This window comes from Joostella atrarenae, assembly GCF_021764745.1.
Classification (GTDB): Bacteria; Bacteroidota; Bacteroidia; order Flavobacteriales; family Flavobacteriaceae; genus Galbibacter; species Galbibacter atrarenae.
Map to the genome: position 1 here is coordinate 1 of NZ_JAETXX010000008.1, position 115,343 is coordinate 115,343.

Annotated in this window: 81 protein-coding genes (1 of these 81 running past the window's edge); 7 read left to right on the plus strand and 74 right to left on the minus strand. The window is 34.1% G+C overall.

Going from position 1 to position 115,343, the window contains the following annotated elements:
* From JM658_RS11935 to JM658_RS12125, 40 genes are all read right to left on the minus strand, one after another.
* Positions 1-843 (minus strand): putative metal-binding motif-containing protein (locus tag JM658_RS11935; RefSeq protein WP_236959498.1); only part of this gene is annotated, 843 nt, incomplete at its 3' end.
* A gap of 46 nt (positions 844-889) precedes the next feature.
* On the minus strand, positions 890-1,384 hold the full coding sequence (locus JM658_RS11940) for a hypothetical protein (protein WP_236959499.1): 495 nt from the start codon (positions 1,382-1,384) through the stop codon (positions 890-892).
* Entirely contained in the window at positions 1,381-2,340 is a 960-nt protein-coding gene (locus JM658_RS11945) for a fibronectin type III domain-containing protein (protein ID WP_236959500.1), read from the minus strand. The genes JM658_RS11940 and JM658_RS11945 overlap by 4 nt, the downstream gene beginning before the upstream one ends.
* Complete coding sequence (locus JM658_RS11950) at positions 2,324-2,782, minus strand: hypothetical protein (RefSeq protein WP_236959501.1); 459 nt, start codon at positions 2,780-2,782, stop codon at positions 2,324-2,326. Before JM658_RS11950 ends, JM658_RS11945 begins: the two co-directional genes overlap by 17 nt.
* 65 nt (positions 2,783-2,847) lie before the next feature.
* Positions 2,848-4,032: a PilN domain-containing protein gene (locus JM658_RS11955; RefSeq protein WP_236959502.1), complete on the minus strand. Its 1,185-nt coding sequence runs from the start codon at positions 4,030-4,032 to the stop codon at positions 2,848-2,850.
* Positions 4,033-4,041: 9 nt separating this feature from the next.
* Positions 4,042-5,940, minus strand: a complete 1,899-nt coding sequence (locus JM658_RS11960) for a type II secretion system protein GspD (RefSeq protein WP_236959503.1) — start codon at positions 5,938-5,940, stop codon at positions 4,042-4,044.
* A gap of 4 nt (positions 5,941-5,944) precedes the next feature.
* Complete coding sequence (locus JM658_RS11965) at positions 5,945-7,366, minus strand: GspE/PulE family protein (protein ID WP_236959504.1); 1,422 nt, start codon at positions 7,364-7,366, stop codon at positions 5,945-5,947.
* Positions 7,367-7,372: 6 nt separating this feature from the next.
* Positions 7,373-7,885, minus strand: a complete 513-nt coding sequence (locus tag JM658_RS17270) for a prepilin peptidase (RefSeq protein WP_394800479.1) — start codon at positions 7,883-7,885, stop codon at positions 7,373-7,375.
* Entirely contained in the window at positions 7,885-8,292 is a 408-nt protein-coding gene (locus tag JM658_RS11970) for a type IV pilin protein (protein WP_236959505.1), read from the minus strand. The genes JM658_RS17270 and JM658_RS11970 overlap by 1 nt, the downstream gene beginning before the upstream one ends.
* A gap of 55 nt (positions 8,293-8,347) precedes the next feature.
* Complete coding sequence (locus JM658_RS11975) at positions 8,348-9,475, minus strand: type II secretion system F family protein (protein WP_236959506.1); 1,128 nt, start codon at positions 9,473-9,475, stop codon at positions 8,348-8,350.
* The gene (locus JM658_RS11980) at positions 9,472-9,933 is read right to left on the minus strand and encodes a PulJ/GspJ family protein (protein ID WP_236959507.1); all 462 of its coding nucleotides are present in this window, start codon (positions 9,931-9,933) and stop codon (positions 9,472-9,474) included. The genes JM658_RS11975 and JM658_RS11980 overlap by 4 nt, the downstream gene beginning before the upstream one ends.
* Positions 9,926-10,225: a hypothetical protein gene (locus JM658_RS11985; RefSeq protein ID WP_236959508.1), complete on the minus strand. Its 300-nt coding sequence runs from the start codon at positions 10,223-10,225 to the stop codon at positions 9,926-9,928. The genes JM658_RS11980 and JM658_RS11985 overlap by 8 nt, the downstream gene beginning before the upstream one ends.
* Before the next feature lie 19 nt (positions 10,226-10,244).
* The gene (locus tag JM658_RS11990) at positions 10,245-11,486 is read right to left on the minus strand and encodes a hypothetical protein (protein ID WP_236959509.1); all 1,242 of its coding nucleotides are present in this window, start codon (positions 11,484-11,486) and stop codon (positions 10,245-10,247) included.
* Positions 11,483-12,232: a toxin-antitoxin system YwqK family antitoxin gene (locus tag JM658_RS11995; protein WP_236959510.1), complete on the minus strand. Its 750-nt coding sequence runs from the start codon at positions 12,230-12,232 to the stop codon at positions 11,483-11,485. The genes JM658_RS11990 and JM658_RS11995 overlap by 4 nt, the downstream gene beginning before the upstream one ends.
* 77 nt (positions 12,233-12,309) lie before the next feature.
* The gene (locus tag JM658_RS12000) at positions 12,310-13,668 is read right to left on the minus strand and encodes a hypothetical protein (protein WP_236959511.1); all 1,359 of its coding nucleotides are present in this window, start codon (positions 13,666-13,668) and stop codon (positions 12,310-12,312) included.
* 162 nt (positions 13,669-13,830) lie between these two features.
* Positions 13,831-14,514 (minus strand): hypothetical protein, encoded by a 684-nt coding sequence (locus JM658_RS12005; RefSeq protein WP_236959512.1) that lies wholly within the window; start codon positions 14,512-14,514, stop codon positions 13,831-13,833.
* An 11-nt stretch (positions 14,515-14,525) separates the two neighbouring features.
* A complete protein-coding gene (locus JM658_RS12010; RefSeq protein ID WP_236959513.1) occupies positions 14,526-25,259 on the minus strand; it encodes a hypothetical protein in 10,734 nt (3,577 codons plus the stop codon).
* A 14-nt stretch (positions 25,260-25,273) separates the two neighbouring features.
* Positions 25,274-25,678 (minus strand): hypothetical protein, encoded by a 405-nt coding sequence (locus tag JM658_RS12015; RefSeq protein ID WP_236959514.1) that lies wholly within the window; start codon positions 25,676-25,678, stop codon positions 25,274-25,276.
* 41 nt (positions 25,679-25,719) lie between these two features.
* Positions 25,720-30,609, minus strand: coding sequence for a hypothetical protein (locus JM658_RS12020; RefSeq protein ID WP_236959515.1), 4,890 nt, complete (start codon positions 30,607-30,609; stop codon positions 25,720-25,722).
* Between the two features lie 226 nt (positions 30,610-30,835).
* Positions 30,836-31,507 carry a hypothetical protein gene (locus JM658_RS12025; RefSeq protein WP_236959516.1) on the minus strand — a complete coding sequence of 224 codons (672 nt, stop codon included), beginning with the start codon at positions 31,505-31,507 and terminating at the stop codon, positions 30,836-30,838.
* 40 nt (positions 31,508-31,547) lie between these two features.
* Positions 31,548-37,280 carry a hypothetical protein gene (locus JM658_RS12030; RefSeq protein WP_236959517.1) on the minus strand — a complete coding sequence of 1,911 codons (5,733 nt, stop codon included), beginning with the start codon at positions 37,278-37,280 and terminating at the stop codon, positions 31,548-31,550.
* A complete protein-coding gene (locus JM658_RS12035; protein WP_236959518.1) occupies positions 37,277-37,909 on the minus strand; it encodes a hypothetical protein in 633 nt (210 codons plus the stop codon). The genes JM658_RS12030 and JM658_RS12035 overlap by 4 nt, the downstream gene beginning before the upstream one ends.
* On the minus strand, positions 37,899-38,378 hold the full coding sequence (locus JM658_RS12040; protein WP_236959519.1) for an OmpH family outer membrane protein: 480 nt from the start codon (positions 38,376-38,378) through the stop codon (positions 37,899-37,901). Before JM658_RS12040 ends, JM658_RS12035 begins: the two co-directional genes overlap by 11 nt.
* Before the next feature lie 736 nt (positions 38,379-39,114).
* Positions 39,115-40,419: a hypothetical protein gene (locus tag JM658_RS12045; RefSeq protein ID WP_236959520.1), complete on the minus strand. Its 1,305-nt coding sequence runs from the start codon at positions 40,417-40,419 to the stop codon at positions 39,115-39,117.
* Positions 40,416-40,769, minus strand: coding sequence for a hypothetical protein (locus JM658_RS12050; protein ID WP_236959521.1), 354 nt, complete (start codon positions 40,767-40,769; stop codon positions 40,416-40,418). Before JM658_RS12050 ends, JM658_RS12045 begins: the two co-directional genes overlap by 4 nt.
* A 761-nt stretch (positions 40,770-41,530) precedes the next feature.
* Positions 41,531-42,838, minus strand: coding sequence for a BatD family protein (locus JM658_RS12055; RefSeq protein WP_236959522.1), 1,308 nt, complete (start codon positions 42,836-42,838; stop codon positions 41,531-41,533).
* Positions 42,822-44,546, minus strand: coding sequence for a VWA domain-containing protein (locus tag JM658_RS12060; RefSeq protein WP_236959523.1), 1,725 nt, complete (start codon positions 44,544-44,546; stop codon positions 42,822-42,824). The genes JM658_RS12055 and JM658_RS12060 overlap by 17 nt, the downstream gene beginning before the upstream one ends.
* Positions 44,539-45,546 (minus strand): VWA domain-containing protein, encoded by a 1,008-nt coding sequence (locus tag JM658_RS12065; RefSeq protein WP_236959524.1) that lies wholly within the window; start codon positions 45,544-45,546, stop codon positions 44,539-44,541. The genes JM658_RS12060 and JM658_RS12065 overlap by 8 nt, the downstream gene beginning before the upstream one ends.
* Positions 45,539-46,027 (minus strand): DUF4381 domain-containing protein, encoded by a 489-nt coding sequence (locus tag JM658_RS12070; protein WP_236959525.1) that lies wholly within the window; start codon positions 46,025-46,027, stop codon positions 45,539-45,541. Before JM658_RS12070 ends, JM658_RS12065 begins: the two co-directional genes overlap by 8 nt.
* On the minus strand, positions 46,024-46,965 hold the full coding sequence (locus JM658_RS12075; RefSeq protein WP_236959526.1) for a DUF58 domain-containing protein: 942 nt from the start codon (positions 46,963-46,965) through the stop codon (positions 46,024-46,026). Before JM658_RS12075 ends, JM658_RS12070 begins: the two co-directional genes overlap by 4 nt.
* Positions 46,966-46,997: 32 nt before the next feature.
* Positions 46,998-47,963: an AAA family ATPase gene (locus JM658_RS12080; protein ID WP_236959527.1), complete on the minus strand. Its 966-nt coding sequence runs from the start codon at positions 47,961-47,963 to the stop codon at positions 46,998-47,000.
* Between the two features lie 30 nt (positions 47,964-47,993).
* Positions 47,994-49,034 (minus strand): HAD family hydrolase, encoded by a 1,041-nt coding sequence (locus tag JM658_RS12085; protein ID WP_236959528.1) that lies wholly within the window; start codon positions 49,032-49,034, stop codon positions 47,994-47,996.
* 11 nt (positions 49,035-49,045) lie between these two features.
* A complete protein-coding gene (locus tag JM658_RS12090; protein ID WP_236959529.1) occupies positions 49,046-49,744 on the minus strand; it encodes a hypothetical protein in 699 nt (232 codons plus the stop codon).
* Positions 49,745-49,749: 5 nt separating this feature from the next.
* On the minus strand, positions 49,750-51,186 hold the full coding sequence (locus JM658_RS12095; protein ID WP_236959530.1) for an arylsulfatase: 1,437 nt from the start codon (positions 51,184-51,186) through the stop codon (positions 49,750-49,752).
* A 286-nt stretch (positions 51,187-51,472) separates the two neighbouring features.
* Positions 51,473-52,963, minus strand: coding sequence for an arylsulfatase (locus JM658_RS12100; protein ID WP_236959531.1), 1,491 nt, complete (start codon positions 52,961-52,963; stop codon positions 51,473-51,475).
* A 164-nt stretch (positions 52,964-53,127) separates the two neighbouring features.
* Positions 53,128-54,648 (minus strand): arylsulfatase, encoded by a 1,521-nt coding sequence (locus JM658_RS12105; protein ID WP_317207874.1) that lies wholly within the window; start codon positions 54,646-54,648, stop codon positions 53,128-53,130.
* Positions 54,649-55,200: 552 nt separating this feature from the next.
* Entirely contained in the window at positions 55,201-55,863 is a 663-nt protein-coding gene (locus JM658_RS12110) for an SCO family protein (RefSeq protein WP_317207875.1), read from the minus strand.
* On the minus strand, positions 55,832-56,374 hold the full coding sequence (locus tag JM658_RS12115) for a toxin-antitoxin system YwqK family antitoxin (RefSeq protein ID WP_236959533.1): 543 nt from the start codon (positions 56,372-56,374) through the stop codon (positions 55,832-55,834). Before JM658_RS12115 ends, JM658_RS12110 begins: the two co-directional genes overlap by 32 nt.
* A gap of 49 nt (positions 56,375-56,423) precedes the next feature.
* Complete coding sequence (locus tag JM658_RS12120) at positions 56,424-57,254, minus strand: YHYH protein (protein ID WP_236959534.1); 831 nt, start codon at positions 57,252-57,254, stop codon at positions 56,424-56,426.
* Between the two features lie 35 nt (positions 57,255-57,289).
* Positions 57,290-57,577, minus strand: a complete 288-nt coding sequence (locus JM658_RS12125; protein WP_236959535.1) for an EF-hand domain-containing protein — start codon at positions 57,575-57,577, stop codon at positions 57,290-57,292.
* Positions 57,578-57,771: 194 nt separating this feature from the next.
* Here JM658_RS12125 and JM658_RS12130 point away from each other — a divergent pair, with 194 nt between their 5' ends.
* The 3 genes from JM658_RS12130 (at position 57,772) to fbp (ending at position 60,685) form a co-directional block, all read left to right on the plus strand.
* Positions 57,772-58,806: a sensor histidine kinase gene (locus JM658_RS12130; protein WP_236959536.1), complete on the plus strand. Its 1,035-nt coding sequence runs from the start codon at positions 57,772-57,774 to the stop codon at positions 58,804-58,806.
* Positions 58,799-59,485 carry a LytR/AlgR family response regulator transcription factor gene (locus JM658_RS12135; protein ID WP_236959537.1) on the plus strand — a complete coding sequence of 229 codons (687 nt, stop codon included), beginning with the start codon at positions 58,799-58,801 and terminating at the stop codon, positions 59,483-59,485. Before JM658_RS12130 ends, JM658_RS12135 begins: the two co-directional genes overlap by 8 nt.
* Positions 59,486-59,671: 186 nt before the next feature.
* Complete coding sequence (gene fbp / locus JM658_RS12140; protein ID WP_236959538.1) at positions 59,672-60,685, plus strand: class 1 fructose-bisphosphatase; 1,014 nt, start codon at positions 59,672-59,674, stop codon at positions 60,683-60,685.
* Positions 60,686-60,799: 114 nt separating this feature from the next.
* Here fbp and JM658_RS12145 read toward each other — a convergent pair whose 3' ends face one another.
* The 24 genes from JM658_RS12145 to JM658_RS12260 all read right to left on the minus strand — a co-directional run bounded on the left by JM658_RS12145 (position 60,800) and on the right by JM658_RS12260 (position 97,433).
* Positions 60,800-61,468, minus strand: a complete 669-nt coding sequence (locus tag JM658_RS12145) for a bifunctional 4-hydroxy-2-oxoglutarate aldolase/2-dehydro-3-deoxy-phosphogluconate aldolase (protein WP_236959539.1) — start codon at positions 61,466-61,468, stop codon at positions 60,800-60,802.
* Positions 61,469-61,483: 15 nt separating this feature from the next.
* Complete coding sequence (locus JM658_RS12150) at positions 61,484-62,509, minus strand: sugar kinase (protein WP_236959540.1); 1,026 nt, start codon at positions 62,507-62,509, stop codon at positions 61,484-61,486.
* A gap of 19 nt (positions 62,510-62,528) precedes the next feature.
* On the minus strand, positions 62,529-63,284 hold the full coding sequence (locus tag JM658_RS12155) for an SDR family NAD(P)-dependent oxidoreductase (protein WP_236959541.1): 756 nt from the start codon (positions 63,282-63,284) through the stop codon (positions 62,529-62,531).
* A gap of 22 nt (positions 63,285-63,306) precedes the next feature.
* Entirely contained in the window at positions 63,307-64,584 is a 1,278-nt protein-coding gene (locus tag JM658_RS12160) for an MFS transporter (RefSeq protein WP_236959542.1), read from the minus strand.
* A 174-nt stretch (positions 64,585-64,758) separates the two neighbouring features.
* Positions 64,759-65,496, minus strand: a complete 738-nt coding sequence (locus JM658_RS12165) for a FadR/GntR family transcriptional regulator (protein WP_236959543.1) — start codon at positions 65,494-65,496, stop codon at positions 64,759-64,761.
* A 238-nt stretch (positions 65,497-65,734) separates the two neighbouring features.
* The gene (locus tag JM658_RS12170; protein WP_236959544.1) at positions 65,735-66,832 is read right to left on the minus strand and encodes a type I phosphomannose isomerase catalytic subunit; all 1,098 of its coding nucleotides are present in this window, start codon (positions 66,830-66,832) and stop codon (positions 65,735-65,737) included.
* A gap of 2 nt (positions 66,833-66,834) precedes the next feature.
* Complete coding sequence (locus JM658_RS12175) at positions 66,835-68,097, minus strand: Nramp family divalent metal transporter (protein ID WP_236959545.1); 1,263 nt, start codon at positions 68,095-68,097, stop codon at positions 66,835-66,837.
* Positions 68,098-68,290: 193 nt separating this feature from the next.
* The gene (locus JM658_RS12180; protein ID WP_236959546.1) at positions 68,291-69,835 is read right to left on the minus strand and encodes a RagB/SusD family nutrient uptake outer membrane protein; all 1,545 of its coding nucleotides are present in this window, start codon (positions 69,833-69,835) and stop codon (positions 68,291-68,293) included.
* 18 nt (positions 69,836-69,853) lie between these two features.
* Positions 69,854-72,880 carry a SusC/RagA family TonB-linked outer membrane protein gene (locus JM658_RS12185; protein ID WP_236959547.1) on the minus strand — a complete coding sequence of 1,009 codons (3,027 nt, stop codon included), beginning with the start codon at positions 72,878-72,880 and terminating at the stop codon, positions 69,854-69,856.
* 437 nt (positions 72,881-73,317) lie between these two features.
* Positions 73,318-73,668 carry a cupin domain-containing protein gene (locus JM658_RS12190; RefSeq protein WP_236959548.1) on the minus strand — a complete coding sequence of 117 codons (351 nt, stop codon included), beginning with the start codon at positions 73,666-73,668 and terminating at the stop codon, positions 73,318-73,320.
* A gap of 14 nt (positions 73,669-73,682) precedes the next feature.
* Positions 73,683-75,950: an alginate lyase family protein gene (locus tag JM658_RS12195; RefSeq protein WP_236959549.1), complete on the minus strand. Its 2,268-nt coding sequence runs from the start codon at positions 75,948-75,950 to the stop codon at positions 73,683-73,685.
* A 1-nt stretch (position 75,951) separates the two neighbouring features.
* Positions 75,952-78,282 (minus strand): polysaccharide lyase 6 family protein, encoded by a 2,331-nt coding sequence (locus tag JM658_RS12200; protein WP_236959550.1) that lies wholly within the window; start codon positions 78,280-78,282, stop codon positions 75,952-75,954.
* Positions 78,283-78,489: 207 nt separating this feature from the next.
* The gene (locus JM658_RS12205) at positions 78,490-79,794 is read right to left on the minus strand and encodes a thioredoxin family protein (protein WP_236959551.1); all 1,305 of its coding nucleotides are present in this window, start codon (positions 79,792-79,794) and stop codon (positions 78,490-78,492) included.
* Positions 79,795-79,825: 31 nt separating this feature from the next.
* Positions 79,826-80,260: a hypothetical protein gene (locus tag JM658_RS12210; protein ID WP_236959552.1), complete on the minus strand. Its 435-nt coding sequence runs from the start codon at positions 80,258-80,260 to the stop codon at positions 79,826-79,828.
* Positions 80,261-80,273: 13 nt separating this feature from the next.
* On the minus strand, positions 80,274-80,870 hold the full coding sequence (locus tag JM658_RS12215; RefSeq protein ID WP_236959553.1) for a fasciclin domain-containing protein: 597 nt from the start codon (positions 80,868-80,870) through the stop codon (positions 80,274-80,276).
* 16 nt (positions 80,871-80,886) lie between these two features.
* On the minus strand, positions 80,887-82,446 hold the full coding sequence (locus tag JM658_RS12220; protein WP_236959554.1) for a RagB/SusD family nutrient uptake outer membrane protein: 1,560 nt from the start codon (positions 82,444-82,446) through the stop codon (positions 80,887-80,889).
* A gap of 104 nt (positions 82,447-82,550) precedes the next feature.
* The gene (locus JM658_RS12225; protein WP_236959555.1) at positions 82,551-86,009 is read right to left on the minus strand and encodes a SusC/RagA family TonB-linked outer membrane protein; all 3,459 of its coding nucleotides are present in this window, start codon (positions 86,007-86,009) and stop codon (positions 82,551-82,553) included.
* A gap of 160 nt (positions 86,010-86,169) precedes the next feature.
* On the minus strand, positions 86,170-87,363 hold the full coding sequence (locus tag JM658_RS12230; protein ID WP_236959556.1) for a FecR family protein: 1,194 nt from the start codon (positions 87,361-87,363) through the stop codon (positions 86,170-86,172).
* Positions 87,364-87,456: 93 nt separating this feature from the next.
* A complete protein-coding gene (locus JM658_RS12235; protein WP_317207876.1) occupies positions 87,457-88,008 on the minus strand; it encodes an RNA polymerase sigma-70 factor in 552 nt (183 codons plus the stop codon).
* A gap of 417 nt (positions 88,009-88,425) precedes the next feature.
* Positions 88,426-93,300 (minus strand): DNA repair ATPase, encoded by a 4,875-nt coding sequence (locus JM658_RS12240; RefSeq protein WP_236959558.1) that lies wholly within the window; start codon positions 93,298-93,300, stop codon positions 88,426-88,428.
* Positions 93,301-93,508: 208 nt separating this feature from the next.
* Entirely contained in the window at positions 93,509-95,587 is a 2,079-nt protein-coding gene (locus JM658_RS12245; protein WP_236959559.1) for an SPFH domain-containing protein, read from the minus strand.
* 14 nt (positions 95,588-95,601) lie between these two features.
* Positions 95,602-96,306, minus strand: coding sequence for a hypothetical protein (locus JM658_RS12250; protein WP_236959560.1), 705 nt, complete (start codon positions 96,304-96,306; stop codon positions 95,602-95,604).
* 16 nt (positions 96,307-96,322) lie between these two features.
* Positions 96,323-97,024: a PspA/IM30 family protein gene (locus JM658_RS12255; RefSeq protein WP_236959561.1), complete on the minus strand. Its 702-nt coding sequence runs from the start codon at positions 97,022-97,024 to the stop codon at positions 96,323-96,325.
* A gap of 13 nt (positions 97,025-97,037) precedes the next feature.
* Positions 97,038-97,433 carry a YbjN domain-containing protein gene (locus JM658_RS12260; protein WP_236959562.1) on the minus strand — a complete coding sequence of 132 codons (396 nt, stop codon included), beginning with the start codon at positions 97,431-97,433 and terminating at the stop codon, positions 97,038-97,040.
* Positions 97,434-97,701: 268 nt separating this feature from the next.
* On the opposite strand from JM658_RS12260, the gene JM658_RS12265 reads away from it, so the two are divergent.
* The 4 genes from JM658_RS12265 (at position 97,702) to JM658_RS12280 (ending at position 100,843) form a co-directional block, all read left to right on the plus strand.
* Positions 97,702-98,460 carry a helix-turn-helix domain-containing protein gene (locus JM658_RS12265; RefSeq protein ID WP_236959563.1) on the plus strand — a complete coding sequence of 253 codons (759 nt, stop codon included), beginning with the start codon at positions 97,702-97,704 and terminating at the stop codon, positions 98,458-98,460.
* A gap of 139 nt (positions 98,461-98,599) precedes the next feature.
* On the plus strand, positions 98,600-99,256 hold the full coding sequence (locus JM658_RS12270) for a TetR family transcriptional regulator C-terminal domain-containing protein (RefSeq protein ID WP_236959564.1): 657 nt from the start codon (positions 98,600-98,602) through the stop codon (positions 99,254-99,256).
* Positions 99,253-100,563, plus strand: a complete 1,311-nt coding sequence (locus JM658_RS12275; RefSeq protein WP_236959565.1) for an ABC1 kinase family protein — start codon at positions 99,253-99,255, stop codon at positions 100,561-100,563. The genes JM658_RS12270 and JM658_RS12275 overlap by 4 nt, the downstream gene beginning before the upstream one ends.
* Before the next feature lie 13 nt (positions 100,564-100,576).
* Entirely contained in the window at positions 100,577-100,843 is a 267-nt protein-coding gene (locus tag JM658_RS12280; RefSeq protein WP_236959566.1) for a TIGR03643 family protein, read from the plus strand.
* A 55-nt stretch (positions 100,844-100,898) separates the two neighbouring features.
* Here the strand turns inward: JM658_RS12280 and JM658_RS12285 are convergent, their stop codons facing one another.
* The 10 genes from JM658_RS12285 to JM658_RS12330 all read right to left on the minus strand — a co-directional run.
* Positions 100,899-103,001: an alpha-L-fucosidase gene (locus tag JM658_RS12285; RefSeq protein ID WP_236959567.1), complete on the minus strand. Its 2,103-nt coding sequence runs from the start codon at positions 102,999-103,001 to the stop codon at positions 100,899-100,901.
* Positions 103,002-103,010: 9 nt separating this feature from the next.
* The gene (locus JM658_RS12290; protein ID WP_236959568.1) at positions 103,011-104,546 is read right to left on the minus strand and encodes a sulfatase; all 1,536 of its coding nucleotides are present in this window, start codon (positions 104,544-104,546) and stop codon (positions 103,011-103,013) included.
* Positions 104,547-104,551: 5 nt separating this feature from the next.
* Positions 104,552-106,921, minus strand: a complete 2,370-nt coding sequence (locus tag JM658_RS12295; protein WP_236959569.1) for a glycosyl hydrolase family 95 catalytic domain-containing protein — start codon at positions 106,919-106,921, stop codon at positions 104,552-104,554.
* 11 nt (positions 106,922-106,932) lie between these two features.
* Positions 106,933-108,750 (minus strand): alpha-L-fucosidase, encoded by a 1,818-nt coding sequence (locus JM658_RS12300; RefSeq protein ID WP_236959570.1) that lies wholly within the window; start codon positions 108,748-108,750, stop codon positions 106,933-106,935.
* Positions 108,734-110,161 carry an alpha-L-fucosidase gene (locus tag JM658_RS12305; RefSeq protein ID WP_236959571.1) on the minus strand — a complete coding sequence of 476 codons (1,428 nt, stop codon included), beginning with the start codon at positions 110,159-110,161 and terminating at the stop codon, positions 108,734-108,736. Before JM658_RS12305 ends, JM658_RS12300 begins: the two co-directional genes overlap by 17 nt.
* 77 nt (positions 110,162-110,238) lie before the next feature.
* Positions 110,239-111,054 carry an amidohydrolase family protein gene (locus JM658_RS12310; protein ID WP_236959572.1) on the minus strand — a complete coding sequence of 272 codons (816 nt, stop codon included), beginning with the start codon at positions 111,052-111,054 and terminating at the stop codon, positions 110,239-110,241.
* 9 nt (positions 111,055-111,063) lie between these two features.
* Entirely contained in the window at positions 111,064-111,918 is an 855-nt protein-coding gene (locus JM658_RS12315) for a fumarylacetoacetate hydrolase family protein (RefSeq protein ID WP_236959573.1), read from the minus strand.
* A gap of 6 nt (positions 111,919-111,924) precedes the next feature.
* Positions 111,925-113,511 carry a sulfatase family protein gene (locus JM658_RS12320; protein ID WP_236959574.1) on the minus strand — a complete coding sequence of 529 codons (1,587 nt, stop codon included), beginning with the start codon at positions 113,509-113,511 and terminating at the stop codon, positions 111,925-111,927.
* Between the two features lie 12 nt (positions 113,512-113,523).
* Positions 113,524-115,320 carry an alpha-L-fucosidase gene (locus JM658_RS12325; RefSeq protein ID WP_236959575.1) on the minus strand — a complete coding sequence of 599 codons (1,797 nt, stop codon included), beginning with the start codon at positions 115,318-115,320 and terminating at the stop codon, positions 113,524-113,526.
* Between the two features lies 1 nt (position 115,321).
* Positions 115,322-115,343 carry the final stretch of an SDR family NAD(P)-dependent oxidoreductase gene (locus JM658_RS12330; RefSeq protein ID WP_236959576.1) on the minus strand. The gene runs 752 nt beyond the window's last position, so 22 of the gene's 774 nt are visible here — the last part of the coding sequence; its start codon lies beyond the right edge, outside the window; it ends in the stop codon at positions 115,322-115,324.

The following is a 115,343-nucleotide window of genomic DNA, read 5'->3' on the forward strand; positions in this document are numbered from 1 at the left end:
TACTGATGGTGTCCCTGGAACCGTATTAATGGAATAACTCACACTCCTAACAGAACTCCAACAGCCGGTTGAATTATTTCTAGCGCGTAAATAATAAGTAGATCCACTACTTAAAGTTACACTCGCTGATGAATTACTTGTACTTGTCCCCGAAGATGAACTCTGCCAATACCACGTAATTCCACTTGGAGGTGTTCCCCTTGTTAATACCGTACTCCCACAATTTTTAGTTATTGTTGGCACTGATGGGGCTCCCGGTACTGTATTAACTGAATAACTAATAGGGTTTGACGGTCCCCAACAACCTGAAGAACTGTTATATCCTCTTAAATAATATATAGTACCTGAAGTACGGGTAATACTTACTGAAGAATTACTCGTACTAGTCCCTGAAGATGAGCTTTGCCAGTACCAAGTAATACCGCTCGGTGGTGAACCTCTGGTAATGATAGTACTACCACAATTTTTAGTTATACTCAGTATAAGTGGTGCAGTGGGCATGGTTTCATCAATCCTTCCATTACAGTTATTATCTATACCATCACCGCATATTTCAGTAGCCCCTGGATGAACATTAGGATTATGGTCATCACAATCATCTTCATTTGATGCATACCCAGGCCATTGAGGCTTGGAAGACTTGATACGAGGATTACCAGGTGCACCATATCCGTCATTATCATAATCCTTAGTTAACCACCACCAATCACCATCTCCTCCTCCATCTGGAGGAGGAAGAGCTCTAGTTGAAGAAGAAGTAGTAGTACTATCAATACTTTTTGTTTGCGAAAATAATGTGCTTGTTATTAATAATACAATCCACAGTATAATGTTTTTAATCATTCTTTTATAGGTTATAGTTAATAAGTAGGGCTATTAATATTTTGAATTATTTAGAAAATATCTTAATTATTTCATTATCCTGTATAAGAACAATGGAATCTTTGTATACTTTTGAGATTTTTATATTATTATATTTCCCACCTTCTTTTATTCTTTTTAGTTGATTATCAATCTTTATTAAAGCAAGCTTAGCAGAGCTCTCCGACCCTTTCATATAACCCAAGTATTGAATTTTTGGCCATTTAACATTATTAATTGGTTTTGGCTTTTGTATAACAGGGATATACTCCTCTTTAGTCTTCTTTTTAGTAAACTTTTTTTGAGTATTGGCACCTAAAAAAGGATCTCTTATGACTGGATCTATTGAAAAAGTATCCTTTGCTAATCCTATAGTTTCAACTTTGGGATTCATAGCATAGGCGACTGTCGTTTCATGTTCGCTTTTATCGAAGAAATGAAAATACTTATTGAGAATTGATACCCAAATTATGACAAGTCCAATTCCTAAACCTATATTCAATTTTTTATTGTCTTTTATCATTGAATGGTTATTTTTCTATTACTACTATATTCACTTTGATTCCCGGCTTCATCCAACGTCTTTACTCTCCAATAGTAATCTCCATTGTCTGTGAATGTATATTCTCGTTCATTTACTGAAGTTTCAAATTCAATAACCCCATCTGTAAACTCTACATTCTTAGCTAATTGTAGAATTGACTTTGTAGGTGACGAAATAACTCCAAGATCATTTGCTACTTCCCAGTTAAAAGTAACTGTATCACCACTAACAGCATTGTCTTCAGGTGTCATTAAGGCGGGAACATTTGGTGCTTTTTTGTCTATATATATCTTCCGTGAGGTATAAACAGTTTCACTCTCTTCATTAACACCCTTCACCCGCCATGAATACAAAGCATCATCCACTATTTCAGAGGCATCTAAAGTATAGTTATTAGAAGTTAATCCCTCTTCATGAATAATTGTTTCTGTATTGTTAGAAACTGTTTTATCAATTTCAAGAACATAATCAAGAGCATTTTTATTGAATTCCCATGTAAGTAAAATGGATTGCGTTGTGTTGGTGTAAAAATTATCAGATGGAGATTTTAAAAACAATGTTTGTTCTGATAAATCACTCGAAGATGCTACTTGAAAATTTATTTCTTTAGTATACGTAGTGGTATATGCAGAATTCTCCCCTCTTACCTTCCAAACAAATCTACCAGTATTAAAAGGTAAGTTAACATGGCTCCCTAAAGCCAGTGTATCATAGAGCACTTTTCCTGTAGAAGTACTGGTTACAAAGAGACGATATTTTTTTGCCCCGTCAATTTCGCCCCATCTAAATTCAACAGAATTACTACTAATAGTATCCCCTTCTTTTGGAAAAATCACTTGAATATTCTCTTCTTCAATATCTTCTTCAAAAACATCATCACAACTTAGAAATGATATGAATCCTATGCACAAAAAAATATTAATTAATCTTTTCATAATTCTGAAATATTAAATTTACTTTTAAATTTTCACGATTTTTTTTATAGTCTTTGACTTTTTCAAAATCAACACTAACAACGGTTGAAGCTGTAAAATTTCTTTCAAATGAATACACAAGTTCTAATAGTTTATTATAAGTACCGGAAAGTCTTAACTGATTTGTATATGTGATTAAATGACCATCATTAAATTCATGTGTTTGATTTAAATGATCTATTGTCACTTCATCATAATCAGATACAAATTCAAGTATCTTACGTTGTACTTTTTCTGGAGTGATTTCATTCTGATGTTGATTTAAATTATACGAAGTCGTATTTTTTATTAAATTCTGAGCATTAAAAGTACGCTCATCTATTTCCCTTAACCGATTTTCACTTTGCTTCATTTGATCATAAGACGCCATGGTCAACTTAAAGGATCGCTTATATGATGCCAAAAAAAGAATGATAGCTATTAAGCCTAATGCAATTAATTTTACTTTATATGAATATTGTTCAAACATTATTTATAAATAATTCTAAAAATAAATTCTGATTTCTTTCCCTTGTCCAACCCAACATTTAAAATTTCTATTTTTTGAACCCAAGATTTTTTTTGTAATAGCTCCAACCATAAACTTACAGCTTTGCTATGCTCAGCAATTCCCGATATCTCAATGACCTGAAGCTCTTTATCCACCTTTTCCTTATTCTTTATTCCTTTTAATAATGGATTTATTTTAAGTGAATTCAACGTAATATCCTCCGGGGTTGAACTTCCTAATTCATAGATGTAATAAGAAAAAAATTTATCATTTAACTGACCTGATTCCTCCATAATAATCTGCTGTTGATTCCACCATTTTTCTAGTTCAATCAATTGGTTATAATTCTCCTTTTTAAGGTATAACTCCGATTCATATCTTACATATTCATTATTATAATAATCCAATAAAAGATAGCTAGTTAATAAACCTGTGAAAGAAAGAATGATCATTACTATAACACCATAAGAAAACCATTTTTTATAACGGTCTTCATTCTTATTATTCTCAAAAACAGTAACATCATATAGTATCCGCTCACTGGGGAAAAGATAATTAATTAAGGTTCCGAAAAGAGGTAAAACACTCGGGGAAAATTTGGTATTGTCTATTTCGACCATTTCATTACAAGTACTATTTTCATCATTCAATTCTACAATTGTAATATCATTTTCACTATAGAATAAATAACTATCTACTTGAACCTTTTTTTCTTTTACCAATGGCATTATCAACATTCCTACAAAAGGACCTATACTATAATCTATCGGATGAATTTTTAAAGGTAATAATCGTTCTATAATATCTTTAAAAGTATCCTTTCTAATAACGGAGGTATTATTGGCTTTTTCAGTTGAATATACATAGCTATAAAATTCGTCTATAGATACTTTATTCAAAAAGAAATCTTTTCGAACATTCTCATGGGCTCCTAAAATCTTACTCACTACGCTTTTCCCCTGTATATTTAAAAGCACCTTCATTTTTGAAGAAACCTGCTTTAGTAAGTCATCCTGAGTTAACTTATAGTGTATTTGGGAAATTTCAACTTTAGATCCTTTTCTTTTACAAATTAATAGATCAAATAAAGTTAGCTCTCCTGAATTTACACCTATAACAGCATAGGTTTGATTTTTAAATATATCAGTTAATGATTGTTCCATGGATTACAACTAATAAACTACTGTTGGTTTTATAAAAACGTGTAACTTGGATTTCTCCGCCCTTTTTGACCTACTGCTAAAAAACCATTTGATAATTGGAATTCTAGAAAGTAATGGTGTGCCTGTACCTGAATTTTCCCTTTCTAGCTCATCCAAACCTCCTAATAAAATCATTTCATCATTTCGCACTCGTATCAAAGACTCAAACTGTTGGGTAGCTTTTCCGGGAGGTGCATTTTCTCCTTGCCTTCCTAAAAAGGAACTTCTTTCCACCACAATATTTAGAGTAATTTGTTCGTCTCGGGATACAAAAGGTTTTATATTAACACTTAAATTTGCATCCGTTGATTTCCATTGCCCTGATTGTAAAATATCATTCCCCAATCCACTATTTATTAGTCGGTTATTTTGTTCAAAATAATAGCTTGTTTCTCCAATGGATATACTCGCTTCATGTCCGTTTAAAGTAGATATCTTAGGAGTTGATTTCATATTTATAATGGAATTGTTCTCTAAAGCTCTCAGGCTCATATAAAAATTCTCTGTTACCTTACCTAGGTTAAAAATTCCAAAACCATTAAATGCCTCTATCAGACTATTAATTGATGAAGAATTTAATTGTACATCAACTGTTGGAAATAGTACTCCGGATGTAGGCTTTACCTCATTGCTCAATCCCGCCTGTATTCCGGTTTTAATTTCATTGGACTTTTGATATTGTACAATTAATACTTCAATAAGTATCATAGGAACCACAACATCTACTTGCTTTATATACTCCTTTATTTCCTCAATCCTTGGTCTGGATCCGGCTACCACAAACCCATTTAGCTCTATGAACTCTTTAATCTCTACATCGGTTATAAGATCTGCTGGTAAAATTTCCATCACTGTTTCTATAGTGCGGTTTTGAAGTTGAATGAGTTCTGTACTGCGAAGTCCCTCAGTATTCTGATCTCCTATAAGATAAAATCCGTCTTTTTTCTTATAGGTAAATTTCTTTCCTTTAAAAATATGATCCAGAAGTTCATCAAAACTAAAATTACTAGCAACCATTGTAGTTGTTAAAACCTCTGGTTTGTTATACATAAAGTAATTGATTCCCATTTTCTCCGCCACCAAAGCAATAAGTGAAAAAACATCGGCATCATACGCTTTAATACTTAACTGTCCATTTGGTAATATATCTACCTCTGCAGTAGATTTTAATGCTTCCAATTTCTGAACACTGGAAGCTTTTGTTCCTCCTTTTCTAGTGTTGGAATCATTAATTTGCTTTCCCAACACATAAAAGCCATTATCATCTATTGATAATGCCAGGTTATTTGATTGAGCCATCATTTCAAGTACCTGATCAAAAGGTCTGTTTATAATATATGAAGAAATCAGTTCGTCATTAATAGCTCGAGAAATGATAATATTCTTATTACTCAGATCAGTAATTTTTTTAGCTACACTATGAAGAGAATCTTGAGAAAGTTTAAGCGATAGAAAATCATTTTCCTTATTATATGTTATATTTAACTCCTTTGGAGCCTCCTTTTTAACTACCTTCCGCTCAATTTCCGGTTTTTTAAAAACAATAATATTATTAATTATCTGAATATCTACATCATATTTTTTAGCAACGAATAAAAATATATCTATCACGGAAATATCATAAAAACTACTTTCCACAACTTGTGAAAGATCCGAATCGGCACTGATATTTATTTGATGCTCTGCGGCAATAGAATTCAAAAAATCATACAAGGTTAATCCAGTAATATCAATACGAACAGTTTCATTAAGTGCCGGGTGTTCTATCGCAAAAGTATCCAATACAGCTTTTAGGCTTTCTGATTGTGCTTGCGCTAATACCGTATAAGACCATAGTAATATCATTAAACATAGTAAAATCTTTTTCATACAATTACTTATTTATTAGTAGTGAATAAATTTCTTCCAAAGAGGTATTCCCCTGAGAGAAAATCTTAAAAGCCTTAGTGGACAAACTGTTTTTATGAAAATCTTTGGAGACACCCTCCGTCGTTCCATTGGTTACCATATTTATAACCTCTTTAGTAACTTGTATAAATTCATAAATGGCAGTTCTCCCTTTATATCCAGTATAATAACAATCTGGACAGCCCACAGCTTTGTAATGAGTTTCAAGTATAAACGGTGGTGTATATCCCTGCGGCAAACTATCTTCTGATAAAGATTCTTTAACTTTACATGAGTTGCATAATAAACGTATCAAGCGCTGGGCAACAGAGATATTTAAGGTTTCACTAATGTAAAATGAAGGCACTCCCATATCCATTAACCGTGTCAAGGTTCCCATAGCAGAATTGGTATGTATTGTAGAGAGTACTAAATGTCCAGTTAAGGAAGCCCTTATAGCCATTTGAGCTGTTTCTGCATCCCGAATTTCTCCTAGCATAATTATATCCGGATCTTGTCTTAGAAAGGAACGCAAAGCAGCAGAGAATGTCAATCCGATATCTTCTTTTAATTGTACCTGATTAATTCCCTGTAAGGTATACTCAATAGGATCCTCAACAGTCAAGATATTCCGTTTGGAATCATTTAAGTATTTTAAAGTAGCGTACAAAGTTGTCGTTTTCCCAGAACCCGTAGGACCACTTATGAGTACAATTCCATTGCTTTTCTTTACCCCCTCCAAATATATTTTTTTCTCTTCTTTGCTCATTCCTAATTGATCCAAGGAAATATTTGAGGTATCTCTCCCTAAAATTCTCATCACCACTTTCTCTCCGTATAAAGTCGGTAAAATTGAAACTCTGATATCAAAATCTTCGAAATTAATCCTACCATCCTGCGGTAGTCGCTTTTCAGTAATATCTAGATTAGATTCTATTTTTATCCGATTGATCAGAGCTAAGTAATTTTCTAAGGGGATATTGTATTTTTCAATTAATAAACCATCAATTCTTAATCTGATTCTGGCCTTATCTTCAAAAACTTCAAAATGAATATCACTACTCCCTATAGATTTAGCCTCTTGAATAATTTCCTCTAGAAATTCTCTTTCTTCATAAGAACCATTTTTAGAGGTATTCGATACATTTTCCTTATTTTCCTGTTTTCGATAATATCTAAAAAGCGCTTGATTGATGATATCCTTAGATAAAGGGATCAGCACAATTTCTTTTCCAAAATAAAGCGCAAGTTCTTCTTTTATACCCGAAACCTGATGCTCTTCATCTATATAAAACTCACAAGTTATCGTATCAACACCTTTTGGAATAATTCTAAAGCCGTACGCTAAATCTGAGGTAATCAGTTGTTGTAATGCTACTTCTATTTGTATTTCTTGAGTTGGTATCATTAAGGGTTAAATTAAATAACTATCAAATAAGTTTTTACCTGCCATATAACTATAAGTCAAAACACCTATCAGAAATATGCTGAGATACCCAGCTAATGGAATCGTCTGTCCATTTTTATATCTGTTCTTAAAAAAGAAAAACAAAACAAGTGAAAACAGTAGACTCGTTATGAAAAAAAGAAGATAATTACTATAATTAAACAGTGGAGAAACCGCTATAAATATAAGTAAGTCTCCTATTCCAATTTGGGATTTAAAAATATTTACCAGCCTCTTATTTTTTAGTGAATAATAAATTATAAGAACTAAAAAATTTAGAAGTAAAAAACTATTTATCCATACCATTTGATGCCAAAAATCGACTTTTTTAAAATTCAAAAACACTGTAAAAACACCAATCGTAATTGGCAAAACTATATGAATCAATCGCTTTTGAATATCTTGATAAAAAATTATCAAAAAGCATATAATTAAAACACTATACACCAAGGGCTCTTTATAAATTATATATTTCTCCATCAATCCTTAATTACTTCCAACAATATTTTATTTTGATCTATTTCCCATGTATTGAAACTTCCATCACCATCAAAATCTGAAATGGCAGTAGCCCTTGCTTTAAAACCGCTTGGAGAAGCTTCAATAATTTCAATTTTATAAACGGCTTGGCCTCCATCAGATATGGTTTTAGCATGCTCAAACCCAAGAGCTTCAAAATCTGTTGTATATTTAGAGTATCTGTAAAAGTGGCTCTTCTCTAAACCATACACGTGATTGAGCATACTTTGCGCTTCGATAGCTTTTGCTTGGGTGATAACGGAGGTTTGATTTGGCAATACCAGGAGAATTAAAATCCCTATGATGCACAATACAATTAATAGCTCCGACATGGAATAACCGGGAACTTTTCCCCTTAGCTTTTTCAAAGCATACAGCTTGCTTTTAATTACTTTTATAGTTTTCATTGTTTAGGTATTTGTATTATAAAATTTTGCTTAAATCAAACATGGGCGAATACATGGCTATAAGGACAGTTCCTACAATAAGACCAATAATGATAATAATCAAGGGCTCCATAACCACACCCATCATTTTTGTCTTATGCTCCGTTTCTTCATTATATTGTACACTTAATCTCTCGAACATTTCTTCCAGTTTATTAACCTGTTCTGAAATATTAATCATAGAAATCATTTTACTATCATAAATGGAATGTTTTGCCAAGGCACTAGAAAAATGCATACCGTGTTTAATATCCCTTTTAACCACCTCCAAACTAGCCTCAATGGGATAAAATGCTATCATCTTTTGAATTAATTCTAACGAGGTTATTAAGGGAGTTTTTGCTCGTAGTAACAGGCTTAATGTATTACAGAATCTAGTAATATAGATTTGCTTTATGAGTTTCCCTAAAAAGGGAATTTTAAGTAGCCATCGTGAGGTCCATATTTTATAAGATTCTTGATTTTTAAAATAAGTATGAAGGCCAAATAATAAGCCGAAAAAAATAAAAATCCCCCAAGTTATAGCCGAGAAATGATTGGATAAATAAACCACTTTTTGGGTGATAGGAGGAAGGTCCTTTCCGAACTGTCTAAATACCGATGAAAACATAGGAACCACATATTTCATCATAAAATACAGCACCCCAAAAGTGAGTAATAATACAAATGCTGGATAGGTAAAAACGGATATGATCTGCCTTTTCATCTTGACCCTTCGCTCATAATAAAGACTTAATTCCAATAAAATATCGCCTAACTTTCTGGTTTCTTCGCCAATTTTAATACTGTAATACTCATAAGGTGAAAACTTCCCAGTATATTGCATCGCCTCATGCAACCCTTGTCCCTTTACTACGGCTTTTTGAATATTGTCAATTACCGTTTTAACCTTTTTAGTTTTTTCCTGATTCTTCAAAATTTCCAAAGACATTCTAAAGTCTACTCCTGAAGACAGAAGAGTATATAATTCCTTATAGAACTCCATTTTCTTCTTATCAGAAAAACCATTTCCCAACACTAGTTGTTTGGCAAAGAAATCCTGATAATTACCATTGACCTTTTTCTGGTTTGCTTTACTTTGATATGTCGAAAGATCAATACTCATTTTAAGAAATACTGGTTAATAAGCTGGTTAAGGTTTTTTTCTTTACTTCCGAAATAGGTATACCTTCCATCAAATAATGACAATTGTATTCCAAATACATCAGAGGTAATATCTTCTGTACTTAGAACACGATTGGATATCCATAAGGTATCCATAGATTTTTGGTTATTACGTACCATATATTCGTCTTTAAAATGATATTTAATTTCTGACTTCCCATTAACTAAGACGAGTTCATTTTCTTTAAATTCATATTCGGTTGAATGATAAATATCGCGATCCAATACCATTTTCAACTGATTGTATTCCATTATAACATTCCCATACTCTTTAAAAGCGTTTAATTGACCTGTTATATGATTTATAATTGTATAAACCATTGTTATGACCATGGATGTTACCACCATCCCCACCAATAGTTCCTGAACAGTAAACCCTTTTACACTTGCCTTATTCATCCATCAAATATTTATAAGTTCTTGACATCTTCCCTGCTTGTATTATATATAACACCTCTATGTACCCACGCTCTTTTTTTTGGTTTACCTGCTGTTCTATTGTATATCCCTCATATTCATAACTCTGGTCTTCAATAATTTCATCTCCCGCAAGTTTCCTATATAATTCCTTTACTTTTTGTTCTCCTACAAGCAGCTTATCCGGGGTAGCAGATTCTAATACATTTCCAAAAATTAAAAATGCACAGGACAGGCAAATAGCCACAACACTCATGGCAATGATGGATTCCACCAGCGTTGATCCGGAAACCTTAATACAACTCTTCAATAACTGCATAATTTTCAAAATTCACATTAGACAATTTGTCTGCAATACCTATAGCCGAGCCTACAAAAAAAACAGGGAGCTCTTCGGCATTGATGGTTCCATCCATCAAATAATTTTTATAAGAGGCCGACTTAGTTTTTAAATAAAACTCATCTGCATAAACGGATCCGATTACCTTTCCTGTTAATAATAATGGACCATTACAAAACACCTCTCCAATAACTTCGGAACCTTCTCCTATATCCATTAAACAATTAGATTCTTTATCCGAGACATTTGGAACCATTATAACACTACCTAATACTTGACTCCCTTTTTTCATTTTTAAAAGGCTCTCTTTTGTTTTATCTTTACTCGTTATTATTAAACTGGATGGATAGGTAAGAACCACATCTTCCTCTAAAACGATTTGCTCCGAAGCAAAGACCTGTACATTTCCTCGAAACCCTTTTTCAAAAACTACTTTGGGAGCACTTATAAGTATTCCATCCATTTGCATGGAACGACTCACAAACAAGGTGTCCTTAGCGGAAATCATTATTTTTCCTCTTAATGATTTTCCAGAAATTACCGTATCGGAAGCCCTTATATGAATTCCGGGAGTATTGAATGCGCTTTCCAATTGTTGATCTTCAATCGTGTCCCAAGCAACCTCATCAAAATCTGTCAATTCATTAGTTAACATTCCCATTGCTATTTTTATAGGTTGACTTGAAGAAATAGATCGTTTTCCGTGTAAATAATTAGCCGCTTTAAAAGCCTGACTTTTTACATATCCGGGTTTTATTCCGGCTTTGGGCAGGCTCACGTCCCCGATTATCTTAGCTTCCCCCACCATATGCAAGGGTTCTCCTTTATCGGGCATGTACAATGCCGTTACCGAATCCATTTTTCTTCCCAAAAGGTCAATTTTATAAACAGTGTCTTTTCCCGAAAAAGTCATTACCTTTAGCATGTTATAAACGCCCCAAGTATTTAATTCGGCTCGGGAAGAAATTCCATTTTCTAAAACATCATTGTCTATAGTCATTCCTAGCTTTCCTTCTTGGATCTGGTGTCTATAATATATTCTGGCTGCTTCATTGGTTCTTAAAAGAAACTCCTCCCTATCCATCATTCCCTCATGCAGGCTCATATAATTGCTAATCAATAAAAGTGAATAGCAAAATATCCCTACCAAAACGCAGATAATAATAGCATAGAATAAGGAGGCCGCTTTTATCATTTTTTAGTGCTTTTATTTGTTGTCATTGCCTTTTTTTCTTCCTTACCAAAAAGCTTTTGAAATAAACCAGTATTTTCTTTTTCTTTTCCTCCCGTGCTATTTTTCATTCGTTTTTTTAAAGCCTTTTCCCGCTCACGTTCTAATTTACGCTGAGCCCTTTCTGTTGAATCTGAATTAAATAAACGTCCAAAAAATCCTTTATCAGAATGCTGAGCACTATCTACTTTAATTGAATCTTTCTCTTTAGATAAAAGCCAGCGACTTAAGAAAAACTGCTTCGAAACAGTGTCTTTAGCTGTAGTATCCCTAAGAATTCGGTCTCCTCTTTTAAATACCAATGTATCTCCATCTTCGATATGTATCCATCGACCGTGTTTTTTACCATTGCGGTACCTCCCTTTTAATAAGAGGTCACCATCAGAATTATAATGAAGCTCTTCTCCTTTTTGTTTTCCTTTTCTCCAATATGTTACCGATGCCAATTGTCCGTTCTCATGCCAAGTACTCCACTTCCCTTCTTTTAAACCATCATCAAAATTCCCTTTTTCTGCCATTTGACTGGAGTAGTAATATTTTACATAAGGACCATCAGCCAACTCTCCTGAATAGTTATCGAGTGTTTTATGAAGCACCCTGGACTTATACCAATAATAATAACGGTCATTTTTTGCCTTGGGCTCTTTATCTGTAATATATACCTCTTCCTTAAACCCTTCATTATGCAAAATCTTTTTGTTGGTAATCATCTCGGGCATGGATTGACAACCCGTAATTACCAAGAGCAGTATCACGACATAATTTCTAACACGGCTAACATTCATATTTAAAGGGATTTGGAATTTTTAAACGATTTAAAATAGATCTCAGGACTTTTTTTCTTTTTAGTATAGAGCACATTCAATCCTTCTACATTCCAATAGGCTTTAAGCAGGTAGTCTTCCTGCATTTGTTCAACAAACTCAGCAAAAGAAGGATCTTCTAACATTCCATAAACCACAAAACGATTAAATACCAAATCTTTAAAAGGTGTATCTTTACTTTCAAATGGTGCAAAAATTGTATTGTACTTATGACTCCATTTATAAAGCTCATAATGATCCAATATTTTGCTTCCTATTAAACCTCCATTTTCTTTATCTACTAGATAAAAACCACAATAATCTTTTCCTTTTCTGGTATATAAATTCATTCCTATAGAGGTAGGGCCTATATCAAAATTTAATATACGATTGTAACTATTAAGATATTTTAATTTAAAATCATCCAAAGGATATTGTTGCTTCCATACCAATTTCCCCGAAGTATCGTATTTATGAACATAAATTCCGGAAACATCCCGTTTTCTTTCATAACCTCCAAATGCATAATAAGCATCGTCGTATCTGTCATAGTAAAGTACTCCATTTGCCAAAGGTGAATTAACAGCCGTAACCATACTACTGTTTACTGATCCGTAGGTATCGTATGCACCTGGATGATCATTTAAAAAAGAAAATTTTGAATCTTTCAAAAACACTTCAATACTTTGCTGATCTATAATTTTGCCTTTAAAATCATATTCAACAGCTATGTAGTTCCTAAAGTTTTTCTCTTCACTACTTTTATTGATATAAGCAATTTTAAAACGATCTTCTTTATAGTCCATAAGCCATGCACCATAAAGTTTTTCACCACGAAACGTAGGAGCTTCCATTTCAAACTTCTCTATTTCTTCAGTACTCATATCGGTCACCTCTATTTTCCATCCAATATCAGTTCCCAATATATTTTCTTCCATTCTTGCAATAATCACTTTTTGATTGGTAATAAACTGAACAAAAGAATCTTTGGATTTTAACTTATGAAATCCACCTTTATTCAACACTCCCAATCTGTTCTCATTATCATACATGGAAAAGGCAAATGCGGTTCCCTTGTCCGAAACTAAAGAAAGCTCATTGGAGCGTAATTTTCTATCTGAAGGTAATTCAGAAATAACGTTAAAATCCTGGTCATAGGTTACGATCTTTGTTTTGTATGTAGTATTAGAAGCGCCAGATTCAATAGTGTAAAAATTTCCATTGTAACTAAAATCACACCAATCGTCTTTAGGAGATTTGGGTGCAGTAATGGTAAAATCCTGCGCATAGGAAACCGAAGAAAAAGCCATAACAATGGCTAGTATTTTATAAAATACATTCATAGTTTAGTAGGTATTATATAGTTTAGCTTAGGGCTATTTTATATTATTTGGTTATTCTTTTTTAGTTTATTTCTAATTGAATTTTTAATTTTTATCTCTCCTACCATGGTAGGTAAATCCGCTAAGTTAGGTGACTTTTCGGAGCGGGTCTTACTTTCTAGTCTATTTTATAACATAACCGTTCAAGATATTAGCTAAGTGATACTCGTAAATAAAAAAAGCCTGAGGTTCATAACCTATACATTCATTGAAAAAATACACACACTTTTCAATATTTTTATTTTCGAATTCAAGGACTCCTGCATAAAAAAATAATTGAGCCAATTGTTTATTTCTCAAACTCTCTATGGATTCCTCAATGTAATTATAACTTTCTTCTAATGTAAATTCCTTCAACATAAAAAAACCTATTGGTTTTGGCCATATCATAGACCTATTATTTGATTTTAATAATTTTTGTATTCTATTTTCACTATCAACTTTAAGCTTTTGGTCATTACAAAAAGAACTAAGAGAATAAATTATAGTCTCAACTTGAATTCCACCTGTTGGATCAGAATATTTTGCTTTTCTTGATTCAATTAAAAAACTTAAAGCTTTATTAAACTGATTTACACCGGCACTAGCAATTGCTTTCCAAATAAAGCCATTCTCACTAATTTTTCCTTCATTTTTCCATATTTCTTCAACCACTATATGAACTTTTTGAAATTTATTTTCGATCACTAAAGCAGGAAGTATTCTCTTCAGTTCAAAAACGTTTCCAGTTTTCTCATATTTATTAAAGGCTAATTCACAAGCCTCTAACCATTTTTTTTCTAACAAAAGATCATAAACACTCTTCATAAATTTATATTTTAATTCTCTATTTTCATTGATTCAGTTCCATACTTTACTAATTCAGTATCTTCCGGTAACTTACCCTTTCTTACATCAGATTTAAATGTTCTCTTTCCAGATAGGCTATTTGGCTTGAAGTCACCAAAATTATTATTTTCAGACCACCATGACCCTGGATACTCCGAGGGGTGTCTCCCTCCAATTACTTCAATATCTGCTCCAGATTGACCTCTTCTTGTAAACTTAAATTCTGTTTCTGGAAACAATTTTTGAATTTGTGATGGACCAAATTCTCCAGAACCTCCATTTAAGACATCATAATGGAACTTATTTCCTGCTTCTATAGCCTTTTTAATTTTGGGATTTCTACTCCCCTTAAGAACATTATCGACTTGATTAGAAGTTTTTCCCTCAGGAATAACAAACAATGGCCATGAAATCAATAACTCTTCTTGAGCTTTTTTATCCCCGTTAAAGGCATCAACAACAATATCTCCTCCTAAAATTTTAAGAAAAGCATCTCCAATGTAATTACCAGTATAATCCTTTCCAGAACTTTTATTTTTCCATGATGTAGATTTATAATAAGGGTAAATTTCATTTTTTTCTGCTTCTTTCCTGTTCGCTTCTTTTATATTACCGATAAAAAGTTCATATAAAGGTCCACCTCTAACTCTCCAATAAACCTGTCTTATTTCTAGTTTGTATACCTGACCATATGCATTAAAATGCCTTCTAACATTGTATTCACCTTCTAGTTCTTGAATAACTTTTTCATGGGATTTATTGGTCTGAAGTACTCCATTACCATCTTTCCATACATTGGTATAAGTAACTTTCTCCAAACCTTCGAGTTCTTTGGAATCAATAAGCCTATTCTCACTAAAAGCATAAGAAGAATTCCATGGATAACTAGCAGCCAATGGATCCACAGCAAAGAACCTTCCCAATCTAGGGTCATGCATCCTATACTTATAGTTTACACTATTTCCTGCTCCTTTAATTTCATTATCTTTTTCCTGTCCTTGAAAGCCATATCGATAACTCGGGTTGTTAAAGGTACGGTTTGGTTGTAACATTCCAAAAGGATAATAATTATTGTAACTCTCTACATGGGCACTTAGGGTGTTGTCCGTGGTATTTAAGTCCTTACGGTCGCTTACCACTACCCGTACATTGCCCAAATGGTCTTTCAGTTCGTAATATTTCTCCCCAGCATAGCGGTAAACCAGACCATTATCATCGCTTTGCAGCATACTTTTTACCGTAAAGGGTTGGTAGGGTTGGTAACCGGTGGTTCCTTCTCCTGCAGGTAAGTTGTTTAAGGTAAGCGTTGAGCTTCCTGCTAAATTCCATTCTTCCCCAAAGTTAGTATTTTGCGCAAATTGATATAACTTTTCGTTCTTGTTCGCCCTGATATCACCCAATGAAGTATTTATTATCGTTTCATCAGAGGCTCGCTTTACCATGGTTACACTTTGATCAAACTGGGTAAAGTAGATTTCATCGCCCGTATTTACCAAGGAGCCTTTACCTACATTTTCTCCAATGGTTTTGGTATATACTTCGTTTCCTATGGGCAGCCATGTTTCTTTATCCAATTTCCAAGTTCTTACTTCAGAATCCGCTGCTTCCGTCCATTGGCTGGCAAAGCTCGTGGCATTATACATACTTATGGCACTACCGTCCAAGGCTATTTGCAGTTCGCCATCGCCTTTGGTATTGTAACTGTTAAAACTTTCCGTTACGGCCCCTTCTGCAACTATGGAATCGGAAGCTATTACATTAAAGCGAACGAGGTTGGCTTGTGGAGAGGTGACAATCACTCCAGCAGTATCCACCACCGCACCCGCATGCATGGTGGCATATACAAATGCCTTTGCATTTTTGCGGTCTTCCACCACCGCCATATGGCGCCCATAATTGCTAAACGGTAAGGTAGTCACCTCCGTTACCTGCAAGGTGTTTCCGGCAGTAGTGAGAATTGCCTTGGACAAACCTCCATTTACCGTTCGATATAGCAAGACAAACTCACTAGCATTAGTTGGACTCTGTAGTACAATTGACTTCGCCAGCGGATCCGGTTTTGATGATGTGTCGGCATTGATTAAGTCCAGTCCTTCTATCAATTGGCCTTGTTGATCGAACACCAACATAGCTGCTTTGTCTTCTTCCCCACTTAAATAATTATTGGTTACCAAACCATATCCCAGTAATTGTTCGTCCCTGGTCTCTATCTGGAAAATATTATTCTCTGACTGGGCTGCCACTAAGGTACTATCCGATAACAATTGAGGTTGGTATTCCAAAGAAACCATGGCTTTATCTACCACGGAAGTGGCCAATTTTGTTCCCGCAATAGTTATAGGGTTCCCTAAGGTATCCTGAACAACTTCACTGGCACGTTGGACCAGCAAAATATTTCCGTAAGCCACTTTGTTGATGTTCTCCTTAAATTCCAACATGACACCTGCAAAGTCATTGTCCCCTTCAAAGGTATATTCCGTTTTAAAGACTTCTTCCTTATGAACATCTTGCCCGATACGGTCGCTACCATAAATAGGGCGCTCGATTAAACTAAATACGGCCCGATATGTTTTATCGGTCGGATCTTCAGGGAGCATCTTTTCATCTTCCCTTTTATATACCCCCATTACATTTCCTTGGGCATCCAAAGAATAATAGGTAGTCTCAACGGCTTCCGGGTTTTGAATTTCCGGGCCATTACCATTGGTATCATAAGGCATTCTATTTACCTGTTTTACAATCCTGTTTCCTAAACCGTCGTATGTAAATTTCAGATGTACTTTTTGCGTTTCGGCATCCCCGGTATAATCCGGTATAATTTCAGAAACTTTTCCTGAAGTGTTCCATACATAGGTCAAGCCTTCACTCTCATCCCGAACGAGTTGCCCAGTTTCATCATACTGATAGTTACCGCTGGATTGATTTGGTAGATCATTAATTATTGGATCCAGTTGTCCAACTGCATCATTTACGTGGGTTAATTTGTTTGATTGATTAGGATCGGTCAGGTCATAATGATAGGTCAGGTCGTCCATTAATTGTGCGTCTTCTGTATATCGTTTTAAGGATTGTAGGTTTCCGTTTCCATCATAGGTGTAATTGGAAGCAAAAGCAGCTGCTTCTCCACCCATGTTTTCATAAGCCTGGCTCGCCTCATTAAAAGCCTTGGTAGTAGCTGCTTTGATCCTGTTTAACTGATCGTAACGATAGCTGTTTCCAACTAAGAAACTCGAAGTCCCGCGCTCTTCGGCTTCCGCTTTTGTCTGTGAGGTCCATGTGCTGATATTCCCGTTATACAGATTTTGGGAAACCCCGGCCACCTGATTTTCCAAGGCAAATGGATTGGCCGCCGTTAAACGGCTATCAAACACCCCTTCACGGGTAAAGTCCCCTTGGTAATAACCAAGTGCCATTCCAAATTCATCTTTTGGAGCACCGTTACCGGCACCATCGAGTACGTCATTGCCATCTGGGCTGTATGGATTCTGAGCTAGGTTAGGCGTATTGATTCCTTTTAACCATCCATGAATGGTATATGTAAAGTCGAGCCCCTGTATTTTATCTTCTCCCAGTTCTGTTCTTGCCAATGGCCCATGGAGGTAGTAGTCGTAGCTCGCATCTTTGTCCCATAAATGACCATCCTTGGAAGTTTGAACATTTACAATCCTGTTGTCAGCATCGTATTCATATTTGTGGTGATACTCATCCACACGTCCCTTATTGAATACTACTTCATTGACGTTTCCGGAAATCAAATCATAGGAATAGGCTACTGTAGTCTGTCCTATTCCTGGAACTTCTTGAACTATCCATTCTACATTTCCATGTGGGTCGTAGCTATAATATGTTTTAGAAACACCGCCATTTTTATCAAGGTTGTAAATATAACTTACTCTATTTCTTAAATAACGTTGCTCATTCCCCTGATATGTAACCTCCGCTTTTTCATTAAAGGTAGTAGCAATATATTCTGCTTTATCTTCAGCTACAAAATTGAAAGCAACGGTAGGATCTGCCTGTCCGTCACTTAAAAAGTCATCCGGAAATATTTTACCTGAAAGTTTGGCCTCTCCTGCTTCTATCACCCTTCCAAGGTTATCGTACTTACTGTATGAGAAAGTTCCTTCGGACTGTTGGCGCGCATTTTGGGAATACCATAACTGTCCTATATCATTGTACAAGAAATTGGTAGTACCCCCGTCCGGTGTATTCTGTTTTTCCAACTGGGCAATACTATTGTAATCATATCCCGTTACATAGGTATGACTGGTAGGAACCCTTGCTATATTTCCACTGCCGTCTGTAGCAATAACTACGCCCTCCGGAGGAACCGTTCGAACCAGGTTTCCGGCACGGTCGTAATAATACAGCGTAAAATGATAATTCTCCGTCGGGTTCTGGGTATATGTAAGATTTAATGTATCTTTTAATAATTCAATATCCGTGAGTGCACGTTCAATGCTGGATTGGGTAACTGCCTGCGCCTCTACAATACACTGCTCCACATGAGCGGTAATGGCCTGTTTAAAGCTTGACGGATCAATTGGTGACCTAACGATACTTTGAGGGATGGTTGGCACTGTTTCCTTTATGGCAGGAGAGCTCCAACTTAGACAAATATTATACTGTCTTGTTACATCCGGTTGTGTAATGGTTGTTACAACACTTTCAATTTCACAACCCTTGGCATCCTTTACTATAACTTTATAATCGCCCGGAGAAATCCCCATATAAGAAGAAACGCCTCCTTCTTCAACAATTTCCTTATAAACCAAAGATTCGGAAATTGAAACTGTTCCTTTATTTGAAGTGATGCTATCAATAGCAAACCAAGAAAATTCATAGGGAGCCACCCCGGAAGAATATCCTACAGCAGTTCCTCCGGACTCCAATCCTGCAATAGCATCACAGGCCGTCTGAACATCTTCAATAAAAGGAATGTCCAATGGATCGGGATCTACCAGGGTTAAAGAAAGTGGTATTGGATTTGGACAACCATTCATATCACTTACAACCACCTGGTAATTTCCGGCAGGCATCCCGGTAAGGGTATGACTTGTAGATAGTATTTCTGTTCCTCCATCCTGTTTCCATTGATATTCAAAATTCCCTGACCCTCCAAAAATGACAACCTCTGCCCTTCCGGTAGCCGTACCATAACAACTAGGATCTGTGGTCTGTACCTCAGCAGTGAATTGAGCCCTTTGATTAATTTCAAATGTCAATTCATCTCCGCAAAGTCCAATATCGCCTGGATAATTCGCTGAACCTGTTGGAAGCACCTCCGCTTTATATTTTCCTTCTCCAAGACCGGGAAATTCCAAATCCCCTCTTACATTGTTCAGTGTCTGCGGCGAACCTATATAAGCACCCTCATTATCGATCGCACCAAAGGTTACATCATAACCGGAAACAGTAAATATCGAACAGGATGGTATGTTATCACTCACAGTAATTACCACATCACGGGTCTCATTGGCATAACATAGCTCATAAAATCCGGGATCGTTATTATCATTGGTAATAGCTGCATTTACATTATAACTGTTTATGATAAAAGTTCGGGTATATATGCATCCATTGGCAGCTGTTATTTCCAAACGATACACGCTTCCCTTCTCCATATCAGTTAAAGTCTGGGCCTGGGAATCCGGGAAAGTTCCCGAAAAATCAGATATACTTAATCCTGATTGCGTATCTATGATTTGAGCAGTGTAAGCGGTACCACTAATTGCGGTATGGGAAGTGCCCGTCTGAAAACTTAGATCAATATCGCCGGTTGTAATACCACAAGGTAAAAGGGTCGTACAAAAATTAGATATTGGAGTTCCAATTCTAGGAACATTTATCGTTTTTGTAAAAGTACAGCCATAATTATCTTCCAATGTTACCGAGAAAATACCTTCCGGTAAATTTTCAACTTGAACACTGGTCCCGCTGGCAAGCTCCTGGCCTACGGTTAGACTACCAGAAGATGAAACGGCAATAACTTTAAAAGGGTCTTGCTCGGTAAAACCAGTTCCGGACTCTCCCACAACAGAAAAGTTAACGGCTCCATCCGCCTGACCACTACAACTCACTCCCTGAATCAAAGTCATGGTGAGATCAGCTCCAGGATATACATCAGCCATATAAGAAACAGAACCGCTACAATTTCCATTATTATTTCCATTGGGTGAAACGGTAACCGTAAGATTGGTACTGTTATCAAGATCGAATGTAAACTGATTTGCATTACTTGCTACAGGTGTTACATTCCATGAAAAATCATATCCGCTATAATCCGTAACCCCTTCCATGACTACATTAACAACCATATTCTCTCCACTACACAGCGGTACCGATGAAACTGGTTCTATGCTTAAATCCGGTAAGGCTATTTGCGAAGCCGTTCCACTACCGTATGCAGAAGTCACATCCAGATTACAGGTCTGCTGATTGGTGGCACAAACACCTGTTCCGGTTTGTATTAGGCTTGCGTTGTATTCAAATTCCGTTTGTTCAAAATCCGTTAAAATTGTATATATCTGAAATGTCTGATTTTTATTGGTATTTAGGTCATTTAAATTCCAGGTAAGTGTATTCCCCGATTGATCAGGAGCCGGAAATCCATCCACTACACCACCAAAAGAAGTTCCGGATGGCAACACCACTTCCAAAACCTGATTATCTACGGTCAACGGATCATTATTTGTAACATCAATGGTAAGCTGGTTTTGCGTGTTACATTGTAGGAAATCACTAGCATTAACATCCACCGACAAGTTGGGAAGTACAATATTATTTAAAGGGAAAAGCCTGTTAAAAGCATAATTTACAATATCCCCACAATTGGTAAGTCCATCCAAATTAAACTTAATAGGTATCCCCGGATCCATGGTACAATCTGCTATAAAGTCCATGGTAAAAGTAATTTCGTTTTTACCCGGAAGCCGTGTTCCTGGAATGGTATTGTCTCCGCTTTCAATTCCTGAAACCCCTGCTGTTACCAACAAATCGGTTACCAATTCAGCAGCTTTTATGGTATAAGATCTTCCATTTACCTCAACAAAATCAATCGTATTGACAACCCCTGTTTGCCCATCAAATGCATAAGAAATGGCGTTGATATCTTCAAAACTGATCCCTTGAGGCAAATCAATGGTTATATCGGTATCATAGATATTGGCAAATTTAGAGCTCACAACTTTTACTTCATAAGAAGCTCCTTCACATAAATCCACATTCTCATCCAAGCGGTTCACTTCCCAGGAAATCCCTCCGGTTTTATAACGTAGGGTAAGCTCTTGTTCATCCATTCTGAACAAACATGACAGCAAGCCTGGGTCTTTAATCGAAGTAATTGATTCTAATTCTACAGCGGAAAGCCCGTCCAATGGGTAGGTATCGCAACTCCTGCTTGTAATTATTTCCATGTTTTGAGTTGCATCGTTTTCGCATGAGCTATAAGAAGCTATAGGGTAAATAGTTTCACAAATATCTCTGCTAACAAGTCCTACTTTAATAAGCATATTCTTTCCTAAACCTGTATTAGGGTTTATTTCTCCATAAAAAACTACTGGGAGAATGTCATCCTGATTCCTTGCTCCAATTAAATTGGTTCGATTGTCATTTTCTTTCAATTCAACTGCAACCCATGAATTATTGATTGTTTCCTCACTACAAATACTTACCGGCCACTCTACACTTTCCTCAAACCCTTCCTGAGTAATATTAGAATTAACTTCAAATGGTACGTCAATATCTAAATATGATCCTGTAGTATTCTCTAACATTAAAGGTTCCTGACTCTCATATGGGTCTATATAATATAGCTGAAATAAGTTCTGTATTTCATAATTACTAGGAATTACAAAATCCTCATCGCAAATTGGATCAAAAGCTATTGTAATCTCTCTATCTAAATCAATCCCCTCAATATCAGGAGCAATATGATTTTCAAAAGTATAATCCGTTCCTGAGGTCAGATTATCATCATTTAAAGTTAAAAAACGATGGCTCTCATTTGCTATTTCCTCATTTTGCCTAGTATATATTGTATATGGATAACCGTCCCTAATTTGAAAATCATCTCTTGGAGGCTCCACTGTATATTTATCATAAATTATCATTGGTCGGTATTCATTCGGAAAGTCATCTGCTTTTGTTGCAGATCCTAGTCTAATCCGTCCAGGAGTGTCTAAAATTAAATCACATAAATACCCTGCGTTATATGTATAAACCTCTAAAAGAGGGATAAATAAGGAAAAGTCATCTCCAAAAGATTTAGAACATGATATGATTCCAGATGTATTTTTACCAAAAAATCTACCTCTTAGAATTTCTAATGGATATGTTGCTCTTTCCAGTCCTAGCTGAGATCTTGACTTTAGTTTTAATTCTAAACCTGAAACATTAATTGTTTTTTCCGTAGCATTTGAAATATTTACACCATCCACAGTATATAAATATGTTATTCTTTCCTCTGAAATATTTATTTCCGGGTTTGTCAATATAAATGAACTTCCATCAATAGTCAAAGTTCCATCAACTTGGTGTTCAAATAAGCCTGTATCTTCTTCATTCAATCTCTCATATGCAAACTCAAAATATAAAGTATCAAAAGTATCAGGAGTACTTGGTGTATCAGTTTGGTTTAACAATCCCTCTGAGTTTATCAGAATATTATCCAATGGATACCCTCTATCTAAAGCTACACCAGTAGTATTTTTATCAACGCTTGGAGCTGTTTGTAATTGCTGGTTAGTATAATACTGGACTCCATTTGTATCGGGAGCAGGCTCTTCATAACCAAATGTATTTCTTTCAAAGTTAAAAGATGTTGTTGTAAAATCGCAGAGGCCACCTCCACCTCCTCCATTACCAGAACAATTATTATAATTTGTAAAAATCGAACGGCTTTTAGTTGTAATACTAATAGGTTCAAGTGTGGTATAATCACCACAAGCATCTAAAAAGGTATTCCACTCTATCTCTCCAATTTCAGGAGCAGCACTTTCAATACAGTTAACTTTGATTTCTAAAGTAATTGGAGAATACGCATCCGCATCATAGATTCGATAAAAATCATTTACTTTTTCAAATGATAATTCCGTGGAGTACCTATTTGCTGATACTACTTCATATCCTATTGGAAGTTTTACTTCTGCATAATATCCCCCAAAATTAAATGGATATGGATAATAGGGTTGTTGATCTATTCTTTTACCTCCATTAAAGATTATTGTAGCAGTATCTCCTGAAGATAGCTCAGACGGAGCTTCAAATTGTTCAGCAGAACTATCACGAAGATAATACCTAAAACTGCCTATACCATAAGAACCAACATATGATTGACAAGAATTTCCTTTTGGTGTCAAAGAAAAATTACTGAAAGATTCATTTGCAGTATATGTATCTGGAATCCACGCTCCGTTATATTGAACTTGAAAAGCAATGGAATTCCCAACTGGTAAATCATCATAGAAACCATCCTTATCTACATCCTCTAACCCAATTCCTGGACCATCAGGGTCAGTCGTCAATAAAGGGTTATTACCTAAATTAGCTATATAATCATTGCCAGTACTACTATCATTAGGAAAATTTATCCCTGCAATTGTAATAGTAACATCTTTATAATAAGCATCTCTAATCCTTATATCAAAAGCAGTATCAGCCTCTACAGGCGAATTTCCATAACCATTATTAATTATATATTCTCCCAGTACAATTTGATCTCCGCATAGGCTTCCAGAATCTAAAACGCCTAGGTTAGTGGGTACAGATCTAAGTGAAGGCCTCCCTTCAACAAATTTTATATAATTTGTTGTAATTGCTTCCTGATCACCTTCATTACACACTGTATCTTTACACCCCCAGTTTACTATATAATTTGTTTCCAAAGCAGCTGAATAACAATCACCTGGGAAAAGAGCTACATTATCAATAAAAGTCATAATTTCATTCTGTTCAAACAGCGCATCATTATCACCTATAGAGGTAAAATCATTAATGGTATAAGTAACCCTGTCAAAATCGGGATTTAACGGGGAGGTAGTAGTTCCATCCGGGGTTAAGGTGATTCCATTTAGCGTCAAAGCATTGTAAGTTATCCTATTGTCGATATCTACATAAAAGGTAAAAGAAGATAATGCCCCCAAACCAGAATTCCTCACTTCTATTTCCCTATTGAAAACGGTACCATTCGTATCTTTTTCTAATACTCCAAAAAAGACATTCACATCATCATCGCTTACCTTAGCTTCCAATTCAGCAAACCGAATGTTATAAGACTCAGATGTTCCTGAAAAACTTTCTTGTATCCCACCTATTAAATAATCAATCGTATTGACATTGGCTACATTAAATTCGGTTTCATCTCCCGTCGAATCATTGAAGCCATTTAACACGGAACAATCTCCCTTAACTTCGTAGGTAAAACTAGTATTACTATCAGTAGGGATGTCCGGTATAGCAAATACCGGTGAGGTTGTGGTTCCTGTATTTGTATATTGAGAATTAGTCAAGCTAATTCCCTCCGGGAACTCGGTTTGAAAACTAATTCCCGAAACAATATCAGAGGATGAATTTGTGATTGTAATTGTAAAACTTACCGTATCCCCACACAGGGTTACTGCATTGGAAGCATTGGTTTCTATCAATAAATTTGTATCCGACTGTCCGAATACTTGAGCCGGCAACCACATTAATATAAGTAAGAAAGATATATATAGGTATCGCATGATAAGGGTTTTATTTAGTGTACTGGTTGGGATTTGGAGGTAATGATGATAAAATCTTCTGTCATCAAATTAATCAATGCTTCATCAACAGTAGGTAAACCATACTTATCCTTTACAGTAAATACCATTTCATTAAGGCTAGTCTCCCATTCATTATTGTCATAAAACAGATAATATTTCCCATCGCGTTTCTTGTTTAAGGAAGCCATATAATACCCTACATCAGAACCTTTTTTCATTAAACGCACCTCGATAAACTGTACATTTTCCGGACTTTTTAAATCCATCGAAATCGTGTAAGACAAGCTATCCACCTTTACAATTTGATAATCAAAAGTATGAGGCTCTTGAGCGTATACCTTACTCATAGCAAAAAGGCAAATACCTATAATTAGTACAGAAAAAATGATCTTATTCATGATAGTATGCTTTTATGTCTTTATATAAGTTTAGATTTTTATTAAGGTTGTACTGTTATGTGAATTCCGGTTTTTGGTGATTCAACTTCTTCACTCAAACTCGAATCTTCTGGTGTAACCGGAGTTGTATTATTTTTTATATAGGCATCACGTTCCACAAACGTATCCCCGGGTCCAGTAGGGTTGTCCCTGGAAATATAGGGCATATCACACATTTCAAAGTTTTGCTCTAGCCAAAGACCTTGCTCATTTTGAACGTATACAGGTTCTACAGGTAATCCATTAGAATCATAGGTCAAATCTGCATTGTAATTTCCTTGTGCATCACATTTACTGGGTACATCCAGCTGGATATCCCATTCCATTGCCTGTATCCATCTGGAATATTCAGCATAAGTAAGTGATCTTCGCATATCCCATATGGAAGGCGATGAAGTATATTCATATTTCTCAAGAGTTCCCGTTGCAGAAATATTAGTGACAATAGCACTCTCCCCGGAGTCCACCACATCACCAGTTAATGGATCAATTTCCTTTAGAGTCTGTGTTTCTCTATTAGATCTACCCGATACTATCGGTCCACTAACCCCATAATCTATATACGAGGTATTAAAGTCATTACTGGCTTCAGGACTGCTCCCAAACTCATACGGGGATTTGGTAATCAATCGGCAAGGTTCATCCACGCAGCTATAGGTAGTGATGGCTGTTTGCGCTTTACATTGTTCGACCATTTGATCCACCATAAGCTCAATGTCGGCTTCTGGTATGATATTATCGTTCGGATCAATCTTACATTCTCCAATCACATAGCAGCGCTCTTCAAAAGCTTTGATTATTTGTTGCCTGAATTCGTTTCGCCGCTGTTCACATTTTTGTATTCCTTCCTGTTGCATATGGTAAGCATCGTTTTCAATAATGCTCACCCCATTAGTTTGGGTATCTCCGTTGATATCCGTTAATTCTACAACTCCTCCTTCACTTTGAAGGTTTGCAAAGGATTTGTTGGAAACATAAGTGGTAATCAAACTTTCTGATAAATACGGAAGATCTATAAAAGTATCTAAAGGAAGATCTAAGTTTGTATATCGCAATTCAAAATCACTTGAATTATCAGCGATAGAATCATACTCCTTACCAAAATCAGGATTATGGACATAGGCAGTTGCTTCATAATAATTCCCACAAGTAACCGGAACCCCTTCTGGTTCGGATGTCTCCTGATAATTTTTGATCATTTCATAAAACGTATACCGCTGATCACAACTCCATGATTCTCGAGTATAAGGACAGCTTATATATCCCAAGCCACAGAAGTTACAAGGCACAGGCTCTTCCACTGTACCACCTGCACAAGGGACTTTTTCTCCCGTTTGTGGATCAATACAAATATTTGGGTCCCTAAAACACGTTTCCCCTTCCAAATCGGGAAAAGTTCCGGCTATATAATGATAATATTTAAATGCATATACCGGATCCTGTAAATTGGGAAAGACTTCTTTGATGATTCCGGTTTCTTCAGGCTCTCCTTCTCCCGGAGGCTGTATATATTCTTGTCCCTGTGTTATCGGATCTAGGGTAAAATATGCCCAATCTGAGCCAATACTTCCATCTACTAATCGTTCTTTGTTATATTCCCCATTCGAAACATCCCCGTCAAAATCAGCTGTAAACTCAGTAAAATTATTTGTTGGATTATTTGTATCCACGATATCTGCAAATACATATCCTGTACAGTTTAAAAAGGCATTGACCATATTATTGGAAAACTTTTCCACTTCATCTTTAATATCGGGCGATGTACCTATGCTTTTCTTTCTTACTTTTCTTCTCAGCTTTCTTTTTGATATCCACCGAACAATAAAGTTTTTAATATTATCATCAAAATGGTCATCATGTATATCTTCATTGTTAACATCCTGATCATCCACATTACTGGATATATTTGTACTCTGATCAAAATCTGCTTCATATGCCTCCACACATATTTTATTTACCATTTCGATAACAATAGGTTCCCAACACTTAGCCAGTTCCTCCATGGAATACTGAGCTCCTTCCAAATAAACCGGACTCTCGTCAATATCACAGATGTGGTATCCATCCTCTGGAGCTGGATTATTTATCGAACCGATATCGGGGGTAGAACGTTCACCAGAACCATCAAACCTATTTTTACAACCATTCTGCCCATAGCTATCGGTAGCCATATGATAGATCATCTGATTAAATAATCCTGGTTCATGCCATCCACGCATATGACTATAAAATGTGGCCTTTGCCTCTTCCATATCATAATCAGGATTGGCACTGCTTTGACACTCGTATAACATCGAAATAGCATATCCCTCAAAATCTATGGGATAGGCATTCTTGTTTTGAAAAGTCACATTGCCTTGTGAGTCTTGTGTATATTGTAAATTACTACTTTCGTCTGTTAAAAAATTCGGATTTGGATTTATCGCATTTGAAGCAGGATTGTAATAATTTATGGCATTGTTCAATTGACCGGCAGCCGTAGCATCATTCTTATAGGCTTCAAGTGCTTCCGGACTCGGCTTTCTAAAAGGAGGAGTAAAGACAACCGGCACATTAAAACTACAACAAGGAGTGGTAAATTGCACCTCTATCGGTTTAATATTTCCAAGATTGCTTACGGTAGCATAATCAATGGACTGTATGTCTCCCTGTTCATCAAAATAAAGAATGTTGATTCCATACTGGTCTTCCCTTCCAACATAATAATCTAAAAATTCATCAGGCGCTTCTGCATCCAAAGGATCCTTTTTCTTAAATACTGTAGAAATTCCGGAACAATCCGTACAATCAAATTCCAATACTCCATCATTGGCAGCCAATTGCTGATTGTATACTTTTTGCCCGTAGTAGAAAAGGTCATTATACAGGTACTGCATTTCCTCCTCACAATCCACTTCTTTTAGTGCCGATACCAGCCAATTAAAATACGGCTCTATAAGTCTGCGGATATTATCCTCTGAAGAAACCAATTCAGCAGTCACCGAATTACTAGGTTTTAAGGTTTTTTGAACATAATATGAACCTTCCGGTAAGGTAATCTCTCCAAAATCGATATGAATACTTTTATCTCCGGGGTTATTTAGGTATTGCGCTATACTAGGCTTACTGAAGTTTTTAACAACAGTACCTGTAGCAACATCAAAAACATCAATTATAAGCTCATAATCCAAATCGATTTCTAAATTATGACATAATCCTTCCAACACAGGTTTAGCTATCACGTAATCGATATTTATACTTGTCGAATCCTGTAGAATGGTTAATCTTTTTGATGACTTAAACCCTCCGTCTATCTTTATATTATTAGTAACTTGATCTGTCTTTTCGGCAACCACGGCATTCGAGTTTACTTTGTCCAAAACATCTTCATCATCACTAAAGGTAAGACCCGTTGCTATGGTTTGCCCTTCTTTTGTTATAAAAGCCACTGAAGAGGTATTGTTTGGATCAATGGTGATTACCTTTGCCACATCCTGATGATTGGGGGCCTCGTCCCCAAATAGGGCTATCAACTCCTCGGCCGTAGGGGTATCATACAGGGTTCTCACCGTTCTCCCTTGCCTATTGCCCTGATCGCCTATCATATGGGCTTTGCCTACCCCAGATTGCTCAACGACCCTATCGGTACCATCATTACTAAAAATAACACGGGTATAGGGATATCCTTCAGCACCCGGAACACGTCTATCAGCGTTTGCGCCCGAATAATAAGAAAAGGCTCCTGTTGCATCGATTATGGCAGGTTGCCTGTAATTTGATTCCTGATCAAAATGCTTCGCCCGGTATAGTTCGGCATTGGTAGTCACAAAACTATTTTTGTATTTGTTAATCTTTTCGCCCTCCACCGGTACGGGAAGCGTGGTTAAGGTTGGTCTTCCTGAATTATCCAAAACCGTTTGAGAAACAATTTTATAATCCTTGGAGGGAAAATAACGTTGGGTCTGTTTTACCTGGTTTAAGGTAGTTGCATAAGTTACCTGTTCGCTTATTTTATTCCCTTCGGTAAATACCCTACTGTATTGGTAGTTGGTTTGGTCATCAGGATCAGTAAAAAAGAATATGTCATTATTCGAATCCTCAGCAGCTTGATCAATAACATAACTATCCGTGGTATAGATCGAAGTATTCCATAGCCCCCAGTTTTTAGAGTTCCCTATTCCGTTTTCATAGAAAGTACCTATTGGCCTTACCCGCCATATATAATACCCTTGTCCTTCCCCTATGGTAATGTCGATTTCAGTAGCCGAGCTTTCGGTCTGAAAAGTAAGTGCCTTTGACCAGTCAATATTTGTTTTTATCTCATGTTCATCAGTAACATACTGGGCATCTTTATTGTAAAGTCTTAATAGTTGAAATTCATAATTAGGTGCCTGACAGGTATCATCCCAATCAAAATGTACGACCTTATCTGTTTCTGAAATTGTATAATTCAAATTACTAATAGTATTCGAATCTACTTTTAATTTATAATCCAGCTCATTATACAACCCGATGCGAACTCTATTTATAATATCAGTATTGGCATTCAATTCCGTAACGCTATTGATAGTTGCCAAAACCGAGGTTACTGAATTCCCGTCATAGCTCAGTCCTGTACTGGGATTAGCAGCATCGATATATTGGTCTAGATTAAGATATATCACCCCTTCAGGTTTATCATTGGTTAAGACCACTTCAAAACTCACAGTAGGTTCTGTCCCTGAAACTGTTCTAACGGTCAGATCAACATTTGCGGTGATCGTAAACTCCAGACCACTACTCTGGTCCCCCAATTCATAATCTTCTCCAAGGTCTAACCGAAGCCAAACATTTCCTTTTGCTACTTCAAAAGAGGTAGTACATGGAGTTATAAAATTCAAGGATCCTGAGGTTGTATTTCCCGTTGTCGGCACCCCGATTGGGGTACTGTTGGTATATTTACCCATGGATTGTCCGTTTAATTGCTGTGCAAAGAGAACTCCTGCAAAGAACAAGGCACAGGTGATAATCTTTATTTTTATATGTTCTTTCATGTGTATATTTTTTATTTGTTTTTCAACAGTCACATGGAACACCCAAATTCATGCTTATTTGTGCTAAAGGAAATTTTATCATGGGGTGTTTCATAACTATAATATCTTATCTATTATCAATTATCTGAAATCCTTTATATTTTTCACGTAGTTTATCATTAGAGAAAACTATTTCTCTTGGACTATTAACTTTTATGGATGAATCCAAATCAACTTCATTATAAGTAACCTCTTGGGTTAATATTTGGCTTTTTTGATTGTATTGATTACTTACTTTTATGACAGCTTTTTTTATGAAATCATATACAACCTCTTGTTTTATTAAGTTGGTAGTTTTAGTCATTTCTTCACTGGGTATAATGGAAATTTCTACTTTATTCTCCATTGAGGTACAACGAACTTCTTTGGCTGATTCTAATATTTTCCGTTGTACTTCCAATAACCGCAAATAATTATTTCCTGATTCAAAGATCTTTGGGTCTGCACTGTTCCAGTATATCCTGTGATCCTTTGGTATCACCACAAGTACCATCTCTTTATCTCCCGAAATAAGCATATCTTCACTCTTGATATAAAATCGATCTGATTTTTTAGCTACCTCAGTCTGTGACCTACTGGCTGCTATCTTAAGGTTAGGATTATAGCTTGTTTCTATACTATATTTCATATAGCTAGCTTTATCGGGGTTACTTAATTTCCATGTTTCTTCCATGGACTGTATGTAATCCTTTAAAATTTTGTCACATTGTTCCTTGTTTGAATACGATTGTGCTGCCATAACACTTGAGATGAGCAGCACCGTTATCAATTTAAGTAGTCTATAAGTTTTCACGGTTTTGTTTTGGGGTATTGTATTGTGTTTCAGTTATTACTTTTAATCCACGTTCTGTCTCAATTAATTTTCTAATTAATTGTCCCTCATTATTGTATTGATAGTACAATCCAAAATGTTGATCGTCAAAGAGGGTTAATAACCGTAATGATTTGACATCATAGACAAAACAAGTCGATTGGGATTCCTTAGGGTTAAATTTGATGTCGTCGATATAAATATCTCCCAAACTTGCGTAATTAAGTTGTGCAGTTACTGCTTGGTCGATATCCATTGAAATTGGGGCCACAAATACCCTATAAAGAGACCATTCGCCTGTAATGGCCACACGTTCAGGCCTGTATTCGTCCCCGTTTACGGTCAAAACAGCATCTTGCAGTTCATCTTGAGATTTTATCCAGAACTTTAACCACCCTCCTTTTTCCGATAAGGTTTCTTTGGCGGTCACATTATTTAGCAGGTTGTCATTATTATTTAATTTTTTAGAGTAATTTCCAGAATGTGCTATTCCATATATAATATCAGGTGAACCCGAATCTGGGTCATACTTATCTTCAAAATGCTCAAAATAAATTTCACTGTATTGAGCATTTTTGCTCACCATAACCGGTTGGGTAAAACCATATCCGTATTTGGATGCACTATATATACCCAATACATCCCTTTCTTCCAACGGGTTCCCATTGGGAGAGTATTTAGTGACCTCGTTCAATGCTACCCATTTATCTTCCTGCTGTTGCTGCCCGTAGTTAAAGGGAACGAAAGATTTTAAAATTCCCCCTTCATAAATTTTCCCCTGCTCTGTATTCCTATCAGAAGATTCCGACACGTCGTCTTTATATACATAACTTTGATGTGCCCGCCATATATTTTGCAATTCGGCCTGAGAAGTCCCGGAATCATAGACGGTATGGATATTTTCATCCATCCATTTCGTCACATTGGCAAGTGTACTATAGGTCGTGGCATTTGCTGAAATAATTCTATTTTCTTTAATAGACCAAGTATCATCAGCATTGATAAAGTTGGCTCCTTCGCCATAACTTATGATATTTCCAGAACTTGCCAATAACTGATTGGTGTTGGCCATATTTTCTGATTTTCTACCCATTGCATTGTAGTTCCAATGGGCCGGAACGTTTAAACTATAGATAGATCCATTGTGAACTTCTTCAGAATTATATAATGGGATACCGTGATAGGCATCGTAGGTTTTGGTCAGTACAGATCTGCCGGTAGCATAATCAAATCCAAGGTTTTCAGAGGTGGACGCTATATTATCGCTATAGGAAACTATTTTTTTCTGAATTGCCGGATAGGTGATTACTTTACTTACCGCAATTTTGTTAAGACGTTGATCACTATAGCTAAAACCTAACCATCCGGATGCAAAAATAGGTGGGGGAAAAATTAAACCAACACTTACATCTATTTCAAAATTAAAATCAAGATTTTGATTCTTAATTTGATACTTCTCCATGGAAACATCCATCTCTTTTCCGGGAACATCCCATGTTATTGTTCCGTCTTCTTTTAACAATCTTATTTTTTCTCCAGGTTCGTAATAATAATAATCCTGACCCGATGAAATATAGCTGCTCAATCCTTCTTGGTAACTTCCTCCATAGGTTCGAACTGATTTTGGTTGTCCATGCATATTATTAAGAATAAACCGAAATCCCTGTGAAGCCCAGGACTTATCTAAACTGTATTGAAAATTCGGTGAAGGTATGTTGAGTTTATCATCAAAGCTATTCTCTTGTAAATTAGAATACTCAACACCTTTTACAGGTCCTGCCTCTCCTATGTCAAACTTTGAGTCACTACCTGTACCATTTTGAGAATAATCATATAATTTATCAAAAGGATAGTCCCTACAGGTGTAATATTCATATATAGAATGTCCTGATCCAGTTTTCCCAGTGTGTATGTTTTCTACTACGACTCTGGAGTGAGATACCGAAGGCGCCGGTAATAAAGATTCTCCTATAGGTCCTTCTGACTGTTCGCGATCCTTGCCCACAATTAAACGGTTTAACCAAGATTGATCCTTTTTTGGTAAGAATCCAACCAAAGGGTTTTCCTCTCGCATAGTATTAGGCTCATTGGTAGCAACCCCACTACTTCGACCGTCTTCCAATACATAATTGTAATTTTGCCCATAAATTGCAGCGTCACCCGTCTCAATTCCTTTGTCATACATAAGTAAACGTTTAACACGGATTCCTCCCCCACGTTTAGCCTTGTTCATTGGAATTTTTAAATAGGATAATTCTGGATTTAATGTTTTACAAACCTCCATCTTCTTGGGGAACTTTGAATTCACAACCATACCAGAAACGGTTGTCATCCCATTAAGTGTAAACTGTCCAATTTTAAGCGCATCTCCAACATTATCTACTAACGGCTTATCGCATTCCACCAATTCTAAAACATCTTCTTCATATTGTCTCTCTAGTTTACTTTCACAACCAGCTGTATATTTACCCCATCGTTGTGTGGTATAAAAATCATAGCATGCTTGTCTTGGAGTTAATCTATAGCCCTCGTCTTCAATAGGTTCATCGTAGATTCCAACACCCACTAAATTTTTCCCGTCAGATGCACCGTCCAATTCTATAGATATCTCTCCTGCTTCTGTATCTAGGAAGATATCTTTTACTTTAGCATAACCACTTATGTATTCAGACTTACAATTTTCTATACCAGAATAATTGCCTTCCAAAGCATATAAAAGCTTAAAATAAATTCTATTTTTAATTATTTCTTCCGTGGTATCAGCATCAGTATCCCCTAGAAAATAAACACGGAGTTTATCATAAAGCTTCTGAATTGCTACCGCATCCTCCGATGTATTATAACCAATGTCTGATAAATCAAGTGTATACCTTGGCGATTCATAACCATCAACAAAATCTTTGAGTTTAACCAAAGCCATTACATCCCTATCTTGTACATAATTGTAATCTTTATTTTCATACTGAACGAGTATCTGACCACCAGATGGCAATGTGATTTGCTTTAATTGCCATGCGGCCGGATCATAAGCTCCAGCAGCTATATCTCCTTGATATGGCCATGATCTCAAATTTAAATGTCTTGATTTTCCGTCAAACTGATTGTATCCCCAGGCATCCAGCAGATAAGGACCGTAATTAGGGTTTTGTACATTTACTGAATAGGTTGAACTTAAATCAAAAAAATCTGTAAGTGCTGGGTTCTCATCAATAAGATAATTGGGAAAATCATTTTTATCCTTATATCTGTAATCGAATTTATAGGAACTAATTCTTGCATTATATACGCCTTCAAATTCCGACCATACTTTGCGAAGTGTTAATTTACCGGAGTTTGGTAATTGTGCATTAGCCGGAAATTTCCCGTTTAAATTATTGGGCGTATTGCCCACCAAAGTATAATCATATTGAAAATTTGTAATCTGCAAAGGAGCCTCAGGTTGATCCTTTGCAAAAAGCACCACTCTTTCTAAATACTCTAGCTTTGATAATTCATCCTTAGCTGACGGGTCATCTGCACTGGGATCCCCTGATGTCGTTAAACTTCCTGCTGCCAGTCCATCCAATCGATCAACATTTGATCCGTTTAAGAAGGTATATTTCGGGTCTCCAGAAGTAACATCAAAACGTTCCGGTGTGCTTTTATTGGTCACAAAATAAGCTATATGTGTTTTAGTCTCAACCTTTTTTAAGTAGAATACTTCTTTTTCACCGCTACTCACATAGCCCAGATCATCTTTTACATCTGAGATACTGTTTTTTTGATACAATAATCCATTATAGGGTATTCTCCATCGGTACCAATTGGAATTCCCCATATCATTACTATTTCCATATTTTTTATAATATTCAAAAGAAGTCCAACCCCCAAAATCCATAGCGTCCGGTCCATTATTACCTACATCAATATAATCTGAAGTCGTTATTGATTTTAATAACGAAGTAACGGTATAAGGCTCTTTTTTAATATCTCCTAATACTACATTATGAAGACAAGCATCTACATCAAATTGATCATTTAAATAAAGTTTCTTAAAGGCCAAATAATTTGACTCAATTTGATCATTTTCATTAACATCAATTGAAATATTCGTTGCATTTTTTACTTGGGTATCCAAATCATAGTGATAAGAAAGACCTGCTTCATTAACGATATTAAACCCTTCAGATTCTTTCTCAATAAAAGAGCTTGTGGTCACTTTTTCTTTATCCAAATTTTGGATTTCTGAGGAACTTAAACTAGGAAAAACACTGGTTACACCAGGGAAATTAGGTTCTGCCTTTAACAAGGCTTTGGAAAGTTGATTGGTTCCATACAATACTTCACCTCCCAGATCACCAAAAAACCGATACATAGAAGTATCATCACTATCAAAAGAAAAACTTTCATTATTGGTATTCCCATCACGGTTCCAATCTCGCATTTTAGAGGTATTATTACCAAAAGCAAGATTGACCCCAATTCCTAAATTGCCACCAAACATAAACTCTATTCCCAATCCATATGTTCTTATTTTGTTTTCATCACCATCTATTCTTTCGGGATGATAAAAACCTGAACTGGGTCGGTAAGCTCTAAAGCCTCCGGAGAGTCCCTCTCCTGTTAGCGAATACATATCAGGAGTAGAAAAAGGAATTCCAATAAAATAATCTCTTCTATCAAAGGGTTGGGCTTTTTCAGTGAAATAATCACTCCTATAACTTCCAATTCCCGAAGGAGTATTTAGATACCCATAAGCAGAAATTGTTTCCTTTGCTTTGGTTCGGTTCACACTAAAAGAACCTTCCAAACCACCTTCTATTCCTACTGGTGCTACAGATGGATTTGTTTGTGCTCCAAAGCTCACATTAAAGTTATAACCTTTTACCTTTGAAAGATTGACAGGTCTTCCCAGATCACTATACATAGGTAAATTATATATCGAATTTGCGGCAGTGGCTCTTGCCGATGACTTTAAACTTCTTTTAACTCTATTTTCATCCTCATTCTTCTTATTAAGCCTAATAAAATTCTTATCCTTCTTCTCTTCCTGTGCTAAATCTACTTTATCAAAAAAAGCGAATGGATTAATTGCAGCACTAAATGTAATTCCTGTAGCAGAGCGATTCATAGAGAGACTTCCAAAACCCTTTGACAATCTTAATGTATTTGTTCTACTTAAACCAATATAATTATTGAATCGCACATGCTTCCCTACCCCTAAAGGACTTTGACTATTATATTTCGGGTTCTCTGGCGTTGATTCTTTTGACTGACTAAAAACTTCAAGGTTTAACTTCTCGGATCCGCTCATAGTCCAGTTCGGCCTTGTTTTATTATAATAATCAATTGGAGTGTTATTGTACTCATCTGGAATTCCTCTAACATTTTTATTGATTGCTCCAGGGTTTAAAGTCCAACCATGTCCAACCCAGGAAGCATCTTCTTCAGAGGTCGTTCCACTATGATATGACAACGACATGGCATAACCTCCACCATCAGGCCCTGGAATTTGAATAACAGGTAAGTTATAAGCAAAACTTCCAGAAAATGGATCAACCAGATTAGTAGTTGCTACCGGTTCAAAACTTGAAAACTCAGGAGAATTTGGCCCTGAAGTCAAGGCATAAAGAGAGCCTATAGAGGGAAATAATATTCCTAAAAGTATATCGGCCATAAAACTATAGACGATCAAATTGATATGTTTCCTTAATACTTTCATGATGTTCGATTGGAAAATTTAATGGTTGGTAGGGACTGGATCTTATCCTTATCAAAAAGAAAATGACTTATTCCTGTATCAAAAAAAGGATCTCGATATATAATATCCATCTTCTGGATTTCTTGATCCGTTTTTTTTGGGAATACGATATACAAAGTATTCTTAGCCTGTATTTCATAAGTGTTTTCAAAACTGCTCAAGACTGGTAATACTTTTAAGGAATCATTTAATTGCATTTCCAATGCACTTTTTAAATCGAAATTCAGCTGTCTCACTCTTTGATTATATCCCGAATAAGAATCCACATCATAAGTAAGCATAGAAGTATGCCCGTCTTCATGATTCAATGAGAATAAAAAAGATGTTGATTGATTAAACTCTTTTAGATATTTATCATACATCGTTTTATCCTCACCATCTTTCTTCATTTCCATATAAGCCAAATACTCCGGTGGTAAATACTGCATTGTAAGCGTGAAACCATTCCCTTTAGCCTTTTTTATATATCCGTGATCAGTATTGCTGACCCAAGCAACTAATTCAGTCTCATTTTCAATAGAACTCCCACATGAAAACATACATAATCCACATACTATTAGTAATATAATAGCCCTTGCTTTAAATCCCATTTCGATATTCTTTATTTAGTTTTTCAATAACATCCTCTGTAAGATCAACAGGAGTAGATGAATAGACGACATTTCCATTCCCGGTAGCTCCTAATATTACATCATAGCCTTCATTTTGACCATAACGGGTTATAAAGTCATTAACTTTATTATACACGCTATTAATGATTTCTGCTTCCCTATCTTTTGAATGCTCTTCAATCTGAGCACCTAATTTTAATAAAGTCACTTTCATACCTTCCACTTCCTTCTCTTTTTTAACTAGAGCATCTCCTTTAAGGGAAGTAGAAAGTAAATCCAATTCAGCTTTTTTGGATTCATATAACTCTTTTTGTATCTCGAAAGACTCTTTGTATTGTTCAATTTTAGCTTCATACATATCTCTGGCTTCGACAAAGCCACTGTACTTTTGTAGTACTATATCTGATTGAACAATACCAATTTTTGGTGTTGCATGATAGAACTGCATGGTTAATAGAATTGTTAATATGCATGCTGAAAAAAGCATATACCCTATTAACCATATATTTTTTTTATTAAAACTCATCTTATAATATTATTTAATTAAAAACTGTCCGTTAAGTTGTGCATTTTATTTGGCTAACACTAAAGAGCATAACCCCTGCGAAGCCTTTCTTCCTACCCCATTCAAAACCATGATCCGATAGACTCTGATTAATAAATATTTCATATAATGTAATAAAAAGCATATTTTACTTACTTTTTAAAGAAATTAATCTTGCATAAAATTTCATATACTATATATATAAACATTATTATGAAAGAAATAAATAGTTAAATTATTAATAATTTATATAAATAATTATCGTAAATACACGAAGAGTTTTAACCCAATATAATGCACGTCATAGATTGATGTGAGATATATTAGATTATAAATCGAATATTATTTTAATTTTTATTAAGGAAGTGGAATAGAATGAAATATTTCAAGTGTAAGTATAAAATTGGCATTTTCATAATTGTAGGTTTTATGGTTTAATATTGATTTAGGAATTTCAAAAAAAGTGAATTTACCGCAAATAGGTTTTATATCATATGTTAATAATATGTTAATACTTTAAGAATATTATCATTAATTATAGATTATAATACCATAACATGCTTAAAACCAGTAATGTAATTATTTTCTATATGAAAGCCATATATAATAAAATTTATATTTAATTTTACATAAATGTACATTAATAAATATCTTCTTTAGTTAATTTATCTTTTGTTAAGGGGCCAAATCCAAAATTCAATGAAAGCATTGAAATTAAAGTCTCTCCAATAGTAATATCTTCAAAACGACTTCCCAGACTATAGGATAGTACAACCTGCTTAGTAAGATAGTAATTAAAAGATCCTATATATTGAAAATCAGAATCACTCTCCTTTCTATACAAATGGTTACCCTGATTATCATTACCGGCCATTATTTCCTTTTGACTGCTTCTTCCTACCATTTCAAAATCAATTGAAAACTTTTTAAATATTCCTCCAACAGAAAGACCGTAATCAAAATTATTTTCAAATACTTCTTCTAAAGGAAAAAACTTAGAATAATAATCAGTGTTATACCATTGATATCTTAAAACACCAGATATATTTAAAAAATCAAGTTCATTTTTAAATCTATAATTAGGTGATATCCAAATGGCTTGTTTTGGCACATAAGAACGGTTAAATTCATTTCTTGGAAAATTAATTAAATTAGCATATGCTATATCTAAAGACAAACCATACCTATTCTTGATATAATCTTCAAATTCGATATATAGATTCTCATTACTAATTTGACTCTCTACGATATTGAGAAACTCTTGATAAAACTCCATATCCTCAGCTATATAACTTAATTTAGATGAATCCACATAAATGTCCTCCATAATAACATTGATTTGTTCTATACTCAATGAAGTTTTAGAAGTTATTTTTGCTTTTATTATTGATTTACTAGCTTCCCAAAAATTTAAAAAAGAGATCTCTGATAAGTTTGGTAATAATTGTGCCCCAATAGAAGCACTAATATCTAAATCCCTTCGGATTTCAGATAAGGCATCATTTATTTCCATACGATCCGCATTATTAGAAAAATAAAATGTTGTACGATATCCGATTCCTAATCCATTTGATTTTGTACTATCACCTAAAAAAAAGTTTTGGGTTAAAGCCACCGATATTGATGAATTTCTAACAAGTTGGTCCCATACATTAGTAGGATACAAATATTCATTAATAGAGATACCATGATCTGTAGCCCAGTACGGCATAAATTCCAATGCAAAATCACTTGGGATAATAGATGTTTCTTCCCCATAAAAATTAGAATATAATGCTGTTTCTAATGCTTCATATGATTTCGGGCTCAAAATAGCGGCTGGTTGCATACCTATAATCTCTGAGGCTGGAAATGTAGGAGATTGTACCTGATTTAATTTTTCTTGTGCAATTAAAATCTGTCCCACACTTGCAAATACAACGACATAAAGAATGGAAAACCTCATAAGAAAGGAAATTTTATACATAAAACTACGTATGGCCTCTTCTCTTCAGACTTTGGATTAAAATGCTCTGTTAAAATTTGATCATTACACTTATACTGAATGCGTATATCTTCTTCCTTTGGCACTAAATTCACAATACGAGAAAAACAAAAGGTAGTTTCTGACCTTAGATCTTTTCCTTTCCCAATAAAGACAGTTCCGGCATCTTCAATTTGCTGATCGTTATCTCCTGGTACATTGATAGCTGTATAGATAATGTTTCCATCCGATATTAATTCAACGCTAAAATAAACGTCTGTTTCATCGGCAACAGGAAACTGCAAGTCTTTATAACTATATAGTTTAGACATAAGTAGTTTAGCTTGGTTCATATAATTTAGGATTGGCAATATAAGAATCATTGAACTTACAGATAAAGGGGAAAAACCCCCTTTTCGTTAAAGTTGATCTTCAATAATCATTTAAATTATTTATTATCTGATATAAGAGTGTATTGTTGAATTCATCAAATAAAGTTGAATAGAAAGTTAAGAGAATAAGGTCTTCGACATATTTCGTTGATTCTTTGAAGCGTTAAGACTATATTTAGTAATATCTTTAGTTATGGATATTATTTATAATACTTACTTTTTTAATTTATCTCATAATTTCATTCTATAACCTAAAATACTAGATTAAGCAACAGTATTTCAAACAAAATTCTAATTAAAGAATCTGCTCCGAAAAACCAATTATAACACAACAGAATCCTTAAATGTATGTTAAAAATGTTAAAGTGATACTTTTATGGATACCCACTAAAATACGAAGTCTCCAGTTCCCTATAGACACTGGGGAAATATAATTTTAGTCGTTCTCCCCGACTCCACAACACTCAAAAATATCTAGCACATTAAAGCTATTAAAAATAGCAAGCTGGTTTAGATATTTTTAAAAGATTTAAGGTGCCCATCATTTTTTTATGATGGGTATTTTTATTTGCAATAGTGGCTAATGGTGATCTTGAAAAAAATCTCCCCGACTCCACAACAAAAAAGCTCAACTAACTTTATAAAGTTAGTTGAGCTTTTTTTATAATATATACTCTTCTTATTGAAATACTTAAAAAAAACTACGGATTAATCCAATTAGTATCTACCGCTTGTGTATTTCTATTCAAATAATTCTTTCTAATGTTCTTCAATTTATGTGCATTTAATGAAGATGCGATGTTATTTATATCCACCTCTCTTTTGAGATCGTACTTCATTAATAAATAGTGAGCACTTGGTTCTTCTATATCTATCTCATCTATCCATCGATACAGTTTATCCATAATTTTATTTTTATTACTGCTTCCAACTGTACGCTTCAATTGGTTGAAATAATACAACTCTGAATTCCTATATGCTTTTCTACGTTTTATTATGTACGTAATTAATTTTCTAAGAAGATAAATTACTATCAATAATACCGCAATTACAATGATGGCAGCAATGATAAAATCCTTCACAGAAAGTCCTAAAATTGTTAAAGGCTCTTTTTCTTTAGTTTCTGCAACAATCTTCTCTTCTTGGAGTTTTAGAGAATCACGAACACTTTCTAGCATTCCCAAATCTGGATTTGCTGCTACATTAACACTAAATCCTTTAATCGTTTTTTTATAAAGCTTCTGTCTATATGGATTATACCAAGTATATACTTTGTCTGGAATTACCGTTTCTCCTTCTTTCTCGAATAAATACTGAATAGTTTCTGTACGTTGAGCGCTAATAGCGGTTTTAGATTTATAACTATCTATTGTACTTCTCCCAGGATACATACTCACATTTGGAACAGTATCCCAAACGGTTGGCGGAATCAACTCTGGAACCGTCCCCCCCACTTTTCTTGTTATAGTACGAACTAATACATCTCCTACTTTTACATTATTACGATTTCCAGACCAACGCTCGCTAGCTGTTAAGCTTGAAGCCACTAACCATTCGTCGCCTTTAAAACTTGGCGGTGTTGGCTTAACTTTTATAACTTTCTCCTTTGTTTTTACGATACGTTTTACTCCTTTATATCCTCCTGGAGCAGGTGTTTCTACTTCAATTTCAAGAGCTGGGAAAGTAACATCATCTTCACTAAAGGGAAATACATGATAAATAAGTTGTACTCCAGCATAATTCTGCCCATTTCTAGAAAACGATTTACTTACAGGTCTAAAATATATTGTAAAAGCGCCATTTACTTTGATATTACCAAGGTCGAGTCCCGTTGTAAACCAAGTTGATGTATATACCGTAACACTTACTTGTACTGGCTCGCCAACATAAACGCTCGATTTATTTAAGCTCACCTCACCCCACAACGTTTGTGATGTTGCTCTAGAAGAAACAAACAAACATAGCATCAGCGCTAAAACTACATATATAACATTACCATTCTGTTTCATCTGTACTTTTAGGTTTAATGTTATACTTCTTTACTTGATATTTAAATTTTCGTTGTAAAAACAGCGTTGGATCATCATCAACTTTACGCATCAAAACTTTATCTTTATTTTGTTGTTGCATACTCGCTTTAACATCATCGGGCACTTCATCAAGCTCTTTTCCTTTACGAATATCTGTGTCTACATTTTCCTCTTTACGCTTCTTCTTCATATCCTCTTTGGTAGCTTCTTGTCCACCACCACTAAGGTCTTCCATATCCTCATTCCTCTCATTCTTAGCTTTCTGTTCTCCTGCGGATTCTTCTGCATTTTCTGCACTCATCTTATCGGTTCCAGGGAGCATTTTCTGAAGCATATTATTATTTGCTACAGCAGCATCCATAGTTGGATCCATTTCTGCAGCCATTCCAAATGCATATTGAGCAGCAGCATAATCTCCGTTCTTAAAATATGCCAATCCTAAATTATAAGAACCTACAGCCGTTGTATCTTTAGAAAAAGCTGTTATTGCCGATTCATAATCTTCATCTTTAAAATAAGCTACTCCTTTTCTTAATGGATCTTTATAGGCTTCTGCAGCTGCTTTATAATCTCCAGCATCTGATAATCGTTGCCCTTGATAATCTTCTGTATACCATAAATCTTGAAAACTAGTCTCACTATTACAAGATGTTAAAAGGACAAAAACCAATCCATAAAGCACCCATCCTTTACGATACCACAACAGCATACAAAATGCCATAGGAACAACTAGCAACAAACCAGCGTCTCTCCAATCGTCTTCCTTTTCTTCAGGCTTTTCATTAAAAACTAAGTTCTTACTGATTCTTTTAGCTATTAACTCCACATCACTATCATCTAAAGTAAGTGTTTGCACATCAATCCCTTCAATAGCCTGTAAGCTTGCCATTATATTAGCATCTAAAAACGATCTTACTGGTTCCCCTTTACTATCTTTTATATTATACCTACTATTTGGTGAAGGAATCTCAGACCCTCCAACAGTATTCATAGGTAAAATGATAACTTTATTTTTTGACTCTCTGACAAAATTGTTCAGAATCATTCTTTCTTTTTCTGAAAAATCATCTGAAAATAATACAATTGTACCAGGTGCTTTTGTGACTTGCGTTAATGAATCTCCAAGAACTAATGCCGCATTTAAATCGGATCCAGGAAAAGGCATGGTTGATGGTTTTAAACCTTCCACATGGCTTTTTACAATCTCATAATCTTTAGTTAATGGAACTATCGTGTGTGCAGTCCCAGCAAAACCTACAAGAGCCATTCTCGCTCTTGGATTATATTTTATAAGATCTTGAATTTTAAATTTAGCACGTTCCAATCTATTGGGCTGGATATCTTCTGCCATCATACTTTGTGACAAATCCAATAACACAACCATTGGTGTTTCTAACTTCTGACCTGGCACTTCTACTTTTTTCCATGTAGGCCCAGCTAATGCTAGAATCCCAAAAGCCATTGTAAAAAGTAAAAGCATATGCATCCAGAATTTAGCTGTGTTACTTCCTTTAGAAATAACATACTTACGTAAATGTGGAGCTATGATTTTCTTCCATTTCATTTCTTGGCGCATAGCTATTAAACTAATAATTACCAAAACCAATACAGCCACCAATAACCACAGAAATTGCGGTCTTAAAAAGTGAAAATCACTCCAATTTATAGGAAATAAATCTTTATACATGGCTTTCCTCCTTTTGATTGATGCGTTTAAATAACTTTATTAAGGTTAAAAAGAACATCATTAATAGTATAATTCCAATTGCTGCACCCAATGGATAATAGTAAAGAAGAGTTACAGGTTTGTTTTCCTCTTCTTCATATTCTATAGGCTCCAATTTATCTAGTTCAGCATAAATTTGCTCTAATCTTTCTTTATCTTTTGCTCTAAAATATTGTCCGTCTGTAAGATCAGCAATATCTTCAAGGGTTCTTTCATCTAAATCATTTCCTGCTCCACCTGGATCTCCAATTCCTACTGTATAAATCCTTACTGTATCTTTTTGTGCAATATCAGCAGCATCAAGTGGTAAAATATCTGTTCCAGCATCCACACCGTCCGTAAGCAATAACATTACTTTCGTCTTTATAGTGTCTTTTTCAAACATTCCTACACCTTTAGTAATGGCTTTTCCAATATGTGTCATTTGCCCAGCCATACCAACGTCGGCTTCTTCTAGCATTTGATCTACCACTTCTAAATCTGGCGTAAAAGGCGCTTGGATATATGAACTAGAACCGAAGAAGATTAATCCCATTCGATCTCCTTCTCTTTTCTTAATAAAGTCGTGCATTACATCTTTAACGGCATCCCATCTACGAACTTTCTTACCATCTATTTCCCAATCTTTTTGCGCCATACTAAAAGAAATATCGGCTGCAATTAAAAAGTTTCTAGATGTTTTAACTTTCATTTCTGGTTTTCCTACCAACTGAGGCGAAGACAATGCTCCAAGAATTAATATCCAACATAAAAACATACAAATCCATACGAATAGATTTCTACGTTTTACTAAAGCTGCTTTCTTTGGTTTTTGATTGGTATATTCTACCGCATAATCAAATACAGGATAAAATAAAGATGCACTTTTTATTCGCACTGATGGGAAGAGTACATATACCAAAAAAGGCAATGGAATCAAGAAAAATACCCACAGGTTCGCTATTTCAAAATTATCAGGCATGTGTTTTTATCCATTTTTTTGAGTTTAACAAAATAGCAGCTTTTTGCTTATCACTTGCCATATCACTTTTATATACTGTCGCTTCAATATCTTTTTCTAAGGAAAGAAATGCTACTCCTTTTCCGGTTCTATCTAAAAACTCTAACCACGATTTTCCATATAAACTTCCTACCTCATCACGACCGAAAGTTTTAATAGCAACTATCTTTAATATTGCTAATGTCTCTCCTATAGAATTAACTACTTTTAATTTATTTAAAGCTTCTCTACGATATGCATTTCGTCTATAATTTCTTATCATGAAGTAAGCCGATATGCATAACACAAGAACAACTATTACTGCTAATATTTTCCATCCTACAGTTTCGAAAGTAAACGGTATAGGATCTGGCTCATATAGCTTTTCTAGCTGCAACGATTTTAACTCATCAGGAATAGAATCCTTTTGTATAGTATCGGTTATTTGTTGAACACCTATCATTTAACTGCGCTTAATTTTCCTAATACTTCTCTTAATTGATCGTCTAAAGGTTGTACCGTATCGACCATAAAAACAGGTACTCTATACTTTTTCATTTCATCTTGGAAATTGTAATAGTTGGTATCAAAACCTTCTTTAAAAGCCTCTCTAGTTGCTTTATTTTTTCCATCTATTACAATCTGATGTGTTGTATTACCAGCTACAAATTTTTGCTTCGGAATAATGTTTTCCATAGGATCTGAAACTTTTGCCAACACCAAATCGTTATGTTGGGATATTGCAGCAATAGATTTTATCAACCTTGGGGAATACCTTAAAAAGTCACTAATAATCACTACTAAAAAATCATGCGTTACTATATTGTTGATACGCTGAATAACATCTTTTAAAGCACTATCAAACTCAATAGGTTTTGATGTTTTTAACTCGTGATTTCGCTGTACAACTTTTTCTAAAAGATTCAATACATTCTTTCTACTACGCTTTGGTTTCACAACATCATAGCCATCATCAGCAAAAACAATCCCTCCTACTCTATCTCCTTCTTTTAAGACTCTAAAAGCTGCTACTGCTGCCAATTCAGCTGCAACTACAGATTTAGTGCGCACTTTAGAACCAAAAAACATAGATTTAGATTGATCGACAACAATAAGTATCGGCTTCTCCTTTTCTTCAGTGTATACGCGTGTGTGTGTCTTTTGAGTTCTAGCAGTAACTTTCCAATCGATATTTCGAATATCATCACCATTTACATAATTACGTACCTCTTCGAACTCTAATCCACGTCCACGAAGTTTTGAAGCATGTTTTCCCGACAATGAACTATTCACCTTATGTTTTCTAGATAAGAAATTAAGGTTTCTAGCCGAGTGTTCTTTTTTCATTAACTCGGATAAAGAAGTAAAAACGTCTTGAGGATATTCTTTATTTTTTGCCATACGAACACATCATAAGATTGTAGTAACCTATATTAAGCAACTACAGCCACTTGTTTTAATAATTCTCCAATTACATCATCAGCACTAACGCCCTCTGCATTGGCTTCATAACTCAATATTAATCGGTGACGTAGACAATCGTGAACCACAGCACGAATATCATCTGGAGCTACAAAATCATTTCCTTTCATCCAAGCGTGTACCCTACAAGCTCTATCAATAGCAATAGATCCCCTTGGACTAGCTCCATAATCTATCCAAGAAGCTAATTGTTCGCTATATTTTGACGGGTAACGTGTACCTGATATAATGTCAACAATATACTTCTCCATAGCCTCAGAGATTGTCACTTTAGCGATTTCTTTTCGTGCATCAAAAATAACTTGAGGTTCTAAGAGCTCGTGCGGTTTCTCTTTAGTCTTTTTCTGCTCCTCTCTATTAAGACGAAGAATTGCTAATTCGGAAGCATCATCAGGATAATCAATAATAACATGCATTATAAAACGGTCCATTTGAGCCTCTGGTAACGGATATGTTCCTTCTTGCTCAACAGGATTCTGAGTTGCCATTACCATAAAAAGAGGTTCCATAGTATAGGTTTTTCCAGCGACAGATACTTGTCGTTCTTCCATCGCCTCTAACAAGGCACCTTGAGCTTTTGCAGGAGCTCTATTGATCTCATCCGCTAAGATTAAGTTACTAAAAATAGGTCCTGGTTGAAACACAAATTTATCCTCTAATTCTGGTTGATAAATTTCGGTTCCTGTAATATCAGAAGGTAATAAATCTGCTGTGAACTGAATACGACTTAATCCGCAATTTAACTCCTTAGCTAAGGTCTTAATTGCCCTTGTTTTTGCCAATCCAGGTAATCCTTCTAACAGCATATTACCATCTGCAAGAAGTACTAATATAATTCGTTCTATTAATGTATCTTGCCCTATAATGGCGCTTCCCATTCTTTCTTTCAGGGCAGTTATAGACTCGTGTGGTGTCATACTATATTATTTACAATTAATATATTGTTCTTATTGAAAACTAAATACTTGTTTGAAGTCATTTTTCATATCTACAATCATCCAATTCTTCTCTTTGGCTTCTACTAATGCAGATTCTAAATGTCCACTTACTGTTTTGGTATCATATGCAAACTCACGCTCTGCATCTGTATGATGTAATAAAATACATAAAGATCTGTATTTAGAGCTACTTGTGTATTGCATCATTGCTTGATCTCCATCACTATTTCCTCCACACAAAACAGGCTTTTTACCTATAAATCTATGAATCGCTTCTGGTTTCTTCGTTTTATCATCATTAAAGAAAGGTCCCATTTCCTTAGAAACTGTTGGTACACCATCTACGATTTCATATTTTAATTCTCCATAACTCCCAATCACTTGGTAAGGTGGAATTCCGTATATTTCTTCAGTCCATACACGCATAAAATCTGCACCACCTCCACTTACTATAAATGTTTTGAAATCATGAGTTCTAAGGTACTTCAATAACTGTACCATAGGCGAATAAATCATCTCCGTAAATGGTTTATCAAAGCGTTTGCTTCTAGTAGTATCTATCCATTTTCTAACAGAACTATTAAACTCATCTTCAGTACGTGCATTGTGAGTTTTATTCATTAAGTCTACTAGACCAGCTACTCCCTTCTCTTTAAGAGGCTTGTAATCTCCTTTAACGGCAGCACTTAAAATAGGATCTTTTTGCCATTCAGGTTTATTTGGATATTCAGCTTTTAAATAATCAATAGTGTATTGTAACTGATTAGGAATAGGTTGCTCTGTCCATAGCGTACCATCATTATCAAAAACAGCAATTCTATCTTCAACTGGAATAAAATCTGCTGAAGATTCATCTGTAACCGCCGCTACCCAATCTACAATTCTTTTCTTAGGAGCGTCTGCCCAAGCATCTAATGAGTTGTCATTGCTAACACTAGCAGTTTCCACCTCTTCAACTATTGAACTTTTTTCAGACGCAGGAGCGCCTTCTTTACAACCAACATTAAGCATTAATGCTGCTGCTAAAAATGTAAAACTTATTTTTTTCATATCTCTTCTTTTTAAAATAAAAACTTAACACCTGTATAAAGCATAGGTTCCGTATTAACTACATCATATTGTGGTTCTAGAAATAAGTTAAAAACGGTTCCATCTGTTTTAAATATTTTACCCACACCAGCACCAAATGGCACCTCATGCTGACCAGTAACAAAATTAAAAAGCATTCTTGGATGCCCTCTAAAATACCATCCATGCTCAAAATCATGATAAATTCCAGGCTGTAATTCCATCATAAAAACATCATTACCACCTTGCAAGGTTACTAATGAAATAAACTTCCATGTTCCGATTTTGCTTACTGATACAAAGTTCACACCTCCTGCAAATTTATTTTCATGCAAGTAACTTACTACCGCTCCAACTCCAAATTGATGGTTACCATCTTCAGAATGAAAAAGTCTGGAAACTAAAAAATTAGCACTGTTAAATTGATTCTCATTAGGCCTATAATCATCATCATAGTTAAATGCAGTGTCAACCTCATTTCCGTAGTTAAATTCATATTCAGCAGTAAAACGGTAAAACCATTTACCGTAAGTCATATTCCCTAATATCTGTAATCGAGACTGATTATCTCCATAAAAACGATTCCAAATACCCAGAGTTGGACTCGGATCAATAGGATTATTAGCGTCTTGTGCAGCAAGGTTAGGAATGCTTAAAAGAACAATTGCTAAAAATGGTAAAATGTATTTCATATTGATTATCTTTTAGGTTTATATGGCTCTGGAGTTCCTAAGATAATTGGAGGCTCCTCTTTTAAAGTTGCTTGAAATTTTAATACTTGATGTGTAATAGCAGGTAACACCCATGTTAAATTTTGAGCTCCTGTAGAGTCATCTCCCCCATGAATTCCATATAATTCTTTAGGATCTCGAAGTAAATCGTGTACTCTAGGGAAATTATGCTTAACAGGTTTGTCAAACATACTTTCGTGCTTATAATAATGTATTTTAAAATTCCTCCATTTATAGGCAAACATATCGTCTCCATTATACACTGGGAATCCTTCTCTTTCAGATTTTGTAGTCTCCCCTTTAAAAAGTGGCATTTGATCAACTCCATCTATTATTCTATCTGAAGGCACTTTATAACCAGCAACATCAGCTAATGTTGGCATTACATCTGTCATATGAACAATTTCATTAGATTTTTGTCCTTCTGGAATTTTCCCTGGCCAACGTATTAAGCATGGTGTTCTTAAAGAACCTTCCAAAGCTGTAAAGTAAAAACCTCTCCAATAACCCGCTGTACCGAACCAGTTAGGAGCCTCTTCAGGACCATTCTCACTCATCCAAATGACGATTGTATTTTCACGCACTTTTAAGTCATCTATAGCATCTAATATTTGCCCCGTGTTTGAGTCGATCTCCATTAATACATCTCCCCATGATCCGTTTCCAGATTTACCTTCAAATTTAGGATTAGGTAATGTTGGTAAATGCGCTAATGTATATGGAAGGTATAAAAAGAAAGGCTTATCATCTTGCACTTGTCTTTTCATGAAGTCTATAGATTTTTCTGTAAGTTCACCATCTATAGTTCTTCTTGTATCTACATTGTATTCTTTAACTTTTTTTGGTGTACTTCCTTTTGTAGCTTCCACTATTTGTGGTGGAGAAACTACCGTTGGGTCGTAACCTGCCTGTGATGTATATTGAGATTCATCTGTAGTATTTGCAATTCCGTACCATTCATCAAACCCTTGATCGGTAGGATAACGCCCTTTCATATCTCCCAAATGCCATTTCCCGTACATGGCTGTAGCATATCCTTGTTCAGAAAAAAGTTCAGCCATGGTTTTTTCCCATCCGACTAAACCATACGGCAATCCCCAAACCACTTTTGTTGTTCCAGATCTTATTGGGTGACGCCCGGTCATTAAAGCCGATCTACTCGGCGTACATTGTGGTTCAACATTAAAATTAAGGAGTTGCATTCCTTCTGATGCTAGTTTATCTAAGCGAGGTGTTTCTGCTCCTCTTAGCAAACCTCCTCCGTAAGCACCAATTTCACCCCATCCTAGGTTATCCATAACAATAACAACCACGTTTGGTTTCTCTTGGGCATTGGTAGCACTTAAAAAAGCACTAAATAATAAGAAAAGGACAAACCTATTTTTGAAATTATCAATTTTCATAATTAATAAAATTATACGCAAGGTGATTTCCTCACATAGTTCAATAAAACTATACTAGAATAGTATTTCTTTTAGGTATAAAGGGGGAAGTAATTCTTGTTAGTATTGATGTAGCTTAAGATTTTAAAGTTCCATTCAGAATCAATTTAAAAAAGCTGTAATCATCTAAAACCAAGACAAGTTTTCTAAAAATTAATTGATAAAAATTCGGAGTGCATTTAAAATACACACTCCGAATTTATATTATTAGGTTACTATAAAGTAACTCATTGTTATAATGAAAATATTAGTTTTTCACTGGAGTTTTCATTTGCTCAACAACCTCATCAATAGATAAAGAAGATCCTTTAACAGGAGGGAATTCTTTAAATGTACCTAAGAAGTTAGAAGCCAATTGCTGTGCTGGCACAAACATCCACATGTTATCTGCATACCATCTGATGTATAATGCAGATTTCCATGAAACTTCATATGGATCAGCTCTTAAGTTGATTACTACTGGCCAACTTGGAGATTTTCTATAAGCTTCCGCTATAGAACCTTCCATAATTGTAAAGTGTAATTTAAAGTCTTTGTAACGAATAGCATTTAAGTTACCAGCTGCATCAAAGTAGAAAATCTCTTTTCTAGGTCCTTCTGGCACTTGCCCTTTAAAGTACGGCATTAAGTTATACCCATCTAAATGAGCCTTAAATGTTTTTCCGTTCGCTTTATATCCTGTAAGCATCTTTTTAACTAAATCTGGCTCTCCCGCAGCAGCTGCCAAAGTAGGCATCATGTCTTCATGAGAAAAGATGTCATTATAAACAGTTCCTGGCTCAATTACACCTGGCCAACGAATAGCTGCTGGCACACGGAAACCACCTTCCCAAGTAGTTCCTTTTTCTCCAGCAAAAGGAGTAGAACCACCATCAGGCCATGTAAATTTCTCAGCACCATTATCTGTAGAATACATAATAATTGTGTTATCCATAATACCAAGTTCATCTAACTTAGCTAATACACGACCAACACTTTTATCGTGCTCTACCATACCATCTGCGTACAGACCAATACCAGTAACACCTTCACTTTCTTCATCTAAATGAGTCCAAACGTGCATACGAGTTGAATTTAACCATACAAAGAAAGGTTTACCATCAGCGTGCGCTTTTTCGATAAACTTAATTGCAGCCTCTTCAAACTCTTTATCAACAGTTTCCATTCTCTTTTTAGTTAATGGGCCTGTATCTTCTATTTTACCATCAGAATATGAGTGTAATACTCCTCTAGGTCCGAATTTTTTTCTGAATTCTGGATCTTTTGGGTAATAATAACTTTCTGGCTCCTCTTCAGCATTTAAGTGATAAAGGTTTCCAAAAAACTCATCAAAACCATGATTTGTAGGAAGATGTTCGTCACGATCTCCTAAGTGATTTTTCCCGAATTGCCCTGAAACATAACCGTGTGGCTTTAATACTTCTGCAATTGTTGGTTGATTATCTTGGATCCCTTGTTTTGCTCCAGGCATACCGATTGTTAACAAACCAGTTCTAAATGGATGCTGTCCTAAGATAAAAGCAGCTCTACCTGCCGTACAAGATTGCTGCGCATACCAATCGGTAAACATAGCTCCCTCGTTAGCAATACGATCAATGTTAGGAGTTTCGTACCCCATCATACCTCTATGGTAGGCACTTACATTGCTCCAGCCTATATCATCCCCCCATAGAACTAGGATATTTGGCTTGTCTTGAGCAACAAGTAAATTGGCCATCAACAAGAGTGTTAATGACATAAAATAGTTTTTCATGTTCATAATTAAATAAATTAAATTGACAAATCTCTATGTGGGTAAAGGGGGAATTCTTATTTAAATATACTAATAATTTATTAATCTCCTACCCTAATCAATAACGAAATTTTGATTAGAATAGGAGGTCATATATTAGTTTATATAATTTAATTTGTTCCTGGAGGAGTCTGTAACTGCTCCATTACTTTATCTAAACTAAAACTAGCAGCTTCCATTCTTGGAGGATACTCTTTAAATGTTTTCAAGAAATTACCTACATAAGTTTGTGCAGGAACTAATAAAAACAAGTGGTCTACAACCCAATCGTAGTACGTATTTGATGTAATTTGAGCGAACTCATAAGGATCTCTACGCAAGTTAAAAAGTAATGGAACTCTTAATGGTACAAATGGATCTGCCCATACAGCTAAAGTACCAGGGGTTTTTTGTTCCATAAAAATCAGTTTCCAATCATCATAACGCAATGCTGTTAAATCTCCATCATCAGAGAAATAAAATATCTCATGACGTCTTCCTTCTTCTTCTTTTCCAGTTAAATAAGGCAACATATTGTACCCATCTAAATGTACTTTAAAGTTTCTTCCGTTAGCAGAATATCCTTTTAATAATTGATCTTTAACTTTATCATTTCCAGCTGCTGCTAAGAAAGTTGGCATCCAATCCATTCCTGAGAAAATTTCATTAGAAACCATTCCAGCAGGAATTTTTCCAGGCCATCTTACCATTGCAGGCACACGCCAACCACCTTCCCAGTTGGTATTTTTCTCTCCTCTAAAAGGATTTAAACCAGCATCTGGCCATGTATTTTTATGAGGACCATTATCTGTAGAATACATTACGATAGTATTATCAGCAATTCCTAATTCATCTAATAAATCTAAGAACATACCAATATGCATATCGTGCTCTACCATACCATCTCCATAGTCATTTTGCCCCGAAAGACCTTTTACTTCTGGTTTAATATGAGTTCTAAAGTGCATACGCGTACCATTCCACCAACAAAACCATGGCTTTCCAGCAGCATTCTGTTCTCTAATCCAATCCATAGCCGCTTTAGATGACTCATCATCTATAGTTTCCATACGCTTTTTAGTAAGTGGGCCCGTATCTTCTATTTTACCATCAGCAGTAGAATGAATTACTCCTCTTGGTCCATAATTTTTTGCGAAATCAGGATATTTTGCAGGGTCTGGATAATCTGGTAATTCTGGTTCCTCTTCAGCGTTTAAGTGATAAAGGTTTCCAAAAAACTCATCAAAACCATGATTTGTTGGAAGATGTTCGTCACGATCTCCTAAGTGATTCTTTCCGAACTGCCCTGAAACATATCCTTGTGGTTTTAATAATTCTGCGATAGTTGGATCTTTTTCTGAAATTCCTTCTTTCGCTCCTGGCATACCAACTTTACTTAATCCAGTACGAAAAACGCTTTGTCCTAGTATAAATGAAGAACGCCCAGCAGTACAACTTTGTTCTGCATAATAATCAGTGAAAATCGCACCCTCTTTCGCAATTTTATCAATATTGGGTGTGCGGTAACCTACTAACCCCATCGTGTAGGCACTAATATTGGATTGCCCAATATCGTCCCCCCAAAGAACAAGAATATTTGGCTTGTCCTGAGCAACTAACAAGTTAGCCATCAACAATAGTGTCAATGACAAAAAAGAATTTTTCATAACCATAACTAACAAATTAAATTGATTCTACATTTAATGTAGGGTGGAGGGAATATTCTACTAATATAACATATATAAATATTATATTAAAAAAAAGACAGTTTTTTAAGCACTGCTTTTCCCTACAAATATAGTGTAATATATTCTCTTGTTCTGAATTTTTATTTTAAATTCTTAAGCATTACTACAGATAATTTGTAGCTTACTAATATTATGAAAGTTATAAATATACTTACCTTCAAAAAAAATATTCCATCATATTTCTATAGCATAAAACGCTATGATTAAAAATTGTATAGAGTTTTTAATTTTTTCTCATTGCTATCCTTAATGGCATCAGTAGCTTTAAAATATAAAACAAACCAAAAGTCTCATGATTTTACTTTTATAGTCTGTAGAAAAAATAAATTACCTAAATAAAAAAATCGAGGAGTTTAATCCTCGACTTCTTTAAACATACCAATAATTAAAATCTTAATAATAAGAGGTTATATTTCTATACTCCTAAAAACTGGTGAGAATAAAATTTTTAAGGAATCATTCTTTCTTTAGTGCCTTAATATCAAGAATAAGCTGTTGGATTGATGCCCTATTAAGTCCATTATATATCCCTCTAATGTGCCTTTCTTTATCAATAAGCACAAAGTTTTCTGTATGTAAAAACTCATCATCAGACTTTTTTATCCCTAAATCTTCTTCTACGAAGTATGATTTACGTCCTAAAGAGTATATTTCTTGTTGATTACCAGTTACCAAATGCCATTTATCAGCATCGATTCCATATTCCTTTGCATAATTTTTCAATACTGATACAGAATCGGTTTCTGGTGTTACGGAATGTGATAATAACAGAACATCGCTATCATCTATAAATTCGTCTTGTAGCATAGTCATATTTGAGGTCATTTTAGGACATATTCCAGGACAACTTGTAAAAAAGAAATTGGTAATATAGATCTTATCCTTAAATGTAGCATTTGTTATTACATCTCCCTCTTGATCTATAAAACTAAAATTTGGAATTGTATGTAATGTATCTACAAATTCGCTTTTATCATTCATCCATAAAGGGGTAAAAGTAGCTTCTGTATAATAAGGTAATTCTGTTACTCTACTTCCTGTTTTTTTATCCGTTTTACAACTCAAAAACAATATTAAAAATAGCGTATTAACGACTACTAAACTGTACTTCTTCATCATCCAATTCATAACACAAATTTGCTCTTTTTAAGCCAAAAATTCTTCCGTTTTTAGCTTCATAATTATTATAAATCTTGCCGTTCTTGCGCCATGCACGTTGCAATCCCTCCTCTTTTCCATCAACGATATTCAGCTCTTTAAACTTCTCTCCAGAGCTATACCATTGCTCTTGCAAGCCATTGGCTATACCATTCTCATAAACAGACGATGATCTTAAAACTCCGTTAGACCACCATGTTTTAGAAGTTCCATCTTTCTTACCAGCTTTATAATTTGCTTCAAAACTTAGGAGTCCTGTTTCAAACCATTTCTTGTAGAAACCGTTCTTCTTCCCATTTATGTAAGTTATTGTTTCAGCAACAACACCATCACTATAATAATCTTTAGATACTCCTGTAAAGGGTTTATTTTTATAATAAACCAATCCTAAATTAGGTTTTAGTGTAAGTGAGTCTTTGATAACTACACTTTTAAAACTACCACTATTACTAGTAGCCGGTTCCCCCTGCACCGTATTGCAAGAGAAACCTAAACTACTACTAATAACAAGTAATATTATTCTATAAAACCGTACTTGGACTACCTTGATAATCACCTGGAAAAAGAATATAATATTGATTAAGATATAACTCATTTTGAATATGATAATGATATTCCGCCTCTGTAGCATATTGCGTAGTACTTGTATGTCCGCCAGAAGCATCTAAATCTGTTGGGTAGGTACCTGTAGCATTACATTTTCTTCCATAAAGGAAAAATCCATCTGCAATAACTCCTATCAAACTGTCATCATCCTCAGACCAAGCTTTTGGTTCTAAATGGTAGTGATAACTCTGTGGCCCAGTGTGCGCTCCAGTATAATCTAATGAGCTAACTGCACTATCCAAAGGATCGTTTGGCCCTTCATTATCATTATAGATTACGGCTCCACTTACTGCAATTCCAATTGCTCCCAAACCTGTAGCTGAACTTGTAGTTGCTAAACTTGGGTTTGCAGAAACTGTTAAACTATAGGAACCATTAAAATCATCTATATTTCCCGGAGCCATTTTCATATATGAAATTACAGTAGGCTCTACAAACAATTCGTGATCTGTAGCAGAAGCCTCAGTTACCAATGTATTTCCCATTGGGTCTATAGCGACACGCTCTGTAGTGCTCGACCAGTATGGTGACGTATGATTTGGCATTCCGTTCGTTTCTATTACAACCTCATCTCCATCTAATAAAATAGTTGTGTTTTCTGTATCAAATGCACCATATGCATTATGTAACTCAGCAACTGTATTGTCATCATCTCCATCCGAAGTATCATCATCACTACTGCATGCTACGAAAGCCAATAAGCCTGTAAATAATATAGACCCTATTTTTAAATACTTATTTGTCATGTTTATTATTTATAAGTTTATTAATCGTAATCAAATTAATCCCTAGAAGGTCTTCTACCTTTTGGTTTTGGCGCTTCTTCTAGTTCTTCTTTTGAGATATATCCATCTTCATTAGTATCTATTTTAGCAAAATTATCTTTAAGAGGACCTTCAATTTCTTTTTCTGAAAGTAATCCATCTTCGTTAGCATCCATCTGCTCAAAAACCTCATCTACAGTTGGTGGTTTTTGCTTACGATCTTGATCTTGTGCTTGTACATTTACAACACCTAAAACTGTTAACATTGCAATACTTACTATTGATTTTAATGTGTTCTTTTTCATCTTAATTTTATTTAAAGTTTATATTTAATTTCAAATCAAAGGTGCAGAAAATATACGTATAGGATGAATTTTTTCAATGAACACTAGCATATTTTCAGTGAACACGTATAATTGGTCAGTAAGTACTATAAATGAGACTGTTGAAAAAGCCGATTTTTAAAATCTATTGAAAAATAATTACTTTAATTTGTAGTATGAATAGAATTTTCAGAACAATTTCGCAGATAGTTTTTTGGGCTATAGTATGGGTTGCAATAGGCTCTACACAGGGTCACTCCCTCAATTTTTATACAGAAAACAGCCTTGCGTTTGCTTTTCAAACTTTATTAATAATTGCCGTTAATTACTTATTGGCACCAAAATTAATAATAAAGAAAAAATACTTTGTCTTTATAGCAATTTCGTTGGGACTTATTATCACTCTTTCTTTCTTTTCTTCTGAATTTATACGATCTATAAATCCGCCAGAAATGAATATGCCGGAACGTCCATTCCCACCAAATCGATCGCCAAGAAAGCCTATTCCTTCAGCATTTTTTATTCATGTTTTATTTTTAAGTATCTCGCTTATTATTGCTACTATCATAGAGATTTTAATAGAGAATAAGAAAAAGGAAGAAGCACTAATAATTAGCAAAACAGAAACTTTAGAAACGGAACTCAAACTTTTAAGATCGCAGATAAATCCACATTTCCTCTTTAATTCTCTTAATAATATATATGCATTATCTGCTGTAGATACACAAAAAACACAAGAAAGCATCATTCATCTTTCTGATATGTTACGCTATGTTCTGTACGAGTGCGAAAGACCATTGGTGAGCATCAATAAAGAGGTTACTTATATAAATAATTTTATAAAGTTGTTTCTATTAAAAAGTAGTAAAAACTATCCTATTACTACCAACATAAACGTAGAAAACAATAATTTATTAATTGCTCCAATGCTATTAATTCCATTTGTTGAAAATGCATTTAAGCATAGTAATATCGAAAACATAAAAGAGTCTTTTATAAAAATTACCCTAGAAACTACTAACAATAAAATAACCTTTAAAATAACGAATAGCAAATCTAAAATCTCTACTCAAAAAGATGGTGTTGGAGGAATTGGAATTAAAAACGTTAAAAAAAGATTGTCTATATTATACCCAGAAAAGCATGCTTTGCATATTTCTGATGATGATAATACCTTTACGGTAACACTAAATTTGATAAACGATGTATAGATGTCTAATAATAGACGATGAAGAATTAGCTAGAGCTTTAATAAAGAGTTATATTGATAAGTTAGACTTTTTAAAGCTTGTAGCATCTTTTGAAAGTCCGTTAGATGCTATGCAAATTTTAAAAGAAGAGTCTGTTGACCTTATCTTTCTAGATATCCAGATGCCAAACATAAAGGGAACTGACTTTGCTAAACTTATTCCAAAGAATACTAAGGTAATTTTCACAACTGCTTATTCTGAATATGCTTTGGAAGGTTTTGAGCTCGATGCCTTAGATTATTTATTAAAACCTATTAGTTTTGAGCGATTTCTTAAAGCTGTAAATAAACTCCAAGAACAAAACAATACTCATCCACTTGCTAATGATGAAAACAAAACCATTACTGTAAAGTCTGGCTACGATTTGTATAAATTGAAAGTTGATGATATTCTCTATATAGAAAGCGATAGTGAATATGTAAATTTCTATACTGCTGATAAAAAAATAATGAGTCTACAGAGTTTAAAATCACTTGAGAAAATTTTAAACCCTTCCGTTTTTATTAGAGTTCATAGATCTTACCTTATCAATAAAAATAAAGTAACAGGACTAAAAGGGCGGTTTTTAGTGATTTCTGAAGCAAATATTCCTATAAGTGACTCTAAATTTAATAGTGTGAAAAATCAATTATTCTCTTAACACACCACCCTAAAAATCAAATTATTACCTATTTATCCAAATTGGTCAACCAATTTTACTTACCTTTGGTTATCACATATTTCCTGTCTGGAGATATAACATATATATAAGTTTTTTCCTTTGTTTTATTCATTTATGGAGACTAACAGATATGAAGCTTTAATTATTAAAAAATAACCAACCAAAATGAAAAGACACACCACTTTAGGAGAGTTTATTGTAGAAAACCAAAAAGATTTCCCATATGCTAAAGGAGAATTGAGTGCCCTATTAAGTTCTATTAGATTAGCTGGAAAAATGGTAAACAAAGAGATTAACAAAGCTGGTTTATCTAATATCACTGGGAAAATAGGACATGAAAATGTTCAGGGGGAAGAGCAAGCAAAGCTCGATGTAATGGCAAATGATGTTTTTATAAGCACCTTACGAAACAGAGGTGAAATTTGTGGTATTGCATCCGAAGAAATGGAAGACTTTTTAGGTTTTAACGAAGAGATTCATAAAGAAGCAAAATACATTGTTCTTATTGATCCTTTGGATGGATCTTCAAATATTGATGTGGACATAACTGTAGGCACTATTTTCAGCATTTATCGTAGAGTTACTGAACCTGGAACTCCAGTAAACATCAAAGATTTTTTACAACCAGGAATCCATCAAGTTGCTGCAGGGTATTTAATTTATGGAACTTCCACTATGCTTGTTTACACCACTGGAAAAGGTGTAAATGGATTTACATATGACCCAGCAATTGGATCTTTCTTTTTATCTCACCCCCAGATTAAATTTCCTAATACAGGAAAAATCTATTCAGTAAATGAAGGAAACTATATTCATTTTCCACTTGGAATAAAAAAATATATCCGTTGGATACAGGAATTAAATGAAGAAGAGAGTAGACCTTATACATCAAGATACACAGGATCTTTAGTTGCAGACTTCCATAGAAATATGCTTCTCGGAGGCGTCTATTTATATCCGCAAGGAACTACTGCTCCGAACGGTAAATTAAGACTTTTATACGAATGTAATCCTATGGCTTTTATTACAGAACAAGCTGGAGGAAAATCTACAAATGGGGAGAAACGCATTTTAGAAATTGAACCTACAGAGCTACATCAAAGAGTTCCTTTTTACTGCGGAAGCAAAACAATGGTTGAAAAAATAGAGTGGTTTCTATCAAATGAAAATGACTCATAAAAATAGAAACATTGTATAAATTAATAGGAGGGAAAAATAATCTTCCCTCCTATTGATTCAAAAAAAATATGTCTAACTATCACTTTATATTTTTAGATCTTTATCATATAAAAATTATGACCTCACGGCATTAATTGTGCTGATGGTATTTTTAATAGTATTTGTTATTGCTTTATAATCGTATTCATTTTTTTCATTACTGAAAATAAGGTTAGATCCCATTCCTACACAGCAAACACCAGCCTTAAACCATTTTTCTAAGTTTTCCTTTTCAGTAGAAACTCCTCCGGTAGGCATAATACGAGTCCATGGTTGAGGCCCTTTTATGGCTTTTACAAAATCAGCTCCGTAGATTGCCCCTGGAAAAAGCTTTATAATTTCACATCCCAATTCTTCAGCTGCTGCAATTTCTGTAAGCGTTCCACAGCCAGGCATCCAAAGTACCTTTCTGCGGTTACAAACTTTAGCTATGTCTTCTCTAAGTACAGGAGTCACAATAAAGCTAGCTCCTATTTGCATGTATAGCGAAGCTGCGGCGGCATCTGTAATAGAACCTACTCCTAATAGCATCCCTGGAAGCTCTTCATTTGAAAATTTAATTAACTCCGAAAAAACCTCATGTGCATGAGTTCCTCGAGCTGTAAACTCCACCGCTCTTACACCTCCATCATAACACGCTTTTACAATTTTTTTTGCCGTTTCTATGTCTTTATTATAAAACAAAGGAACTACACCTGTATCGGTTATTTGTTGAACTACTGCTGTACGATTTATATGTTTCATGTAAATATTAAATATTTATCTAGCAACTAAAGCTGCTTCATTTCCTGACATTAATTTTTCAACTTCAGCTACACTTACCAAATTATAATCTCCAGAAATTGAATGTTTTAAACAACATGCTGCGGCTGCAAAATCTATAGCATATTGGAAATTATTAGGTTTATCGAGTAACCCATAAATAAGTCCTCCCATAAAGGCATCTCCACTCCCAACACGATCTACTACTGGAATCACTTCTCTTAGAGTAGCAACATAAGCCTTATTTCTATCATACAGAACACCTCCTATTTTTTGATGTGATGCATTTACAGAATAACGGAGTGTGGTAGCCATTACTTTTATATTAGGGTAATGCTCCAAAAAGTGCATATATACTTCTGGCAGACTATTAATATCGCTATAATCAGGATTTAACTTTTCTAAGCCTGTCATTAAGCAAGCAGTATCTATATCTCCTAAAACGATATCACTATTTCTTAGTAATTCGGGCATTATTTCTTTTGGTTCCTTTCCGTATTTCCAGAGTTTGGATCTATAGTTTAAGTCACAAGAAACTTTCATGCCTCGTTTGTTGGCTGCTTTCACAGCTTCCAAACATACTTCAGCTGCATTTGCTGAAACACCTGGTGAAACACCACTCCAATGAAACCAATTAGCATCTTTAAAAACAGCATCCCAATTTATTTCACCTACAGAAATATTTCCAAAAGAAGAGTCATCTCTATCATATAAAACACTACTCCCTCTAGAAGAAGCGCCGGTTTCTAAATAATATACTCCCAGGCGCTTACCTTTTCTATCTATATAGCTAGTTCCAACATTCTTTTTCCTAACCTCTTCTAGCGCACGAGCACCAAGCTCGTTTGCAGGAATGCTGGTTACGAATTCTGTGGCTATATTAAAATTTGAAAGTGATACTGCAACATTAAATTCACTCCCCCCATAAGTGGCGAGAAAAGAATTAGCTTGTGAAAATCTCAAATGCCTTTCTGTTGATAACCGAAGCATGATTTCTCCAAATGTTACTACTTTCTTTACCATTCAAATTTGAATTTTAAGATTAACTAAATGCTAACCCTCCGTTGATATCTATATTATTTCCTGTAAGGAAAGAAGACTCATCTGAAGCTAAATAAGCTACAAGATCTGCTACTTCTTTTGCTTCTCCTTCTCTTCTTAATGGAGTTCCTCCAGCAACTTTAGTTCTCACTTCATCTTTTGTAAAATCATCATGGAATTTGGTTGCGATCATACCTGGAGTAAGTGCATTTACACGGATTCCTTGTGGTCCAAATTCTTTAGCTAAAGATCTTGTATATGTCATAACTGCTCCTTTAGATGCTGCATACAATCCTGCTCCAGGACCTCCTCCATCACGTGCTGCTTGTGAAGAAAAGTTTACTATCGATCCACCTTCTCCCATTAGAGGTTTAAAAGCTTTTGTTACTAAAAATACAGATTTAAAGTTTACATCCATCAATAAGTTATAAAAATCAAGATCCATTTCTTCGATTGTTTTACGAGCAAAAAGCCCTCCAGCAACATTTACTAAAACATCAACTTTAGATCCGAATGCTTTTTTTGTTTCAGCTACTAAATTATCAATGTCGCTTTGCTTTGTAGCATCCGCATAAACACTAATAGCTTCTCCTCCATCTTTTTTAATCAAATTAACTGTTTCTGCAGCTCCTTTTTCATCGTCAAAATAATTTACAACTACTTTTGCTCCTTGCTTTGCTAGATTTAAAGAAATTGCTTGTCCTATGTCTCTAGCTCCTCCAGTTACTACTGCTACTTTTCCTTCGAATTTTTTCATTTTTCTATTTATTTATTATTTATCATTTAACTTCTACTGGCTTGATTGTTGGTATAAGAACATAAACTGATACCAAGGCTAGCGGAGCCAAAACCGCTATTAATATAAATGCTGGGGTATACGATTCTAGTGTTATTTGGGGAACAAGCCAGTTCATTATAATTACTGAAACTGCAGCTATTGTTCCTGCTAAACCTGCAAGTGTTCCTACAGATGGGCCACTAAATAAATCACTTGAAATTGTTTGGATATTTCCAATTGCAAATTGAAATCCGAATAGTACTACTCCTACTACATATATAAATGTCATTGGGTTTTCTCCTGAAACTAAAAATATGATTCCTAATAACCCTAAAAATATTAATGAAGCGCCTATTGTAATAGCTATTTTTCTTGCTGCGTCAACAGATTTTGTCTGCATTAATTTCCCACAAAACCATCCTCCTAAAATACTTCCAGCCATTCCTCCTAAGTAAGAAATCCATAATGTTGCTCCAATCTGCTCGATACTAAAGCCATATTTAGAATTTAAATATATTGGCATCCAACCAACAAACAACCACCAGATAGGCTCTATAAAGAATCTAGTTGCCAATACTCCCCATGCTTCTTTATGCTTTAAAATATTAGCTACACTTAACCCCTTTTCTTTAGGAGCATCTTCAAGTTCGTCTTTTTTTATTCGGTCATTGAGGATGAGATTGCGTTCTTCTTCGGTAATCCATGAATGTTTTTCTGGTGTTGCTTTATTGATAAATAACCATGGTATTACCCAAAGCAATCCGATGACTCCCAAAATTATAAACGTAGTTCTCCATCCAAATGAACTATATAAAACTGCAATTAAAGCTGGAGCAATAACACTCCCTAAGGAAGCCCCCGCATTGAAAATACCTTGTGCTATAGCTCTTTCTTTTACAGGAAACCACTCTCCATTGCTCTTTACAGCTCCCGGCCAGTTTCCAGCCTCTCCTAATCCTAAGAAACCTCTTACGATTGACAATGAAACTAAACCTTTAGCAAATGCGTGTAATACTGCAGAAAGTGACCAAACAACAATAGAAACTGTGAATCCTAGTCGCGTCCCTATTTTATCATATAATTTTCCAGATAGAAATTTTCCTGCAGCATAGGTTATCATAAAAACATTAAGCATTACTGCATAATCTGATTCGTCCATACCTAAGTCTTTCCCCATCTCTGGCCACATGACTCCAAATGCAGTACGATCGATGTAATTAATTACCGTGGCTAGACCTATTAAAGCAATAATCCACCATCTTAATCCTTTAACTTTCATATGTTTTCCAATTAAGTCGATTATTCTTAAAAACTGGGCAATACTTTCTACTCAAGCCTGATTTATAAAATCATACTCGACAAAATAAGTAATGCTATTTTTAGGAAAATAGGGAGTCTGAAACGACTTATATTTCCTTATTAAATAATCAATGTTTAAATTCTATTCTTTTTTTTAACGAGATTGTGCGATCTCAGTATTTCCAGTTACATCTATATTGTAACAATATTGATACAGGCTTTTAAAATGAACCTTCATTTTTTCTTTAGCCAATTTTGGATCCTTATTCTTTATAGCCTCATATATCTCTTTATGCTCTTTAATTCCTATAATTGCCTGATTATCATCACAGACATGATACTTTTCAAAATTGGTAATTATCTCTGGTGTAATAATTAACATAAAAGTATTCATGGTACGGTTTCCGCTAGCTTTTGCTATGGCCAGATGGAATAACAAATCTTCTTGCACTGCATCTTTACCATTTAATACTTTCTCTTCAAAAGCATCCAAAGCATCTTTCATCTTCACCAATTGATCTTCAGTTCTCCTTAAAGCTGCTAACCTAACAGTTTTTAATTCCAAAAGAATTCTAGTCTCTACCAACGATTTAAAATCTGGATTATCTAGACTTAAAATATCAGAAACCATCCCATTTAAAGCAATAATACCGATATTGGCAACAAAAGTCCCACTTTGCGGAATCGACTTCAATAAACCATAAAACTCTAAAGTTTGAATAGCTTCTCGTAAGTTATTTCTACTCACCCCAAACTTTTCTGCCATCATTCTTTCTGAAGGCAATTTATCTCCAGGCTCTAGGTTTTTATAATTTATTAGTTCTCGTATCTTAGAAATTATTTCATTCCTAACATCTTGATTTTCGATTTTATTTAAAGCTTCAATTTTCATTGTAAATACGTTAAATTATAAAACGTAAAATTGGTTAACCAGTTTGAGTTATCAAATTTATAAAAATAAAGTTTAACAAAAAACTATAATCATTAATAATTATATACTATTTCCTCACTAAACTAGCCTTAGTTTTATCAATTTGATATTGATATTTGCCGGCCCCCAACCGGCAAATACCAAAAAGCACTAACTAAAATAACAAATCTACCTCATAACAATTATCATATAAAAACTATTAACTTGGCGGGTAACATAGTAATAGTTTCGATTCTATTTTAGATTTAAAAATAACTTCTCCTATTGCTACCGACATAAAAAACTCATCTCCTTGTCGGTAAGCAAATTCTTTACCATTACAGTAAATTATTCCTTCTCCATAATATATTACTACTACATAGAAATTTTCTTGCTGTTTAATGGAATATTCTCCATTAAGGCATAATTCACTAAGACCAAAACAATTAGTATGCGCATCGTTAAAGATTGTACTAAAAGTATATTCATCTGAAGTATCTATTGCTCTAGGAGCAACTTTCCATTGATTAAGAGCCTCCTCATATGTATAGCCATCATAATGAAAGCAATCTAGCATTTTTTGTTCACCTACTCCTTGATGAATCAACTCATCTGATATCTCCAATCCGGTAGGAGTAATTCTTTCTACACGCATTGTATAATCTGTTGGCTCCTGTACTTCCATTAAGAAACATCCACTCCCAATAGCATGTGGAACACCTCCATATATCATAAAAGCATCTCCTGGTTTTACCTCAATCCTATGTAAACTATTAAGCATGCCTTCTATGTCTTGACTTAAAAAAAGTTTTTCCCATTTTTCTCTGGTTATTCCTTTTTTAAATCCCATATACACAACGCTTTTCTCACCGTCTATTTCTCTGGTATTTAAAACATACCAAGACTCTGTTTTACCATACGATGAAGAAAGTACATGCTTAGCATAATTCTTATCTGGATGAACTTGAATAGTAAGACGTTCACGAGAATCTAGCATTTTTATTAATACTCCAGTAGAGTCAAATTTTTTAATAAAATCTTTCCCTAAGAAAAGCTCTTTATCTGAATCGATAATATCCTTGAGAGATATAATACCATTATCGGTTTCGATTTCAGAAAGTCCTTCCCCTTCTGATCTATTATTTCCTCTAGCAGTTATGGTAGACATAATCCATTCTTCTGGAAAACTGTTATCAACCTGCTGCTTTTCTTCCTTCCATTTATCAATTAAAGCACCTCCAGAATAAGTACGCCACACCCTGTTTGTTGACTGCTTTAGTGGCATTTTTGCATATTTCTGTAAATCCTTATTATTCATGTTTATTTTATTAATTCAATTACTCCTTTGATTCCTGTGATAGAAGTAAAAATTGCAAAGATCAAAATGACCGTTAATATTATATTTGATTTAATACCTGCTTTATAAACTCCCATTAAGTCTTTTCTATTTACGAGATAAAAAATTCCAAGAACAGTTAGTGGTAAAATGATTGCGTTTAACGCTTGTGAAAGTATCATCACAAATACTGGGCGGCCATTAAATATAGGAACCACCAATCCCAATAAAGAGATTAAAAAAACAATAATTCTATATTTCGGTAAACTCATATCCCTTTCAGACTCATTATAATCACAAATTAACCATGGTAACATTAATATGTTAGGAAATTGTGATGAAACACCAGCCGCTATGATTCCAATTGCAAAAATAGACGAGGCTAAACCACCAGCTAAAGGTTCTAATAATTCAATCATTTGTGAAGCTTCAGATAGTTGTATTCCTTCTTTATATAAAGTCCCTGCCGCAGCTGCCATGATAGATCCACTTATTAAAAACATTAAAGTAGCTGAAAAACGGGCATCATTCTTTTGCTTCTTTAAATCTCCTACTGTCCAACCTGCTTCTTCAACCAAAGTTGTTCTAATTATGAATAAACCTGAAAACACCGTTGTTCCTATTAAAGATGCAATTACAAGTAACGGACTTCCGCCTTCATTAATTGTTTCTGGCACGTTTGGTATAAGTCCTTTTAAAATAGCTATTGGCGGAGGCATCATAATAAAAAAATTAATTAAAAAACTCGCCGACATTATAGCTACAATTACTGCTAATGCTCTTTCAAAAAATTGGGTTTTACCATTCCAAAATATGTAATAAACCAAAGAAATAAAGAACAGTGCAAAATAAATTGGAGATATACCGCCAGTAATCACACTTTTTGACCACTCGTAACATATATCTGCTACTATTCCCATTACGCCCATAACACTCCCACAAACACCAACTGTTAAGGCTATTATGAAAAAAATACCGACTCCTGGGTGTATATGGTTTTTAAATGCTTGTAAAGCAGTCTCTCCAGTAACAAGCGTATATTTACCATATAAATTAATCATGAAATAAGTAGTTAAACAAGACGCTACAATGGTCCAAAGCAAAGACATTCCATAAACAGCTCCAGCATTTGCCATTGCTGTAACACTCCCTGTACCTATATTGAGTCCCAGTAAAAATATCCCTGGTAAGAATAATGCAATATAATTGGACAGCTTAGAGCGCCATGATTTTTTATTATGTACCATGCTTTTGTTTTCTGAAATTAGTAGTTAAAAAAGGGTAATCATCCTTATTTTTAGTTGAGTATAAATAACTCAGTAATGATAGAAACGGCAACCCATTTCTATATTAATCTTGAAAATTTAGAATTCATTACCCTTTTTACTTCTAGTAACATAACAAACTAACTCAAAATCAATTATAACGACTAGACACTTATTAATACCCTGGATTCTGAGGCAATAAATTAGGATTTCTTTCTAACTCATCTTCTGGCAATGGTAATAAGTAATCATCAGCAGTAAAAAACGGTTTTGCTCCTTCTAATCCTGATGCACTAAATGCCTCATCTCCTAATTGTCTTCTTACTATATCATACCATCTTTTACCTTCGAAAGCAAGTTCTAATCTACGCTCTTCCATTATATCGTCAATGGTAACTGTTCCTGTAAGATCTGCTGGCACAGCACTCGCTGGAAAAACATACTGAATGTCAGCTCCAGTTTTTGTAGCTCCACCCATTCTTGCTCTACTTCTTACTTGATTTATATAATTTAAAGCAGCACCATTATCTCCTAATTCTACAGCAGCTTCAGCGGCAATTAATAATACTTCAGCATAACGAATCATTGAATAATTGTGACTTGTTGCTCTAGCATTTGCACGTGCATATTCCCCAGGATAACGCATGTATTTTGCTATATAAGGATTGTTTTTAGCAAACTGGTGACCACTAATATCAAACTGAGTGTAATCTACAACAGTACCACCAATAGACGCTTCATCATCTAAACTAACTGCTCTTCTGTAGTCTCCACTATCCCATGTTGTATACACTTCAAGTGTTGGCACTGCAACAGACCATCCTCCACCGTCATTTCTATCATCCCCACGAATACCTGTCATCGGTGCTGTTTGGTCATAGGCATTATTTTCAGCCTCAAAATTATTATAATCTAAAGCAAATATTGGCTCTGGAGAAGCATCTATAACTTCTGCATTAAATAAATTTTGAAAGTTAGGGTCTAATGAATATGTACCACTTTTTATAACTTTTGTAGCATAATCGTACGCACTCTGAAAATCTGCCGTATTACTTGTTCCTGCTCTTGTTAAATACACTAAAGCTAAGTAAGACGAAGCAGCTCCTTGAGAAGGTATTGCTGCAGATGCTGTATTTTTTGGCAGCCAAGTTTCCGCATATTCTAAGTCGGCAATAATTTTCTCATATACTTCTGCAACTGAAGATTTTTCAATATTAGAAGTAGCATCTACATCTGTTATTGGCTCGTCAATGTATGGAACCTCCCCAAACAATCTAACCAAATGGAAGTAATAAAATGCTCTTGCAAAGTAAGCCTGAGCTGTTATTGGATTTTTTATAGCATCTGAAGCGTCTACATCTTCAGCTCCAGCAATCGCTAAATTAGCGGCTGCAATTCCTTGATATGCTTTTGGCCAAAATTCAATCAACATTCCGTTATTAGCTAATGTTGTGAATTCATTCATTTCTACTCGTCTAGTTTCATTAGAAGCTAGACTTACCATATCTGATCTTAACATTAATGCTATGGAAAGTTTTCTTCCCCAAAATGTTTCGTTGATAGCATGTGTAAGCGAACCATCTACCGCTGCTTGAATATCACTTGGCGATGCAAAAAATCCTTCAGGAGCTAAAATCCCTACAGGCTCTTCTTCTAAATCTGAACACCCTATCATTGATATTCCCATTAATAATAAAAGTATATATCTATATGTTTTCATTGTATTCTTTTTTTATGATTAAAATTTCACGCTAAGGCTCATATTAACAGATCTTACAGTAGGATAGTTTCCAAAATCGAATCCTTGTGCCGTATTCGATGAGAAATTATTACTTCCTTCTGAACCAACATAATTTACTTCTGGATCTAAACCAGAGTAACTAGTAAAAGTCAACAAATTCTGTACACTAAGAGATAATCTGAAGTTTTCCATTCCTAATTTTTCTACTAAACTAGATGGGAAATTATACCCTATAGCTAAATTCTTCAATCTTACGTAACTACCATCCTCTACAAATCGAGAAGATATTTCTCTGTTACTATTATTTCCAACTCTTGGCACATCTGTATTGGTATTATTAGGTGTCCAAGCATTGTTGTAATTATCTTGAGTTGTATTGGCATCTCCATTAGATAATTGTACGTTCGTCATATTAAAAATCTCTCCTCCTTGAGAACCTTGAAAAAAGATATTCAAATCGATATTTTTATATGAGAATGTATTTGTGAAACCCCAAGTGAAATCTGGATTTGGATCACCAATAGTTGTTCTATCAGCTTCAGTAATGTCTCCACTATCATCTATATCTGCAAATAATGGATCTCCTGCAACCCCTCCGTTTAAAGTAGCTGTACCTTCTGGTGCAGTTCCACCTTGATAAACTCCAGCATAATCATAACCCCAGAATAAACCTACAGATTCTCCTTCTCTTAACACATAACTTCTATCATGAGAAAAATATGATGGAGCTGCATTTCCGAAGTAATCTAAACCTCCAACTAAGCTAACAACTTCGTTATTGTTAAATGCGATATTAAAATCTGTTCTCCACTGAAAGTTTTCATTAGAAATATTAATCGTGTTTAAAGAAACCTCAACACCATTATTATTAATCTCACCAACATTTGTTAGAATTTCATCATCTAAATAACCCGTATATTCTGGTAAGGCATTATTTATTAATATTAAATCTTTGGTATCAATGTCATAATAATCTACTGAAAGATTTAATCTGTTGCTAAAAAGTCCTAAATCAATACCGAAGTTAGTTTGGTATGAAGACTCCCACTTTAAGTTTGGATTCGCAGGACGGTCTGGAGTAACTGCACTAACAGTTTGCCCGTTGCTAGACGCATAAATTCCTTGTATCCTTGCTAAAGACTCGTAAGCACCAATAGAAGGGTTACCAGTAACACCATAACTAGCTCTTAATTTTAAATTGGTTATAGTCTGGCTATCTTCCAAAAAGCTTTCATTAGAAATTTTCCATCCTAAAGCCCCTGATGGGAAAACAGCATACTTCTCGTTCTCAGCAAAGTTTGATGCACCATCTCGTCTAACTGTAGCCGTGATTAAATATCTATCATCAAAGTCATAGTTTAAACGTCCAAACTGAGATTGAATTTCAACTTCAGAAATAGAAGAGTCTGGCTGTAAAACATTTGTTGCTGAACCAAAACCATAATAAGAAAAACTATCAGAAAGAAATCCTGTTGCTTCCATATAGCTATATTCGGAAACCGATTTTTGGTAAGAATAACCTCCTAATAAAGTTAAGCTCCCTTTCCCTATTTCTGCTTTATATGTTAAATAATTCTCACTTAATAATGTAGTATTTTTATTATACTGAATAGATGCTCTTCCATCGTTACCTGCAGAAGTAATTTTTAAAGTTGAAGGAGAGAAAATACCTCTTGTTCTATTTTCTGTACTAAAACCAAATGTTGATTTAAAAGAAAGGTTGTTTAGAATATCATAACCCGCATATAAATTCGCTCTAAATTTATCTGTCTTAAGTTCATCTATACGCTCTGTAGCAACTGCATATGGATTATCCACAGGATCTCCAATAGAGTTTCCTGCATTATAAGTACCATCAGCATCGTAAACTGGCTGATCTGGAGCATATCTTAAAGCTAGCGTTATAACGTCATCTCCCCCTGCAGAAACAGAACCATCCGATTGTGTAGCAGCTCCATTTTTCTCTTCTCTACTACCAAAAAGATTCATTCCTAAGTTTAATTTGTCTGTTACATTCGCATCAACATTAGATAAGAATGTTAATTTCTCGAAATCAGAATTAATTAAAACCCCTTCCTGTTGGAAGTAATTTGTAGATGCATAGAAGTTTATATTATCTGAACCTCCAGAAACAGAAAGTTGATACGTTTCTGTACTTCCAGTTCTATATATCAAATCTTGCCAATCTGTATCCGCTGGCCCTTGAGTATAAGCACTTGTGCTTTGCGTATTAGCTCTAATATCGTTTTGGTAATTGGCAAACTCATCTGCATTTAATAAGTCTATTTCATTAGCAGTATTCTGCATAACGTAAGACGTATTAAACTCTACATTTATTTTACCACTTCTACCCTTTTTAGTAGTTACTAGAATTACACCATTAGAACCTCTAGAACCGTATATAGCTGTTGCCGATGCATCTTTTAAAACTTCCATAGAAGCTATATCTGTAGCTTGAGGCATCGAAGCTCCTACAAATCCATCTACAACAATAAGCGGATTACTACTAGCATTTATAGATGTATTACCTCTAATTTTTATACTGATAGGTGCTCCAGGCTCACCACCATTATTAGACTGAACAACAACACCCGCGGCACGTCCTTGAAGCGCTTCTTCCGCATTACCAGTAGGAAATGCAGTTAACTCTTCTGACTTTACTGAAGACACAGCTCCCGTAATGTCACTCTTTTTTTGAGATCCATACCCTACAATAACTACCTCATCAAGCTCTTCTAAATCTTGCTCTAATGCAATATCAATAGTTTCTTGACCTGAAATTGTTACGGTTTGCTCAATAAAACCAATAAAGCTAAAAGAAACTTTATCTCCATTTTTTATGTTTATTGAGTAATTACCGTCAAAATCGGTAACAACCCCATTTCTACTATTAGCAACTAGTACATTTACTCCAGGAATTGGAACTCCATCTGATTTGGATACAACTGTACCACTTAGTAAATATGTATCTTGTGCTATACCTGAATAATGACATACAATCATTATCAAAAATATAGTTAACATCTTGAATTTCATAAGTTTATAATATTTAGTTAGTTTTAAATTTTAACAAATAATCCCTAGGGATAACTTAGTATCCTATTCACTATTTACTTAAATGTAATTGGTGTATTAACTTTTGAAGTTACTTATGAAAATATGTATCTTTGTAACTTCAAATTACTTATTAAGTAATTGCATGTTTAAATTTACTTCTTAACGAAGTTTTACAAAAAGGATAGGTGTGCGCCTGTCCTTTTTTTTGGTGCTAAAATCAATTTTTCATGTTGAGCTTGTTTTCATAATTTTCAATTAATCATAATTGGTTTACCAAATTGGTTTACCAAATATATGTTATTTAAGTGTTAACTAAAAATGTTTTTGGTAAAATATTGTAGTTAAAAATGCTTTTTTAACAAAAAACTGCACTCAAAATAATCAGTTAGACAATAGCGTGACTTTTATTCCATAAAATCTTCTCTAATAGGACTAAAAACATCTATTAACACTCCTTCCTCTTTACAAATAGCTCCGTGCATTTCGTGTGGTGGAATGTAAAATGAATCCCCTCCTTCCATCAATTTTGTTTCTCCGTCAATAGTAAGTTCGAACTTTCCACTCACTACATAGGTAACTTGAGAGTGATAATGCTCATGCATGGAACCTACGCCACCTTTATCAAAGTGAACTTTTACAAGCATGATTTTATCATCATAGCCCATAATTTTTCTTTTCACTCCTTCAGCAACTTGTTCCCATTCCATTTCAGCTCCTTTGATAAATTTGTCGCTTGTTCCGAATGTTTTTTCCATTTTTTATTTACTTTTTATTTAATTAATAGGTAATAAGGCCCTTTCCAACTAAGGTCAGTTCCGTTTATTTTTATTGAATGTTTTTCTTTTACTTTAGCATCATTATTTGCTATAGCCAAAACTATTATCTTATCTGTAATTGTTCTTATTTTTACCACAGTATATGCTTCATCGGATGGTAAAACTTCAATAGTTTTTATACTACTAAAAGCATTACTAGCTTTTTCAGTAACGGCATTATAACCACCATGCTTTTCTATAACTGAAGCAAAAATAGCGTTATCTGTGTTATTCTTTCTGATAACAAAACCTGGATCTCTCCGTAAATTAAATTCTGGATCTTTTGCTCCTAAACGAGTAAAAAACAATTTGTATTTTTCTGAAGTTGAACTCGTAAGTGTATAAAATTTATTATTTGACAACCAACTAAAACTAGCTGTTTCTTTATTGCTACTCCCAGAAGCCTCTTTATACAGGTGTTGATATCCATTATCTGTTCCAAAAGGAGTCAAACTAGAAAAGCTATCCATTTTAAAATCTGTACTTATTATTTGTCCAAAGAAATAGTACGGTAAATCAAATTGATGTTTCTCTTCTGATGAAACTTTAAAAATGTCTATTGTCAGCGGATTTTCAATGCCATCTATATTTACCAATGCCATTGTTCTATGAAGCTTTGTTCCTTGATATGCATTACTATCTTTCACACTGACGATCTGAATGTTATCATTTGAAAAATCTGAAAAATATTTTAACGGGTTATACTTACTTCCTGTTTCATAATCTCCATTAAAATGCGATTTTTCATCTTGAACAATAGTATTATGAGCTATTGTTTGTTTTGCCCAAGTAGTATTCTCCTTTAAATACCCTCCTCCATTCTTCTGATCTATGTTTACAAAACGAGCCAAGCCATAATCCTGAATTATCTCATCTCCATCTGAATATAAAGAAAAAGAAAGCTTGTCGTAATGCCCATGACTACTTCCTTGAGATGTATATTTAACGACTAAAGACATTGGTGTTTTCGATTGTAGAGGTCTTAATATTGATATTCCCCCTTGATTTCCTTTAGGACCGTCTAATAATTCTATAGATTTCTTAATTGAAGATGTAAAATCACCTTCAGCAACACCTTTAGCCACAGCTAATCCCGCAGAACTCAATGTAACAGATTGCTGCTTTTTAGCAATCTCTAAAAGTGACGGATCTTGATCTCCATAATAATATGCAATATCAACAGCATTAATCATAGCTCCTGTATAATAAGACATTCCCTTTTGTGCATCATTTAAAGGGAAGAAATCCCCATCTGAATCTGTTAATTGCACCAAAGCACTCACGGCTTTAATCAACACATTATCTTTAAATTTAAAAATATCTTTATCCCAACCTGTATTATAAAGCCCTTCAGCAAAAACCATAAATGGATACATGGCATAACGCTGGTAATATGGTCCTTCTGTATAATATCCCGAAGGAGAAAAAGCCTCGTAAAGATTTGCCATAAATCCAGCTTTTCCATCAGCATCAAAAATGGTTCCCCCGTCGTTATCCTTCTCTGATAAGTCTAAATTTTCAGTATCCAATCCATAAAGCGCTCTATTTACCAAGGTAGTATCACGCATTGCTAATCCGATCATTCCTACAGCTGCATTTCCCCATGTACTATGATTGTGAATACGATTAAAAAATTTAGGGTTTTCAATTGATAAGAAATCAGCAAAAGGAATAAAAAGCTCAGACTCTAAATAATCTCTATCTTCTTCAGATAACCAATCATAAATACTATCATACGCCTGACTCATATATACCAACCAATTGGCATCATTTAAACATTGCCAGAAAATCTTCCCTCTAGAATAAGACCTTTCCTCTGGATGCAATGGTAGTCCTTTATAAATTTTAGCATATTCAAAAAGTACGTCTTTCGTAAACTCTGCATACTTTTTATCGCCTAGAATTTGAAATAATACTCCCGCTTTCTGAAGGATATAAAAGTTCTTCTTATGACGTTCATGTGTATATCCTCCAGCCATATCTTTAGGGATTGGCACATGAATTCCTGTAGCTATATCTGCATCGACTTCTTCTTTAGTCTCTTTTAACGTAGCATCGAACAAAGGTAGATTCCCTAATTCCTTTTTAATAGAAGCTACTCCTTGTTTTGTTAATATTAAACTAGGATGCTCTTCCGTAGAAAATTGCTTTTGAGCATATATGCAGTTAGAAAAAACTACACATATTAATACTATTAAAAAGTTGTTATTTACCTTCTTCATATTATAATTTTTCTTTTATCAAGCCAATGCTTTTCCCATCTGTAGCTTGATTATTAAGCTTTGATTCTTTAGATACTAAATATGAATCTGTAAATACTGGAGTAACATCATAAAGCTCCTCCATATTATATTTTTGATCTCCTGTTACTATTGGTTTAGGCGTGTTATGAAAGTTTAAATTAGAAATATCTACTATCGGCTCTCCAACTACCAAATGCGCCTTTAAAGTCTTAGAATCTGAGAAAATACTATTCTTCATATCCACAACCTGCACGCCATATAAAGAAACTGCTGCATCTTGAGTGTTTCTTTTTCCCTTCCCTACATTATCAAAAACACAATGATCTAACTCCAAAAATGGTCCGAAAGTACTTTCATCTTTTCCTCCTCTGTATAAGTTTAATGCAACCCCTTCAATATTAGAATATAAGTTATTCTTTAATATTACATATTCCGCATTATAAATTCCAATATCTTCAGTTTCCTTATTTAGTGAGATTACATCACCAGTAATTTTATTGAAGTTAGAGTTTTTAATACTAATGGTGTCTGCAAATGTATTTTTATACACTTTTATAGCATCAAAAGAATGGTTTACATCAAGATTTATAAAGCTACAGTTATCTACAAAAAGCTTGTAATTGTCATTCATAGAGTACTTACTCGTAGTAATAACTGAATTTCCTGTTCTATCTGGTGCATTCTTCCCGTCAAATACAATTCCTGCTACAGATAGCTTACCTCCGTTGGCAATTTCAAAAACATTTTTCTTTTCGAATAAGATTGTTGCCTTCTGATTTTCATCTCCAATAAAGCTTAATGGCTTCTCAATCGTTATAGTTTTTGTTAATTGATAAGGAGCTGTAGATTCTAATTGAAGAATATCCCCCGCTTTTGCATTTGCAACTGCTTCATTAAGGGTATTTAATCCTGGTTTTACTTTAATGACCTCACCACTAGATAACGCAGGTTCCGCATCTTTCTTGCTATACCAAGCTACTCCAGTTGTTTTCTTTGATGGAATTGAATCCCCTATGGTAGCACCAGCTTTTATATCTGCGGAAGCAGTAAACAATCCGTTTTCATCTTTTACTAATTCTAATTTTTTCTGAACAAATCCACCTTCTGTTAGTGGTTTTACATTAGGACTGATAATGTTATTGTCAAATGAAATCCCAGAAATATCATCATAAACAGTAAATAACTGATCCTGTTTTTCATTATAAAAGATATTGTTTGCTATCACAGAATTTATAGGTGTTGCACTTCGTTCTTCATCGCTCCCCGCGCATAACTGAATATGGTCTGAATTTATAAATGTATTATTTTCTACTCGTGCATCTTCCACTTGAAAGTATCTATTTATTGGAGAATTTGGAACGCCATTCATCATCACAAAAGCACCTCTAAAACGATATCCTGTAATACCATCTAAGTAATTATTAATAACTGTTTGCTGACCGTTAATTACTCGTATCCCCCCAGTATTAGGCTTTCTATTACCTAAGAAAACATTTCCCTCTACCCATGTTTCATTTCCATGTCTCATGGTTAATGTTCCTTTACACTCATAAAAAATATTATTCTTAAAGGTGTTCTGACAAGACTTATTTGAGATAATTTCAAGCTCCCCACTACATCTATCAAAATAGTTAGATGCTACTAATGTTTTGGAATTGGTTAACGAATAATGACTTGTTCCTATACGTAACGTCTCTCCCCCATTAGAACCCAAAGTAGGCCTTGGACCGAAATAATTATGATCTATTTTATGATTATTCTCACGACTTTCCTCTGTATTTAATCTAACAGTCATCGTCACTCCTCTATTTCTCTTCCCTGATAAATGATTGTGATCTATTCTGTTATTCTTACCATAAATCGCAACCCAAGTATCTGGCTCATGCCTTTCTGGATTACTAAAATTATCTATCACACACTGGGTGAGTCTACTATTATTTGCAAGATGATCGTTATCTTTTTTAAAAGAAATAACTTCATTTGTTGGAGTAAAACCATCTTTAAAAACCAAACCTTCAACAACAAGATATTCTCCTGCTAATCTAAGGTTAGAGTTACCCGTAAAAATTACTTTTCCTTTTTCTTCTGCTCGTAATGTAATTAAACTATCTACTTTCCCTTGAGCTTCAAAAAGCAATTCTGAATCTTCCCAGATTCCATTAGCTAATATTAAAGTGTCTCCAGGTTTAACATTACTCAGCGCACTATTCAGTTCTTCTACATTTTTAATAGTAGCTACTTCTGTTTTTGGAGCACAACAGAACATTGTAAATCCTATTAATGCTAAGTATAAAGTTTTAAAGTTTTTCATAAAATAAATTGGTTTACCACTTTGGTTGACCAAATATATGAATAATTAAATTTTATCCAAATTAATTAACGATAAAATAAAAAATAGCCTAATAAAATATCAATTACTCACTATGCTTCTTAACTTTTAGAACCCCTCGCAAATGAAGCGCATAAAAAAGGCTGCCAATATTGGCAGCCTGGTGTGGTTATTAAAGACTATAAGTAATTATTCTAATTTTAAAAGTTCTATTTTTCGCTTAATCAACATTTGGATATATTTTCTTAGCTGCATACGATCTATTTGTGCACTCTCTATGTAAGCTTGATTATATGCTTTTTTTGCTGAAGAATAATCATCAAGCTTTTTATAAACGTCTCCTAATAAACTAGTAATATTAACTCGTTCTAAAATAGGCATATTTGTATCTGTTAACGATTGAATTATCCATTTCTTAGATTCCTCATTTTGCTCTTTAGTTATATTATTTCCTCCTGCTTCATACATTACTTGCGCAGAGCGAGCGAGACTCATAGGAGATAATTGATCACCTTGAAGCTTAAAATACTGGTTCTTTAATGAGATATATTTATCTACATCTTTATCTTTAAAAAGCGCATAAATAGCATCACAATTAGTTTTAGATAGTTCATATTGATTACCATTATTTCCTTCAATTGTATTATACGCAAGCTTCATATCTCCATTTATACGTTCCAAAGGAATCATATAATCTTTATCTCCATTCTTTGCAAGTCCTTCCGCTAGTTCTGTGTTGTATTGAATAACATAAAACGCTACAGGTTCACCCACCTCTTCAAGATAACCCTCCATATGATCAACTATGTATTCCATAATTTTATCATTCATCCCTTCAGGCTTATGGAATTTTTTAATGATTACATAATCTTCTTTATTTACTAGTCCATCTCCTTGAGTCATCTTAACATCGATGTAATCGTTGAACACTCGATCTACTCTTACTACCCATTTCTTTTTGTTAATTCCTTCCTGAAGTGTTACAAATGCAGGAGCTTTACTTAAAAGTTCTGCCATTACTTCAAGATTTTCATCATCTTTTTGGTATTCCTCATAAATCTCCTCAAAACTCTTAACATCTCCAGTTACTGTTTGCGCCATCTGAAACATATTATCGATATCTAAAGAACCACTAACCTTAGACAAAGCGTTTTCATTAGCATCAACAAACATAAGAGTTGGCATAGATGTGATTTTGTTTTCTTTTACAAGTTGAGAATTAATTTCATTCTCAACATCTACTTTTACAGAAACAAAATTTTCGTTAAAAAAAGCTCCTAATTTCTCATCCACATATACATTTTTATCCATCATTTTACAAGGAGCACACCAATCAGCATAAAAATCAATAAATAAAGGGACATCCCTTTTTTCAGCCTCAGCTAAAGCTTCTTTATAGGTTCCTTCAAAAAAGCTTACACCTTGGGCTTGTACTTTATTTATAGCTATTACGGCTACAAATATTAATGTTATATATAATCGATTAATTTTCATTTTTAATTATTTTTTATTCAAATATTCATTATTACTCTACAGTGATGGTTATCGCATCTTTAACGACTTCATAATAATCACCTGTATTATGAATTCCTACACTTACAATATAATTTCCGGGAGCAGTATCTGTACTTAAAGGATATACTATCTGTCCTAATCCTTGTACAGAAACTTGTTCTGAGAAATATTCTACCGCTGCTTCATCTAATTCTTCTGATCTAACTTCTGCTATAGAAAATGATAATGGTTCTGTTCCTAGAACTCCACTTATTTTTTGAGAAACCCACGGGGATTCATTCTCAATCCTTAAGGCATCTAATCTTGGATCTAGCTCTAAGCGAATTGTCATTGTGTTCGGCAAGTATTCTGCATTCTCAACATCTAAAAACCCAACTTCTTTATCGCAACCTACATTTATAAGCCCTATAAAGACTATCAGTATATATATAATTGATTTTTTCATCGAAATTGTAATTTTAAAGTTTATCAATAATGTAATCGTAATGCATAGAATGTACTACCCCATTTGATGGATGAATATCTGCTGAAGCTATTTGAGCATCTCGAACTGTATTTCCATCCGCAGAATTAAATTTTACAAATACAGGACCAACCCCATATACTGGATCTATCTCTTCTTCTGTAAAAAGTTGAATCTCTGCATTTCCAATAGAAGTAATAAACACCCCTCCATCTTGCCTTGCCGGAATATCATCTCGCATATAAACATCTGTGAATACATGGTTTAATAATATTTCTTTACAGACTTCAGGATCTGTTTCTGCAATCGTCTCTAAATTCTGATTGTACAGCCATCTTCTAATAGAATGAGATGTTAATCCCATAAACATAATTTCATCATAATCAGGATCTTCACCGCTAAATAAATTAGTTAAACCAGCATGATCTATCATCTCTACTGTTAAATCCCAGTTATAATCATCTGTAAGTAGATATTCATAAATGGTTTTATCCTCTAAGTCTCCGTTTGCAACTCCACTATCAATAAGGTTATTTTTTGTACAACTTAAGCACATAGTGAATACAAGGAAATAAACTGCTATCTTTTTCATCTGTATAATTTTCATTTTAATCTACTCGGTTCCAATAAATATTCTGTTTCAAAAGTGTATTGTTAGTAAAGGCGTCACTACCAATAAATAAATACAAAGCACCATCTTGAATATCTTGATCACTTAGCTCTGCAAATGCTGGAGGAAGCTCTGTATCTATATAATTATTTCTCAATACATCATAAAATCTTCCATCTTCCATTAATAATTCTTTCTCTCTTTCCTTGAAAATTGCATATTGTAAATTTATATCTTCCGCTGTTGGATATAAATCAGCATTTGCTCTAGACCTAATAGTGTTTAAGTCTTGAATTGCAGCAGCATCATTACCTAGTTTAGCATAACATTCTGCTCTTAATAAATATATTCCGGCCAATCTTATGTAGATATTATTACAGTTTAACCCTGTCATACTTACCCTACCTGTAGTCTGACTAGTAACACGATAAACACCTTCTGTTACTTTGTACGGATATGAAAACTCATGTCCAGCAGTTTGCATAGAATCTACTTTATAGAAGTAGGTGTCTTTACGGGCATCTTCGCCCTTGTACATATTCTGAATAGTATTCGCTTCAAATTTAAATGCCACTCTCCCAGTTTCTATATAGGAAGTCGCATCATTAATATCTACTGGCCAGGTTACATATTTTTCAATAATAGGAGCTATGTAACCACCAGAATTATCTGAAAGATAAAAACGTTGAATTTCAAGTATACTTTCTCGCGCTGCAACTCTAGTAGATGGATCCCAACCATTAAAATTTAAATCCAGCATAGTTTCTATATCTGGAGCAAGGTCATATTCTGCAGCTTCATCTCCAGAAATCAACTTTGTAGACCAATCAATAGAAGCAGTATAGGCATCGGATGCTGAAACTCCATCCCAACCATAAAGTTCTACCATGCTCCCTTGCCAAGCATATATATTTGCTAGTAAGGCAGCTGCAGCTCCTTTATTTCCGTATTGCTTAGACTGTAAAGGAGTTCCAACATCATCATATAATTCTCCATAACGACCTAATTTAGTATACGCTAATTCTACATTTTTAATAGCTTCTGCAATAACCTCTTGGTCTGTGCTATTTTCATAGGCTTCAAAATTATTGGTACCAGTAGTTATAATAGCATTCCCCCAAATACGACCTAATTCATAATACATCCACCCTTTGAAGAAGTGAGCTTGACCTATATAAAAATCCATTCGATCTTGTGAAATATTACCCTCCGCTTGATCTATATTTTCAATTATCAAATTACATAGATATATTACATCATAATACTCTTTCCAATTGCTATAGAAAGAGCTTTTAACAGTAGCTGGCACTAAATTCCTAAGATTTAAATAACCAGTGTTATCGCATCTATCTGCCGCAGCCCCCATTTGCTGATGAGAATCGTTTCCCATAAGGCGTTGTACTTCACCTTGAATAGTGATTACAAAGCCCATCAACTCACTATCATCATCAAATGCATTGGTAATCGATTGCCTATCTTCTGGTTTAATATCAAGTGCATCAGCACAAGAATTTAGCATTAGTGCTATAAATATTATAGGGATTAAAAATCTTCTCATTTTTTTATTCGTTTTTAATGAATTGTAAAGAAATCTTCACATTATCTATATTGCTTTGGTACTCGTTAGAGCACCTTAGACCTCCATATTACTTTTCATTTTTATTATAGATTAATTGTAAATCCTAAGGTGTAAATCCTTGGTAACGGATAATTATCTAAGGTGTCTACTCCTGAATAAGGAACTGCTTCTGGATCTAAACCTGAATAGTTGGTTAATAAGAATAAATTTTCAGCAGTAAAAAACACTCTTGCCGATTCCATTCCTATCTTTTTCATCCAATTCTCATTGAAATTATAAGAGAGATTCAACCTTTTTAATCTAACATAATTTACAGTCTCGATATTAGTATCAACCATCGGGTCTGACTGTGGACCATATCCTAAGTTTGCTGTTGGAAAAAATGGATCATAAGATTCTCCTGCTTCTGCATAACCAGCCTCAGACCAAAAATCTACATCATCAACATCAAAAAACAATCTACTTAAACCTGGACTTCTACTATTAGTGTAAGCAGTATAGGGCACTGCATTAATTATAGATTTTGATAAAGTGTACGTAAATAAGAAATTAAGATTGAAATTTCTCCAAGTGATGTCGTTATTAAAACCTCCTGTAGCCTTAGGTAACGGACTTCCTTTAAAAACTTTATCTAAATCATTAATTCTTCCATCTCCATTTAAATCAGCAATTTTTTTCATTCCCACTTGCGTAGGATATGTATTACCAGCTTGATTTTGGCTAACTACAGATCCATCTACATTATAATAATCTGGAATTTCATCTTCGCTGTTTATGTATCCATCCTGTACATAAACATTAAACCCAAATAAAGGATTTCCTAATACAAAGTTATCCACATCTTTATCATTAAAACTCTCTTCAAACCTATTATAGTTTCTTGCAATATTGAAACTAGATCTCCACTTAACCTCTGTATCTCTTAGTAAATCTAACTGTAATGAAAGCTCTACCCCTTGATTAGATGTAGAAAAAGTATTTCTCCAAGTAGATGTTTCATAATAAACATTTCCAGGAAGTGCAGCATTATAAATCTGATCTTTATTGAATTTATAGTAATAATCTGCTACTAATTTGACTCTATATTCAAAAAAGTTTAGGTCCAATCCTATATCAAATTGCTGCGACTCCTCCCATCCTAAATTATTATAAGAAACCTGATCTGGTGCTAAACCTGGTACTCCTAAGAAATATGGTGAGTTTGCATCTGATACTGTACCATGAGCTAAGTATGGATCTTTAAATTGTATCCCTGTTACCCCCCAAGATGTTCTTAGTTTACCAGAACTAAGCCACCAAAAATCTTGCATAAATTCTTCACTTGAAAAATTCCATCCTGCAGCAACAGAAGGGAAAGTTCCCCATCTATTATCTTCTCCAAAAGTACTAGAACCATCCGCTCTAAGTGTGGCCTCTATTAAATACTTTTGTTTATAATTATATGCTGCTCTTCCAAAGTAACTAAGCAATGTAGATTGATTAAAACTAGAAGAATAGTTTCTAGTAATTATAGATACTCCATTCTGATCTATAACTGCAGCAGATTCTGGTATTTCTGGTACATAATGAATATCATCACTTGCCATTCCTAATCCTAGTCCCCAATTCACTTTATTTATTCTACTAGTATATCCTTGACCCGCCAATAATTCAAGATTGTGAACTTCATTAAGTGTTTTGGTATAATTTAGAGTATTCTCCCAACTCATAACTATCCCCATAGTATTCGTCCCTTCTGAACGTGACAAGCCATATTGATCATTTAAATAAGATGGCACAAATAAATTATTGGTTACTAAAGAAAAATCTATAGAAGGAGTGGATGTAAAGTTAAAGCCACTACCAATATCCCAACTTACTCTCAAGCCTGATCTTAACCTATATGTATTATTTTTCTGCTCTGTATCTGCAATACTATTTGCTTGCTGAATAGCAATAGGATTGTCTATACCATACAACGAAGAAGAGGACACTGGAGACCCTACCATATTAGCAGAACCATTATTACTATTAGACCCTAAACCTCGGTTGGTATATGCCATATAATTTGTAGAAGTAATCTTTAAGTTTTTTCTTGGTCTGATATCCATATTCGCCGTTAGATTATAACGATTAAATGCAGTACCTACCATTATTCCTTCTTCGTTATAATGACCAAGAGCTATATTATATTTAAATAATTCTGAACCCCCGTTTACGTTTAAATTTACATTTAGGGTTTTTCCTGTTTGGAAAAAATAATCCCACCAATTTGAACTATTGTTATAATAATTATTCAAACTATCTTGTAATTCTGGTGTAAATGCTCCTCCAGTTCTTCCATTACCCCAAAACCAATCTAAAACTCCAGATGTTCCCCAAGACTCTTTATAAGATTCAGGTATAATGTAAGTCCTTGTGGCAAAGTCATAGTAAGCAGCTGTAGCCCCTTCTGCAAACTTCAAAGCAAACTGACGCTCTGCATTCCCTATAGTTTGTACAGGAGTTTTAGGTAATACACTATACCCTGTAGATACACTTGCACTAATCTGTGCTTTTCCTGTTTTACCCTTCTTAGTTGTGATAAGAACCACACCATTACTTGCTCTAGACCCATATAAAGCAGCCGCAGAAGCATCTTTTAGGACCTCCATGGATTCTATTGTTGCAGGATCTATATCAGCTAAACCACTAACTCCTAAACTAGAGTTCGTTTCCGAAATAATTGGAATCCCATCGACTACGTATAAAGGAGATCCATCATTGATTAAACTTCCATCAGGCCCAGCAACCATTAATGAATTCTGACCTCTAATATTAACAATTGTACCTGTTCCTCCAGGAGAACCAGAACGATTTGTAACTGCAACTCCAGCCATCTGCCCCTGCATAAGATTTTCCAGATTTGAAGAAGGCATATCTTTAATTGCGTCTGCTTTTACTGAAGAAACCGAATTGATTAGTTCTTTTTCGGTTCTCTCCCCATAAGCTACAACAGTTACCTCTTCTAAAGAGTTTACATCCTCTTCAAGTGTAACTACAAGATTCGTATTTTCACCGATAACTATCTCTTTACTCTTATAACCTAGAAAAGTAACCTTAATAGAAGGTGTTACTCCTGGTTTAACAGGAATATCTATAACAAATTTACCTTCTAAATTTGCAGAAACACCAATCATAGTTCCTGTAACCATAATTGTTGCTCCAGGTAATGTCTCTCCATTAGTACCTTGAACAACTCCCGAAACATTTAAATATTCTTGAAGATTTCTTTTGGCTGGAATAATAAGATATAATTCATCTCCTTGAGGTTCTACAATATAATCTCTTCCTACCAATCTTGAAACTGCATCTATAAGCTCTACATTTTCAAAATTTGCTTCTACAATTCTATCTAAATCTAAGGTTTTACTACTATAGAAGAATTCTACATTTGATTGTTCTCTAATTTCTTTTAATGCTTCATGAAGTGTTACTTCTCCCATATTCATGGTAACTTTTTGGGCAAAAGCAAAAACTGATACATGCATAAAAACCATAAAAATAAAGAGTGTTCGCTTCATTATTTTCACAATTTCACATTCATACCGCCTCAGGAAGCAAGTAGCTCCCTTCGATAGATTTTTTTTCATACATTTATATGATTTTTGTTGTTAATTGATTAGTTAACAGCATCCAAAAACCGGATAGAACGACCAAATACTATCCGGTTTTTAACTGTTTTTATTTTAATATTTTTATTTCATATTCATCATTATTTTTATTCACCTGATACTTTACTTCTGATGTTTTAGCAATCATATCCAATACTTTTTTTATCGGAGTATCTTTCTTAGCTACACCAGTAAAAGGAATACTTTTAAGCTCCTCTTGCTGAAAACTTACTTTAAAACCATACCATCTTCCTATTTTGGTTAGTATGGCTTCTAGATTTTCATTATCAAAAAAGAAAACACCATCCTTCCATGCACTAAAATTTCGCACATCAACATCACTTAAAAATACTTTTGGATCATTATCAAATTTTAAATACCCTCTTTTACCTGGAGTTAAAACAACTTCTCCAGTTTGCTCCGAAGACAATCTTACTTTACCCTCTACGAGTGTTGAAGAAAAGAAATTATCACTTTTATATGCACTCACATTAAAAGAAGTACCCAAAACAGTTACATCCTGATTCTTGGTATGTACAATAAACTGACCTTTATTTTTTACTACTTCAAAATAAGCCTCCCCTTCTAAAACTACTTCTCTGGTATCTCCTGTAAAAGCTTCTGGGAATTTTAGAGTTGAATTAGAATTTAACCATACTTTAGAGCCATCGGGAAGAATAACATTATAAATACCACCTATTGGAATATATAAAGTGTTATATCCAACCTCTGCGAGATCATCATTGTTATCTTCAATTTTATACTCTAATGTTTTATTAGTATTATTAATCTGAGTATGTCCAGAGGAAAAAATAGTTTCATTTTGATGAGCCCCTAAGTCTACCTCCTTTCCATTAGATAAAACAAGTGTAGCCTTAGGATGACCTGCATTGATTTCTACCAAATTTTCTTCAGTAATTTGATCACTTGTTTTAAAGTTTTTGAAGATATACACACTGACTAATAACGCTATTATTAAAATTGCAGCATATTTATACATCCCTGCAATATACTTTTTACGTTTTTGCGTCTTATTACTAGCAATAATAGACGTTACTCTTTTATAAGCAGCATCTTTATCTATTGAGTTATAAAAATTTTGCTTAGCATTTATCCTTTCAGGACTAACAATACTATCATATAACTTTCTATTGTCCTCTTTCTCTAGCCACTCATCTAGCAACGCTCTCTCCTTAGAGTCGATGTCTTCTATAATTGATTTTAAAATCAACTTTTCGATAGCGTGTTTTGAATGCTGATTCATGCCCATTTTGTTACTTATATATTGAATACTAATAATTATTCAATGGTTCTCAGTATGAAGAGCACAAATAAGAGGAAATGGGTGGAAAAAACTTTAAAAAAATAATCTTTTTAACAAAAACAATATGTAAATGACAAGAAATGAATAATTATTCAAACGACTCTTAAGCAACTCTAAAGCTCTCGCTCTCTGAGATTTAACAGTATTCACAGATATATTTAAATCTTCAGCAATATCTTTATATTTTAAACCTTCTATACAAGATAATTTAAATACAATTTTACATTTTTCAGGTAATGTCTCTAAAGCATTTAGTAATACAGAATGTACATCCTCTTCTAAAGAGAATTCTTCAGACTCACTCAATTGGTCATACTTTTGCGCATCTAAAGAAACCACTTTATCCCTTTGCTTTATAGAGCGCAACGCCATGTTTTTAACCATTGTATAGAGATAAGCTTTTAAGTCTCTAACTTCCTCTAGGTCTTTTCTTCTTTCCCACAGGTAAACCATACACTCCTCTACAATCTCCTCCGACATACTTTCATCTTTTGTATACTTCATACAAAACGATAGCAAGCGTGGATAAAAATCATAAAAAAGCTCTTTATAAGATTCAGATGTGATTTTAGAATTTGCGATAATATTTAATTATTATATGTCCTTTTAATTACTATTTCTTAATGAAGGCGCTCAATATAATTCAATTTTATTATATAAACACATCACTATATTACATTCTCCTATAGCCAATAAAACTAAAACCGCGGAAAATTTTAAGGCAGCAAGAGCAATTGTAAGAATTTTCAACAAAACGTCTGTCGCTTCTTTTCAAACTCAAAGAAGATTAAATCATATTTACTATGAATCTAAGTCTAAAGACTATGCGTAAAAACAGAGTTCAGTGGTGATATTTTTTTTATATTTTTTCTCCCACCCCATTATATATTTCTTACGAGAATAGAATTAACACCTTATCCTTGTAACAAAATGCACGATTATGTACATAAAAAAGCTACCAATATCGGCAGCCTTTCTCTATTTGATGTAATATGTTTCATTTTACTGGAGTCCCCGTTGGAGAACTTCTTTAATACCTTCAAGGTTTTCAGAAAACTGCATCATTTGCGCTAGCACTTGTGCCATTTCATTTTTATCGCCAAAGCCTTTTAGCTTATTATTTTTCTGAAAAGTTTCCTTTATTTGTTCCCAGCGATCAAATTCAGTAGCACTCATCTGACCTACCAATTCTTTATATTTTAAGAGGTTTGCCTCAGCTGATGATGTTAATGTTTGAGATTCACTTTCATAATGCGATAATAATAATGTTTGCAATTCATCATCATTCATTACAGGCACTACTTTAGCCACTAATTTATTCATATCTCTATAAGAACCTTGAAGCTTAAATGATGGCTCTACGCGATATTCATCTTCCATAGCTGCACTCTTTATATACATTGTATTAACCTTTAAAATCGAGTTTCTAATTTTAACGATTTTCTCTAATACAGAAACGTATTCGTCAACCTCTTGCTTTGTATAATTACCTTCAAGATCAACCTCTTTGTTATTGTTCTCAATTCTATCTAATAGTCTATAAACATCAGCAAAATTCTTACTGCTTAGCTGATGTAAAACTGGATTGGAAGTAAGCGAATTCTCAATTAAACTTAACCTAAATAAATGAGCCGTATCTCCAATAATATCTCCTAAATTATAAATATCTGCCCTATTTGAAAGCATATCAGGAATTCTAAACTTTTCACCGCTCTCAGTATAAGGATTTCCAGCCATTATAACACAAAATTTCTTCCCACGAAGATCATAAGTTTTCGACTTTCCATTAAAAACACCTTCAACTTTTCGAGTACCATCGGAAAGGGATATAAACTTTTGCAAAAATTCTGGATTACAATGCTGAATATCATCTAAATATAGCATCACATTGTTACCCATTTCAAAAGCGAGGTTCAACTTCTTAAGCTCTTCTCTTGCTGCAGAATTATTTGCAGAAGCAGGGTCTACAGAGGTTATTTCGTGACCAATAGCAGGTCCATTAATCTTCATAAAAATAAGACCCAATCTATTCGCTATATACTCCATCAACGTAGTTTTACCGTATCCAGGAGGCGAAATTAAAAGCAACATTCCCATTCTATCTGTTCGCTTTTGGTCTCCAACCGTTCCCAATTGTTTGGCTAAATTATCTCCGAATAAGGGCAAATAAACTTGATCTATAAGCTTATTTCTAACAAAAGAACTCAATATTCTTGGCTTAAATTCTTCTAGCCTAAGCATTTCCTTAAGCGAAACTGTAACTTCATGTTTTGCTCGTTTATAGGCATTATATGCTGGTACTTTTTCAGAAAAATAATTAGTTAAATGAGAAACAAAATCATGGTAATTAAAATTATAAACACCGTTACGGATAGATAAATGTTCTCCTCGTAGACCTACTATTTCTTCTGATGGAGAAACGAATTTAGTATTTAATGCAGACTCATCTCCAAAAAGAATTAAACACACAACCTCATCAACATAGTTTAATTTAAAAGTTAGATTATCCTCTCCTAGACTATGCAAATAAGCTCCAACCCATTGTTGCACTAATGCTATCTTTGATTCATAAGAACCAAGGTTTTCAAGGCTGTTTTTAAACCTTAAATCACCTTTCTCTTCTTTTAGTTTATTTAGAAAGCCTTCTTTTATCTGAATTGCTACGCCACTCCTTTTAAAATCATTATCATTCTGAAGTTCTTCAAAAAGATAGTTACTAATATCAGTTGCTAGACTCGAATTAAAAATGCCTGTATTTTTTGAAAACTCGATAATCGACAATTGAAGCTTTTCTATGATAAAATTGTATTCCTTTGTGTTTGGAAAAAACTGAATTACATCTCCAGAGGCTTTTATGGTTTGGTTTAAGTGTTTTTTTTGTTCCTCTCCTATAAAGTTCCAAAAATATTGAGCATAAGCTCTTATTCTTGGAGGATAAGATAACAGCTCCAAAGCTTTGTGTTTCGCTATAAATACTGATAAAATAGCTGTTGCATCTAAATCGTGTACTCCTTTAACATAACCCTCAGAATAATCTTTACTACTTTCTTCTTGAACCAACTTTAATAATGCTTCTTCAGAAAGCTCCAAAACATCTTTAGGGAATTTTTTAAAAATCTTAAAAGCTAAATAAGCACTTCGATACACAACATCGTTTTCCGAAATATAATCTTGGTTCCAAAATTCTTGAGATTCTAATAGCGTTTCATTTTCTATCTTCTGATAAAAATCTGTTCCAGTAAGATGGTATTGCAAACTTCCATCAACATATAAAATTGTAAGATCTAAGGATTGATTATTAACACCAAACTTATGCTTTCCTAAACGAATTATATTATTGCCATCTTCATATAATTCTTTTTTATCTTTAAGCTTACGCAGCGAATCTTCTTGAGCTGATTTTAATAAAGATTCTATCTCTTCAGCTTTCCCGCTATCTCCCATTTCTTGGAGCTGCTTAGCAATATCCCGCGACTTACTAACTAGCATGTCTGAAGCGAAATATGCATTTATATCTTTAGCTTCAGAAAAAGATTCTGCCTTTTTTCTTACCCCATTTAAAATCCTTTCTGCAGAATTTTGAAGAGCAATCGCCCTTTTATTTCTCTTTTCTACTAATTGATTTTTTCTAGCCTCAAAAGCATTATAGATCTCCTCTCTTTTTTCAATGATAAGACTGATAAACTCTTCAAAATCTGCAAATTTACCTTCTAACTCTTCTAATTGAATGGATATTCTTGTTTGGAAATCTTCACACTTCTCTGGTGTATCAGAAATATCCAAGTAGTTAATTATACTCTGATCGATCAATTTAAGCTGTGCAGCAAAATCTGCCTGAGCTTCTTTGCTTCCTAAAGATTTTTGCTTCTTTTTAATCCTCGCTTTTAATTGATTAATCGTAGAAAAAATTAAAGAAATATTATTAATTATTTCTATAGAATGAGAGGTGTCTTCTATTTTTAAATTAGAAACTACATCTATAAGAAGTTCTAAATCTTTAGATATTTGATTTACCTCTTCCTCTAAATTTTTAGCGTCAATAACTTTTGCGATAGCATCTAGCGATTTCTCTTTTTCTTTCACCTTATTTTCATAAGGCATTAAAGCTTTATCATCTAGCAAAAATTGCACACAACGTTCAGAAATCTTTTCAGATTGCTCTGCGATTCTATTTTCAAGTTCGTCAATAAATTTTTTATCTAAATAACGAACCTCCTTTAAACTAATAGCTTCTCCTCGTAAAGCACGTAACTGAGTGAGAAAATCTACAAAATCATTAATACTTTTAAAACTCGTGCTCTTAATTTTATTAAAAAGATGCGTAGCCGTTTTATCTATTTCCTGTGTTTTCTTTTGCGCATTCTTTTTTAACTGAAGTACTTTTTGAAATTCATCTATTGCAGCATTTGCTGCCTTATTAATTTCTTGTAACGGTTCATTTAAAAGTTTAGTTTCTTCTTCATTCAACCAATAATATGAATCTAAAATGTTTTTAGATTGCTTTGCCAAATCAGAATACAAACCATCATAATTATCTTCTTTATTCAGTAAATTAACCAAACCATTTACTTCAGCCATCGCCTTCACAATGTCCTTATTTCCTATTTTATAAAGTAAAGAGTCTTGATGTTCCGACGGAATAATATCTCCTTTGAGATAAGGAGTTTGCCATATCTGAATTACATGATGTTTGCTTTGCTCATCTTCATTTTTGAAATAACATAACTCACCATTATCTAATATTGTAAATCCGTTGCATATTATTGGAGTTTGTATTTTCTGAAGAATTACATTATAGCTCATTAAATTATACAAACCGCTTTCAGGAGCATAAAAAACATATAAATAATCCTCACCATTGGGAGAACTAATTCTCTCTTGAAACTTTACATTGGGAATACTATTATCAAAAATATTATACTCCCCAGTTTGCAAATAATAACCTGTTGGAAAAATCACTCCATGATCATCTGGAAGTAAAATACAACTGTTCTTGATACTCTCAATTTTCTGTACTTCCTTCAGCTTATGATTATAAATAAAATACCGAGCTTCCTCTTGGAAAGGCTTAATTTCGATAACAATTAAGTTTCCTAAGTTGGCAAATTTATATTGACCGTCATCTAGAGTTTGATCTCTATGAGTAACCTCTTCAGCATAAATACCTTTACCATTCTCTGTATTATCCTCCACTTTTATGGTAAGATCTCCGCCTATAGTTTCAACGAAAACCTTATCCAAAATAGAAACATGAGCATGGAGACCTTGCCGATGCATATCTCTAGTTACCTCCTGCCAATTAAACTCATGTTGAGAAGGTAGCTTATATTCATGCTCACTACGATTATCTATATACTTTAACTGACCATCTTTTATTAACCACTTAAACGTTTTTATATCGGTCACACTATCACTAAGCTGAAAAACCATATACAAATAGTTTCCCACGATAGCGAACTTAGAAAAAATAGTATTTCTATAATATTTATATAGGTTTTGAAAGTCAGAATAAAAAACATCATCATTTAAAACATCTAAAGAAATAGGATCAAAGTTGTTATTATTGAATTTATAAATACTAATAACATCACTAAGCTTTATATCTGTTCTTAATCCAAAATGAACATTGTATCCAAACAAGCAAGTATCCGATAACGACAATATATCTCTAGCGATGCAATTGTTTTCTGTATTTATTCGATTGGTGGCGATAAGTTTTGTTTCCAAAGATCCAAAAACCTCTTTTCTACCTTCATTAAGGTTTTTTAGACGCTCTTGTAATTCAGTCTTCTGCTTCTGTAATCGATTCTGAATTACCTCATAGGTTCCAGCATCGAGTTTTTGCACGTTGTCTTCCTTTGTAGATTCCTTTGCCATTCTATATTACACTGAATTTGTTCCCCTCAACAGAATAATTGAGCGGTTATTATTTTTTTAAAGTTGATTGTATTTGACGAAAATTACCTAAAGAAAACAGAGGTTTTTTAAAATATAATGAAAGCAGTATTATTAGTAACTCCAATAAGAACTCAATTCAAAAAACCTCTGTTATATATAGCTATTAATCTTTAGCTAGCGTCTTTATTTATCTATTCAACTTCGATATCGTACTATCTGAAATCCCTAAACCTTTCGCTAAGTTTAATAAATTTCCAAGCATCGTTTTATCTTCAGCACTATCAGATTTCATCTTAAGATCTGCAATCAAGCTAGCTATTGTTATATTCTTAATATCTTCCGTAGAAACACCATATTTAATCGCAAAGTTTCTTACTTTTTCTAGTAAGTTGCCCTTAACATCGTCGCTTCCTAAAATAGCATCCTTAACTTCTTGAACATTGGTACTACTTTGTACCATTCTATCAAAACCTTTACCTCTTGTTATCTGACCTATAATCTGATCAAAGAACATCGTTTCTCCACCAACAATATCAATCTTAGCCGCTTTAAGAGCATCTCCTATAACTTGCGCTTGAGCATCTGCTATTTCTTTCTGAATATTGATATTAGCTAGATCTATTTGTAAGTCTTTGTTTAATCGTAATTTAAACTCTTCGTGTTCTTTACCTACACCATCTAGCTTCTTCATTGCAGCTGCTTTCTCCTCAATTCCTGAAGCATCAGCAAATGCTTTTTCTTTAATAACATCTGCTTCCGCAAGACCATCTTTACGTTTAGCTTCCGCTTTAGCTTCAATTCCGAGAGCTTCTGCTTTTGCTTTTTTCTCAATAATATTAGCTTCCACTAACCCTTGACGCTCGTTTGCATCTGCTTTTGCATGCATTACTTGTGCCTCAGACATACCAACAGTAGCCTCTTCTTTAGCTTGCGCCTCTGCCAATATTTTTCTTGCTTCTGCTTGTTTAGCACTAGCTTCTTTATGAGCTAAAGCTTCAATATTTATCTCTTCAGCTTTTTGCTTAGCTGCTTCTTTTTGTGCTTCGGCAGCTTTTATTGTTTTAATAAGGCTTTCTTCTGCTAGCGCTTCAGCAGTAGTAATCTTAACTTGTTTATCTCTATCTGCAGTTTTAAACGCTTGAATATCTTTCATGTTTTCCTGTTCTTCTACTACACCCTTCTCAAGCATAACACGATCACGAATAACATCTTGTATATTCTTTTTCTCTACCTCTACTACTTTCTCTTTTTCAATTTGCGCTAACGTAACAACTCTTTCTCTTTCTGTAGCCTCTAGCAATCTATCTTTTTCAACTCTTTCTGTCTCCACAGCATCTGTACGCTCCTTATTTTTAAGAGCTACAATAATTTGACGCTGCATATTCTCTTCAGCTACTTTTACTTTTTCTTCAGTAGAAATCCTTGCGCTTTCAGATTTTAAACGCTCTTCTTCATTAACCTTTAATGTTTCTGCTTCTTCTCTTGCTTTGATATTGGCAATTTCACGTTTTTGCTGCTCTTCTTTTTCTGCTAATTGTTTATTAAGCTCAAGAATAGTCTCACGAGCTTCTACATCCTGCTTACGAATAGTTTTCTCTTCATCTCTTTTGATAAGATTCGCTTTCATATTTTGAACAGCAGTAAGCTCTGTAATTTTCTTAATACCCTCAGCATCCAAAATATTATCTGGTTTCAACTCTTTTACAGAAGTCTGCTCTAAAAAGTCAATCGCACAATCTTCTAAAGTGTAACCATTAAGGTCTGTTCCGATAATATTAACTATTTCATCTCTAAACTCTCTTCGCGCTTCATATAGCTCAATAAAATCAAACTTTTTACCCACTGTTTTTAAAGCTTCAGAAAACTTAGCTTCAAAAAGGTCTTCGAGAGTAGCAATTTTTGATGCTCGATCTACACCAATAGTTTGCGCTACTTTTTTAATATATTCAATATCATTATTTACTCGAACAAAAAAAGCAACCTTAATATCGGCTCTCATATTGTCTTTACATATAAGTCCCTCATGAGCCAGTCTTTCAATCTGAATTTTCTTTACAGAGATATCCATTATCTCAGTTTTATGAAATACTGGTACTGTATAAAGCCCTCTATCTGTAGCTACTTTAGTCCCTCCAAATCCGGTTCTAATTAGCGCCTGACCCTGAGGTACTTTTTTATAAAACATCGCAATTATTGCGAAATAAACAATTATTAAAAATAGAAGTATTCCTATTCCAATGCCAACAAGTGGTAAAATTGATTCCATAGTATTAATATTAATTAGTCATTATAAGATTGTACAAAATAAAAGTTGCGATCGGCAGATCTTTTAATTATTAAAATACTGGTTCCATAATTTAATGGGTCTCCAGTTAGAGATTTCACGTAAATTGATAATGTATCTCCATTAACTTTAACTTCAGCATTCCCCATTTTATCTTCTGATATAGAAGAAAGCAATGTTGCTTTTCTCCCTAAATAATCAATAGGGGCATCTCCATCTTTATTTAAATTCTTAAAAAAGGCTTTAAAAGGAGTTGTTATTATTTTTGTCAATATCAGCGATGGAAGTAATGCCAAAAGCATTATTACAAAACCAATGGTATTATCGTAGGTGCCGGTAATTGAAGTTATCATAGCAGTACAAAACCACCAGATAAATATCCAAAATGTAAAAGTGAACATAAACGGAAGTCCTACAAAATTAAAATAGATAAGTAGAATTTGCCACCATTTTAATGGCTTCCTCCTTTTCCCTACCACATCTTCTTGATTGATCTCTGTATTGGAAATATCTTCAAAGTCCATATTCCCTCCTTCAATACCAGTATCTACATCCATATCAACATCTACATCGATGTCAAAGTCAGGCTCAAAATCCAATCCCCCAATCATGGTTGCAATCCAATATAGAATTAGAATTATAAGTAGTATTGATAAGATTATATTTACTTCAGAAAAAAGTATATTGGTTAATTCTGTCAATTTCAGTGATTTAAAATTATTTCATTCCAAGTTGATTCTTCAACTTACTAAGCTCATCTTCTGCTTTGTTTTCTGAAACATCCGCAGCCTTATTTATTTCATCATCTATAGACTTAGATGTATTAGCTATCTCCCCATAAGCTTCTGCAAGAGCTTCCTCTTGGGCAACTTTTTCTTTCATTCTTTCTAACATCGAAACAGTTCCTGTACTGTCCAATTCGGCCATTTGCTTATTAAGATTTTTAGTCGCATTGCTAACTTTTACCCTTGCATTAAGAGTTTTTAACTCATTTTCCCACTTACCTATATTAGATTTTATAGCTTGGATATTTTTTTGAAGTTGAGCCACATTATTATCAAACTTCTCGGACTCTTGCGTAGCTTGTAATATCTGCTTATCTACTACTTCTTTTTGTAAAAGTGCTTCCTTTGCTAATCTGTCTGCTTCATTAGCATCCATTTGACCAGCTTGTGCCTTTTTAAGAATTAAAATAGCCTTATTCTGATAATCATCTGCTTTATTCTGATATTCTTCTTTATCATTTTTAGCACGTATAGCTAACGCCTTCACCTTAGCCATAGCCTCAAGACTCTTTTCAAGATCTAATTTCATATCCCTAATTCCTTGTTCGGTCATCTTTATAGGATCCTCCATTTTATCTATGGCAGCATTAGTTTCTGCTTCGCCAATTTTAAATAATCGTTTAAATATATTCATGATTTTCTCTTTTTTAGTATTTTGAAAATTCTATAATTTTATCTGAGTACTCACTCATTAATAAACTCAACGAGTTTAAAGCAGCTTCAAGCTCATTAAGATCCATATTTTCAACTTGTAAAGTATCCCTAAAGATTACTTTATTTCCTGATTCGTCTAGCGCAAATGCTCCATGTATAATATCTCTGTTTTTTTGCAGTAAATTCTTAAAAACTGCCTCAGACTGATTATTTATCTTGAAAAGGTATTGCTCCATTATTAATATAGGTGGAGCTACACCAACAATAAGATTTCGAATACCAGAGTTTTCCTTTTGGATAACCAAAACGCCTTCTTCAGGGTTTTCATGTGTAATATTGAAGTCTAACTCAAGTAGAAAATCCCGAGTTATGTTAAAATGGTTTTTCATAGATTATAGTTAGGTTAATGTTTAAATTTTTCGATGTTAATATTACAAAAAAATATTAACAAGCTTATTAAAGAAGACTCATAAGTTCCCCTATAAATATTATAAATATCACAATCATACTTTATCATCTTTTAATTATTAATTCTTTTTTAATTATAAACAAATGCTGCATTTGAGAACAAAACCACAATGAATGTCATTTTTTTTGCTAATTTTGTTAGACTAATTTACAATAAATCTTCTTAATTGCAAATATAATTAGCAAAATATGTCATTATTTGGAAAAAATATTAGAAAAATAAGAAGTTTAAAATCGATGAGCCAGCAGGCATTTGCAGACTTATTTGACCTAAAAAGAGGCACTCTAGGAGCTTATGAAGAAGGACGTAGCGAACCTAAAATAGATACTATTATTAAGATTGCTAATTATTTTAGCATTCCAATAGATCACTTGCTAACAAAAGAATTAACCGTAAACGAGCTTTTAAAATTTCGTGGAGGTGTTGAACGTTACAATACGGAAATATCGAATCAATTATTTTTTAAAAGAATTCCCTGTATCCCTTCAGAAAGAATTAAAGAGTATTCTGAAAATTTTAATAACACTGATTATATTGAGAATATTCCCTATGTATTATTGCCAATCACAGAAGGATCTGAAATGAGAAGCTTTATAATTAACAACCTAGAAATGAGTAAAAACAATAAAGGTTTTTACCCTAAAGATGTTGTTATTGGTAGTAAAGTAGATAATTTATCTCCAGAAATAATACAAGATGGAAAATTATATATAACCGTCTTAAAAGAAGAAGTTATATTTAGAAGAATCTTCATTTCAAACACTAAAATCACCCTAAGAGCAGATCATCCAGGAGTTGAAGACATCATTCTAAAACTTACTGATATTAAAGAGCTCTGGAGAGTAGACTATGTTTTTTATCACCGAACATTAGAAAACAACACCGATTTAGAGGATAAAATAATGAAATTAGAAGAGCAATTTAAACAATTAAAATCTGAATTATAATTTACTTCTATAAACCCCAGAAATAATAATACTAAATCGGGAGATAAAAGTTAACTATAAGCCAAATATATATTTTGTTTAACTTTTAACATAACTATATTGAACATTTTGTAATTTTACTATTATAAAATTAATAGTTATGGCAAAGAAGCAAACAACACCAGATAGATTGATCACATATTATATGGATTTTGTTCTTGAAAATGGGAAGAAACCAACATCTGTTTATGCATTTACAAAGCTCCATAATTTAAAAGAAGAAGATTTTTACAAATTTTATGCAAGTTTAGAAGTGCTTGAGAAAGAGATTTTTAAAGCTTTTTTTGACAACACCTTTCTACTTTTAGACAAAAATGAAGAATACCATACTTACAATCCTAAAAACAAGTTATTAAGTTTCTATTTCTCTTTTTTCGAGTTACTTACTGCTAATCGAAGCTATGTAGTTCAAACACTCAAAGGAAAAGAAAGTAATTTAAAATCCTTGAGTGTTTTACAACATCTTAGAACTGCTTTTATATCCTATATTAAGCAACTTCAAATAGAAGTTCCAAAAATTGAAAATAAATCAGTTTCAAAGTTTCAAAACAAATCTTTTGAAGAAGCTGCATGGATCCAATTATTGCTAACCTTAAAATTCTGGCTAGACGATACTTCTCCTTCCTTTGAAAAGACAGATATATTCATTGAAAAATCACTACAAGCAGGTTTTGACCTTATCGATATCAAACCTTTTCAAAACATCTTAGATTTTGGGAAATTTATAATTAAAGAACGAACAAACTTTACCGTATGAAAACATTAGATAAAATCCCAACGGGAAAAATACAACGTGCGGGAAAGTTTCTTCAAACAGGAGCTAAGGTCGGAGCTAATTATATAAAATACTACGGTGATAAAATTGTGACTTCAGAAGAGGCTGCTAGAGGGAGATTGAATAAAAATAATGCAGAAGATATTTATGACGGACTAAAAAGTTTAAAAGGAAGTGCCTTAAAAGTTGCTCAAATGTTGAGCATGGAGAAAAGTATTTTACCACGAGATTATGTAGAAAAATTCTCGTTGGCCCAGTTTTCTGTTCCTCCGCTATCTCCTCCTCTTGTTATTAAAACATTCAAAAAATATTTTGGAAGACACCCTGAAGATATTTTTGATACTTTTAATGCTACTTCTGTAAATGCAGCAAGCATTGGTCAAGTTCATATCGCGGAAAAAAATGGTAAGAAATATGCTATCAAAATTCAATATCCAGGCGTTGCAGAAAGCATTGCTACAGATTTAGCTTTGGTGAAGCCAATTGCCATTAAAATGTTTAACATAAAAGGGAAGGATTCTGATAAATACTTTAAAGAGGTTGAACATAAACTTATTGAAGAGACCAACTACTTACTAGAGGTAAAACAGAGCAAGGATATTGCTATGTCTTGCAACCATATTCCTAATTTACTATTCCCAAAATACTATGAAGATTTATCTTCAGAACGTATTATCACAATGGATTATATGAAAGGCAAACATATGTCTGAATTCACAAAAGATAATAAAGACGAAAAGGTTGCTAATACGATTGGTCAAGCTTTATGGGATTTTTACATGTATCAAATTCATAAACTAAAAAAGGTCCATGCAGATCCACACCCTGGCAATTTTTTAATCAGTGATGAAGCTAAACTAATTGCTTTGGACTTCGGATGTATGAAAGAGGTTCCTGAGGACTTTTATATTCCTTATTTTGAACTAGCTGAAAAGGACACTATCAATAATCCAAAAATATTTGAAGATAAATTATATGAATTAGAGATTTTAAAACCCGAAGATACAACAGAAGAAAAGGTTTTCTTTAAAGCGCTTTTTCATGAGATGTTAAGCATTTTTACGAAACCATTTCACAATGAAGTTTTTGATTTCTCTGATGCAGGATTCTTTCAAAGTATTGCCCAATTAGGTGAAAAATATAATAACGATTCCCAATTACGGAAAATGAATGGAAATAGAGGTTCTAAACACTTCATCTATATCAACCGTACTTTCTTTGGACTATATAATTTAATGTTCGACTTAAAAGCCAAAGACATTAAAATAAACAACTTTACTAACTACTAATCGGATTATAAATATGACGGACAGAGAAATAGATAGAATTATAGAAATGGCGTGGGAAGACCGAACTCCTTTCGACGCTATTTCTTATCAATTTGGTTATAGCGAAAAAGATGTAATCGAATTAATGCGAAAAGAATTGAAACGTAGCAGCTTTAAAATGTGGCGTGCACGTGTCCAAGGCCGCTCTACAAAACACTTAAAAAAGAGAAATTTTGAAGAAGGCCGTTTTAAATGTAGTAGGCAAAAACAAATAACCCAAAATAAAATCTCAAAAAGATAACTATCTTCTTTATTTAAATATTCAGAAATTTTTCACCAAAACATGATTTTTAAAATTAATCAACTTTAATAACACCAATCTCTGCTATTGTAGTTGTATTACCTTCTCCTGTTGTTTTATTCGCTATCAATTTAATATAGTTTGCTTCTACTGGATTGAAATTTATCTGCTGCTTAATTCTATTATTCTGTATATTCCCAAATTCTCCTTTATAGACTTCCTTCCATTTCTTTCCATGTTCACTTACTGAAAAAGTGTAATCGGTAATTAAACCATTTGGAAATCTAGCTTGCATAGGAGTATAAGTGAAACCTTTAATTATAATTTTCTCTCCAAGATTAATTGTTACCGACTGAATCTCATTTGGCTTTTTTTCTGAACTAAAATAAGTAGCTGGATCGTTATCGATAAATTTAGTAGCCTCTTCCATTTTTCCAGAAGTCACACTAAAAACTTCCCACTTCTTTTTGGCGTATTCTAACATTACCTTTTTCACCTCTGTCTGCTCATTCGTATCTGTATTTACCGCTATTACATTTAACTCTTTTGCCTCTTGAACAACAAATGGTTTTTCATATTTTATTGAATTTTTTGTTGGTGTAGACCCATCAAGGGTATAAAATATCGATATATTTTCATCAGGAACATGCATTGTTATAACCCCCTCTTTATTTTGCTTTATGGTCGGAAGCACTAACAAGTTTGGAGCTTTATACAATTCTACATTAGAAAGTGTAATTGCTCCTTTTGCCTTTTGAATGGAAACTCTTAATTTTGAAATAGTTTGCGTATCAAACCTTAATATTCGCTTATATCCAATAGTAGTTTCTGTTACAATCGTTTCCCAGTCGTTATCTTTAAGAACTTCAACAGTGAAGTTTTGCACCCTTTGCCCTAATGGAATATACTCCTGAAGCACTATTCTATTTATTGCCGTTGGTTCAGAAAAAGAGAATATTACATTTGCTTCTGTAATCTCATTATCTGTTGCCCAATAAGTGGTTTTATTATCATCTATTAATAACTCTGGTCTAAAGTTATCATCATTACCTCTATAATTAGACGCTACAACTTTGGTATTTAAAGCCAAGTTTTCTGCAAAATCTTTATCTAACTGTTTTCTTAATGCGATAAGCTGTTGTTCATCCAACTCATGCACCAATCCGCGTTTGTCTACGGGGAGATTTAATAAAAAGGAAGCGTTTCTTCCCACTGATTTATAATAAATATCTATTAACTCCTCTAGTGTTTTCACCTGATGATCTTCTGATGCATGGTAATACCAACCTGGTCTTATAGAAACGTCTGCCTCGGCTGGAAGCCAATGAGTACCATCTTCATGCCCACCACGCAATTCTTTATATCGTGGCCACCCAGGATAAATTTCATCCCTACGCATAATACTCCAATTAGTCGCATTTGCTTTGCCGTCTTCGTTTCCTACCCAACGTACATCTGGTCCACCATCACTGAAAATAACGGCATTGGGCTGTAACTCTCTTACTATAGCAACTGCCTTATCCCATTCGTAATAAGTTTTGTTATCAATCTTTCGGGTTTCATTAGCCCCTCCATAATATCCTGATCCTCCATTGGCACCATCAAACCAAACTTCAAAAATATCACCATAATTAGTTAATAACTCCCTGAGTTGCTCATGAAATATCTCTACATACTCTGGATTTCCATAATGTTCATTATTACGATCCCAAGGAGATAAGTATACTCCAAACTTCAGTCCTCCTTCTTTACATGCTTCCGATAATTCTTTTATAAGATCTCCTTTTCCATTTTTATATGGAGCATTTTTTATAGAATGTTCTGTGGTTTCGGTTGGCCAAAGACAAAAACCATCATGGTGTTTTGCTGTTATTATAATCCCTTTCATACCAGCTTCCTTCGCTACACTCACCCATTGATTAACGTCTAAATCTGTAGGATTAAAAGACTTAGGACTTTCCCCTCCTAAACCCCACTCCATATCAGTAAACGTATTCATATTAAAATGAATAAAAGCGTAATATTCCAATTCTTGCCATGCCAACTGACGTTCAGAAGGAATTGGCCCAACGGCTTGTGGAGGAGTTACCTCTTGCTTACATGAATATACAACAGTTGCTATAATAGCTAATATTAAAGTTTTGATGGTAGGTTTCATAATATGGTTTTATAAAGTCTCGGCTGGATATGATACTTCTTTTTGTGTTTTCTTATTTATAGGTAATTGCGCATTACTTTCTTTTAGGTATTCAGAAAGTTCTTTTGCAAGCTCTTTTACCTTTTCTGGCTTTGCTGAAGCTAAGTTATTTTCTTCTCCTATATCTTCAGTAATATTATATAATTCAAAATGTTCATCTCTATAAAAATAAATCAATTTCCAATCCCCTTTTCTAATCATACTTGCAGTGCCTATTCCAGGTCCATCAACACCCCATCTATTTGGGTAATGCCAAAACAAAGGTCTATCCTGCTTTTTTATTTCATTATCCTTTAAAATTGAAACGAAACTCTCTCCATCAACTTCTTGAATAGTTTTAGGGGCATTTATTCCAACCATATCTAAAATAGTAGGAAAGAAGTCTTCAATTATTAAATATTGATTTGTTTGTGACCCAGCTGTTGTTACTCCTGGCCATTTAACGAGCATAGGCTCTCGAATTCCTCCTTCATACATAGATCCCTTTCCGCTAGCTAAAGGTTTATTATGGGTGTTCAATTCTCCACCTCTAGCATGTGCACTGAGTCCTCCATTATCTGACATAAATAAAATGATTGTATTTTCATCTAAATTATTTTGTTCTAAAAAATCCATTATATCTCCTAAGCTTTTATCCATTCCCTCCAACATCGAGGCATATTTAGCTTCTGTTTCATCCAAACCATCATCCAAATATTTATGTATAAATCGATCATCCCCATAAATAGGAATATGAACAGCATAATGTGCCATATACAAGAAAAAAGGCTCATTCTTTACACTATCTAAAGCTATTAATGCTTCTTTTGTTAGCGCTTCAGTTAAGAAAACATCTTTACCGTAATATTTTTCAAGCCCAGGAACATCATTTAAATGTTTGCGCTTATCGTTATTTCCATAATCTTCTGTACCCAAATAACTATGAGGCGACCCTGCTGCATGTCCAGCTATATTTACGTCAAAACCTAAGTTCAAAGGATTTTCTCCTGGAGTGTCAATGGCACCAAAATGTGCTTTTCCAACTTGTATCGTATTATACCCATTATCTTTAAGAATTTGCGGTAATGGAGTTGCTTGTACTGTTCTTTCTACTCCTGATACTTGAGAGAGTCCGTTTACATTCCACTTAGGAAAGTCTAAAACATCATCTTTTTTATCAGTAGGTGAATTTTTTACTAATGTCCAATTTGTAACACGATGCTTAGCTGCATTCATTCCTGTTATAAAGCTAATTCGAGTAGGAGAACAAACTGGTGTAGCATAGGCTTGAGTGAACTTCATCCCTTCTTTTGCCAGCCGCTCCATATTTGGAGTATTGTAACGATCGTTAAAAGGTGTTTTCTTATCCCAAAAAGGAACTGATGTGTCTTGCCACCCCATATCATCTACAAGGAAGACCACTATATTTGGCTTAGCAGGTTCTTTCTCTTCTACTTTTTCACTCTTGTTCTCTTTGCATGAGATGAATAAACTACAAGCTAAAACTACAATCAATCTATAATACATACTCTTTATTTTATCGAATTCAAACTTGCATTCAGCCAAATTTGTTTTCCTTTAGGCAATTCGATTTCTTTTTTCAAATCTTTATATTTAACACTTACTGTTTTGCTAGTTTTAGAGAGCAAACCTACCTGCTGCATTTCTCCTTCTGCCCACTTTATAGCAACCTCAACATCACCTCTAGCAACTAAGCCACTTATTTCACCTGTCTTCCAGTTATTAGGCAGCGTTGGTAATAACCTTATAAAGCCTTCATGAGATTGCAATAATAACTCTGCAACTCCTGCGGTATAACCAAAATTTCCATCTATTTGAAACGGTGGGTGTTCGTTAAATAAATTATTAGCTGTTGACTTTTCAAATAATTTATTAATATTCTCTTCAGCACTTTTATTATCAAATAAACGCGCATTAAAACTAATCATCCATGCTCTACTCCATCCAGTTCCTGCTCCTCCATATTTTAATCTGTAATCAATTGTTTCTTTAGCAGCTTTAAAAGCTTCAGGAGTAGCACTTGTAATCACAGTTCCTGGATACAATGCGTATAAATGAGACATATGTCTGTGTCCTTTTTCAAGCTCTTCATATGGTTTATTCCATTCTAAAATTCTACCATCTTCTCCAATTACAACCCCTGGACTCAATTTTTCTCTTTTCTTTTTTATTTCTGAAATAAAACTATCGTTAATTCCTAAAACTTCAGCACTAGCAAGGGTATTGTCAAAAACCTCAGCAATTATTTGATGCCCCATTGCTGCTCCTTTAACTATTGCTGCAGACTCACCGTCTTCAGCAATATAAGAATTCTCTGGTGACGTCTCAGGGTAAGAAATCCACTTTTTAGTAGTTTTATCCCATTGTAACCAATCTAAATAAAAAGCAGCAGCTTCTTTTAAGTATGGGTAAGCCATTTCACGAAGAAATTCTTTGTCCTCTGTAAATTGATAATATTCCCAATAATGTTGAGCTAACCAACCTCCTCCGTGAATCCAAGCTCCCCAATAAGGTGTTTTGGCCCTCATGAATGCTGGTGCCCATAAATCTGTGGTGCTATGAGCTACCATTCCATTTAATCCATATTGAGATTTTGCAGTAAGCTTACCGCGTTCTAAAACTTTATTTCCAAATTCGAATAATGGTAATTCACATTCACTTAAATTAGTAACCGTTGCTGGCCAATAATTCATTTGCACGTTAATATTCAAATGGTAATCTGCATTCCAAGGAGCTTTAATATGATCATTCCATAATCCTTGGAGATTCGCAGGGTTAGCTCCTTCTCTAGAAGAGGAAATTAAAAGATAACGACCATATTGAAACAGTTTTGTCTGTAAATCTAAATCTGGAGTTCCTTCTTTATAGTTTTTTAAACGCTTATCTGTAGGCTGAGCGTTTAATTCGCTATTTCCTAAACTAAAATCAACTCTGTTATACAACTTTTGAAAATCCTTTTTATGTTCTGACAACAGGCTCTTGAAACTCTTACTAGAAGCTTTTTTAATAACATTTTGAACAACACTTTCAAAATTTTCATGGTAATAAGAAGTTGCAGTTGCTAGATATAAGGTGATTTCTTTTGCTCCTCTTACCTGTAAATTGTTTCCTTCTGATTTAATATTCCCTGTTTTGCTAACTGCTTTTAATAAGGTTTGAAAATGAACTCCATCCTCTATAGGGTGCGGTGTTTCATTAAACATTCCTCCTAACTGCGTTACCTTTCCATTCATTTTCATTTCTGTATCCGAAGGAGCAGTAACAACAACTGTTTCCGTTTCTTCATCTTTAGGTCTAGACATTTCTATATCGAAATTCATCCCTTTAGGATTGGTAGTTTTCAAATGAACAACTAATATATCATCTGGATTAGAAGAGAATACACTTTCTGTATATGTTTCACCATTAATTTTATATGAAACTTCTGCTAATGCGTCCGAAAAACTCAAGCTTCGTTTGTAATCGGTAACCGATCCTTCCCTTTTAAAATGCAAGAATAAATCTCCTGCTGTTTGATGAGATCTTACAATACTTTTATACGAAAACTTATCTATAATAAATTTATCTGCTTCATGTACTTTTCCGTCATCGATTAACTTTCTGAGTGTTTTTAAATCTTCTGGAGTTCCTTTTGCATTGTCTAGATTTGCACTTCCGGGCCACATCGAATCTTCATTTAACTGGATTCTTTCCGTTTCAACTCCTCCAAAAACCATTGCCCCCAATCTTCCATTCCCTACCGGTAACGCCTCTATCCATTTGCTAGCAGGTTGCCCATACCATAAATCTGGAGTTCCGTTTTCTTCTGACTTATCTTGAGCTGTCAAAAAAATTGGCAGACTTAAAAATGAACACAATACAACTTTAATAATTCCTTTCATTATATGATTTATTAATCTATTTTTTCAAACCAAAGCCAATTAAAATCTACTTCACTATTGGCTGCATCAAAAGTTGCAGAAATAGTATAGAAGCCTGGCTTTTCAACTTCTATATTTCCTATTGATGAAAATAAATACCGATCTATTCCCCATTGCTGATTAGGCTCTCCTATCGTTTTACCAGTTGGCACGAACTTATATTGCAAAGGCTGATTATTAACCTTAACATCGACTTTTGCCTTAGATTCTTCTTGTAAGTTATATGAAACATCTAACCTATAGTCTCCTGGAGTATCAATATATACTTTCCAACTATACTCTTGTATCCCTTTTATTCTTGCATGAGGCGGAATTGTTCCGAATCTCTCAGCTTCTACAAAACTAGAATTCCCTTTAGAAGCTAAAGCATTTTCTGATTTTAATGAAAATCCACCGTCATCACTAATTGCCACCAAATCTTTTTCAACTTCAGGCTTTTTATTAAACTCCATCACTACAACAGAAACAAAATTATCAGGCGCTTTTCTAGGTAAGTCTATATTTGTAAACACCTCATCATGCTTAAATTCTAATGCCTTTCTTTGTTTATCCGATAGTAAGTATATTTTTTGCGGAGCCTCTTTTATCCCTGTAACAGGTAACTTACTATTTAGTGGCCAATTATAAACATGTAAATATATTTTATAGCTTCCCCCTTTTTCTTCTTTTGCTGTTATTTGTCCCCAATTATGAAGATTTGCTTTTAAATCGAAAGCACCACTGCCGTAAATAGAAGCTCCATTTACATCCAACCAAGCTCCAATATCTCTAAGTCGAGAAGTAATTTCAAAAGGAATATCTCCATTTGCTCGCGGACCAATATTTAACATTAGGTTTCCGTTGAGACTTATATTTCCTATGATATTTTTTAAAAGTGAGGTTGTTGACTTCCATTGATTTTCTAATCGGTTGTACCCCCAAGAATGTGCAACGGTAGCCGGAGTCTGCCAAGGATACTCTAATTTAGTTTCCCCTAACTGATTATCGCCTAATGTTCTATAATCTACATCAGGATCTTCTTCTATAGAAAGTCCCAAACGAGAATTAATGAGGCAATCTGGTTGCAACTTTCTAATCAATTCTTTGAGTTGAAGCAATTGCTTTTTTGTAACTACAGTTTCAGAATGATTAATCCACATATCGAACCATAACATCCCAATATCTCCATAATTAGTTAGCAATTCTGTAATCTGAGGAATTACTTTTTGCTGCCAATAAATATCAAAATCTTCTGAATTAAAGTCTTCCAATTCTTTGGCATGATCCCAAGCATTAGGATCTTCCCAATCTATCCAATGTGAATAATATAAACCTAATTTTAAACCGTGCTTTTTACAAGCCTCTGCCAATTCTTTTACAATATCTCTTTTATTATTTGTATAGTTGCCAATATCGTAAGTGGTTACTTTACTATCCCAAAGAGCAAATCCGTCATGATGTTTTGCTGTTAGGGTTACATACTTCATCCCTGCTTCTTTAGCGGCTATTATCCATTTTTCAGGATCTATATCTTCCCAACTAAATCGGTCTAAAAGTTTTACATATTCATCCTTAGGAATCTGATTTCTATATTGAATCCATTCAGCATAATCATTATCATTACGCAATTTCTCTCCTTTCCAAACTCCCTCTGCTCCAGTATAAATTCCCCAATGAATAAACATTCCGAAGCGATCTTCTACAAACCATTCTGTTCTTTTTGAAGTATTTTCTTGAGCGACTGCTTGGTATTGCAAAAACAATACAAATAAGACAACGCTATATCTTAATCCCCTACTTAGTTTTTCCATTCTCAATCTTAAAAGTCCATGCATATTTCTCCCCTAATTCATTTAATGCTTTTAAAGGTACGCTTATCATAAGTTTTTCGTCTTTGTAAGACCAATCAAGATTTTCTTTGATTCCTAATATATAAATATTACTACCGTCTTCAGGGTGGATTGCATCTAAGGTAAATGTCTCCTCAGGCTTCTTAAAAGTCGTTGCATATAATGTAGATGCATTTTTCTTTTTCGTGATTCTAATCGCATCTCCTTGTTTATAATTTTCTCCAACGCTTTCGGTATTATAAACAGCCTCTCCATTTATTCCCAACCAATCTCCAATATCTTTAAGTCTTTTTATGCTTGCTTCAGGAATTACGCCTTTTGCATCTGGACCAACATTAAGAAGGTAATTTCCTCCTTTTGAAGCTGCATCTACCAAATTAAAAATTAAAGTTTCAGAGGTTTTCCAATTATGATCATTTGTTTTGTATCCCCATGTATCATTCATAGTCATACAAGACTCCCAGTCTAAAGTGGAAGTTCCGTCTAAAATCTCTTGCTCTGGAGTTCCAAAATCTCCTGCATATTTCATCTTACCATCATTCATCCCTTGCATTCCTTTTCTACCTTTATCAACACGATTATTTATAAGAATACTAGGCTTTAAACTTCTCACATATTGATATAAATCTAGCCCTTGTTCGTGCGTGAATTCTGGCGTCCATTCTCCATCGAACCATAAAATAGCAGGGTCGTATTTTGTAATAAGTTCTTTAAGTTGTGGCTTCATATAGTTTTCATAATACGTATTGAAACGCTCCTCATTATTCTCATCTTTAGTACCTCCTTTTGCATAAGTATCTGCTTGAGCATCTGGGTGATGCCAATCTATTGTAGAATAATAAAGTCCGAATTTAATACCATCTTTTTTACAAGCATCAGATAAAGCCTTCAATATATCTTTCTTATACACTGAAGCGTCCATAATATCATAATCTGAAATCTCAGAATCCCACAATCCAAAACCATCATGGTGCTTTGAAGTAATCACCATATATTTCATTCCGGCATCCTTTAACGCAGACACCCATTGTGATGCATTAAATTCTACGGGATTAAATGAAGTCGCAAATTTCTCATATTCAGAAATAGGGATCGATTGCGTTTTCATGATCCATTCCCCAACGTTTTTAGTTTCTTTCCCTTTATAAATACCTGCTGGAACAGCATATGCTCCCCAATGAATAAACATCCCGAAACGCGCTTCTCTCCACCATTCCATTCGGTTATTAAAATCTACTTCGGATTCTTCTAAATAATCGATATTTGAGTTTTCGCTTGTAGCTACTGAAGGTGGTTCATGTGAAGCCGCTTTTGGACTTTCCTTACATGATAAAAAAGTAATTAGTAAAAGAATTATTAAATAACGATTCATAATTAAAGGTTTTGGTTGGTTATATTATTTATTAATCTTCTGTTTACAATTAGTTTTACACAGAATAAATATAGAGGTTATAATCTATAAAAATCAATTGCATTTTTACTCATCACTTTATCTAAATCTTCTTCAGTATAAAAACTTTTTATAACATCTAGAACTTCAGCATATGTAGCTGCTACTAAACAGACTGGCCAATCTGACCCAAACATAATTCTATCGGATCCAAAAGACTGAGTTACTTCTTCTAAAAAAGGAATAAATTCACTTTTATTCCACTTATATCCCTTGGTTTCCGTAACCATTCCAGATACTTTACAGTATACATTTTCATTTTGAGCTAACAGCCGAATAGCATCTTTCCATTCTTTTTCTATTCCATTAGAAATTTCAGGCTTTGCTATATGATCTAAGACAAAAGGTTGGTCTGGAAACTTATCAACCATTTTTATAGTGTCTGAAAGCTGATTTTTACTGATTAAAATATCGTATGTTAATCCGTATTTTTTTAAAGCTCCTATTCCCTTCTGAAAGTCTTCCCTCAATTGAAAATTATTGGATTCCGCTTGAACAATGTGGCGCACCCCTTTAAATTTAGAAAACTTAGAATAGTGTTCCAATCGCTCATCTACAGTACTACTTTTTAGATCTACCCAACCTACAACACCTTCTATAAAGCTATTTTTATCAGACAAATTCAATAAAAAATCTGTCTCCTCTTCGGATTGATCTGCTTGTACTGCAACACAACCATCAATTTTATTTTCCTTTAAAACAGGCAATAAATCTTCTGGCATAAAATCCTTACGAATAACCTTCATAGTATCATCAATCCAGCTATCTCTAACTGGATTGTACTTCCAAAAGTGCTGATGACTATCAATTTTCATAATAAAATTCTATTTATAAGCTTTCACAGATTGCTTAGAGCTTCCTAAACCATCAATTCCTAGTTCTACAGTATCCCCAGGATTTAAATAGCGAGGTGGTTTTAACCCTAATCCAACACCAAATGGCGTTCCTGTAGAAACAATATCTCCTGGTAACAAAGTCATAAACTGACTTATGTAACTAACTAAAGTAGGAATATCGAAAACAAAATCTGATGTATTACTATTCTGCATCATTTCTCCATTTAATTTCAACCAAAGGTTAAGACTATGGGGATCTTTTATTTCATCTTGAGTTGCAATATAAGGTCCTAACGGAGCAAAAGTGTCACAACTTTTTCCTTTAACCCATTGCCCTGATCTTTCTATTTGAAACTCACGCTCACTATAATCATTATGCAAAACATATCCTGCAACATGATCCATCGCATTTTCTTTAGACACATACGAAGCTTTCTTGCCAATTACAAAAGCTAGCTCTACCTCCCAGTCTGTCTTTTTACTATTTTTAGGAATTACCACATCATCATTAGGTCCAACGATTGCAGATGTCGCCTTAAAAAATAAAACAGGTTCCTTTGGAATATCCATACCACTTTCTGCTGCGTGTTTAGCATAATTAAGACCTACACAAACTAATTTTGAAGGTCTTACTGATGGTGCTCCAAGACGAACATCATTACTAACTTTCTCGCATGAATCAGCATTTGTTTCTAACCATTTCTTCAAACGATCTACTCCATCACTCCCAAAAAAAGACTCATTAAAATCTTCTCCAAAGGAAGATACATCAATACGGGTTCCATCTTCTAATTGAACCCCTGGTTTCTCACTGCCCTCTTTTCCGAATCGTATTAATTTCATGTTATATTATTTTATTATTGTTTTTATTTGTTTCCACTCTTTCCCTCCAAAAGGAGCATCATTTTGCTGAATCCTACCTGGAGTACTTCTTCCGTCTTCAATATATTTTACAAGAAGTGCATGAAGTTCTGTTACCCTCTCTGGCTCTTCATAAACTAAATTGACACTCTCTTTAGGATCTTTATTAAGGTTATAAAGCTGTAACGGTGGTAATTTTTCTATCCCTTCAGAATTTGGTTTAGGACTACTCCAACCACCAGAACCTGGACAGAATATTAACTTCCATTCCCCTTTTCTTATAGCAAAACTTCCGTTTATAGAATGATTCACTATGGCTTCTCTACCAAACTTATCCTCATCATTATTAAAAAGAGGTAACATTGAATAACTGTCTTCTCCTTGATTATCTTTAAGTTGAATGTTTAAAATATCTGCACATGTAGCCATTAAATCTGTAGTACATACAATTTTATCTGTCGTTGTACCAGCCTCAATAACAGCTGGCCATTTTACTATAAAAGGTACTCTATGTCCTCCTTCAAATATATCTGCTTTATGACCTCTATATTTATAACTAGGATAATGATTTTTAGCCTGTAATTCTTCAATTTTAGCAGCTGGAGAACAACCATTATCACTGGTGAAAATTATCAATGTATTTTCTTCGATTCCAGCTTCTTTAATCGCCAAATTTAGTTTCCCCATATAATCATCTACAAGCATCACAAAATCAGCATAAGGATTTAATCCACTTTTACCTTGCCACTCTTCCGTAGGGAGAATTGGTGTATGTGGAGATGGAAGTGCTAAATATAAAAAGAAAGGTTTTCCAATATTTGCATGATCTTTAATATAATTTATAGACTTTTCGAAAAACAAAGGAGTTGTTTCTTCATGAACAAAATCCACTCCAGTAGGGCCTTCTCGCCACCATCCGTATTTGGTTTCACTTATCGTTACTTTATCTGGTTGTGCTGTTACATTATCATTTTCAACATAAACATACGGCGCCATATCCAAAGAACCAGAATGTCCAAATGAATATGTAAACCCTAAATCTTTTGGAGAATTAGAAATTGGTTTGGTAAAATCTATATTGTCATAATCTGTTGGTGTCCATCCTTCACCTCCAATACTATCTCCTTCCTTTAATGCCCAATCCCAACCTAAATGCCATTTCCCAATGAATGCAGTTTCATAATTCTGAGCTTTTAATAAGGAAGCAACCGTAGTCCTATCATTAGGAATTAATGCTTTTGAGACCCCAGTTAAGACACCATTCTTAAGAGGACTCCGCCAATTATATCTTCCTGTAATAATACCATATCGCGTAGGAGTACATACTGATGAAGAGGTGTGAGCATCTGTAAATTTAAGTCCCTCATTAGCTAATTCATCTATGTTTGGTGTTTGTATCTTACCCTCTGGATTAAGCGCACTTATATCGCCATAACCCAAATCGTCTGCAAGCACATATATTATATTCAAATCAGAACTTACTTCGCTAACCTCTGCAATTTTATTTTTCTCCTTACATGATGAATATAAAATAGAAGCTCCTACTATAAAAAATAATACTTTTTTAAATCCCATTATTTCTTCTTTTTAGTTTTTAGAGATTTTAAAAGTCGATGCTAAATGTGAAGGCAATTGAGAATATTTAACTTTTTTAGTATCTACAATCATTTTACCATCTCTATAGGTCCAGTCTAAATCTAAATCAGTTCCTACAAGTTTTACTTTTGAATTATTTCCTGGATTTGGAATCTCTAATACTAACTCCTCATCTGGCCACTGTAAACTCACTGCGTAAATATTCCCGTTATTTTGGGTATAACATAAATACGTTTGCATAGAACTATAAGAACCTTCTATCCCATGATTTTTTAAAGCTTCATCTTTGTAAAATGCTGAAGCAGGAATAACTGTTTTGTCACTATCTTTTGTACTCCAGTATATAGAAACGTGCGCGTTTTGTTTCTTTTCTACATATTTAATTTTAACTGTATTTGCTTTCCCTTCTTTTAAAGTTACAACACCAGAAGTTACCGCTCCAGTTTTTGCTTCCATTACTTCTGATTGACTCCCAGTTTCTTGATAATTCTGATTTACAACTAACTCATCATTTATCCAAATAGCAACAGCATCATCCGCCTTAACCTCAATTGTATACTTTCCAGATTTAGGAGCAACGAGATACCCATCCCAATCTACTGTAAAACTATCTTCTTTTATTCCTTTTAAAGGACTATTTCTCACCCAATTAAAGTCAATTTTATCATCTACTCTTTGCTTAGTAACTTTCTTTTCTTGCTCATGGACACTATAAGGCGTTGCTCCATATATTGCTTCTCCATTTATTTTTAACCATTTTCCTAAATCTATAAGTCGTTCTTGTTGCAATAAAGGAATCTGACCGTCTGCCTTTGGACCGACGTTTATAATCATTCCACCCCCATTGGCTACAGTTTGCACAAACCGATGAACCAATTCTTCTGAAGTAGTATACGCTTCTAATTTTTCGTTTCTATTTAATCCAAAAGAACGCCCTAATCCTCTTACTTCTGCCCACGGACGGTCTGTTTCTTTTATTCCTGCACTATATTCTGGTGTTAAAAAACCAGTATCAAGACCTCTTCCCCATCGATCATTCACAATTGCATCACTACCAACTAAGTTATAATACCAATCTATAAGTTCTGGGGCATGCCACTGCTTTGCTGTATTAAACCATTCCCCATCAGAAAAAATTAAAGAAGGTTTATATGTTTTTACCACCTCTTTAAACTGAGGAATCATGTACTCTTCTACGTATTTCCCTATACTATCGTTAGGATCTGTATACCATCTGTGCAATGGATGGTTCCATTCTGATAACGAATAATATAATCCCATTTTTAATCCTTCTCCTCGAACAGCATCTGTTAACTCTCCAACTATATCACGCTTTGGACCCACATCTACAGAATTCCAATTCCTATTATATTTACTTGGCCATAAAGTGTATCCATCATGATGTTTAGATACTAAAACTACATATTTAGCACCTGCTTTTTTAAAGAACTGTGCCCATTCTTTAGCATCAAATAACTCAGCTTTAAAGTGAGGAGCTAAATCTTTATAAGTTGCTTGTTCTCCATAATTATCTTTAAGATAATTAGTCCTCAAAGTATCTCCAGTTTGCAAGCCTCTCAAATACCATTCTGAATATGATTCTGCTCCTCCATATGCTGGAACGGAATACAATCCCCAATGTATAAAAACTCCTAATTTCGCATCTTTAAACCATTGTGGATAAGGTCTCTCATTAATTTTATCTATTAATTCTTCGTAATTTCTATCCTGAGAAAATGAAAAAGAATAAAAAAGAATACTGATTATTACAAGAATTTTTAAACGCATATTATCCATTTAATGTTACAAAC

What these genes read in the sequence shown, in the direction of transcription:
- JM658_RS12035 (WP_236959518.1), bottom strand. Translation starts at nt 37,909, where the DNA reads ATGGGATTTAAAGCAAGGGCTATTATATTACTAATAGTATGTGGATTA.
- JM658_RS11995 (WP_236959510.1), bottom strand. Translation starts at nt 12,232, where the DNA reads ATGATTACCAACAAAAAGATTTTGCATAATGAAGGGTTTAAGGAAGAG.
- JM658_RS12265 (WP_236959563.1), top strand. Translation starts at nt 97,702, where the DNA reads ATGTCATTATTTGGAAAAAATATTAGAAAAATAAGAAGTTTAAAATCG.
- JM658_RS12230 (WP_236959556.1), bottom strand. Translation starts at nt 87,363, where the DNA reads ATGAATCAGCATTCAAAACACGCTATCGAAAAGTTGATTTTAAAATCA.
- JM658_RS12135 (WP_236959537.1), top strand. Translation starts at nt 58,799, where the DNA reads ATGTATAGATGTCTAATAATAGACGATGAAGAATTAGCTAGAGCTTTA.
- JM658_RS12090 (WP_236959529.1), bottom strand. Translation starts at nt 49,744, where the DNA reads ATGAAATACATTTTACCATTTTTAGCAATTGTTCTTTTAAGCATTCCT.
- JM658_RS12010 (WP_236959513.1), bottom strand. Translation starts at nt 25,259, where the DNA reads ATGCGATACCTATATATATCTTTCTTACTTATATTAATGTGGTTGCCG.
- JM658_RS12025 (WP_236959516.1), bottom strand. Translation starts at nt 31,507, where the DNA reads ATGGCAGCACAATCGTATTCAAACAAGGAACAATGTGACAAAATTTTA.
- JM658_RS12160 (WP_236959542.1), bottom strand. Translation starts at nt 64,584, where the DNA reads ATGAAAGTTAAAGGATTAAGATGGTGGATTATTGCTTTAATAGGTCTA.
- JM658_RS12050 (WP_236959521.1), bottom strand. Translation starts at nt 40,769, where the DNA reads ATGTCTAAACTATATAGTTATAAAGACTTGCAGTTTCCTGTTGCCGAT.
- JM658_RS12095 (WP_236959530.1), bottom strand. Translation starts at nt 51,186, where the DNA reads ATGAAAATTGATAATTTCAAAAATAGGTTTGTCCTTTTCTTATTATTT.
- JM658_RS11965 (WP_236959504.1), bottom strand. Translation starts at nt 7,366, where the DNA reads ATGATACCAACTCAAGAAATACAAATAGAAGTAGCATTACAACAACTG.
- JM658_RS12005 (WP_236959512.1), bottom strand. Translation starts at nt 14,514, where the DNA reads ATGAAGAGTGTTTATGATCTTTTGTTAGAAAAAAAATGGTTAGAGGCT.
- JM658_RS12145 (WP_236959539.1), bottom strand. Translation starts at nt 61,468, where the DNA reads ATGAAACATATAAATCGTACAGCAGTAGTTCAACAAATAACCGATACA.
- JM658_RS12260 (WP_236959562.1), bottom strand. Translation starts at nt 97,433, where the DNA reads ATGAAAAACCATTTTAACATAACTCGGGATTTTCTACTTGAGTTAGAC.
- JM658_RS12170 (WP_236959544.1), bottom strand. Translation starts at nt 66,832, where the DNA reads ATGAATAATAAGGATTTACAGAAATATGCAAAAATGCCACTAAAGCAG.
- JM658_RS12120 (WP_236959534.1), bottom strand. Translation starts at nt 57,254, where the DNA reads ATGACAAATAAGTATTTAAAAATAGGGTCTATATTATTTACAGGCTTA.
- JM658_RS12215 (WP_236959553.1), bottom strand. Translation starts at nt 80,870, where the DNA reads ATGAAAAAGATAGCAGTTTATTTCCTTGTATTCACTATGTGCTTAAGT.
- JM658_RS12310 (WP_236959572.1), bottom strand. Translation starts at nt 111,054, where the DNA reads ATGAAAATTGATAGTCATCAGCACTTTTGGAAGTACAATCCAGTTAGA.
- JM658_RS12110 (WP_317207875.1), bottom strand. Translation starts at nt 55,863, where the DNA reads ATGATGAAGAAGTACAGTTTAGTAGTCGTTAATACGCTATTTTTAATA.
- JM658_RS12325 (WP_236959575.1), bottom strand. Translation starts at nt 115,320, where the DNA reads ATGCGTTTAAAAATTCTTGTAATAATCAGTATTCTTTTTTATTCTTTT.
- JM658_RS12280 (WP_236959566.1), top strand. Translation starts at nt 100,577, where the DNA reads ATGACGGACAGAGAAATAGATAGAATTATAGAAATGGCGTGGGAAGAC.
- JM658_RS12060 (WP_236959523.1), bottom strand. Translation starts at nt 44,546, where the DNA reads ATGTATAAAGATTTATTTCCTATAAATTGGAGTGATTTTCACTTTTTA.
- JM658_RS12180 (WP_236959546.1), bottom strand. Translation starts at nt 69,835, where the DNA reads ATGAAAACATATAGATATATACTTTTATTATTAATGGGAATATCAATG.
- JM658_RS12125 (WP_236959535.1), bottom strand. Translation starts at nt 57,577, where the DNA reads ATGAAAAAGAACACATTAAAATCAATAGTAAGTATTGCAATGTTAACA.
- JM658_RS12195 (WP_236959549.1), bottom strand. Translation starts at nt 75,950, where the DNA reads ATGAAGAAGGTAAATAACAACTTTTTAATAGTATTAATATGTGTAGTT.
- JM658_RS12015 (WP_236959514.1), bottom strand. Translation starts at nt 25,678, where the DNA reads ATGAATAAGATCATTTTTTCTGTACTAATTATAGGTATTTGCCTTTTT.
- JM658_RS12240 (WP_236959558.1), bottom strand. Translation starts at nt 93,300, where the DNA reads ATGGCAAAGGAATCTACAAAGGAAGACAACGTGCAAAAACTCGATGCT.
- JM658_RS11955 (WP_236959502.1), bottom strand. Translation starts at nt 4,032, where the DNA reads ATGGAACAATCATTAACTGATATATTTAAAAATCAAACCTATGCTGTT.
- JM658_RS12295 (WP_236959569.1), bottom strand. Translation starts at nt 106,921, where the DNA reads ATGAAAGGAATTATTAAAGTTGTATTGTGTTCATTTTTAAGTCTGCCA.
- JM658_RS12040 (WP_236959519.1), bottom strand. Translation starts at nt 38,378, where the DNA reads ATGCAGTTCTATCATGCAACACCAAAAATTGGTATTGTTCAATCAGAT.
- JM658_RS11980 (WP_236959507.1), bottom strand. Translation starts at nt 9,933, where the DNA reads ATGAATAAGGCAAGTGTAAAAGGGTTTACTGTTCAGGAACTATTGGTG.
- JM658_RS12150 (WP_236959540.1), bottom strand. Translation starts at nt 62,509, where the DNA reads ATGGTAAAGAAAGTAGTAACATTTGGAGAAATCATGCTTCGGTTATCA.
- JM658_RS12130 (WP_236959536.1), top strand. Translation starts at nt 57,772, where the DNA reads ATGAATAGAATTTTCAGAACAATTTCGCAGATAGTTTTTTGGGCTATA.
- JM658_RS12175 (WP_236959545.1), bottom strand. Translation starts at nt 68,097, where the DNA reads ATGGTACATAATAAAAAATCATGGCGCTCTAAGCTGTCCAATTATATT.
- JM658_RS12085 (WP_236959528.1), bottom strand. Translation starts at nt 49,034, where the DNA reads ATGAAAAAAATAAGTTTTACATTTTTAGCAGCAGCATTAATGCTTAAT.
- JM658_RS12055 (WP_236959522.1), bottom strand. Translation starts at nt 42,838, where the DNA reads ATGAAACAGAATGGTAATGTTATATATGTAGTTTTAGCGCTGATGCTA.
- JM658_RS12205 (WP_236959551.1), bottom strand. Translation starts at nt 79,794, where the DNA reads ATGAAAATTAATCGATTATATATAACATTAATATTTGTAGCCGTAATA.
- JM658_RS12190 (WP_236959548.1), bottom strand. Translation starts at nt 73,668, where the DNA reads ATGGAAAAAACATTCGGAACAAGCGACAAATTTATCAAAGGAGCTGAA.
- JM658_RS12185 (WP_236959547.1), bottom strand. Translation starts at nt 72,880, where the DNA reads ATGTTAACTATATTTTTGATAATGATTGTATGTCATTATTCAGGTATA.
- JM658_RS12255 (WP_236959561.1), bottom strand. Translation starts at nt 97,024, where the DNA reads ATGAATATATTTAAACGATTATTTAAAATTGGCGAAGCAGAAACTAAT.
- JM658_RS12080 (WP_236959527.1), bottom strand. Translation starts at nt 47,963, where the DNA reads ATGACACCACACGAGTCTATAACTGCCCTGAAAGAAAGAATGGGAAGC.
- JM658_RS17270 (WP_394800479.1), bottom strand. Translation starts at nt 7,885, where the DNA reads ATGGAGAAATATATAATTTATAAAGAGCCCTTGGTGTATAGTGTTTTA.
- JM658_RS11990 (WP_236959509.1), bottom strand. Translation starts at nt 11,486, where the DNA reads ATGATAAAAGCGGCCTCCTTATTCTATGCTATTATTATCTGCGTTTTG.
- JM658_RS12245 (WP_236959559.1), bottom strand. Translation starts at nt 95,587, where the DNA reads ATGGAATCAATTTTACCACTTGTTGGCATTGGAATAGGAATACTTCTA.
- JM658_RS11960 (WP_236959503.1), bottom strand. Translation starts at nt 5,940, where the DNA reads ATGAAAAAGATTTTACTATGTTTAATGATATTACTATGGTCTTATACG.
- JM658_RS12000 (WP_236959511.1), bottom strand. Translation starts at nt 13,668, where the DNA reads ATGAATGTATTTTATAAAATACTAGCCATTGTTATGGCTTTTTCTTCG.
- JM658_RS12320 (WP_236959574.1), bottom strand. Translation starts at nt 113,511, where the DNA reads ATGGGATTTAAAAAAGTATTATTTTTTATAGTAGGAGCTTCTATTTTA.
- JM658_RS12075 (WP_236959526.1), bottom strand. Translation starts at nt 46,965, where the DNA reads ATGGCAAAAAATAAAGAATATCCTCAAGACGTTTTTACTTCTTTATCC.
- JM658_RS12210 (WP_236959552.1), bottom strand. Translation starts at nt 80,260, where the DNA reads ATGAAAAAATCAATTATATATATACTGATAGTCTTTATAGGGCTTATA.
- JM658_RS12300 (WP_236959570.1), bottom strand. Translation starts at nt 108,750, where the DNA reads ATGGAAAAACTAAGTAGGGGATTAAGATATAGCGTTGTCTTATTTGTA.
- JM658_RS12270 (WP_236959564.1), top strand. Translation starts at nt 98,600, where the DNA reads ATGGCAAAGAAGCAAACAACACCAGATAGATTGATCACATATTATATG.
- fbp (WP_236959538.1), top strand. Translation starts at nt 59,672, where the DNA reads ATGAAAAGACACACCACTTTAGGAGAGTTTATTGTAGAAAACCAAAAA.
- JM658_RS12165 (WP_236959543.1), bottom strand. Translation starts at nt 65,496, where the DNA reads ATGAAAATTGAAGCTTTAAATAAAATCGAAAATCAAGATGTTAGGAAT.
- JM658_RS12070 (WP_236959525.1), bottom strand. Translation starts at nt 46,027, where the DNA reads ATGATAGGTGTTCAACAAATAACCGATACTATACAAAAGGATTCTATT.
- JM658_RS12155 (WP_236959541.1), bottom strand. Translation starts at nt 63,284, where the DNA reads ATGAAAAAATTCGAAGGAAAAGTAGCAGTAGTAACTGGAGGAGCTAGA.
- JM658_RS12200 (WP_236959550.1), bottom strand. Translation starts at nt 78,282, where the DNA reads ATGAAAAACTTTAAAACTTTATACTTAGCATTAATAGGATTTACAATG.
- JM658_RS12305 (WP_236959571.1), bottom strand. Translation starts at nt 110,161, where the DNA reads ATGAATCGTTATTTAATAATTCTTTTACTAATTACTTTTTTATCATGT.
- JM658_RS11975 (WP_236959506.1), bottom strand. Translation starts at nt 9,475, where the DNA reads ATGAGTATTGATCTTTCGACATATCAAAGTAAAGCAAACCAGAAAAAG.
- JM658_RS12290 (WP_236959568.1), bottom strand. Translation starts at nt 104,546, where the DNA reads ATGTATTATAGATTGATTGTAGTTTTAGCTTGTAGTTTATTCATCTCA.
- JM658_RS12275 (WP_236959565.1), top strand. Translation starts at nt 99,253, where the DNA reads ATGAAAACATTAGATAAAATCCCAACGGGAAAAATACAACGTGCGGGA.
- JM658_RS11945 (WP_236959500.1), bottom strand. Translation starts at nt 2,340, where the DNA reads ATGAAAAGATTAATTAATATTTTTTTGTGCATAGGATTCATATCATTT.
- JM658_RS12220 (WP_236959554.1), bottom strand. Translation starts at nt 82,446, where the DNA reads ATGAGAAGATTTTTAATCCCTATAATATTTATAGCACTAATGCTAAAT.
- JM658_RS12100 (WP_236959531.1), bottom strand. Translation starts at nt 52,963, where the DNA reads ATGTCATTAACACTCTTGTTGATGGCCAATTTACTTGTTGCTCAAGAC.
- JM658_RS12030 (WP_236959517.1), bottom strand. Translation starts at nt 37,280, where the DNA reads ATGAAAGTATTAAGGAAACATATCAATTTGATCGTCTATAGTTTTATG.
- JM658_RS12225 (WP_236959555.1), bottom strand. Translation starts at nt 86,009, where the DNA reads ATGAAGCGAACACTCTTTATTTTTATGGTTTTTATGCATGTATCAGTT.
- JM658_RS12065 (WP_236959524.1), bottom strand. Translation starts at nt 45,546, where the DNA reads ATGCCTGATAATTTTGAAATAGCGAACCTGTGGGTATTTTTCTTGATT.
- JM658_RS12285 (WP_236959567.1), bottom strand. Translation starts at nt 103,001, where the DNA reads ATGAAACCTACCATCAAAACTTTAATATTAGCTATTATAGCAACTGTT.
- JM658_RS12315 (WP_236959573.1), bottom strand. Translation starts at nt 111,918, where the DNA reads ATGAAATTAATACGATTCGGAAAAGAGGGCAGTGAGAAACCAGGGGTT.
- JM658_RS11940 (WP_236959499.1), bottom strand. Translation starts at nt 1,384, where the DNA reads ATGATAAAAGACAATAAAAAATTGAATATAGGTTTAGGAATTGGACTT.
- JM658_RS12045 (WP_236959520.1), bottom strand. Translation starts at nt 40,419, where the DNA reads ATGAGGTTTTCCATTCTTTATGTCGTTGTATTTGCAAGTGTGGGACAG.